98 protein-coding genes and 1 other RNA gene (1 of these 99 only partly in view) are annotated in these 97,088 nt (G+C 39.4%); 28 read left to right on the top strand and 71 right to left on the bottom strand.

Annotated features, from left to right (window positions below; translation table 11 throughout):
* The first annotated feature begins 69 nt into the window (after positions 1–69).
* A complete protein-coding gene (pcaD, locus tag F4W09_RS12025) occupies positions 70–846 on the top strand; it encodes a 3-oxoadipate enol-lactonase (RefSeq protein ID WP_151504934.1) in 777 nt (258 codons plus the stop codon).
* Between the two features lie 144 nt (positions 847–990).
* Positions 991–1,338, top strand: a complete 348-nt coding sequence (locus F4W09_RS12020) for a hypothetical protein (RefSeq protein ID WP_051195120.1) — start codon at positions 991–993, stop codon at positions 1,336–1,338.
* A 37-nt stretch (positions 1,339–1,375) separates the two neighbouring features.
* Here the strand turns inward: F4W09_RS12020 and F4W09_RS12015 are convergent, their stop codons facing one another.
* Both F4W09_RS12015 and F4W09_RS12010 read right to left on the bottom strand, forming a co-directional pair.
* The gene (locus F4W09_RS12015; RefSeq protein WP_151504933.1) at positions 1,376–2,602 is read right to left on the bottom strand and encodes a CaiB/BaiF CoA transferase family protein; all 1,227 of its coding nucleotides are present in this window, start codon (positions 2,600–2,602) and stop codon (positions 1,376–1,378) included.
* A 111-nt stretch (positions 2,603–2,713) separates the two neighbouring features.
* The gene (locus F4W09_RS12010; protein ID WP_151504932.1) at positions 2,714–3,928 is read right to left on the bottom strand and encodes an acyl-CoA dehydrogenase; all 1,215 of its coding nucleotides are present in this window, start codon (positions 3,926–3,928) and stop codon (positions 2,714–2,716) included.
* A gap of 232 nt (positions 3,929–4,160) precedes the next feature.
* Here F4W09_RS12010 and F4W09_RS12005 point away from each other — a divergent pair, with 232 nt between their 5' ends.
* Positions 4,161–5,129 (top strand): LysR substrate-binding domain-containing protein, encoded by a 969-nt coding sequence (locus F4W09_RS12005; protein ID WP_151504931.1) that lies wholly within the window; start codon positions 4,161–4,163, stop codon positions 5,127–5,129.
* A gap of 18 nt (positions 5,130–5,147) precedes the next feature.
* Positions 5,148–5,846, top strand: coding sequence for an SIR2 family NAD-dependent protein deacylase (locus F4W09_RS12000; RefSeq protein WP_151504930.1), 699 nt, complete (start codon positions 5,148–5,150; stop codon positions 5,844–5,846).
* A 66-nt stretch (positions 5,847–5,912) separates the two neighbouring features.
* On the opposite strand, the gene F4W09_RS11995 is transcribed toward F4W09_RS12000, so the two are convergent.
* From F4W09_RS11995 to F4W09_RS11985, 3 genes are read right to left on the bottom strand one after another with little or no spacing between them, the layout of a single operon-like run.
* Entirely contained in the window at positions 5,913–6,692 is a 780-nt protein-coding gene (locus F4W09_RS11995; RefSeq protein WP_151504929.1) for a glutathione S-transferase N-terminal domain-containing protein, read from the bottom strand.
* Positions 6,693–6,716: 24 nt separating this feature from the next.
* Positions 6,717–7,229, bottom strand: coding sequence for a ribonuclease E activity regulator RraA (gene rraA / locus F4W09_RS11990; RefSeq protein ID WP_016167737.1), 513 nt, complete (start codon positions 7,227–7,229; stop codon positions 6,717–6,719).
* Between the two features lie 12 nt (positions 7,230–7,241).
* Positions 7,242–7,907, bottom strand: coding sequence for a Rossmann-fold NAD(P)-binding domain-containing protein (locus F4W09_RS11985; protein ID WP_151504928.1), 666 nt, complete (start codon positions 7,905–7,907; stop codon positions 7,242–7,244).
* Positions 7,908–8,122: 215 nt separating this feature from the next.
* Between F4W09_RS11985 and rpsT the strand changes: the two genes are divergently transcribed.
* Entirely contained in the window at positions 8,123–8,389 is a 267-nt protein-coding gene (gene rpsT, locus F4W09_RS11980; RefSeq protein WP_016167735.1) for a 30S ribosomal protein S20, read from the top strand.
* Between the two features lie 120 nt (positions 8,390–8,509).
* Here rpsT and F4W09_RS11975 read toward each other — a convergent pair whose 3' ends face one another.
* The 3 genes from F4W09_RS11975 to F4W09_RS11965 all read right to left on the bottom strand — a co-directional run bounded on the left by F4W09_RS11975 (position 8,510) and on the right by F4W09_RS11965 (position 13,031).
* Complete coding sequence (locus tag F4W09_RS11975; protein WP_171492432.1) at positions 8,510–11,203, bottom strand: M66 family metalloprotease; 2,694 nt, start codon at positions 11,201–11,203, stop codon at positions 8,510–8,512.
* Between the two features lie 183 nt (positions 11,204–11,386).
* Complete coding sequence (locus tag F4W09_RS11970) at positions 11,387–12,121, bottom strand: phosphoglycerate mutase family protein (RefSeq protein ID WP_016167733.1); 735 nt, start codon at positions 12,119–12,121, stop codon at positions 11,387–11,389.
* A 52-nt stretch (positions 12,122–12,173) separates the two neighbouring features.
* Entirely contained in the window at positions 12,174–13,031 is an 858-nt protein-coding gene (locus F4W09_RS11965) for a 3'(2'),5'-bisphosphate nucleotidase CysQ family protein (protein ID WP_044740006.1), read from the bottom strand.
* A gap of 14 nt (positions 13,032–13,045) precedes the next feature.
* Between F4W09_RS11965 and F4W09_RS11960 the strand changes: the two genes are divergently transcribed.
* The 4 genes from F4W09_RS11960 to F4W09_RS11945 all read left to right on the top strand — a co-directional run bounded on the left by F4W09_RS11960 (position 13,046) and on the right by F4W09_RS11945 (position 16,030).
* Positions 13,046–13,732 carry an HAD-IA family hydrolase gene (locus F4W09_RS11960; protein WP_044740007.1) on the top strand — a complete coding sequence of 229 codons (687 nt, stop codon included), beginning with the start codon at positions 13,046–13,048 and terminating at the stop codon, positions 13,730–13,732.
* The gene (locus tag F4W09_RS11955) at positions 13,725–14,165 is read left to right on the top strand and encodes an RNA-binding S4 domain-containing protein (protein ID WP_016167730.1); all 441 of its coding nucleotides are present in this window, start codon (positions 13,725–13,727) and stop codon (positions 14,163–14,165) included. The genes F4W09_RS11960 and F4W09_RS11955 overlap by 8 nt, the downstream gene beginning before the upstream one ends.
* Positions 14,166–14,313: 148 nt before the next feature.
* Positions 14,314–15,360, top strand: a complete 1,047-nt coding sequence (gene recA, locus F4W09_RS11950) for a recombinase RecA (RefSeq protein ID WP_016167729.1) — start codon at positions 14,314–14,316, stop codon at positions 15,358–15,360.
* A gap of 76 nt (positions 15,361–15,436) precedes the next feature.
* Positions 15,437–16,030 (top strand): regulatory protein RecX, encoded by a 594-nt coding sequence (locus F4W09_RS11945; RefSeq protein WP_151504926.1) that lies wholly within the window; start codon positions 15,437–15,439, stop codon positions 16,028–16,030.
* A gap of 35 nt (positions 16,031–16,065) precedes the next feature.
* Here the strand turns inward: F4W09_RS11945 and ffs are convergent.
* An RNA gene (ffs, locus tag F4W09_RS11940) (signal recognition particle sRNA small type) lies at positions 16,066–16,162 on the bottom strand.
* Positions 16,163–16,447: 285 nt separating this feature from the next.
* Here ffs and F4W09_RS11935 point away from each other — a divergent pair.
* Positions 16,448–17,335 carry a YbgF trimerization domain-containing protein gene (locus F4W09_RS11935; RefSeq protein ID WP_151504925.1) on the top strand — a complete coding sequence of 296 codons (888 nt, stop codon included), beginning with the start codon at positions 16,448–16,450 and terminating at the stop codon, positions 17,333–17,335.
* 41 nt (positions 17,336–17,376) lie between these two features.
* Here F4W09_RS11935 and lpxA read toward each other — a convergent pair whose 3' ends face one another.
* The 12 genes from lpxA to rimO all read right to left on the bottom strand — a co-directional run bounded on the left by lpxA (position 17,377) and on the right by rimO (position 29,716).
* A complete protein-coding gene (lpxA, locus tag F4W09_RS11930; RefSeq protein ID WP_016167726.1) occupies positions 17,377–18,165 on the bottom strand; it encodes an acyl-ACP--UDP-N-acetylglucosamine O-acyltransferase in 789 nt (262 codons plus the stop codon).
* A 7-nt stretch (positions 18,166–18,172) separates the two neighbouring features.
* On the bottom strand, positions 18,173–18,649 hold the full coding sequence (gene fabZ, locus F4W09_RS11925; RefSeq protein ID WP_104442206.1) for a 3-hydroxyacyl-ACP dehydratase FabZ: 477 nt from the start codon (positions 18,647–18,649) through the stop codon (positions 18,173–18,175).
* A gap of 7 nt (positions 18,650–18,656) precedes the next feature.
* A complete protein-coding gene (gene lpxD, locus F4W09_RS11920; protein WP_151504924.1) occupies positions 18,657–19,727 on the bottom strand; it encodes a UDP-3-O-(3-hydroxymyristoyl)glucosamine N-acyltransferase in 1,071 nt (356 codons plus the stop codon).
* Between the two features lie 3 nt (positions 19,728–19,730).
* Complete coding sequence (locus F4W09_RS11915; protein ID WP_151504923.1) at positions 19,731–20,225, bottom strand: OmpH/Skp family outer membrane protein; 495 nt, start codon at positions 20,223–20,225, stop codon at positions 19,731–19,733.
* 47 nt (positions 20,226–20,272) lie between these two features.
* Positions 20,273–22,783, bottom strand: a complete 2,511-nt coding sequence (gene bamA, locus F4W09_RS11910; protein WP_151504922.1) for an outer membrane protein assembly factor BamA — start codon at positions 22,781–22,783, stop codon at positions 20,273–20,275.
* A 37-nt stretch (positions 22,784–22,820) separates the two neighbouring features.
* Positions 22,821–24,176, bottom strand: a complete 1,356-nt coding sequence (gene rseP / locus F4W09_RS11905; RefSeq protein ID WP_104442208.1) for an RIP metalloprotease RseP — start codon at positions 24,174–24,176, stop codon at positions 22,821–22,823.
* A 1-nt stretch (position 24,177) separates the two neighbouring features.
* Positions 24,178–25,374 carry a 1-deoxy-D-xylulose-5-phosphate reductoisomerase gene (ispC, locus tag F4W09_RS11900; RefSeq protein WP_151504921.1) on the bottom strand — a complete coding sequence of 399 codons (1,197 nt, stop codon included), beginning with the start codon at positions 25,372–25,374 and terminating at the stop codon, positions 24,178–24,180.
* The gene (locus tag F4W09_RS11895) at positions 25,375–26,199 is read right to left on the bottom strand and encodes a phosphatidate cytidylyltransferase (protein ID WP_151504920.1); all 825 of its coding nucleotides are present in this window, start codon (positions 26,197–26,199) and stop codon (positions 25,375–25,377) included. It lies immediately after the preceding gene.
* 3 nt (positions 26,200–26,202) lie between these two features.
* On the bottom strand, positions 26,203–26,955 hold the full coding sequence (gene uppS / locus F4W09_RS11890) for a polyprenyl diphosphate synthase (RefSeq protein WP_151504919.1): 753 nt from the start codon (positions 26,953–26,955) through the stop codon (positions 26,203–26,205).
* A gap of 5 nt (positions 26,956–26,960) precedes the next feature.
* Positions 26,961–27,515 (bottom strand): ribosome recycling factor, encoded by a 555-nt coding sequence (gene frr, locus F4W09_RS11885; RefSeq protein ID WP_016167717.1) that lies wholly within the window; start codon positions 27,513–27,515, stop codon positions 26,961–26,963.
* Between the two features lie 79 nt (positions 27,516–27,594).
* Positions 27,595–28,323 carry a UMP kinase gene (pyrH, locus tag F4W09_RS11880; protein ID WP_016167716.1) on the bottom strand — a complete coding sequence of 243 codons (729 nt, stop codon included), beginning with the start codon at positions 28,321–28,323 and terminating at the stop codon, positions 27,595–27,597.
* A gap of 49 nt (positions 28,324–28,372) precedes the next feature.
* Positions 28,373–29,716 carry a 30S ribosomal protein S12 methylthiotransferase RimO gene (gene rimO / locus F4W09_RS11875; protein ID WP_151504918.1) on the bottom strand — a complete coding sequence of 448 codons (1,344 nt, stop codon included), beginning with the start codon at positions 29,714–29,716 and terminating at the stop codon, positions 28,373–28,375.
* A gap of 351 nt (positions 29,717–30,067) precedes the next feature.
* On the opposite strand from rimO, the gene glnL reads away from it, so the two are divergent.
* Positions 30,068–31,177 (top strand): nitrogen regulation protein NR(II), encoded by a 1,110-nt coding sequence (glnL, locus tag F4W09_RS11870; protein ID WP_016167714.1) that lies wholly within the window; start codon positions 30,068–30,070, stop codon positions 31,175–31,177.
* Positions 31,164–32,639 carry a nitrogen regulation protein NR(I) gene (glnG, locus tag F4W09_RS11865; protein WP_016167713.1) on the top strand — a complete coding sequence of 492 codons (1,476 nt, stop codon included), beginning with the start codon at positions 31,164–31,166 and terminating at the stop codon, positions 32,637–32,639. The genes glnL and glnG overlap by 14 nt, the downstream gene beginning before the upstream one ends.
* Before the next feature lie 46 nt (positions 32,640–32,685).
* On the opposite strand, the gene F4W09_RS11860 is transcribed toward glnG, so the two are convergent.
* On the bottom strand, positions 32,686–33,006 hold the full coding sequence (locus F4W09_RS11860; RefSeq protein WP_151504917.1) for a hypothetical protein: 321 nt from the start codon (positions 33,004–33,006) through the stop codon (positions 32,686–32,688).
* A 138-nt stretch (positions 33,007–33,144) separates the two neighbouring features.
* Here F4W09_RS11860 and F4W09_RS11855 point away from each other — a divergent pair, with 138 nt between their 5' ends.
* Positions 33,145–34,050, top strand: a complete 906-nt coding sequence (locus F4W09_RS11855) for a LysR family transcriptional regulator (RefSeq protein ID WP_016167711.1) — start codon at positions 33,145–33,147, stop codon at positions 34,048–34,050.
* Positions 34,051–34,285: 235 nt separating this feature from the next.
* Here the strand turns inward: F4W09_RS11855 and map are convergent, their stop codons facing one another.
* A complete protein-coding gene (gene map, locus F4W09_RS11850; protein ID WP_044740018.1) occupies positions 34,286–35,095 on the bottom strand; it encodes a type I methionyl aminopeptidase in 810 nt (269 codons plus the stop codon).
* 324 nt (positions 35,096–35,419) lie between these two features.
* Between map and brnQ the strand changes: the two genes are divergently transcribed.
* Both brnQ and F4W09_RS17330 read left to right on the top strand, forming a co-directional pair.
* Entirely contained in the window at positions 35,420–36,712 is a 1,293-nt protein-coding gene (brnQ, locus tag F4W09_RS11845; protein ID WP_151504916.1) for a branched-chain amino acid transport system II carrier protein, read from the top strand.
* A gap of 492 nt (positions 36,713–37,204) precedes the next feature.
* A complete protein-coding gene (locus F4W09_RS17330) occupies positions 37,205–37,447 on the top strand; it encodes a hypothetical protein (protein WP_016167708.1) in 243 nt (80 codons plus the stop codon).
* A 45-nt stretch (positions 37,448–37,492) separates the two neighbouring features.
* On the opposite strand, the gene F4W09_RS11835 is transcribed toward F4W09_RS17330, so the two are convergent.
* Complete coding sequence (locus F4W09_RS11835) at positions 37,493–37,924, bottom strand: hypothetical protein (protein WP_151504940.1); 432 nt, start codon at positions 37,922–37,924, stop codon at positions 37,493–37,495.
* A 139-nt stretch (positions 37,925–38,063) separates the two neighbouring features.
* Here F4W09_RS11835 and F4W09_RS11830 point away from each other — a divergent pair, with 139 nt between their 5' ends.
* The gene (locus F4W09_RS11830) at positions 38,064–38,927 is read left to right on the top strand and encodes an alpha/beta hydrolase family protein (RefSeq protein WP_151504915.1); all 864 of its coding nucleotides are present in this window, start codon (positions 38,064–38,066) and stop codon (positions 38,925–38,927) included.
* Between the two features lie 99 nt (positions 38,928–39,026).
* On the opposite strand, the gene F4W09_RS11825 is transcribed toward F4W09_RS11830, so the two are convergent.
* Complete coding sequence (locus F4W09_RS11825; protein ID WP_016167705.1) at positions 39,027–40,559, bottom strand: TerC family protein; 1,533 nt, start codon at positions 40,557–40,559, stop codon at positions 39,027–39,029.
* A gap of 764 nt (positions 40,560–41,323) precedes the next feature.
* Here F4W09_RS11825 and F4W09_RS11820 point away from each other — a divergent pair.
* The gene (locus F4W09_RS11820; RefSeq protein WP_016167703.1) at positions 41,324–41,788 is read left to right on the top strand and encodes a MarR family winged helix-turn-helix transcriptional regulator; all 465 of its coding nucleotides are present in this window, start codon (positions 41,324–41,326) and stop codon (positions 41,786–41,788) included.
* 48 nt (positions 41,789–41,836) lie between these two features.
* Here the strand turns inward: F4W09_RS11820 and F4W09_RS11815 are convergent, their stop codons facing one another.
* The 5 genes from F4W09_RS11815 to F4W09_RS11795 form a co-directional block, all read right to left on the bottom strand.
* Positions 41,837–42,505: an SOS response-associated peptidase gene (locus tag F4W09_RS11815; protein ID WP_151504914.1), complete on the bottom strand. Its 669-nt coding sequence runs from the start codon at positions 42,503–42,505 to the stop codon at positions 41,837–41,839.
* The gene (locus F4W09_RS17470) at positions 42,506–42,643 is read right to left on the bottom strand and encodes a hypothetical protein (protein WP_104442381.1); all 138 of its coding nucleotides are present in this window, start codon (positions 42,641–42,643) and stop codon (positions 42,506–42,508) included.
* Positions 42,644–42,782: 139 nt separating this feature from the next.
* Positions 42,783–44,948 (bottom strand): malate synthase G, encoded by a 2,166-nt coding sequence (locus F4W09_RS11805; RefSeq protein ID WP_151504913.1) that lies wholly within the window; start codon positions 44,946–44,948, stop codon positions 42,783–42,785.
* Between the two features lie 361 nt (positions 44,949–45,309).
* Positions 45,310–46,458, bottom strand: coding sequence for a cell division protein ZapE (zapE, locus tag F4W09_RS11800; RefSeq protein WP_016167700.1), 1,149 nt, complete (start codon positions 46,456–46,458; stop codon positions 45,310–45,312).
* Between the two features lie 78 nt (positions 46,459–46,536).
* Positions 46,537–47,544 carry an AraC family transcriptional regulator gene (locus F4W09_RS11795; RefSeq protein WP_151504912.1) on the bottom strand — a complete coding sequence of 336 codons (1,008 nt, stop codon included), beginning with the start codon at positions 47,542–47,544 and terminating at the stop codon, positions 46,537–46,539.
* Between the two features lie 209 nt (positions 47,545–47,753).
* Between F4W09_RS11795 and F4W09_RS11790 the strand changes: the two genes are divergently transcribed.
* Complete coding sequence (locus F4W09_RS11790; protein WP_151504939.1) at positions 47,754–48,662, top strand: LysO family transporter; 909 nt, start codon at positions 47,754–47,756, stop codon at positions 48,660–48,662.
* A gap of 71 nt (positions 48,663–48,733) precedes the next feature.
* On the opposite strand, the gene F4W09_RS11785 is transcribed toward F4W09_RS11790, so the two are convergent.
* The 29 genes from F4W09_RS11785 to F4W09_RS11645 form a co-directional block, all read right to left on the bottom strand.
* Complete coding sequence (locus F4W09_RS11785; RefSeq protein WP_151504911.1) at positions 48,734–48,931, bottom strand: hypothetical protein; 198 nt, start codon at positions 48,929–48,931, stop codon at positions 48,734–48,736.
* Positions 48,932–49,027: 96 nt separating this feature from the next.
* Positions 49,028–49,708 (bottom strand): orotidine-5'-phosphate decarboxylase, encoded by a 681-nt coding sequence (pyrF, locus tag F4W09_RS11780; RefSeq protein WP_151504910.1) that lies wholly within the window; start codon positions 49,706–49,708, stop codon positions 49,028–49,030.
* Positions 49,709–49,744: 36 nt separating this feature from the next.
* Entirely contained in the window at positions 49,745–50,104 is a 360-nt protein-coding gene (locus tag F4W09_RS11775) for a lipopolysaccharide assembly protein LapA domain-containing protein (protein ID WP_044740024.1), read from the bottom strand.
* 17 nt (positions 50,105–50,121) lie between these two features.
* On the bottom strand, positions 50,122–50,424 hold the full coding sequence (locus F4W09_RS11770; protein WP_016167694.1) for an integration host factor subunit beta: 303 nt from the start codon (positions 50,422–50,424) through the stop codon (positions 50,122–50,124).
* 161 nt (positions 50,425–50,585) lie between these two features.
* Entirely contained in the window at positions 50,586–52,262 is a 1,677-nt protein-coding gene (rpsA, locus tag F4W09_RS11765; RefSeq protein ID WP_016167693.1) for a 30S ribosomal protein S1, read from the bottom strand.
* Between the two features lie 108 nt (positions 52,263–52,370).
* Positions 52,371–53,054 (bottom strand): (d)CMP kinase, encoded by a 684-nt coding sequence (gene cmk / locus F4W09_RS11760; RefSeq protein ID WP_016167692.1) that lies wholly within the window; start codon positions 53,052–53,054, stop codon positions 52,371–52,373.
* An 18-nt stretch (positions 53,055–53,072) separates the two neighbouring features.
* Positions 53,073–53,504 carry an SRPBCC family protein gene (locus F4W09_RS11755; RefSeq protein WP_016167691.1) on the bottom strand — a complete coding sequence of 144 codons (432 nt, stop codon included), beginning with the start codon at positions 53,502–53,504 and terminating at the stop codon, positions 53,073–53,075.
* Positions 53,505–53,561: 57 nt separating this feature from the next.
* Complete coding sequence (tadA, locus tag F4W09_RS11750; RefSeq protein WP_151504909.1) at positions 53,562–54,077, bottom strand: tRNA adenosine(34) deaminase TadA; 516 nt, start codon at positions 54,075–54,077, stop codon at positions 53,562–53,564.
* A gap of 4 nt (positions 54,078–54,081) precedes the next feature.
* Positions 54,082–55,206, bottom strand: coding sequence for an enoyl-CoA hydratase/isomerase family protein (locus tag F4W09_RS11745; protein ID WP_151504908.1), 1,125 nt, complete (start codon positions 55,204–55,206; stop codon positions 54,082–54,084).
* Positions 55,203–55,916, bottom strand: coding sequence for a uracil-DNA glycosylase (gene ung / locus F4W09_RS11740; protein ID WP_016167688.1), 714 nt, complete (start codon positions 55,914–55,916; stop codon positions 55,203–55,205). The genes F4W09_RS11745 and ung overlap by 4 nt, the downstream gene beginning before the upstream one ends.
* A gap of 42 nt (positions 55,917–55,958) precedes the next feature.
* Entirely contained in the window at positions 55,959–56,555 is a 597-nt protein-coding gene (locus F4W09_RS11735; RefSeq protein ID WP_151504907.1) for a 6-pyruvoyl trahydropterin synthase family protein, read from the bottom strand.
* Positions 56,556–56,663: 108 nt separating this feature from the next.
* Positions 56,664–57,611: a type II secretion system minor pseudopilin GspK gene (gene gspK, locus F4W09_RS11730; protein WP_151504906.1), complete on the bottom strand. Its 948-nt coding sequence runs from the start codon at positions 57,609–57,611 to the stop codon at positions 56,664–56,666.
* A gap of 41 nt (positions 57,612–57,652) precedes the next feature.
* Positions 57,653–58,279, bottom strand: a complete 627-nt coding sequence (gspJ, locus tag F4W09_RS11725; RefSeq protein WP_044740030.1) for a type II secretion system minor pseudopilin GspJ — start codon at positions 58,277–58,279, stop codon at positions 57,653–57,655.
* Between the two features lie 2 nt (positions 58,280–58,281).
* Positions 58,282–58,653, bottom strand: coding sequence for a type II secretion system minor pseudopilin GspI (gspI, locus tag F4W09_RS11720; protein ID WP_151504905.1), 372 nt, complete (start codon positions 58,651–58,653; stop codon positions 58,282–58,284).
* Complete coding sequence (locus tag F4W09_RS11715; protein WP_104442220.1) at positions 58,643–59,194, bottom strand: prepilin-type N-terminal cleavage/methylation domain-containing protein; 552 nt, start codon at positions 59,192–59,194, stop codon at positions 58,643–58,645. The genes gspI and F4W09_RS11715 overlap by 11 nt, the downstream gene beginning before the upstream one ends.
* 11 nt (positions 59,195–59,205) lie before the next feature.
* Positions 59,206–59,805, bottom strand: coding sequence for a TetR/AcrR family transcriptional regulator (locus tag F4W09_RS11710; protein ID WP_044740033.1), 600 nt, complete (start codon positions 59,803–59,805; stop codon positions 59,206–59,208).
* A 54-nt stretch (positions 59,806–59,859) separates the two neighbouring features.
* The gene (locus F4W09_RS11705; protein ID WP_151504904.1) at positions 59,860–60,633 is read right to left on the bottom strand and encodes a TatD family hydrolase; all 774 of its coding nucleotides are present in this window, start codon (positions 60,631–60,633) and stop codon (positions 59,860–59,862) included.
* Positions 60,634–60,658: 25 nt separating this feature from the next.
* Positions 60,659–61,000: a PilZ domain-containing protein gene (locus tag F4W09_RS11700; protein ID WP_016167680.1), complete on the bottom strand. Its 342-nt coding sequence runs from the start codon at positions 60,998–61,000 to the stop codon at positions 60,659–60,661.
* Between the two features lie 11 nt (positions 61,001–61,011).
* Positions 61,012–61,998: a DNA polymerase III subunit delta' gene (locus F4W09_RS11695; RefSeq protein ID WP_151504938.1), complete on the bottom strand. Its 987-nt coding sequence runs from the start codon at positions 61,996–61,998 to the stop codon at positions 61,012–61,014.
* A gap of 12 nt (positions 61,999–62,010) precedes the next feature.
* Positions 62,011–62,772 (bottom strand): 3-deoxy-manno-octulosonate cytidylyltransferase, encoded by a 762-nt coding sequence (kdsB, locus tag F4W09_RS11690; RefSeq protein WP_104442221.1) that lies wholly within the window; start codon positions 62,770–62,772, stop codon positions 62,011–62,013.
* Between the two features lie 9 nt (positions 62,773–62,781).
* Complete coding sequence (lpxK, locus tag F4W09_RS11685) at positions 62,782–63,786, bottom strand: tetraacyldisaccharide 4'-kinase (RefSeq protein WP_151504903.1); 1,005 nt, start codon at positions 63,784–63,786, stop codon at positions 62,782–62,784.
* A 2-nt stretch (positions 63,787–63,788) separates the two neighbouring features.
* Positions 63,789–65,516: a lipid A export permease/ATP-binding protein MsbA gene (gene msbA, locus F4W09_RS11680; RefSeq protein WP_151504902.1), complete on the bottom strand. Its 1,728-nt coding sequence runs from the start codon at positions 65,514–65,516 to the stop codon at positions 63,789–63,791.
* A complete protein-coding gene (locus tag F4W09_RS11675) occupies positions 65,516–65,938 on the bottom strand; it encodes an ExbD/TolR family protein (RefSeq protein WP_016167675.1) in 423 nt (140 codons plus the stop codon). The genes msbA and F4W09_RS11675 overlap by 1 nt, the downstream gene beginning before the upstream one ends.
* Before the next feature lie 8 nt (positions 65,939–65,946).
* Positions 65,947–66,585, bottom strand: coding sequence for a MotA/TolQ/ExbB proton channel family protein (locus tag F4W09_RS11670; protein WP_044740038.1), 639 nt, complete (start codon positions 66,583–66,585; stop codon positions 65,947–65,949).
* Positions 66,586–66,611: 26 nt separating this feature from the next.
* Complete coding sequence (locus F4W09_RS11665) at positions 66,612–67,499, bottom strand: ParB/RepB/Spo0J family partition protein (RefSeq protein WP_044740039.1); 888 nt, start codon at positions 67,497–67,499, stop codon at positions 66,612–66,614.
* On the bottom strand, positions 67,496–68,278 hold the full coding sequence (locus F4W09_RS11660; protein ID WP_151504901.1) for a ParA family protein: 783 nt from the start codon (positions 68,276–68,278) through the stop codon (positions 67,496–67,498). The genes F4W09_RS11665 and F4W09_RS11660 overlap by 4 nt, the downstream gene beginning before the upstream one ends.
* 25 nt (positions 68,279–68,303) lie before the next feature.
* Positions 68,304–68,936, bottom strand: a complete 633-nt coding sequence (rsmG, locus tag F4W09_RS11655) for a 16S rRNA (guanine(527)-N(7))-methyltransferase RsmG (protein WP_151504900.1) — start codon at positions 68,934–68,936, stop codon at positions 68,304–68,306.
* Positions 68,937–69,021: 85 nt separating this feature from the next.
* Positions 69,022–69,711 (bottom strand): N-acetylmuramate alpha-1-phosphate uridylyltransferase MurU, encoded by a 690-nt coding sequence (gene murU, locus F4W09_RS11650; protein WP_016167670.1) that lies wholly within the window; start codon positions 69,709–69,711, stop codon positions 69,022–69,024.
* A complete protein-coding gene (locus F4W09_RS11645) occupies positions 69,708–70,724 on the bottom strand; it encodes an aminoglycoside phosphotransferase family protein (protein WP_151504899.1) in 1,017 nt (338 codons plus the stop codon). The genes murU and F4W09_RS11645 overlap by 4 nt, the downstream gene beginning before the upstream one ends.
* 120 nt (positions 70,725–70,844) lie before the next feature.
* Between F4W09_RS11645 and F4W09_RS11640 the strand changes: the two genes are divergently transcribed.
* A complete protein-coding gene (locus F4W09_RS11640; protein WP_151504898.1) occupies positions 70,845–73,289 on the top strand; it encodes an LPS-assembly protein LptD in 2,445 nt (814 codons plus the stop codon).
* Between the two features lie 16 nt (positions 73,290–73,305).
* Positions 73,306–74,616, top strand: coding sequence for a peptidylprolyl isomerase (locus tag F4W09_RS11635; protein ID WP_151504897.1), 1,311 nt, complete (start codon positions 73,306–73,308; stop codon positions 74,614–74,616).
* Positions 74,617–74,831: 215 nt separating this feature from the next.
* Here the strand turns inward: F4W09_RS11635 and hfq are convergent, their stop codons facing one another.
* From hfq to tsaE, 4 genes are all read right to left on the bottom strand, one after another.
* The gene (gene hfq / locus F4W09_RS11630) at positions 74,832–75,353 is read right to left on the bottom strand and encodes an RNA chaperone Hfq (RefSeq protein ID WP_151504896.1); all 522 of its coding nucleotides are present in this window, start codon (positions 75,351–75,353) and stop codon (positions 74,832–74,834) included.
* A gap of 94 nt (positions 75,354–75,447) precedes the next feature.
* Positions 75,448–76,392 carry a tRNA (adenosine(37)-N6)-dimethylallyltransferase MiaA gene (miaA, locus tag F4W09_RS11625; RefSeq protein WP_044740043.1) on the bottom strand — a complete coding sequence of 315 codons (945 nt, stop codon included), beginning with the start codon at positions 76,390–76,392 and terminating at the stop codon, positions 75,448–75,450.
* A 6-nt stretch (positions 76,393–76,398) separates the two neighbouring features.
* Positions 76,399–78,333, bottom strand: a complete 1,935-nt coding sequence (mutL, locus tag F4W09_RS11620; protein WP_151504895.1) for a DNA mismatch repair endonuclease MutL — start codon at positions 78,331–78,333, stop codon at positions 76,399–76,401.
* On the bottom strand, positions 78,326–78,802 hold the full coding sequence (gene tsaE, locus F4W09_RS11615; RefSeq protein ID WP_044740045.1) for a tRNA (adenosine(37)-N6)-threonylcarbamoyltransferase complex ATPase subunit type 1 TsaE: 477 nt from the start codon (positions 78,800–78,802) through the stop codon (positions 78,326–78,328). The genes mutL and tsaE overlap by 8 nt, the downstream gene beginning before the upstream one ends.
* Positions 78,803–78,934: 132 nt before the next feature.
* Between tsaE and F4W09_RS11610 the strand changes: the two genes are divergently transcribed.
* The 3 genes from F4W09_RS11610 (at position 78,935) to F4W09_RS11600 (ending at position 80,837) form a co-directional block, all read left to right on the top strand.
* Positions 78,935–79,840: a pseudouridine synthase gene (locus F4W09_RS11610; RefSeq protein ID WP_151504894.1), complete on the top strand. Its 906-nt coding sequence runs from the start codon at positions 78,935–78,937 to the stop codon at positions 79,838–79,840.
* A 109-nt stretch (positions 79,841–79,949) separates the two neighbouring features.
* A complete protein-coding gene (locus tag F4W09_RS11605; protein WP_016167661.1) occupies positions 79,950–80,300 on the top strand; it encodes a type II toxin-antitoxin system RelB/DinJ family antitoxin in 351 nt (116 codons plus the stop codon).
* Positions 80,301–80,393: 93 nt separating this feature from the next.
* Positions 80,394–80,837 (top strand): GNAT family N-acetyltransferase, encoded by a 444-nt coding sequence (locus tag F4W09_RS11600; RefSeq protein ID WP_016167660.1) that lies wholly within the window; start codon positions 80,394–80,396, stop codon positions 80,835–80,837.
* On the opposite strand, the gene F4W09_RS11595 is transcribed toward F4W09_RS11600, so the two are convergent.
* A complete protein-coding gene (locus F4W09_RS11595; RefSeq protein WP_104442229.1) occupies positions 80,830–81,540 on the bottom strand; it encodes a pseudouridine synthase in 711 nt (236 codons plus the stop codon). The two genes, F4W09_RS11600 and F4W09_RS11595, sit on opposite strands and share 8 nt — an antisense overlap.
* 125 nt (positions 81,541–81,665) lie before the next feature.
* Here F4W09_RS11595 and F4W09_RS11590 point away from each other — a divergent pair, with 125 nt between their 5' ends.
* The gene (locus F4W09_RS11590) at positions 81,666–82,118 is read left to right on the top strand and encodes a DUF441 domain-containing protein (protein ID WP_016167658.1); all 453 of its coding nucleotides are present in this window, start codon (positions 81,666–81,668) and stop codon (positions 82,116–82,118) included.
* A gap of 67 nt (positions 82,119–82,185) precedes the next feature.
* On the opposite strand, the gene F4W09_RS11585 is transcribed toward F4W09_RS11590, so the two are convergent.
* Positions 82,186–83,106, bottom strand: coding sequence for a LysR family transcriptional regulator (locus tag F4W09_RS11585; RefSeq protein ID WP_016167657.1), 921 nt, complete (start codon positions 83,104–83,106; stop codon positions 82,186–82,188).
* A gap of 504 nt (positions 83,107–83,610) precedes the next feature.
* On the opposite strand from F4W09_RS11585, the gene F4W09_RS11580 reads away from it, so the two are divergent.
* The gene (locus tag F4W09_RS11580; protein WP_151504893.1) at positions 83,611–84,837 is read left to right on the top strand and encodes an MFS transporter; all 1,227 of its coding nucleotides are present in this window, start codon (positions 83,611–83,613) and stop codon (positions 84,835–84,837) included.
* Positions 84,838–84,933: 96 nt separating this feature from the next.
* Here F4W09_RS11580 and F4W09_RS11575 read toward each other — a convergent pair whose 3' ends face one another.
* The 3 genes from F4W09_RS11575 to F4W09_RS11565 form a co-directional block, all read right to left on the bottom strand.
* A complete protein-coding gene (locus tag F4W09_RS11575) occupies positions 84,934–85,917 on the bottom strand; it encodes an ion transporter (RefSeq protein ID WP_044739827.1) in 984 nt (327 codons plus the stop codon).
* A 103-nt stretch (positions 85,918–86,020) separates the two neighbouring features.
* Positions 86,021–87,736, bottom strand: coding sequence for an AAA family ATPase (locus F4W09_RS11570; RefSeq protein ID WP_151504892.1), 1,716 nt, complete (start codon positions 87,734–87,736; stop codon positions 86,021–86,023).
* Between the two features lie 176 nt (positions 87,737–87,912).
* Entirely contained in the window at positions 87,913–89,922 is a 2,010-nt protein-coding gene (locus F4W09_RS11565) for a hypothetical protein (RefSeq protein WP_151504891.1), read from the bottom strand.
* A 286-nt stretch (positions 89,923–90,208) separates the two neighbouring features.
* Between F4W09_RS11565 and mdh the strand changes: the two genes are divergently transcribed.
* The gene (gene mdh / locus F4W09_RS11560) at positions 90,209–91,420 is read left to right on the top strand and encodes an iron-dependent methanol dehydrogenase (RefSeq protein ID WP_151504890.1); all 1,212 of its coding nucleotides are present in this window, start codon (positions 90,209–90,211) and stop codon (positions 91,418–91,420) included.
* 215 nt (positions 91,421–91,635) lie between these two features.
* Positions 91,636–92,604, top strand: coding sequence for an alpha/beta hydrolase (locus F4W09_RS11555; RefSeq protein ID WP_151504889.1), 969 nt, complete (start codon positions 91,636–91,638; stop codon positions 92,602–92,604).
* A gap of 1 nt (position 92,605) precedes the next feature.
* Here the strand turns inward: F4W09_RS11555 and F4W09_RS11550 are convergent, their stop codons facing one another.
* Positions 92,606–93,796: a transcriptional regulator gene (locus F4W09_RS11550; RefSeq protein ID WP_151504888.1), complete on the bottom strand. Its 1,191-nt coding sequence runs from the start codon at positions 93,794–93,796 to the stop codon at positions 92,606–92,608.
* 196 nt (positions 93,797–93,992) lie between these two features.
* Between F4W09_RS11550 and exaC the strand changes: the two genes are divergently transcribed.
* On the top strand, positions 93,993–95,504 hold the full coding sequence (gene exaC / locus F4W09_RS11545; protein WP_044739832.1) for an acetaldehyde dehydrogenase ExaC: 1,512 nt from the start codon (positions 93,993–93,995) through the stop codon (positions 95,502–95,504).
* Positions 95,505–95,604: 100 nt separating this feature from the next.
* Here the strand turns inward: exaC and F4W09_RS11540 are convergent, their stop codons facing one another.
* Positions 95,605–96,543, bottom strand: a complete 939-nt coding sequence (locus tag F4W09_RS11540; protein ID WP_104442236.1) for a DMT family transporter — start codon at positions 96,541–96,543, stop codon at positions 95,605–95,607.
* Positions 96,540–97,088, bottom strand: the 3' portion of a protein-coding gene (locus tag F4W09_RS11535; protein WP_151504887.1) for a TetR/AcrR family transcriptional regulator. The gene runs 30 nt beyond the window's last position; 549 of the gene's 579 nt are visible here — the last part of the coding sequence; its start codon lies off the right edge, out of view — the gene reads right to left on this strand; it ends in the stop codon at positions 96,540–96,542. Before F4W09_RS11535 ends, F4W09_RS11540 begins: the two co-directional genes overlap by 4 nt.

Genomic DNA, 97,088 nt, shown 5'->3' with positions numbered 1-97,088 from the left:
CGTTTAACAAATCATAACTATTTAAGATATTTCCCCTCCCTTTTTTAAAGGGAGGTCGGGAGGGATTTTATGCCAACATTTATTTCAAATGATGCAACCATCAATTACGCAACTTTTGGTGATGCCACCAATCCTGCTTTGGTATTTTCCAATTCTTTGGGGACCAATTATGGCATGTGGCAACAGCAGTTTAATGCTTTAAAAGAGCAGTTCTTTGTGGTGTGTTATGACACGCGTGGTCATGGTACTTCATCTACCCCGCAAGGTCCTTATAGCCTGCAACAATTGGGTGAAGATGTGATTCATTTGCTGGATCATTTAAAGATTTCAAAAGCTGCATTTTGTGGGATTTCTATGGGGGGCTTAACCGGTCAATGGTTGGCTATTCATTATCCTGAGCGTTTTAGCCATGTGGTGGTATGTAATACGGCGGCTAAAATTGGTCAGGAGCAGGCTTGGTTGGATCGGGCGGCTTTGGTCAGATCTCAAGGTTTACAATCTATCGCGGACAGCGCAGCTTCGCGATGGTTTACAGTTCCCTTTATCCAAAGCAACGCGGCAACGGTTGCAACGCTTTCAAACGACTTAGGTGCTGGCAGCCCTGAAGGTTATGCAAGTTGTTGTGAAGCTTTGGCTAAAGCGGATGTTCGGGAACAATTAAAGACGATTACGATGCCTGTGTTGATTGTTGCAGGACAGCAAGATCCTGTGACAACGGTGGCGGATGCTGAGTTTATGCTGAGTCAGATTCCAAACAGTCAGTTGGTCGAAATTGATGCATCGCATATTTCTAATGTGGAACAGCCAACGGCGTTTAATGAAGCTTTAAAACAGTTTCTTGTATAAGAATACCGTCCTCAAAGGCCTCACATTGTTGAGGCTTTTCTTTGTCTAAAATGTTTGTTTAAATACCGTCCACTAACTTCATGACCCCTAGAATTTGTAAAAATGAAAAAATATTTTTTCAACTGTATTCTTATGCTTTCAAGTATGTCTGCTTTTGCAAATTCACAATTCGAAACCTACACCATCATTTATGGGGGTGGCGTAGATGATCTCGGACTTGGTTTAAAAGATCAGCAAGGAAAAGAATATCACGCCTATTGTAGCCAGCAATGTGGTGATTGGTTTGAGTTTGATCAAGACTCACTGGGTGAGAAACTCAAAAACCAATTCAAAGGTCGCCAAGCTGTAGTTGATTTGTCTTATGAAATTAATGCCGGACGCATTGTCGGGCCTGGTGATGAGGATGAACTTTATTTTATAAAGAGCATCAAACTCATCGATTCAAATCAAAGAAAGCCTTGGTTAAACTTTTTTGATCTCAAACAAAATTAAATGCCCTTCTAGGTAATATTTTTAATAATTCATCTGCTTAGGCTATTTTACCATCAATTACACCCATTCCTTTTAACAGTTGTAATTCATGTTCCGCTTTAAATTGAGACAATACAAACATGGTATGTTCTCCCAATTGTGGCGGTGCATGATGATATTCAACAGGTGTTTCAGACAATTTTATAGGCGAACCAATCATCTGGAACTCTGGATTAAGTGGATGTTGTATATTCACCACCATTTCCCGATGTTGAATTTGGGGTTCTTGCAGAGCTTCGGCAACAGAATTAATAAGCCCAACAGGGACTTTAAATGCATGAATTGCACTCACCCACGACTCTGCATTTTGCTGTACAAAATGAGCAGATAATAATTCAATAAGTACTTCACGGTGGCGTACTCGATCCTGATTTCGATTAAAACGCCCATCTTCCAATAGCGAGGTATAATCAATCGCAATACAGAAATCTTTAAACTGCTTATCGTTACCACAAGCGACAATAAATTCTTTGTCTTTCGCGCTAAAAGTCTGATAAGGCACAATATTCGGATGACTATTTCCCATACGCTTTGGAGATACACCCGTAGTGAGATAATTCATACCTTGATTGGCTAAACCTGCCACCTGAACATCCAGTAATGACAAATCAATATGTTGCCCTCGTCCAATCTGATGACGAGCCAATAGTGCAGCCTGAATGGCAATCGTGGCATATAAGCCTGTTTGAATATCGACCACAGCGACACCCACTTTTTGTGCGCCACACCCTGAATCTTCCTCTTCACCCGTAATACTCATCAGTCCAGACATACCCTGAATGATAAAGTCATAGCCTGGTTCAGCCGCACGTGGTCCTGTTTGTCCAAAACCTGTGATCGAGCAATAAACCAGATTCGGATTAATATCACTTAAAGTTTCATAATCCAGACTATATTTCTGTAATGAACCCGCTTTATAGTTTTCGATCACGACATCTGCCGTTTTGACCATTTCATGCAGAATAGCCTGTCCCTCTGAGCGTGTAATATCAATCGCGACTGAATATTTATTTCTATTGGCCGACTGGTAATAACCTGACTCACGAGTCTGTTCACCGTGAGCATCAAGCATCCACGGCGGCCCCCACATGCGAGTATCATCACCACATTGTGGACGCTCAATTTTAATGACTTCGGCACCGAGATCTGCCAAAATTTGCCCACACCATGGGCCCGCCAATACTCGGCTAAGATCCAAAACCCGAATTCCCTTTAACGCACCCATTATTTGCTCCTCAATATTGCATCTTCGTTTTACTTTTGATTTTCAAAGATGCATTTGCCCTCAAGATGCTCTTTCGAGCACCCTGATTTTGATCAAAATGATTTTTTTAAATTAGAATGCAGCAATACCCGTCTGCGCACGACCAAGAATTAGTGCATGTACGTCATGGGTGCCTTCATAGGTGTTCACCACTTCTAAATTGACCAAATGTCGTGCGACACCAAACTCATCACTAATCCCATTTCCCCCCATCATGTCACGGGCTAAACGGGCAATATCTAAAGCTTTACCACAGTTGTTACGTTTGATTAGAGAGGTTCCTTCAACCGATGCAATCCCTTCATCTTTCATACGTCCAAAACGCAAAGCAACTTGTAACCCTAAAGCAATTTCAGTTTGCATATCAGCAAGTTTTTTCTGAATAAGTTGGTTTGCTGCTAAAGGGCGACCAAACTGTTTACGATCCATTGTATATTGATGCGCAGTATGCCAACAGAATTCTGCTGCACCCATCGCGCCCCAAGCGATACCATAGCGTGCGCTATTTAGGCAGGTAAATGGACCTTTCAAACCACGAATTTCAGGAAATGCATTTTCTTCTGGAACAAAAACGTTATCCATCACAATTTCACCTGTGATTGATGCACGTAAACCCACTTTGCCATGAATCGCAGGTGCCGAAAGCCCTTCCCAGCCTTTTTCTAAAATAAAGCCACGAATGTTACCCACATGTCCTTCTTCAGATACTTCTTTTGCCCACACCACAAATACATCTGCAATTGGGCTATTGGTAATCCACATTTTCGCACCAGATAAGCGATAACCACCTGCTACTTTTTTAGCACGTGTAATCATGCTTTCTGGGTCTGAACCGTGGTCTGGCTCAGTTAAACCGAAGCAACCAATGTACTCACCTGATGCGAGTTTTGGTAAATATTGTTGTTTTTGCTGCTCTGTACCAAATTCGTGAATTGGCACCATCACCAAAGAACTTTGTACACTCGCCATCGAGCGGTAGCCTGAATCTACACGTTCAATTTCACGTGCAATTAAGCCATAACTCACATAATTTAAACCTGCACCGCCATATTGTTCAGAAATCGTTGGCCCCAATAAGCCCAGTTCTCCCATTTCACGGAAAATACCAGCATCAGTTCGTTCATAACGGAACTGCTCCAATACACGTGGCATTAATTGTTCCTGACAATAGGCATATGCCGTATCACGAATCATGCGCTCTTCTTCTGTGAGTTGCTGCTCAATTAAAAATGGATCTTTCCAATCAAATTGTACACGTGCCGCTTTTGTATTCACCATTTGGTTCATTACGCATCCTCTGCTAGGTCTTGTTATCTATAATGATGCTATGCCTGCACCCAAAATAATTCAAACGATTAATTCGCATGCAGATATGCTTTAAACGCATATCTTGTTTATTTTTTTCACATTAAAAAAACAATAAGTTGGTAAAAATGACATTTCTAAAGTATGTTCTTATGATTCAATCCAGATGCTTTATGCACTTTTGAAATATCCTAATGACTGAATGACAAGGCTAATGAGAAGAAAAATTCCCTCTATGCAGAGCTTACTCTGCTTTGAATCGGCTGCTAAACATGCCAGTTACACGCATGCAGCTTTAGAACTGTCCATGACCCAAAGTGCAGTATCACGTCAAATTCAGCAATTGGAAGAATTTTTAGATATTCAATTATTTACACGAACACGACATGGTATGGAACTGACCATTGCGGGTACACAATATTATGCGGCGATAAAACCTTATTTACTCGGTTTAGAAAAATCCACACAAGAAGTCATGGCACATAAAGGTTTCGGGGGGACACTAAAACTCGGGGTTGTGCCGACCTTTGCTACTCGTTGGTTATTACCAAAACTGCACGTTTTTAATATGCGTTATCCTGAAATTACCATTCATTTGGAGACTAGCACAAAGCCTTTTCTTTTTCATGAGCACATGTTCGATGCTGCAATCTATGCAGGTACCGAACAACAAATCGAACACTGGCCCGGAACCAGTGCTCACTTTTTAATGCATGAAGATGTCATTGCGGTGTGTTCTCCTGCGCTTATTTTGAAACATTTCCCAAACGCTGAAAAACTCACCCCATATAGCTATCATTTAAACCCAGAACAAATTACGCAACTTCCCTTATTACAGCAAACCACACGACCTACTATTTGGCAAGAATGGTTTCAAGCACATCGAATCGACCATTCCAAAGCCGATGAAGGACAACGACATGAGCTGTTTTCCATGCTTGCTGTAGCAGCATCGCACTCGATGGGCATTGCTTTAATTCCGCAAATGCTGATTGAACAAGAACTAAAAAATCAAACCTTGGTGATTGCTAGTAGTAGTCCATTACCGAGTAATCGTGCATATTATTTGGTGCATTCTAGTCAAGCGCCATCAACTATTTTGAGCAAGTTTGTCGACTGGATTCAACATGAAGTAAAGACAATTTCAAACTTCACTTCAGTTGATACTCAAGTCCAAGAATAAGTAAACAATGAGGAAATCATGCAAAACTTAGTGATATTTTCAGGTGCAGGTATGAGTGCCGAAAGTGGCATTCAAACCTTTCGTGATCACGATGGACTCTGGGAAAATTACAACATTGAAGAGGTTGCCACACCTGAAGCTTGGGCCAGAAATCCACAATTGGTTCAAGATTTTTATAACCAACGACGTAAACATATTTTACACGCTCAGCCGAATCGTGCTCATCAACTGATTGCCCAATTACAGCAGTACTATCATCTCAATGTCATTACACAAAATATTGATGATCTGCATGAACGTGCAGGTAATGACAATGTATTGCATTTACATGGAAATATTCGCTTCGCCAAGAGTTCTGGCCCCCATGCCGAATATGCAACTGAGTTTTACCCTATAGAAGGCTGGGAACTTAATTTAGAAACAGATCGTTGCCCTTTAGGCTACCCACTGCGACCGCAAGTGGTCTGGTTTGGCGAAGCGGTACCTGCTTATGACGAGGCACAAAAAATTGTACAACACGCAGATATTTTTATTGTGATCGGTTCAAGTTTAGAGGTATATCCTGTTGCAGGATTAATCCATGAAATTCCACAACACTGTAAAGCATATTATATTGACCCTAAAGCGCATCAACAAACCATGCCTCCGCAGTATCAGCTTATTGCACAAACCGCAACCGAAGGCATGCAACAATTATTCAAGCTATTGATCACTTAAACCTAACACTCAGATTAAACTATTCTCCATTATCTAATCCGAGTTCAAGTTTTTATACACCAGATTCTAAGCACCATATTGCTTTTTAAGGTAGTTGACGATTTTTGCCGATTCAAACATCTTTACTTGTGTATTTGGGTCAACTAAATATGGCACTTGAATATCACGTCCCATCAACAGCATTACCTTTTCACGTTTACCCTCTTTAATTGGGATATACTTTCCTGGCTTTAAACGTAATACAGCAGGTCCCATATCTTGCCAGCGCTCTTTTGCCACATTATGAAATATAAATGGCAGCTCTAATTCCGTTAACACACCTCGAACGACACGGGTAAATGGGCTCGCCTCAAATCCCCATAATTCAAGCAACTGCTGCGGTGCTTCACGGTTGACAATACGTTGATCCACCCAAACACCACGCGCGCCATTGATAATAGTTCCAGCAAGTGCCATAACAGGAATTTTGGGATAATGCGCAAATTTTTTCGGTGTTTTCCCTGTTCGCCCATAATGTTCAAATAGATGATGAATAATGTCTTGCGACTCATACATCTGCGTTGAAGTATTTTCATCGATGAAGAAAGGAAATTGTTTTTTTCCACCTAATTGCTTTACGATTTGACGATATTTTGTTCCACCTTTTGGACATGGATAAACTTCATAATCCAAATTTAACAAAGTTAAAACTTCACGCACGCGGCGACAAAATGGAGAACCTTCAAATTCATAGAGTTTCAATGATTTCTCTGGTTGCTTTGGAAATGCTGTACCAGAGACTCCTCGACCGCCTTCCACAAATGATGAAGCCAAAGCTTGAATGACTTTTATTTGATGATTCACCATATTTTGTCCTTATTTTTAATGGTCTTATAGTTCGACCAATGGTTCTTTAGCCACCACAATGCCATTATTATCGGCATAAATGTAATCGCCAGATTGAATACTTACCCCACCAAAATAGAGCGGAATATCCGTTTCGCCTATGCCTTTACGATTACTTTTTTGTGGAATTGCAGCCAATGCATGTACACCCAAATCTAATTCTGCAATGGCATCCACATCACGAACACATCCATAAATAATCACGCCATTCCAATGATTTTTAACTGCTGACTCAGCAATCAGATCCCCCATCAAGGCACAGCGCATTGAAGCTCCCCCATCTACAACGAGCACCTTACCAGCACCTTCAGTCGCTAAAAGCTCTTTGACTCGCGAGTTATCTTCAAAACATTTGACCGTCACCACCTGACCGCCAAAACTTTTGCGCGCCCCATAGCTTTTAAAAAATTTACCGTCAATCGATGGAGTAACCACCTGAAGTTCTTTTTCAGGGTTATCGTCTAATAAATCACAAGTTACAAAAGGAACTGTTGTCACATCATTCTCCATTTATTTGGCTTTTTGTATGCGTAAATTATCATAAATTTCAAACTTTTCAGTTTGATATTGAGCAGCCACGACCATAGTATGAGCCACTTGTTCCGCAGTCACTGGCTTATATTTAAAAGAATCTGGGACCAAATGCGACATCTTTTGATATAAACGCTGAGTAGCGCCTTCTAGCAACCGTTGTTCTGACCGCTCCCCTAGCAATAAAGAAGGTTGTAGTATTGAAGTCTTCGCTAAACCCAATTCACGAATATGCTGTTCTAACTCACCTTTAACGCGATTATAAAAAATTGGTGATTTCGAATTGGCGCCAAGTGCACTCACCAACAAGTAATGTGTTTCTAATCCTTCAAATAAATCTGCAAAATGTGCATTTATTTCATAATCAATATTATAAAACTGCGCTTTTGAGCCTGCTTTTTTTAAAGTTGACCCCAAACAACTAAATGCATGAGTATGACCATGCACATCCTCATCATTTAGTAACAAAAAATCTTCCAGTACAAATTGACGGACTTTTTCCAACTGACTTAACTCAACATCGTAATGTCGCACCACTGCCGTAATTTGTTCACAACTGCTTAATTCATTTAATTGTTTTATTAAGGCCCGACCTACAAGACCTGTTGCACCAATCACAATTGCATTTTGAATCGAATTTATCATTTTTTGACCGTTCTCCATGTTTTATGAGTAATCTAACGTTTTCTTTAACATTTTTCTGCATCTAAAATGTTGTCAAAGCATGTCAAGACTTGACTTCGTAGTCGTGTTTAATCAAAATATGGCACTTGTTTACGGGCTGGTGATAGTTCTGCTGATGTTGGTTTTCAGTATGAATTTCAGCCCGCCCAGACCAATCTAATTCAAGGAGTGCACGAGTGGCAAACTCTGCTCAAGCAAAAAAACGTGCTCGTCAAAACGTTAAAGCACGTAAACACAACGCAAGCTTGCGTTCTATGGTTCGTACCTACATCAAACGCACAGTAGCTGCTATCGCTGCTGGTGACCATGCAGTTGCTACAGAAGCTTACAAAAAAGCTGTTCCTGTAATTGACCGTATGGCTGATAAAGGTATCATCCATAAAAATAAAGCAGCTCGTCATAAGAGCCGCTTAAATGCACAAGTTAAAGCGTTAGCTAACTAATTTGTTGTATTAAAAAAAGCCCATCTGGGCTTTTTTTACATCTATAGCTTTATAATTCAACCTATAAATTTTAACAAGATATCAAATACACTCCCCCACATCAGTGAAGGAGTGCAAACTTTAATTTACCAGTACAGCTAAGTTTTTAGGCTTTAAATACGATAAAATTAAATTATTATTCGGAGTCAACATACTCCACTTCTGATTCGCGCCATTTGTACAAGAATAACGGATTAAATCAGCACGATTATCAACCAAATATCCACGATTCAAATCAAAACACTGATTGCCTTGACGAATAGACTGAGTATCTGCTGCCATGATCCAGACTTGGCTGCTTAATTGCGTTGAGCACGTAGTAAGTGTAATTTTTCCACCACTTCCATTACTGGTTAAACATTGATCCACAGCCCATTTACTATGAATACGCCCCAAACCATCTAAAATCCATTTCTCCGAGTCATCACCCGTACACCCCGTTGGACCACTAATATAAGGATTATATTGCCCCGAAGTTGTTTTCTCCACTTTCAAGCAATTGGTTCTATTCAGCAAAGTACTTTGTTGATTCAGTAAAGAGTCCGTTTCTAAACCTAACTGCTGAATAAATGAAGCCAAAGCAGATTTAGCTGCTACATTATTTGCAGCTAAATCCTGTGCATACACATTCATCCAACGGTTTAAACGATAAATTTTTTGCTGTTGGTCAGAATATTGTGCAAGTACTTGCTGAGCAGTGGCAGATAGCCCTTCTTGGTTGGTTCGATAAGAATCGTACAGTAATTTAGTTTGGGCAGATAAAGCTACGATTGGTTTACCATTTTGAGCCTGTAATTCTTGTTCTAAATTTGGTAATTCAATTTTACGTAAAGCATCATAGCCATTTTCACGACCAATTTTCACCGCAGGCTTCATCGCTTCAGCATAGGTCGGAATATCAATACTAGAAAGCAATTTTTCAGCCTGATTGGCTTTTTTACAATACAAATCGACGTGCTGGGGCTGATCAGAAATCGCCAGATTGACGTGTAATTTATTTGCAGAACTATTCGTCGAATCCATGCGATTCGGCGCCAACCCAACAGTCTTATTACCACTTACCGAACGAATATTGAGCCAGCATGCTGCTTGAGTTACTGCCGTATTTGCTTCAGGCAAATCAAACACATTACCCCAGTTACTTCGTGCCGCTGGATACAATAAACCCACCTGATTTTCAGGGTCATATCCACCTAAAATTGTATATACAGGAACACCGAATAAACGAGGTTTCAGAAAATTACCATCTGTTCGGTTATACCAAACTTTTGATGAGCTAGGAACACGGGGTTGCACAACTTCCATTTTACGGGTTGTTGCATTCCACTTTGTATAGCCTGTACTCGAATTTGCATCCCACATATAGCGGTTGAAATGTGGTTGTATCTTGGTTGATGTACTATATCCCGTATAGTGAGTATAACGTGAAATTGAGCTAGCCGTTGCACCACCCGCCATCGCATCCCAACTATATGGATAAAGCTTTAAGAAATTAGGAACACCATTACTACCATCACCTAAAGTGGTCGATTTCCAATTAAGATTACCGCGCATTTTATTACGGAAAGAAATATACCCCCATCCACTGTCTGCATGGTGTGCGGACCAGAAGTAATTGGTTGGCTGATCTTTTGTCTCAACAGCGCCAGGATAATGTCCCAAACCATAATGATGTCCAATTTCATGGCTAAACTCATTACCAATCGAATCAATTAGCGTCAACATACCATTACCGCCACTCAAACCGTGGTTTTGAATACCATTGGTATATTGACCACGTGCATGATGCACAATCACACTTTCAGTGAGTTGAGGTTGTTCCTGACTTGCCATTGAAGCACTCGTCACGCCCCAGTTAGCCAAATTAATACCAACACTAAAAGTCGATTTCGCAACATTTTCGCGCATATCACCAGAATATACACCACCCTCTACCGCGCTACTAATGTCATAAATGGTTCCATTCGCGACCATGACTCGATTTAGCTTCATGTCATCATATTTTGCGACAATCATTTCTGAGGCAGGAATGGTTTGAAAATAATCCGTGCCCGCCTTTTCAGGTTCAAGCAACATATAATGCCCTGTAGAAACAGGTGGATCTGTAAGCAGACCTAAACGGATATTATTCAATACCAATACACCGGGTGCAGCAAAGTCAATTTGAGTTTCCAGCAACTCTCCCACACGACCTGACCCATCAACAAATTTGAGTTTCAGGCCAGGTTTTACTTCATTCCAATTTAACTTAGCTGACCAAGCTCGCTTACTGTAAAGTACCTGTGGTCGTTGATCTTGATTACTCTGATCTGAAAGTGGTATTTGTGATGGATCATCCAGCTTAACTTTTCGTACAAATAAACCATCCTGATATATTTCAAGCTCTAAGCTCTGTATATCACCCATTGCACCAGTAGGGGTAAGCAACAATAATGCCTCACGTTCAGAGGTAAGTCGGGGCATTTTTTTAGCTTCATTACCACTCGGATCAACTACATGCGCTTGCGCAAATTGAACCATACCCTGAAATGAACCTGTCAAATTAGAACGAATTACTCGCGTTGCAGAAGTTGCATCATAATCATAAAAACCCAACGTCTCCTCATCCAATACATCTTTTGTTGGCTCAGGATATACAGGCTCACTCGGTGCAGTATCAACAGATGAATCTGGATTTTTAGAGCCTCCTCCAGCGGCGTCTCCTCCTCCACCGCCACATGCTGACAATAATATAGAGGCAATACACACACTCAGAACATGCGAATGGTAATTCATCACATTTTTCACAAAAATCCCCAATTGTTATAAATTCTAAAAACCAAATGTAAATTAAATCATTTAAAAACATGATTTTATTTTAAATAATATATTATACTTTTATAAAATACAAAAAATGAGAGTAATGAAAGACATATCTGATCTAGCAGATATTTTAAAATTTAGGTTAATTTGGTTCTTTTAATGATGCTGATTGAACTGTCGAATATTCAACTCATGTAATTCACCACGCCAAATCCATTTTAGTTTTGAATCTAAAAATTCATCTCCCTCAAACCAAACAAATAAGCCTTCCATCATTTGTGGCCAGTCTTCTTGAGTAATTACATTTCGACCTGAAATTACCGCAATAATTGCAGAAATAATGGTATCGTGACTTACTGCCAGACTAAGCCCATTATGCTGCTGTGGATGCGTGTTATAAATTAATTCAAGCACATCCACCACACCTCGTATCGGGTGTTTCATTCCTGGTAAAGCATTATTTACAAAGCTATTAATAAAGCCTAAAGCTCCCTGTTCACGAAAATAGGGACCTGCCTGTTTAATATCAAGCACAAAACTGCCTGGCTCAACTAAGAGCCCTTGTTGCACTATTTCGATATGATGCGTATTGCTTTGCAGACTAATTGAATCTGCACCTTGAATCATTAAAGCAGCCGTATCCACACAACGTTGAATAGGACTCGATATACAATGTTGAATAATTCGACCTGTTTGAGCAATTAAATGTCCGCCCCATGCTAGCGCCAAATCACGCCCTTGCGGTGTTAGCTGCAAATCATAACCAGCCAAGCCTTGCCCACTCACCATTTCGCGAATGGAATGCCGTGTAAATAATGTGACTGGAGTATGTGTATCTGGCAATAAATCGATTGCTTTTAGCATACTATGTGGGAGTCGTTCTAATGCCATAAGACCATCATTCTTCCGTCGAGCTTACACTATAACATTTTAATTTTTTTGCTCAATGCTTACTCTGCATTGCCGAAAGTGCTTGTAATGCGAGTTCTTTCATCTCTGCATTCCGATACGCAATAAAACCACCATTCAATAGAGTCTCTCGTTGGTTATAGACAAATGGTCGCCCTTTAAAATCAACCAATCCACCACCAATTCGCTCAATTAAACATTGTCCCGCACTAGTATCCCATTCGCTGGTTGGATGGAACCGTGGGTAAATATCCACCTTATGTTCCAAGATCATACAAAACTTATAGGCACTACCTGCTTTAAATACATCATAGGCAGCCAGATCTTTCAGTACATCTAAATATGCCGTGTATTCAGACTTATGCTGTGTACTTTGACTTAAACCTATATGCACAGGTGTAGTTATTGCCTGTTCCAATTCATATACAGACCACCGCTGACTGTTGAGATTTAACTTCAATGGCATCCCTTGCCTAGGGCAAAAGTACATCACCTGCTCAGCAGGAATTGCCAATACTGCAAAAACCGTATGCACACCTTCAACCAGACTTAAATTGATCGTGAACTCAGGACGTTTATGCAAAAACTCTTTAGTACCATCTAAGGGATCGAGCAACCAAAACTGATGCCATTGCTGGCGTTGATCATACTCACCTTCTTCTGATAGCAAAGGGATATCTGAATATTGCTGTGCCAAAGCTTCTGTAATATATTGATTCACTCTGAAATCGGCCTGAGTGACAGGTGAATCATCATGCTTTTGGGTGATATCAAACTGCTCACCAGCACAATAGCGTTGATATTCTTCTCGCAAAATTTCGCACGCTTGTGTCACAATGGGCACAAGCTGCAAGATCATTGCGTCTTGCGGTGCTGTTGTTGTGTTAAACATAGATCACCTTATATATGTCGAACTTTTCTCAAAAACCTCCAGTCATTTTTGACATGGATGGAACCTTACTTGATCTTGCTTATGATGACCTGATTTGGAATCAGCTTGTGCCCATTCAGTATGCTGAAGTGCATCAATGTTCGATCGAACAAAGTAAAGAAGTCCTATTCCAATTCTATCAAGAACATAGCCACACTTTAAACTGGTATTCTTCACATTTTTGGTCGACTAAAGTCGGCTTTGATGTGCTTGCATTACAAAAAAAGCAGCAACATAAAGTAAGCCGCCGTGAAGGCTGTATTGAATTATTAGAATATCTAAAGGCCAATCATTATCCATGTTGGTTAGCCACTAATGCAGACTGTGCCAGTCTAGAGTTTAAACTTAAGCAAACAGGTATTGAGCAATATTTCGATGTGATTGTGAGCAGTGAAACTCTAGGGCACGCCAAAGAATTTACTGCATTCTGGGAAAAGTTACACCAATTGCATCCTTTTGATGCGCAGCAAACTTATTTTATTGATGACACTGAAAAAGTTTTATTGGGTGCACAAAAATTTGGACTACAGCATTTGATTACGATCCAACAGCCCTCATCTACAGGGTTAGTACGTGAGAATTCCAATTTCCCAATGATTGATAGACTCACAGACCTAATCCCTTTACTTGAACAAGCTGAGGAACAAAAGCAATATGCCTAAAGCAGAGCAAAATCTTCCTGTCGAAACTGTACGTATCGACAAATGGCTATGGGCTGCACGTTTTTTTAAAACTCGAAGCATTGCTAAGTCTGCAATTGAAGGCGGCAAAGTCCATTTCGATGGAGAACGCGTCAAAGTTTCTAAAGAAGTCCGTGTAGGCATGGAACTTACCATCCAACAAGGTTTCGAGAAAAAAACTGTGATTATTAAAGCTATTTCTAATATGCGTGGCCCTGCTCCTATTGCTCAGCAATTATATGAAGAAACTGAAGTCAGTTTAGCAAAAAGAGAATTGCTTGCATCGCAAAGAAAATTGCATAATCTTGCTCGACCTGATCATCGACCTTCGAAAAAGGATCGTCGACAAATCAGTAGATTTAAACAAGAAAATGATCAGCAATTTGACCAGCATTGGTCATATAATGATGATTAAATTAGTCGCGTCATGTTGTGTCGCACAAGATACAATAGGCATAGAATAACAGAAATAATTCTGTCACTATACTGAAGTGGAAAACGTTTGTAATGTAAGACATCCACTTTAGGTTAAAAGTAAAGTGACAAAGTTTTGAGGTTGTAAGATGGATGAGAATAAAAGTAAGGCACTCAATGCTGCCCTAAGCCAAATTGAAAAACAGTTTGGTAAAAATACAGTTATGCGCCTTGGTGACAATACAGTACAAGCTGTTGAAGCCGTTTCAACAGGTTCATTGACACTCGATATTGCACTAGGTATTGGTGGCTTACCAAAGGGTCGTATTGTTGAAATTTACGGTCCAGAATCTTCAGGTAAAACCACCATGACATTACAAGCGATTGCGCAATGTCAAAAGGCTGGTGGTACGTGTGCTTTCATCGATGCTGAACATGCACTTGATCCACAATATGCTCGCAAGCTTGGTGTTGATATTGACAACCTCTTAGTTTCTCAACCAGACCATGGTGAGCAAGCACTCGAAATTGCAGACATGCTAGTACGTTCTGGCGCAATTGACTTAATCGTAGTCGACTCTGTTGCAGCACTTACACCACGCGCTGAAATCGAAGGTGAAATGGGTGATTCACACATGGGGCTACAAGCGCGCTTAATGAGCCAAGCCTTACGTAAAATTACAGGTAATGCCAAACGTTCGAACTGTATGGTGATCTTCATTAACCAAATTCGTATGAAAATTGGTGTGATGTTTGGTAGTCCTGAAACGACAACTGGTGGTAACGCATTAAAATTCTATGCTTCTGTTCGCCTTGACATTCGCCGTGTTGGTCAAGTTAAAGAAGGTGACGAAATTATAGGTTCAGAAACTAAAGTTAAAGTAGTTAAAAATAAAATGGCGCCTCCATTTAAAGAAGCTCTTTTCCAGATTCTTTATGGTAAGGGCGTTAACCAACTAGGTGAATTGGTTGATCTTGCTGTTCAACAAGACATCATTCAAAAAGCAGGTGCTTGGTATTCTTATCAAGGGAACAAAATTGGTCAAGGTAAAAACAATGTCATTCGTCACCTTGAAGAAAATCCACAATTGGCGCAAGAAGTGGAACGCATTATCCGTGACCAATTATTAACAACGGGTGGTGTTGTAGAAGACAAAGAAGAAGAGGATGAATCTGACCTCTTGCTCGATGCTTAAAGCATCTGCCTCTTAGAAATATACCTGTTACACTTAAACGCCCTTCGGGGCGTTTTTCAATCTAGATTATAAAATTATGAGCCAATCTAAATTTCCCAAATTACTTGACTATCAGAGCCTAAAACAAGAGTTTGGAACTTCTGAGCCTGAGCAGTCATCACTACCCGATACAACGGATTACAGTGATGCCAGCATAGAAGCAGTATCTTCCCCAAATATAGGGCTGACAGGCTCACGCTTACGTTCTTACGCCTTTGCTGTACTCACTCGTAAAGAGTTTTCCAAAGCCGAACTGATTGAAAAGCTTGCAGCCTACGCAGCAAGTCGTGAGGAAGTCATAAATCTTGTAAATGAATTGTCCGAGCAGAACTATCAAAGTGATCAGCGCGTAGCTGACATTGTGCTATCAAGCCAAAAAAGAAAAGGCAAAGGGCCGCAACGTATTAAATTAGCGTTGAAAAATAAGAAAATTAATAGTGAACTGATTCAAGAAGAGCTAAAGGCAATCGACTGGGTTGAACAAGCTTATCAACTCAAAATCAAAAAATTTGGCAATACTGTCGAAAAAGATCCAAAACTCAAAGCAAAACAGATACGTTTTCTACAATATAGAGGATTTGATATGGACGTGATTATGAAAGCAATTAACAAAAAAGAAGATGAAGAATAATTATAATAAAATGCTATAAAATTAAATGGTGGCAACCCTACCAGCAAAGCTTCGGCACATCACAATTCTACTACCGTTGCTACCTTCCGGTCCTGGCGGGGTTCGCAGAGTGCAATTGCGAAGTAACCGGCAGGGCTACCATTGCAAGAACAGAGTATAGAGATTTTTACTCAAGTTGCAAGCCTTTAATCTAAATTAATATAGCTAAGCCATTCATTTGATTATTTAAAATACAAAAATACTAATTTATGACATTTTTCTTCGACATGCAGGATAAGTTTACCTTAAACATACGACAAGACTGTAAACACTTATTGCTTTTCTCTACTTGAACATTTTAAATGTGTTCAAGATGAAATGAATAAAGCCACACAAACTCAAGGCTTTAAGCAAGTAATACAAAATGGATATGTTTTTATGATGCAATATAAGCATGCAATTTATGCACTTACCTTACTCAGCACCAGTTCTATTTTTGCCAACGTCCCAATTGAAACTCGCGGTTTAAGTCAAAACGATTCTGGTTCTAACTATGGCTCAACTTCAACCAATACCCCTGTTGCAGAGGCCAGTGTACCAACCAACATCAATTGGCAACTGATGCAGAAAAATCAGCAACTTGAAAATGATATTAGAAGTCTGCGTGGGCGTATTGAAGAACAAGAAAATACGATTGAGCAACTTAAAAATGATCTAAACAACCGCTATACCGACCTAGATCAACGTTTAGAATTATTACAGCAAAAGGTTGATCCTGACAGTGCCACCCAAACGGAGGATAATCAACAAGATACTTCTCCCAGCTCCAACAGCACCACCACCTCAACCACCGCTCCAGCAGTAAATAATGTAAGTAATCCCGCACCCGTAGCAACTAACTCAACTAAAGCTACAAACATAGATACAACAACTACAGCAAACACTCAACAACAAACTACAGATTTGGAAAAAGCCGCTTACACCGTCGCTCTAGATGCATATAAACAAGGTGGTGCGAAAAAAGCGATTGCTCCAATGCAAAACTTCATCAAAAACCATCCTAATAGTGTTTATATTAGTAATGCTTACTTCTGGTTAGCAGAATTTAACTTAGCCATAGAACCTACTAACTATACCGAAGCCAAGCGAAATTATAATATTGTAGTCAACCAATACTCACAATCTTCCAAAGCTTCACGAGCACTTTATCAACTGTATAGCATAGCCAAAGATGTTGACCGTAATACAGCTTTGGCAACTCAATACAAAGCAAAGCTCTTAAAACAATATCCAAAAAGCGAAGAAGCAGGCTATTTCAAAAAATAAAAAAAAAAGACACCTTAAGGTGTCTTTTTTTTTACAATCAATTAACGCACAATACCGCGTTCAGACTGTTCCAGAGAATCAATTAACAATTGAGCTTCAGCCACCGTAGGCAAAATCTCCTGACGGATACGCTCAATAGCTTCAACTGTCGTTAAACCTTCTTTATAAATAAGTTTAAACGCTGTACGCAAGCCTTGAATAACCTCTTTAGACCAACCTTTGCGGCGCATACCTTCCACATTCATTGCAAAAGCATGTGCAGGATTACCAGAAGCCATTACATAAGCAGGCACGTCTTTCAGAATTAAAGATGCACCGCCGATCATGCTAAATGAAGCAAGTTTACAGAACTGATGGATACCTGAGTTTCCACCAACAATAACGTAATCACCAATATGAACGTGACCCGCTACCCCTACATTATTAGCAAAAATATTATGATCACCTACCATGCAATCGTGTGCAATATGGGTATTTACCATCAATAAGTTATGACTACCAATTTTGGTCAAGCTTTGGTCTTGCACAGTACCACGATGTAAACTGCAATGTTCACGAATTGAGTTGTGATCACCAATTTCCAACCAGGTTTCTTCACCTTGATATTTTAGGTCTTGACATACTTCGCCAATACTCGCGAACTGGAAAATTTCATTATTTTTACCAATACGCGTGTAACCTCCAACCACAACGTGTGAATGAAGTTTTGTACCAGCTCCAATTGTGACCTGTGGACCAATAATACAATAGGGCCCAATTTGCACATCCGGAGCAATTACTGCTGATGAGTCAATAATAGCGGTTGGATGAATGAATTCGTTATTGCTCATGCCTGCTCTATACTTTCTGATGATAAACCATAATTTCCGCGGTTGTCGCAACTACGCCGTCAACAGTGGCAATACAATTATATTTGTAAATACCACGTTTTTGCATAATCAGCTCAGATTTTAATACAAGTTGGTCACCCGCAACCACTTGTTTTTTAAATCTTACCTTCTCTGCACCTGCAAAAAGGAACAAAGAACCTTCACTTGGTTTCTCATTGTTCATAATAAAGCCCAAAATACCTGAAACTTGAGCCAAGGCTTCAACAATTAATACACCAGGCATAATTGGGTAATTCGGGAAATGTCCTTGCAAGAACTCTTCATTAATTGAAACGTTTTTATAACCCACAATCCCATTATCAGTTACATCAACAATGCGATCAACCAATAAGAATGGATAACGGTGTGGTAAATATTCACGAATTTGCTGAATATGCATTGGCAATTCTGGTTTCGTAAATGATAGTAAAGTCGACTCAGTCATCATATTTCTATTTACGCAATTTAAAAGTTGATTCAAGGGACTCAATTTGAGTCTGCATATGATCAAGTCGTTTGACTAATTGGGTCAATGGCACATCTGCTAATTGTCGAAGCCTTACAACTGTACGCTTCCATTGCGGTGTTTCAAATAATCCCGTACCACCAGAATAACTTCCCGCTTCGTAAATATTATTTGTGACCATTGACATTCCTGTAATTGTCACATTATCAGCAATTGAAATGTGTCCAACTACCCCACAACCACCTGCAAGGATACAGTTTTTGCCAATTGTTGTACTACCAGCAATTCCACTCTTTGCGGCAATTGCAGTATTTTCACCAATTTTAACGTTATGTGCGATTTGCACAAGGTTATCAATCTTAACACCATGTTCCAAAATGGTATCATCCAAAGCACCGCGATCGACACTACAATTTGAACCAATTCGAACATCATTTCCAATTTGAACGGAACCTAATTGAGCAATACGATGCCATTTACCTTGATAAGGTGCAAAACCAAAACCCTCTCCACCAATCACTGTATTGGCATGGATACGCACACGATCACCAATTTTACATGCGCCTGTTAATGTCACATGCGAATCAATAAATCCATCTTTACCAATTTCTACATCATCATCAATGCGTACATGCGGTTGAATTACAGTGTTATCACCAACCACGCAATGTGCACCAATCACAACGTAATGACCAATATAAGCCGAATCTGAAATAATTGCTGAAGGATGAATCTGTGCAGTACTTTCTATACCAACATCATGATGCTTTTTCTCAAACACATGAGTGAGAATTGCAAAAGCAAGATATGGATTGGGAACAAGAATAAAGTTTTGATGGCTATGCAATTTTTCTTGTAAAGCCTGAGTGACAATAAGAGCACCCGCTTTTGATGCAAGCGCCTTATCTAAATACTTTTCATCTGTCACAAAGGAAATATTTTGTGCAGATGCTGCATCGAGGCTCGCCAAACCTTGAATAACAAGATTGGATTGACCTATACACTCGCCTTGAACAAGACGAGCAAGGTCTTCTAAACTTTTTTTGTTAAGATTCATTGATTACTTAATTGCATTAACCTTTTGAATCATTTTATCAGTTAAATCGTACTTAGCGTCATAGGCAAGTGCAGAGTTTTTGTTCAACACTACATCTAAATTACCTTCTTTACGCAGTTGCTCAGCAACTTGCTTAATACGAGAATCCAATGTCTTGTTCATTACTTGCAAAGACGCTTGAACTTTACCTTGCAGACCTTGTTGAATACCATTTAGCTCATTTAGCTTAGTTTGGTATTCCGCACTCATTTTCTGCATTTCAGCCTCAGAAAGCTTACTTGTCTGAGCCTTTTGTTTCATTGCCTCAAGCTCTTTACCTAACTGCTCTAAACGAGTGGTTTGCGGCTTAATTGACTGTTGAAGCGTTGCATTCTGTGCTTTGAGATAAGTACTATTTTCTACTACCTGCTCTAGGTCTACCACCCCATAGCCTGCAGCATGGACCATCGAACTGAGTGAAATGCTAGTAAAAGCCAATGCCTTGATTATTTTACGCATTTATTAAGCCTTATTGTATATTGTCTTTGGTTTTAGAAAGATCGTACTTAGAAAGTACGACCGATTTCAAATTGAAGCTCTTTAGTTTCATCGCCTTGCTTGTCATTTAGCGGGAAAGCATAACTTAATGATAATGGACCAATCATGGTAATCCATGTAAAGCCTACACCCACACTATAACGCATATTATCTAAGTCAAAACCATAGTTATCTTCACACGTTTTTCTGTCAGCAGGGCCCGAGCCTGTTGAAGGAAAAATATCACATTGAGTATCAAATACTTGCGCACCCTCAGCAAACAATACTGGACGAACCTGACGCGTCCAATCCCCTTTAAACGGTAAAGGTAACGCCAACTCAGTACCAAATTGAACTAGAGCATTACCACCCACTTCTTCAGGGGACGGATCAGACTTACCTGTTTCACTATAGTAAACACCATCATACTTTGGACCTAAAGTACTATTGTCATAACCACGTACCGACCCATAACCACCTGCATAGAAGTTTTTATAGAAAGGCAAGTCATTACCATAACCTAATTTACCATAGCCACGCAGAACAAAATCCTTACCTAGAGGTAAAAATGCCTGCGCATCGTAGGTAATTTTTTGGTATTCCACATCACTTCCTGGCAACGCAACTTCAACATTGACACGGTGCGACTGACCCGTTGTAGGGAATACTGGACGGTTCAGTGTGTTGTATGACCAACCCAAGGTTAGATTGTAAGTAAGAAAGTCTCCCTGAAACTCATCATCAAAATCAACCAAATCCTTATCACAGTCATAGCTTGTTATTGTTGTTGGCTTTGAAGTATCACCATACACAGGTGTCAAGGTCCCTGTACAAACATCCTCAGCACGATGTTTCGCCTTTCCACCATTTGCAAGCAAATAATCACGCACATAGGTAGAAACATACTGACCAGTTGTTACATCAGTTTGATCAATATTCAAACCTGCACTAATACTTTGATTTTCATCAATTGGATAACCAAAATTGATACCCCCACCAAAACTATCCGTCACATAGTTGTTAACGTTATAGTCACTATTTAATTTGGTTTTACGGTAGTACATGTTGTAGCCACGACGCACACCATCAATGGTGAAGTATGGGTCGGTTACACTGAGATTGTAGTAGTCTTGGGTTTCTGAACGAGACAAATCGATTGCAACGCTGTTGCCTGTCCCCATAAAGTTGGTTTGGCTTAATCCAGCCTGGAATGTAACACCACCACTTTGTGAATAACCCACTGCCAAGGTACTCGTACCCGAATGCTGCTCTTCAACACTCACATTCAAATCGACCTGATCAGGCATACTTGGAATACGCGTCGGTTTAATATCAACCGTTTTAAAATAGCCAGTACGCTCTAAACGCACTTTAGACAAATCAATTTTTTCGTTACTTGCTAAAGCACCTTCCATTTGACGCATTTCACGACGTAATACCTCATCAGAAGTTTTGGTATTACCTGTGAAATTAATACGACGTACAGTCACTTGCTGACCTGGATTGATATAGTAATTTAGATCGACTTGTCGTGTTTCATTATTAATTTGCGGAACAACATTCACTTCCGCATAGTAATAACCTGCATTACCGTATTTACGTAACAACAATTGCTTTACAGCATTTACTTTTTCTTGTGAATAAGTCGAGCCATCCTTATAAATCTGCATCGCCTTCAATTCTTCAGGCTTATATAATGCATCTCCTAAGAATTTAGATTCACCAAACTTAAATTGCTGACCTTCATTGACAGAAACCTCAATAAAAATTCGCTTTTTGTCTTCACTTAAGTTCAAGCTAGAATTAGTAATATCAAAGTTGATATAACCTGCATTTAAATATAAAGCACGTAATGCCTCTAAGCTTGCAGCCATTTTTTCACGTGCATAACGGTCATTACGTGAAACAATTGAACTCCAACTGCTTTCTTTTACAGCAAAAGCTTGTTGAATATCACTATCGCTGAAAACGGTGTTTCCAATAACATTAATATCGACAACTTTAGCAGCCTTACCCTCATTAAACTCGAGCAATAAATCTACACGGTTGTTGGGTTTTGCTGTAGTTGTCACTTTTACATCAGCATCATAACGACCTTGCTGAACATATTGTTGCTCTAGTTCAGACTCAACTGTTTGAAGTGTTGATTTCTTTAACACCTCTCCTTCAGCCAAGCCCATTTTTTTCAAGCCTTCTTCCAAAGCTTCTTTGGGAATAAGTTTATTGCCTTTCAGCTCAACTTTAGATATAAGCGGACGCTCAATCACTTTAAATACAAGCGTATCGCCTTCTTTCGATGCCTTAATGTCATCAAACATGCCTGAAGCATACAATGCACGAATTGAATTCGAAATAGCCTGATCATCAACACGATCACCACTATGTACTGGCAACATGGTATACACATTGGCAGGAGTTAAACGAACGAGTCCATCAATTTTTATATCACGAACAATAAATTCATCCGCTGCATATACTTGTTGTACTGCTGCCATAGCACTAACCAGTGCCAAAGGCATAAATAAATGTGTGTGCTGCATGCCAGTCTTTTCCGATGTTAATTTCAAAGCGACGTTGTTATAAACGCATAAAGTCATTAAATAATGCAAGGAGCATCATGCTACCCAGCAGTACCATACCAATTTTTAAACCAACCAATTGTATTTGTTCAGAAACAGGTTTACCACGAATCAATTCCACAAAGTAGTACACTAAATGCCCACCATCCAACATAGGAATCGGCAATAAGTTTAATATTCCTAAACTAACACTCATCAATGCCATAAAAGAAATAAACGTTTGCCATCCCATTTCAGCACTTTGTCCAGCGACTTTTGCAATCGTAATTGGACCCGATAAGTTTTCCAAACCAATTAAACCACGAACCATCTTAACGATAGAGTTCAAAATCATGGTACTGATTTGCCCTGTCTTATCAAGCGCTTTTCCAAATGCTTCTACAGGGCCATATTGAATCGTTTGCTTATATTCCTCAGGAATGACCACTTGACCAGGATTGTTTTGCACACCAAGCACACCAGACACGTTACCCATGTTGTCTCGCTTACCTTGAGGCATCACTTCTAAATGCACCAACTGATTTTGTCTTAATACATCAATTTTGAGTAGTTTTTCAGGTGAGGCTTGAACTACCTCAACAACATCAAACCAATCTTTCATTTTTACGCCATCAATTGCAACTATCTGATCACCCGCTTTCATTCCCTGTCGAATCGCTGCACCATCTTCACTTAACTTCATGACGGTTGCAGGAATATACGGGCGATATGGAATAAAGCCCAAACTATCCAATGGCGATTGATTTTGATCTTTTAAGAAATTCTGAATAGGAAGCTCAAAAGACTTTGCTTGACCATTTCGATCTGCTTCAATCTGAATGACCCCCGATTCGCCAGCACGATCAACCAAAGCAAAATTCAATTGCTCCCAAGTTGAGGTTTTAGCGCCATCAACAGCTGTAATCTTGTCACCGACCTGCATTTGGGCAGTTGCGGCAGGTGAATTCACCAAGACCTTACCCACACGTGTATTTAATTGTTCTTGTGCAGGTAAAAATAGCACCCAAAATAATAACACTGCAAAAATAAGATTGATCAGCGGTCCTGCGGCTACAATCGCAATACGCTTCCATGGATGTTGACGGTTAAATGCATAAGGTAAATCAGCTTCCGCCACATTACCTTCACGCTCATCCAACATTTTGACATAGCCACCTAAAGGCAAAGCAGACAATTGATATTGAATACCTGACTTCTTAGATGTCCATTTCAACACAGTTGGCCCAAAGCCAATCGAATAAACCAAAACTTTAACGCCGAGTTTACGTGCTACAAAATAATGTCCGAACTCATGAATCGCGATAAGAGGCCCGAGCAATAAAATTGCTGCAACAATAATAAACAAGGCATTCATTTTAGCTTCCTTTACTGCTTACAAACTGCTGAGCAATAGATCTGGCAGTTGAGTCCACTTGTAAGATTAAATCTATTGAATCCGCAGAACCATTTTCAACTTGATTCAACGTATGTTCAACCACCACAGGAATATCGGTAAAACCAATCTGTTTTTGCAAGAAAGATGCCACCGCTATTTCATTTGCTGCATTTAAAACTGTAGGAGCCAAGCCACCCGCTTGGATAGATTGGCGAGCCAAGGTTAAAGCAGGAAAGCGCGTTGTATCTGGCTCTTGAAAATCAAGCTGATGGTTTACGAATAAATCCAAAGCTGGAACATGGGTATTAATACGCTTAGGCCAAGCTAAAGCATGAGCAATTGGAGTACACATATCTGGATTCCCCATTTGCGCCAAAGTTGAACCATCAACATATTGCACCATGGAGTGAATAATACTCTGTGGATGAACAACAATTGTTACAAAATGTTCTGAAATTGCAAAAAGATGGCACGCTTCGATTAATTCAAGCCCCTTATTCATCAAAGTCGCAGAATCAACAGAAATCTTCTGCCCCATAGACCAGTTAGGGTGCTTACAGGCCTGTTCAGGCGTAACACCTTGCAACTCATCTAGAGAATGATGAAGAAATGGCCCACCAGATGCTGTTAACAGAACACGAGAAACACCCAGTTTAGGCTGACCATTACGTTCTACATTCAAATATTGTTCAGGTAAACATTGGAAAATTGCATTGTGCTCAGAGTCTACGGGCAATAATAAGGCTTGATGCTCCCGAGCAGCCTGCATCATCAAATCACCAGACATGACCAAGGCTTCTTTATTGGCAAGCAGTACTCGCTTACCCGCTTTAACCGCAGCCAAAGTTGGCAATAGGCCCGCCGCTCCGACAATTGCAGCCATCACCACATCGACATCGGAATGACGAGCAACTGCTTCTAAGCCCGCTTCATCAAATAAAATTTCGATATCATTAATATTTTCTTGCGCAAAGCTTTGTCGTAACTCTCGCTCTTTAGCAGATGGAATAACCACAATTTTGGGACGATACTGTTTGCAAATTTGCACCAATTCTTGAATTCGACTGTATGCTGTTATTGCAAAAACAGAATAATCTTCAGGATGCTGTTGCAGTATTTTTAAGGTACTTTGCCCAATAGAACCCGTTACACCTAAGATACAAACTGCTTGTGACATTTACAAATCTACGCCAATTAGTTTTAACAGATACATCCCCGCAGCAAATATTGGCGCTGCAGAAAGCAAAGAATCAATACGGTCTAATACACCGCCATGCCCAGGTAAGATTCGACCAGAATCCTTAATTCCCGCTCGGCGTTTAATCATGGACTCAAACAAGTCTCCCAAGACTGAACTAAACACAGTGACTATAGAGAGAATCAGGAACAAAATATGTTGTGCTAACGTTAAGTCTAGATATAAAACTTCAACAACAATTACAATAAGCATTGAGGTTAAGATGCCACCGTACAACCCTTCAACGGATTTATTTGGACTTACATCTGGTGCAAGTTTTTTCTTACCCAATTTACGCCCAACAAAGTATGCACCACTATCTGCTCCCCAAACCAACAAGAACAGATACATTAACCACCATGGTGAACTCACCCATAGCGCGAAAATTGCTGTTACGGCAGCAGAAACTAAAATAAATCCTGAAAAATACAGGCTATTATTATACCAACCATCGTATTCTGGATAATTTTTTACCCAATAAACACTGACCAACCAAGATAAAATGGATGCACACCATAATAAAAGTGCAATATCTTTAAAATACAAAGCCAAAGTTGCTAATGCAGCAGTAACTATACCGTAGCACCATGCAAAAGGCTTAATAATATGATTTGTTTTTCTCGGCATGAGCTTAAACCACTCATAACCAGCAACCCCAGCGGCAATAATCATCAGTATCAACATTGGATACTGAGATTGAGTAGCAAACATACAACTAAGTACAACTGCCACCAATACCAAGGCGGTAATAATCCGCTCTAACATTTATTAATTCTCAAATTTATCTTGTTGAATTTGCTCAGATGTTTTACCAAAACGACGTTCACGCCCTGCAAAAACTTCAAGTGCATGATCAAACTCTTGCACATCAAATTCAGGCCACAAAGTTTCAGTAAAATATAATTCTGCATACGCGGCTTGCCAAAGCAAGAAATTCGACAGTCGATAATCACCGCCTGTACGAATCAGTAAATCAACAGCTGGTAAATCCGACAAACTAATATACTGCCCCATAAGCTCAGTATTAATTTGACTCACTTCTAGCTTACCAGCTTTGACTTCCTGAGCAATTTGTTGTGCAGCTTGCGCCATATCCCACATGCCACCATAACTCACCGCAATGGTTAAAGTCATTTGAGTGAACTTAACAGTCCTTTGCTCGGCATGCAACATTAACTCACGTAAATGCGGAGACAAACGAGAACGATCACCGATAAATCTTAAAGCGATTTCAAATTTTTCCATGCGTGGGATTTGCTCATGAATTGTTTCTTCCAACAAATTCATCAGCAAATCCACCTCATACTGAGGTCTGTTCCAATTTTCGCTTGAAAATGCAAAAACGGTTAATGCTTGAATCTTTCTTTTTCGACAATGCTCAACAATTGGATCAAGGACATTTTTACCTTTACGGTGTCCCGCACCCTTTTGCATCTGCATTTTTTTGGCAAAACGATTGTTGCCATCCATAATGATGGCAACATGTTTTGGAAGATGTGTAGTGTCTTCAGATGTGGTCATTAATTTTAGACCTTCATCAATTCAGCTTCTTTTGCAGCCAAACGCTTTTCAACTTCAGCAACGAACTTATCAGTGATTTTTTGAATATCTTCACCTGCACGGCGCTCATCATCTTCAGAAATTTCTTTTTCTTTCAACAATGCTTTGATATCACCCAACACATCACGGCGAATGTTACGAATTGCTACTTTTGCATTTTCAGCTTCGTTACGTGCTACCTTTTGCATGTCACGACGTGTTTCTTCTGTTAACGCTGCCATTGGCACACGAATCGCATCTGCTGTAATAGGATTCAAACCTAAATCTGATTCGCGAATTGCTTTATCAATTGCCGCAACCATTGAACGCTCAAAAGGTTGAACTAAAAGTGTACGAGAATCCTCAACACCAACGTTGGCAACCTGATTTAAAGGCACATCAGAGCCATAGTAAGGAACCATTACACCGTTCAGAATGGATGGATGCGCTCGTCCAGTACGAACCTTTGCAAAACCATGTTCCAACGAGTCAAGTGACTTGTTCATACGGTCTTCTGCGTCTTTTTTAAGATCGTTAATCATATGATCTTCCTTACTTAATTCTAAAAGATGTCATTACTAAAATAGCGTGTAGTATAAAGAGCTTTCAGGCTCACGTACATTAGTTCGTAACGTGAGTCCCTTCTTTTTCACCCATAACCACTGAAAGCAACGCACCAGACTTGTTCATATCAAATACTTGAAGCGGTACATGATGGTCACGACACAAACAGATTGCAGTTAAATCCATGACACCCAACTTTTCATCCAACACTTGATCGAATGTTAAATTGTCGTATTTCACTGCATCATCAAATTTGCTTGGGTCTTTATTATAAACACCATCAACTTTAGTGGCTTTTAAGATGAGGCTAGCTTCAATTTCAATACCACGCAAACATGCTGCAGTATCTGTCGTAAAAAATGGGTTACCGGTACCTGCAACAAATACACATACCTCACCTTGAGTTAGGTGACGAATAGCATCGCGGCTAGAATAAGATTCCACCACAGTACCAATTGGCAATGCAGACATTAAACGTGTTTTAATGTTACGGCGTACCAATGCATCGCGCATAGCCAAACCATTCATAACAGTTGCCAACATACCCATTTGGTCACCCGTTACTCGGCCAACCAAACCATCTTTCTGTAGTTGACTACCACGGTATAAGTTACCACCACCAACAACAATACCAACTTGCACACCAAGGCCAACCAAATGTGCAATAGATAAAGACATTTGGTCTAATACTTGCGCATCAATACCCATGTCCTTGTTGCCCGCAAGTGCCTCACCTGAAAGCTTTAGCAAGATGCGTGAATAGCGTGGATTCTTTGAATCTGACATTCCAAACTCCAAATTAACTTAATTTCTATTTTTCTATATATGGATTTACTTAAGCCGATTTCACTCGAATCAACTTCGCAAACAAATCGTATTCATCTGCATCAGTAATTTCTACTTCAAGCAGATCACCTGCTTTAATCAGATTCTTGTCGATATCTTCAACAAAGACATTCCCATCAATTTCAGGTGCATCCGCATATGAGCGTGCAACTGCAACTGGAAACTCTTCTTCAAGATCATCAACCAACACCGTCATCACTTGACCAATACGCTTTTGTAGCTTAGCAGCTGAAATTTCCTGCTGAACTTCCATAAAACGTTCATAACGTTCTTGCTTAACTTCTTCAGGTACGTGATCTGGTAAATCGTTAGCCGTAGCCCCTTCGACTGGTGAATAAGTAAAGCAACCCACACGGTCTAACTTTGCCTCTTTCAGCCAATCTAGCAACATTTGGAAATCTCCTTCAGTTTCACCAGGGAAACCAACCACGAATGTTGAACGAATCACCAATTCAGGACATTTTTCACGCCACAATTTCAGGCGCTCTAATGTGTTTTCACTATGGGCTGGTCGCTTCATCAATTTTAAGATGCGCGGACTGGCATGCTGAAAAGGAATATCTAAGTATGGTAAGATTTTACCCTGAGCCATTAAATCAATAACAGCATCTACATGCGGATATGGGTAAACATAGTGCAAACGAACCCAGATCCCTAATTGACCTAAGGCTTCGCACATATCATAGAATTTGGTCTTAACTGGCTGACCATTCCAGAAATCCAGTTTATATTTGGTATCTACACCATAAGCAGAGGTGTCTTGAGAAATCACCAATACTTCTTTTACGCCTGCACGTTTTAATGCAGCCGCTTCGTCAAGTACAGAACCAACTGGGCGTGATACCAAATCACCGCGCATACTTGGAATAATACAGAAGGTACAACGATGGTTACATCCTTCCGATATTTTTAAATAAGCATAATGTTTCGGGGTTAAACGAATGCCTTGCTCTGGCACTAAATCAATAAATGGATTGTGCTTTGGCGGTGCTGGTACATATTCATGTACTGCTTCCATGACATCCTGATAAGCTGCCGCGCCTGTCACTTTTAAGACATTTGGGTGCATTTCACGAATTTTATCTTCGTCTTTGCCTAAACAGCCTGTCACAATAACTTTACCATTGGCACTCATTGCTTCGCCAATCGCATCCAATGATTCTTGTACTGCAGATTCAATAAAACCACAGGTATTAACAATAACCAAATCGGCACCATCATAATCTGATGCCACATCATAACCTTCAGTCTTTAACTGAGTTAAAATTCGTTCAGAATCTACCAATGCCTTAGGACAACCTAAAGAAACAAAACCGACTTTGGGGGACTTCATGAATCTGCGCTCCACTAGAATGCGCGTATTGTAAGACTTTTCGATTGATAAAAATAGGTGGGAAGCCGACTCTTTATGTAATGCACCAAAATTAATCCACTGTTTGTCTTATATATTTACATTTGCACCATTTTGATACATTTTAAAAGTTAATTACTTAATATCTTCGGCCTACAATTTTAATAAAGTCCAATTTCAGCGCATTTTTTTAATAAAGGCTCAACTTTGACACCCTGAATTTAAAGTTGGCGTGCATTTTGCTTAATCTGCATCAATTGCGTTCCAATATTGGACTATTAATTGCTTTTTGAAGATGCCATTGCGCCATTTTAACACAGGATACCTTCGCTAATGGATCAACCACATACTATCGACTATCGCGTTTTGGTGGACAATTTGACCACCGCGATTTTGCTTGTCGACAGTAAACTTAATATTTTTTACTTAAACTCGTCATGTGAATCTTTGTTTGATATGAGTTTATTACGAGCAAATGGACAGCCTGTCCTAAATTTGCTCCATATGCCGAATGATGAATTTAATACAGAAGAAGCATTATTTAACACTTTAGCAACTGGTCAGCCTTATACTCGTCGTGAAGCTACAATTAACGTCAACTTTAAAGACATTCATGTAGATTATACCGTTTCACAACTCAATGCAGGTAAACCCTACCACCCTTTACTGCTCATTGAACTTAATCCAATTGATCGGATGCTGAAAATTTCCAAAGAAGAAAACCTGATTCAACAACATCAAGTGGCACGCCAATTAATTCGCGGGGTAGCCCATGAAATTAAAAACCCTTTAGGTGGTATCCGCGGTGCCACACAACTTTTAGCCCGCAGTTTAAATAATCCAGAATACTCAGAATTCACTGACATTATCATCAGTGAAGTTGATCGTTTGCGCAATCTTGCCGACACCATGTTGGGTTCTCGCCAATTACCAAGCTATGAACCGGTCAATGTACATGAGCCTTTAGAACGCGTTCGATCTCTGATTGCCAACCAGACCAAGAAAAAAATTAAGATCACACGTGATTACGATTTATCTTTACCAGAAGTTAAAGCAGATCGTGATCAATTGATCCAAGTCATGCTGAACATTAGCGTGAATGCAGTACAAGCCATGATGGAAAACAAAGATTTCTTTACCGAACATCAACCAGAACTGGTTTTAAGAACTCGAATTCAACGCCTTGTTACCATTAATGGTGTACTGAATCGATCTGCGGTTCGTGTTGATATTGAAGATAATGGACCAGGCGTTCCTGAGGAAATTTTGGAATCTGTGTTCTACCCACTTGTGACAGGTCGTGCCAAAGGTACTGGTCTCGGCCTAAGCATTGCACAAAACATTATGCATCAACATAACGGAATGATTGAATGCCAATCTATTCCTGGAAAAACAGTATTTAGCTTATATTTACCTTGGGAGTCTAACCATGTCGCGAAATAAAATATGGGTAATTGATGATGATCGCGCCATGCGATGGGTGCTAGAAAAAACATTCAAAGAAGAAGGTTTTGATGTTACTAGCTTTGAAGAAGCACAATCCGCTTTAGATCAACTGGCGACTGATGCACCTGACGTGATTCTTACTGACATTCGCATGCCAGGAATTGATGGTCTGACTTTTTTAGCTAAAGTTAAGAACAATTATCCAGACCTACCCGTCATTATTATGACCGCACACTCCGATCTTGAATCAGCTGTGTCTAGTTATCAGACAGGTGCTTTTGAATATTTACCAAAACCTTTTGATATTGACGAAGCATTAGCACTGGTCAATCGAGCAATCTTACACATCACCAAGTTACAACAACAAGAATCTGCAAAAATAGCATCACCTATTCAATCTACAGAAATTATTGGTGAATCTCCTGCCATGCAGGAAGTCTTCCGTGCAATTGGTCGTTTATCACAATCACACATCACTGTATTGATTAATGGTGAATCTGGCACAGGTAAAGAATTAGTTGCACATGCGCTACATCGCCACTCACCGCGTAGTAGTAAGCCATTCATTGCCTTAAATATGGCTGCAATTCCAAAAGATTTAATCGAAACCGAACTCTTTGGTCATGAGAAAGGCGCATTTACTGGCGCCAATACGCAACGTCAAGGTCGTTTTGAACAAGCCAATGGCGGTACATTGTTCCTCGATGAAATTGGAGACATGCCTTTTGAAACTCAAACACGTCTATTACGCGTCTTAGCCGATGGCGAGTTTTATCGCGTAGGCGGTCATATCCCTGTTAAGGTCGATGTCCGTATTGTGGCCGCAACTCACCAAGACCTTGAAAAATTAGTCAATGAAGGCCGCTTCCGTGAAGACTTGTATCATCGTCTTAACGTAATCCGCATTCATATTCCTAAACTGGCGCATCGTAGCGAAGATATTCCTATGCTGGCACAGCACTTCCTTGCACGTGCAGGTAAAGAACTTGGCGTTAGTCCAAAAATTCTACGTCCTGAGACACAGGAATATATGCAGCAACTTCCTTGGCCAGGCAATGTACGCCAATTGGAAAATACCTGTCGCTGGCTTACGGTCATGATTACTGGTCGTGAAGTTTATCCAGAAGATCTTCCATCTGAGCTAAAACAAATCCCAATTGAGAAAGCATCAGAACATGCGGCAACTCCACATTTTGACCGTATCTCATTACACCACTGGGATGAGTTACTCGGTCAATGGGCTATTCAGAAACTCAAAAATGGCGAAATGAAGATTCTTGACATTGCTACGCCGATGTTTGAACGCACACTCATCAATGCTGCACTACAGCAAACGCGTGGTCGCAAACGCCATGCTGCTGAGCTTTTAGGTTGGGGACGAAATACTCTGACGCGTAAACTGAAAGAACTTGGTATGGATACAGCCGATGATGACATTGAAGAAGAAATTGAAGGCTAATCCTTAAATAAAAACAGCTCCATTAGGAGCTGTTTTTATTTTATCACTATGCTGCAAAACCAGTATAACGATACATATTCTCTACCCCCAATTCTGAACGCACCAAAATGGCATCATTAAACTCAACATTGAGGATTTCTTGAAATACATTTGCCGCTTCATCATCATGAATTTGATCTACAGAACGTGACATTTTTTCTTCAAAACGATCCGAGACAAATTCAAAGCCCAAATCCATTGCAATAAATAATGTATGTTCACATGGCTGGATATATTGCTCTTCCGTCCAATCTACAACAGCATGTTGGCATATAGGGCAACGAATATTCTCTTCTGCTGAATGTATTTCAATAATTTGCTGGTACATCTTTTATCAACTGTAATCTATTCTGTGCAGTCTAATAGATTCAACAGCAAAATTACATGAAAAGACACAGGATTTAAAATTGACAATATGCAACATTCACACTAAATTTTAGAAATTGTTGCATAAATGGAATTATAAATGTTATCCGACCTTGATGATTTTTATTGCTTTGCTTTAGTTGTAGAACATGGGGGCTTTAGTGCAGCAGAACGGGCGACCGACATCCCCAAGTCCAAACTGAGCCGTCGTGTCTATAATTTAGAAGAACGTCTTGGTGTACGTCTTATTCAACGCAGCTCACGTCATTTTGCAGTAACTGAAATTGGCATGAATGTCTATCGCCATGCCCAAGTCATGATGAATGCCGCACAGGCTGCTCATGATTTAGTCGATCATTTAAGCGTTGAACCACGTGGTGTCATCAAAGTCAGCTTACCTGTTTCGATTGCCCAAAACGAAATGACCAAAATTCTTCCTGGTTTTTTAAAAAAATACCCTGAGATTAAAGTTCAACTTTTGGTGAGTAATCGTCGTGTGGATGTGATTAATGAAGGGATCGACTTAGCTCTACGTGTCCGATCAAATCTTGATGATGATCCAAGCCTAATTTTAAGAAAATTTGAATTAATCGAACAACATCTCTTTGCCAGTCAAGCCTATTTAAATGAATTTGGTGAACTGAAACAACCTGAAGATTTGGCTCATCACCATATACTGAGTATGGTTGATGAACATCTTGATCAACAGATTATTGTTCATGACAATCAAAATCATCAGAAAAAAATTAAGGTAAATCCTGTTGTCATGGGTTCTGATTTAATGATGCTGGCACAGCTAGCTCGGCAGAACTGCGGTATTGCCTTATTGCCAGACTCGATTGCTCAGGACTATATCAAAACAGGTGAATTGGTCCGCGTCTTACCTGACTGGAAAGCACCTCATGGTATTTTCCATGCCGTCTACCCATCTCGCAGAGGACAACTTCCTGCGGTTCGGGTTTTTATTGATTACCTAGTTGAACATTTAGCACATAAACATAAGTAAGGATAAAAAAAAGCTTATCCGAGGAGGATAAGCTTGAAATAAGAAACTACAGCGAGAATCTTGGGATGCATTTTATATACAGCCCCTTATTCAATCAAAGACAAAAAAACGATTAATATTTTTACTTAATAATCACATAAAGCTTAAAAAATCTAGCTCAATGTAAGTTTTGATCGAAATTAGCTATTAATAAAGATGAATAAATGAGCAATTTAGACTTAAGTCTAAATTCGATTTAATTTGATTGACACTTAATTTCTGGATAATCCCCTGTCCCTTCTGGCCAAGGTGTCAATAATTCAAACCCTGTATCTGTGACTACTACCATATGTTCCCATTGGGCGGACAGCGACTTATCAGTCGTCACAACAGTCCAACCATCTTGAAGTTCTTTTACGCTACCACGACCAATATTTATCATTGGTTCAATAGTAAATACCATGCCTGTTTTAAGCTTCAAGCCTAGGCCTGGTTTCCCATAATGTAAGACGCTTGGCTGCTCATGATAAACTTTGCCAATACCATGACCACAATAATCTTTAACAACGCTAAAACCTTCCCGCTGTGCAACAGACTGAATAGCAAAACCTATATCACCTAATGTTGCATCAGGTTTAACAGCTTGAATTCCTGCTAGCATAGCTTCATAAGTTGTATCGACCAATTTTTTTGCTTCTGGTTTGATACTGCCCACATAATACATACGACTGGTGTCACCAAAGTAACCATCTTTGATAATAGCAACATCAATATTAATAATATCACCATCTTGCAGGATACGAGTAGCCGAAGGAATACCATGACAAACCACTTCATTTGGTGAAATACACGTGGTTTTAGTATAGCCGTAATAACCAATATTTGCAGGAATCACATTTAGGGTATTTACAATATAATCGTGACAAATATCATCCAGATATTCAGTACTGACCCCAGGCTTAACATGCTCGCCAATCATTGCCAAAACTTGCGCCGCTAAACGCCCAGACACGCGCAGTTTTTCAATATCTTGCTCAGTTTTAATCACTACTGAAGAAGCTAGCATATTCTCACCCTCTTAAATGATGCAGGCATTATAATCCTTTTCATTTAAAAATGTTGTGAGTAATATCTCTGGAATCAGAACACCTGCAACAGTCTTAAAATAACCGCAGAAAAATAACAGACAATGTTTCTGCCCGCTAAATTTTTTATAAATTTCTAAATAGACTCTTTAATAATTTTTTATCAATTTTCAGCCATATAATTCAACCATTAGTTAAACTACAAAAATATTGTATAAAAAAAATTCATATTACATATAAAAAATTTTCCCAAGTCCTTATTTTTCTACTAGAATCGCCTGTTTTTAGTCAATGCATCTCTCAACATGACGAATCTTCGTACTAGAGATATTATTGCCTTGGGTTTCATGACCTTTGCTCTGTTCATTGGAGCAGGCAATATTATCTTTCCTCCTATTGTTGCCCAACAAGCGGGTGAACATGTTTGGTTAGCCGCTGCCGGATTTTTAGTTACTGCAGTGGGTTTACCTGTTATTACCATCATTGCACTTTCACGTGTTGAAGGTTCAATTCAACTACTTAGCTCTCCTCTAGGTAAAGTTGCCAGTTTAATCTTAACTATTGTCTGTTATTTGGCTGTAGGTCCACTCTTCGCTACACCACGCACAGCAACAGTTTCTTATGAAATTGGTTTTTCTTCATATTTTGGTACTTCGCCAAATAGTTTGCTAATTTACAGCATTATCTATTTTGCAATTGTGACGCTGGTTTCACTTTATCCAAACAAATTATTGGATACTGTAGGTCACTTCCTCGCACCGATCAAAATCGTTTCATTAGCCGTACTTGGTATCGCAGCATTCTTAATTCCAGCGGGTTACATCCCTCCTGCTATCAACAATTATGCAAGCAGCCCAGTATCTGAAGGTTTTGTCAACGGCTATCTCACTATGGATACGCTAGGTGCCTTAGTATTTGGTATCGTCATTATTCATGCGATTCACTCACGTGGTGTGACTGACAAAAAGTTAGTGACAAAATACGCGGTTATCGCAGGTATTATTTCTGGTATTGGTTTAACACTGGTTTATCTCAGTTTGTTTAAACTTGGACTTGGAAGTCATGAAGTCGCACCAAATGCAGCAAATGGCGCTGTTATTTTGCATGCATATGTGCAACATGCTTTTGGCGATTTAGGTTCCATCTTCCTTACTGGGATGATTTTCCTTGCATGTATGGTTACTGCAATTGGCCTAACCTGTGCATGTGCTGAATACTTTTCAGAACTGACTCAAATTCCTTATAAGATTTTTGTATTTGTTTTGGTTGGTTTTTCGCTTCTAATCTCTAATTTAGGTTTAACCAAACTCATTGCGGTATCTGTGCCTGTGCTATGTGCAATTTATCCACCTGCAATTGTAGTGATCATGCTCAGTTTCTTTGCAAAATTCTGGAAAAATCCTCCAGCAGTAATTGCACCAGTAACGGCAATTGCTTTTGTCTTTGGAATTTTAGAAGGTCTAAAAGCAGCTGAACTCAATTCGTTTTTACCAGAGTTTGTTCAACACTTACCCCTAAATGAACAAAATCTTGCATGGTTAATCCCATCTTTGCTGGTCTTGGTTATTGCTCTAATCTGCGACAAATTTAGAAAATAAGTTTTCAATTTGTAATTAAAATCCAATTTTACCCAAATTAGATTTTATATGTGACCAATAAACGTCGGTTTTACCCAAATCAACTTTTATTGTTTACTTTTCGCAGTCATGCAATACCATGCCCTGCATGCCTAAATATCCCTTCGAGTTAATCTCTTTTGCCAAATTGAACTTTTTGGTCTAATTTTTGCTTTATACGACTTAAGCACTATTAAGCTTTTTCAAATATAGAAGTAGGCTAAGTGTTAGGGTTATGAATATCATATTGATAACATATTTGATCAAAACAATATGTACAGGTAATTATTACTCAACAAAATATGAACTATTCATAAATTAAACAATCCACCATCCAAATTGCAATACTAGTAAAAATTTTATGAAAAAATAACGGTATTAGCTATTGAAATACCCTTTAATTCACAGTACAACATTAGTAACCAATCCGACCGAAACACTAGGTTTAGGTCAAATTCATTAGGAGGGATGGAGATGTTATCATTACATTTCAACAAGCAAGTCTTCATTAACGCTCTAAAGGCAAACAAGAATATGGTCACTTACTTAAGTACGACCGTGGCCCTTATGCTTACTTTGCTTTTTCATGGACTGATTCAAGGTCACCTGAAAGCTGAATATTTCGCGTACGCTCTGTTCGTCTCTGCAGCATTCTATAGTTGGGCTGTAATTGATCAAAAAGTCCGTGCCCAGAAAAAATCTAAGAATTTTGATTGAACAGATGGATGATTATTCATCCATCTTTAAAAAATATATAAATAATTAAAATAAATTAAGCCCAGTACCTATTACCAACATTCCCGTCGCAAACAGCTCACCTACCACCAGTAAAACCATTGCCAAAGTCATCATCGTTCTTGGTAAAACCTTATTACCCAATTGATGTGGTACTTTAAATTGATTGGTTGTGTCTTTTAAATAACCATGCAATGCATAACTTAATATTGATGCACTAAAGAAAACCAAATTGATCATTACAAAAATCAGATTCCACGTTTCAGACCAAATTGAAAATTCAGCAAGCACAGCTAAAATCAAAGTTGCAGATGCATATAACAAACTACTTCTATGCGCGATATCCACATAATAATGTGCTCTTGCTTGAGTCGAATGTCTAATCTGCCAATACTTCCAAACCCCAGTTAACATACCCAACCACAAATACACACCACTAAAAAGAATTGCCAATTTCATAGCAATTGAAAAATGATCAAACACCACCCCTCCTTATCCTTCTTAAATATGAATTTTCTGACTTCAAAGTCATACTTTTAGCAAGTTTCTTTTTAGAACTTAGATAAAGTATGTTTAAAACAGCAACGACAAGACGCTCATGAATACTCAACCACTATCTATTCAAATACAATGTGCCGATGGCTATAAATTAAGTGCCAAACTCTATCAAAATCAAATAAATTCCGACAAACCTTTCCCTATTCTCATTTGCCCAGCAACTGGTATTGTGAAAGAGTTCTACCACTCTTATGCTGAATGGTTAAATAAGCTTGGGCATACAGTCATGTGCTTTGACTTTAGAGGAATTGGCGCTTCATTATACGGCCCACTGCACCAATCTGAAGCAAACATTGTCGATTGGGGGCAATTAGATATTACAGCAGCGATTGATTGTCTACTAGAACAAACACAAGCCGAAAAAATTATTCTACTTGGCCATAGCGCTGGTGGTCAGCTTCTGGGTATTTCACCAAATTATAATAAAGTCGCAAAAATTATTGCTGTTGCTGGATCAACAGGTCATGTTCGCGGCTTAAAAGGTAAAACCAAGTTCCTTGCACCGATTATGTTCAATGTCATCTTCCCAATTTCGAGTAAATTCAAAGGATATGGTGCTACTAAAATGATTGGAATGGGCGAAAATTTACCTAAAAATGTCGCAAAACAATGGGCTCAGTTTTGTGGGACACAAGGCTATGTAATGCATGCTGTCAAGAAACAACAGCTCCCTGATTATCACAGCAAAATTACCTGCCCAATTACTGCAATTTGGGCATCAGACGATGAAATTGCAACTCAGGCGAATGTTCAAGCCCTTCTCAATCTTTATCCGAATGCTGAAACAAATATGATTGAACTTAAGCCAAAACAATTTCAACACAAAAGCATTGGTCATATGCAAATGTTCCGTAAATCACATCGCAATATTTGGGATTTAATCGAACAACAACTTTACATCTAGTTTTCCCATCAAGTTGTATTTCATCTCCAATCCAGCTTGATGGCTTTTTATTTCAAAAAAAAACGCCCGATTATTCGGGCGTTTTCATCATTACATAACTTAATGGCGATAAATAATTGTCACGAATTTTATGCGATTTTCATCTAATTCAGTAACTTCAAAATGGACACCTTGATAATCAAGCTGAGTTCCAACTCGAACTTCGCCTTGCGTCTTATCCAGAATCAGACCAGCCACACTCATGTAGCCTGCATCATCTTCGACTAAATCAAAAACACCAAGTTCAAGCTCAAGCTGATATAAATCCAACATGCCCGAAGCCTTCCATGTTTGATCATTAATTTTGACCAAGTCCAACTGTTCATCAGCATCAGGGAATTCACCTGCAATTGCTTCAAAAACATCCAGTGGAGATATTAACCCTTTAACATTAGCAAATTCATCAGTGACCAGAACCAATGAACCTTTCGATGTCCTTAAGGTATTAATGGCATCAATCACTTTCATCTTTTCAAAGATAAAAATTGGACGTTGACGTTTAATCAATGATTTTAACGCCTCTTCACCATCATCCAGCACATCAAGCAGTTCTTTCGCACGCACTACACTGATAACTTTATCCAAGCTACCACGACAGACTGGAAATAAACTGTGCGGTACTGCAAGTACCTGCTCTCGAATTTTTTCAGGAGTATCATTTAAATCGACCCATGAAATCTGATTTCGAGGTGTCATAATAGAAGCAACAGAACGTTCTGCCAGAGTTAAGACCCCGCCAATCATGTAACGCTCTTCATCTGCAAAGGCTTCCTGAGCTTCAATTTGCTCAGCATCCATATGAGAAGGTTCTACTTTTCCACCCATTAATTTCAAGATGGAATCAGCAGTACGATGACGCAATGGAATCTTAGATTCATGTTTCGCCACATTGCGTTTTGAATATTGATTGAAGGCCTCAATTAAAATAGCCACACCAATACCCGAATAAATATAACCTTTCGGAATATGGAAACCAAATCCTTCCGCAATTAAGCTAATACCAATCAACAATAGGAAACTTAAACACAGAATGACGACTGTAGGGTGACGGTTTACAAAGCTAGTGAGTGGTTTAGAGGCAAACAACATTACAATAACTGCAATTGTTACTGCCGCCATCATCACGTAGATATTATCTACCATACCAATGGCTGTAATGACAGAATCCAGAGAAAAGACCGCGTCAAGCACAATAATTTGAGCAACGACTGCCCAGAAACTTGCATACACCACTGAAGATGTTGATTTAATTTCGGGTTTACCTTCCATTTTCTCGTGTAACTCGGTCACGGCTTTATAGACCAAGAACAGACCACCGAAGAGCAAGATTAAATCACGCCCCGAGAAAGATAAATCAGCAATTTGAATGAGCGGTTTGGTTAAAGTAACCAACCAAGAGATAACGGATAACAACCCCAATCGCATAATCAATGCGAGTGAAAGACCAATAATACGCGCTTTATCACGCTGTTCTGGTGGAAGTTTATCTGCCAAAATGGCAATAAAGACTAGGTTATCAATACCTAAAACAATTTCTAAGACAATTAGGGTAAGTAAGCCAACCCAAATTCCTGGATCTAATAAGAATTCCATTATTGACGCACCTCGATTAACTCAAGGCAAAATTTTAATAAGCTAGACCTGCACGGCGACGGATCCATGTAAAACCTCTTTTTAACAATAGATAGTTTTATTATGCATACTCTTCTTACATTGTAATTATTTTTTTTAATTTTTTTACAAAATCAACTTACTAGATATTCTTGTCAAGAAAGATTAAAATATTATTATCAGATACAATTCAAATACATTGACAGAGTTGATTGTAACAAAAAAAAGAAAACTGAGTAGTCACAAATAGTCTCATACTGCTTGTGTAAGGATTTCTAATGAATTAAATTATTCTTTTTATTGATTATTTAGTATTTAAATATTAATTTTTCTTAAATCAATGCTTCAAATAACAGAAATGTTTTGTAAACAAAGTCAGTTTTCAAAAGAAGTTTTTATACTAAAATGAAAAAATTAAATGGAATATCTATCAAATTATTTATTACTCAATATGTATGGTAAATGAATTACCTACTTAACTCAGATTTATTTACAGGATTGGTTGCTATGACAGAAGGAACAGGATTGACCTTTTATCTCCCCTTAATGCGCATTCTTAATTTGCATCAAAACGATGCTCATTTAGCACTAGAGCAGTCATTTAAATTTCCTCGGGTATAGACTCGCCATCAAGTCACTGCAAATACACAAATCGAATTTTAAACATTTCATCACAATTATATTGCTTAACGTGTCATATTTCACATAATATTAAGCAATATAAAAATAAATATTTGGAATCCCATATGACTAAAAAGTATGCGAAGTTTTTACCTACCGCTGACGACTTTACTCTAGAGAATTTTCCTTTTTTTTGGATCACTCAGGTTTATTCGCAACATGTGCAAAAGGTCGATCAAGTCCTAAAAAAATACGGATTAGATAATTCTCGTCGTCGTATTTTACTTGCTTTAAAATCTAAACCAAATGCTAGCGTATCCGATCTTTCCGATATGGTCGTATCGAAAATGTCTACAACGACAAAGATTGTTTATCGTCTTAAAGACGAAGGGCTCGTTAACACCTATTCATGTGAAGATGATGCTCGTATAACACGTGTTGTTCTTACCGAAAAGGGCAATGAAATGACACATAAAATCAATGATTTGACTAGTGCTGTACTCGAACAATCCTTTGAAGGTTTAACACCCTTACAGATTGAAAAAATGATGGACAGCTTAAAACATATTTTTAACAATCTTAACCGTTAATTTATAAACCATAAAAAAGGGTTTCCAAATGAAACCCTTTTTTTATATTTAGAAAAGATCAAACATGTTCAACTGAGCTGTTATTTTCTCTATTTTTGCTTTAGGCACATGTGAACATTCAAACTCCTCAACTGGGAATCCCTGCATAAATTGAGTCATTTGATGTGGCTGTTTTAAGCTTAGCCAATGATCAAGATACTCATGTGGAATGATGACAACTGATCGTTTTACATCACCAGGTTCATGAAACTCTTTCATCATAGGGTGGTCTATTGCATTCATCGTCAGCATTGCTGCAGAACGAATGAATTCGTTATTGATTTTACAAATTTCATAAATTGCAGCAATAAAGAAGGCTTTACCATCTTTACGCCTCACACCCCATCGTTGCGGTTTATTTTCAATATATTTACTTTCATAAAACTCAGTGACTGGAATAACACCAAACTTACATTTATAAGCCGCATCTTGAAAGCTTGGCTTTTCAAAAATAGTCTCATGTCTAGCATTATAAGTACGCTTAGAGGCACTTGCATCTTCAGCCCATTTCGGCACTAAACCAAATAACACTTCTCGCCATTCCAATCCATGTTCAGATTTAAACAATAACGGAGTTTTATAACTAGGATAAACCTCTTCCAGATATTCAAATGGAATTTGTGGCAAGCCCAATTGCTGTAGTTGCGACAAGGTTAGAGGTTTAAAATTGGCACACATTTATTGAATCCGATAGATGCTTTCTTTCATATCACAATGAACTAGAATTCTCATTTCAGTCACAAAATAACTATTAGAATCTGCAACTTCAATATTATAGACATAATCATAGCGGGCTTCATCACCGTCATACGGAATAAATCATTCTATTGAATCTCAATTCTTATACTTATCTAAATACAACCTTATTCTTTTTGTTGTTAAATTTTTTCTCTTATAAAAACAAAGACCTTTCAAAATTGAAAGGTCTTTGTCAAATTCACGCAACTAATCGAAATTAATCACCTGTATAACCTTTAAGTTTCAAACGTGCAGCATGTAACAATGGCTCAGTGTAACCTGAAGGCTGAACACCACCCTTGAAGATTAAATCAGAAGCAGCTTGGAAAGCGATATTATTATCAAAGTCTGTTGCCATTGGCGTATACAACGGATCATCAGCATTTTGACCATCTACAATTTTAGCCATGCGCTTCAACACTTCTTCAACTTGCTCGCGTGTAACGATACCGTGACGCAACCAGTTTGCAACGTGTTGTGAAGAAATACGCAATGTTGCACGGTCTTCCATTAAACCAACGTTATTGATATCTGGAACTTTAGAACAACCTACACCCAAGTCGACCCAACGAACTACATAACCCAAGATACCTTGACAGTTATTTTCAAGTTCATTGTTAATTTCTTCAGCTGACCAGTTAGTCTCTGGAGCAAACGGAGGCGTTAACAAATCATCTAGAGAAAGCATTTCTTCTGCTTTCAATTGATCTTGGCGTGCTTTTACATTCACTTGATGGTAATGCATTGCATGGAGTGCCGCACCTGTTGGAGATGGCACCCAAGCACATGATGCACCTGCATTTGGATGTGCAGCTTTAGTTGCCAACATATCTTTCATGCTGTCTGGTTTAGGCCACATACCTTTACCAATTTGCGCTTTACCTTGTAAGCCACACTCTAAACCAATTGCTACGTTACGATTTTCGTAAGCTGCAATCCATTTTTGTGTTTTTACTGCTTCTTTACGAACAACTGGTGCTGCTTCCATAGAAGTATGGATTTCATCACCTGTACGGTCCATAAAGCCAGTGTTAATAAAGATCGTACGGTCTTTTGCAGCCGCAATACAGTTTTTCAAGTTAACTGATGTACGACGCTCTTCATCCATAATACCGATTTTTAAAGACTTCGCTGGTAAGCCAATTGCTTGTTCTGCACGTTCAAACAATTCAACTGCAAATGCAACTTCTTCTGGACCATGCATTTTTGGTTTAACGATATACATTGAGCCTTTACGAGAGTTTTTGTTCTCATTTTGACCACGAATATCAGCAACACTGAGTAATGGCGTTACTAAGGCATCCATAATGCCTTCAAAGATTTCTTCACCATCAACTAAAATTGCAGGGTTCGTCATTAAATGACCGACGTTACGTAGAAGCATTAACGAGCGACCATGTAAAGTTGTCGTACCACCAATCAAGTTTTTAATTGTACGGTCTTTATTTAATGTACGAGTAATGGTCTTGCCATTTTTCTCGATTGATTCTTGTAAATCACCTTTCATTAGGCCTAACCAGTTACGGTAGCCTTCTACTTTCTCTTCAGCATCAACTGCTGCAACAGAGTCTTCTAAATCCTGAATGGTTGTAATTGCTGCTTCAAGAACTAAATCTTTCACACCTGCCGCATCAGTTTTACCCACTGGGCTTGTTGCATCAACTTCAATAATGACATGTAAACCATTGTTCAATAGAACAACTTCAGAAGGGTTTGCTTCTTCACCATTAAAGCCAACGAATTGTGCTTCATGTGCTAAACCAGTTGTAGAACCATCTTTAAGTGTTACAGCTAATTTGTTATTTTCCACCGCATAACGTGTTGCGTCAGCATGTGAACCTTGTGCAAGCGGGAAAGTTTCATTTAAGAAATTTTTAGCAAATGCAATAACTTTATCGCCACGAACAGGGTTATAACCTTTACCTTTTTCAGCGCCACCTTCTTCAGGGATCACATCAAAACCGTAAAGTGCATCGTACAGTGAACCCCAACGTGCGTTTGCCGCATTTAAGCAATAACGCGCATTACGCACAGGTACAACCAATTGTGGTCCTGCCAATAACGCAATTTCTTCATCAACATTTTCTGTGCTGATCTGGAAATCTTCTACTTCTGGTACCAAGTAGCCAATTTCTTTAAGGAAAGCTTTGTAAGCTTCTAATTCAAATGTGTTGTTGCGGTGCCATTCATCAATTTTAGCCTGAAGATCTTCACGCTTTTCCAAAAGCGCTTTATTTTTTGGGCTAAGATCGACAACGACTTGCTCAAAGTTTTTCCAGTATGTTTCGCTGTCCAAACCAGAACCTGGTAAAGCTTCATTCTCGATAAAATCGTAAAGTTCTTTAGCAATCGCTAACTTACCCTTTTGAATACGTACAGTCATTGTCTTTCCTGATATTGCTACTTTTTATAACAAGAGATTCCAGTATACCTATTTATACTTTTCTGAATACGAATATCACATTCCTAAATAGTAAGCATTTTCTGTGCAATAAATATTGACATCATCAAATAAAATCCTATTTAGTTTGTATTATCACGCTCATGAATACTCTTTTTACAGTGTATTAAGTTTTTGAAATGCCGAAATTAGACTTAAGTTCAGAACATCTATCAAACTCATCCCAATTACTTATTTTCATTTCTTGTTTGATCTGACGCATTTTCCATATACAAGCAAAAATGTTGATTTAACATACAATACTTTTAGCCATAAAAAAACGCCAATTCATGGCGTTTTTTGCTTATTCGTTAAAATCTTTGGCAGATTTCTCAATGAGTCGGTGTTCTGAATGCAAATAATCATCGGATTGCATTTCAAGTAAGCGTGAACGTGTCCGCTCAATTTCGAATGCTAGTTTTTCACCCTGATAAATATCAATAATCGTATCCTCCGAAGTCAGCAATAATTTGACTCCACGGTCATAGAATTCATCCACTAAATAGATGAAACGACGCGTTCCCTCAGAAAGATAATCGGTCAAATGTGGAACATTACTCACCAATACCGTGTTATAGATATTCGCAATTTCAATAAAATCGGCTGGGCTGCGAGGTTTCAAGCACAGTTCAGAAAACTCACACCACAATACATCCTCGGTATGGCCAATTGTTTCCACCAAGCGATTATTAATTACAATCGGCTCTTGCGACTGAAGTTGTGTTTGCGTCAATGCTGTAAAACGCTGAGCTATCCAAACTTTATGATCATGTGTTAAAGGATGCTTAAACAATTGTGCCTGCTTAAGTACACGCAAACGATAATCCACACCCGCATCTACGTTTAAGATGACACAGTTTTTCTTCACCATCTCAATGGTTGGAATAAAACGATCACGATGGATTCCATTTTTATACAAACCATCTGGAGCAATATTTGATGTCGCAACCAAAGTTACACCACGGCTAAACAACTTCTGGAATAGCTCACTCAGAATCATTGCATCCGTGACATTGGTAACAAAGAATTCATCAAAACAGATAATCACGGCATCTTTATAAATCTGATCCGCAACCGCATCTAGGGGATTACGCTGACCAGACAATTTATTTAGCTCACGATGCACATGCTGCATAAAATGATGAAAATGCATGCGTGTTTTACGACGGAATGGAATCGAATCATAAAACTGGTCCATTAACCATGTTTTACCGCGACCCACCCCACCCCACATATAAACACCTTGTGGAGATGTCTGACGACGAAAGCGACGAAATGCCTTCTTTGATGCCTTATAGCGCTGAATCAGTTCTTGCCAGACACGGTCTAATTCATGTACGGCCTGTGCTTGAGCTTCATCAGGCATAAATTGCCCAGAAGCCAAAGCTTGCGCGTAACGTTCAGCTGGTGATAATGGAGCAAAGGCGGTGCTGTGAAGATTTAAATCCGACATATCTTGATTACTATTTTGGTCTGACGAAAGTATAACGAAAATTAGGGAACAATAAATAAAACTTTGGCATGAGTAACACTACTTGGAATATTGCCGAGGACTGCGTCCAAACCAACGTTTAAAGGCATGGTTAAATGCCGCTGGTTCAGAATAGCCCAATAATTCAGCAATCATTTCAATGGTGTACTCCTGATATTCAATTAACCTCAGTGCTTTTTCCTTAATTAATTGTTCTCTAATCTGCTTATAACTACTATTTAGCTGCTGCAACTGATGTCTCAGTGTGCGCTCTGGAATATGTAATGCTTGTGCTGTTTCCGCCATTGTTGGAATAACACCTTGCTGCAAGTCCAAATAGTCCTGAACGCGCTCCACCAAATCGGGTACTGCTGATTGCTGAGACAATCGCTTCATTTCAGCCTGACATTTATAATCATAAATACGGAATGTCATTTGATCAGCCGAAGGAATTTTAATCTCCAAAACAGCCTCATCAAACCAAAATGCAGCATAAGGCTTTGAAAAGGTAATATCCATCCCATAGTATGCTTGATACATTGCCAAAATCTCAGTATTTTCAGGCGGATCAAAGGGTAACTCAACTTTTAGCTGAGGCACGCTTAGCCCCATCTTCTTATACAACTCCTGAATAAACTTATATGTACCCGCCAATTCAGATTGCGTACGTAGCATATTTAGCTCATCAGTTAAATCATTGGCTTCATAACACAATGCCACCTGATGATTTTGAAATTTTAAACTCAGTTTAGCTGTAAGATGTGTTAGCGGCTGATATGCAATCACTTTTTCAAGGGCAACTCTAATATTGTCACTGGTCACCAATAGCATCAATAAAGGACCATACCCTGCTAACGTATAATGTTGCCCAATATTTAAGCCTTGCTCAGACGAAATATGCTCACCCAAGACCATCAATACATCACACTCTAAACTGGGGTGAATAATCGCAGTCGGGTCCAAGGTATCGACACTTAAACCAATGCCTTTTAACTGCTGATCAACATCAATCCCAGCTTTACGCATCGCTTGTATTAAATACATGAGACTGAGAATCGATCTTTTCATATTTGTGTCAATAAAGATAAGAACCCTTTTTTAACTCAATTCCCCGTATTTGAAAATTGCCGAATCTATCAAACTACAATCGTATATAAAGATGTAGGATTTCGTGCCGCCCGAATCTAATGTCAAAATTTCGATCATATCGATATCAACCACTGCAACATTTGCATACTTAGGCTATGATGGCACAACCTCAAAATATCGCTTTACCTATGCAAGCATTTATTCTTATATCTCAGCTTCTTTTGTGCTTAGCCACTGGATATTTCTTTGCAAAAAAAATTCCAAGTAGTCTAATTAAACTATGCTTTAAAATCTTACCTTATTTTTCTTATTTGCTCTTGATTGGGATTAGCATGGAATTTACCCATGCGCTTGAAAATATTCATGGCTCTTCTCAAATATTAAGTATTGCAACCGCATTGGCTTTTTTTACGACTATAGGGTCATTTTTATGTTGTTTTGCTCTCTATAAATTTATTGGGATACAACCTGTTTCTGGCAAAATTTCACTGGCATTGTTATTCAAGTCCTTCATTAGCATCTCCTATGCGTGTATAGCCCTAGCAGCAGGATTTATTTTAGCTAAATTACTGGAAAATATAGAAATTCCAATCCAAGTAAATACATGGTATCTACTTCTGGTTTTCATGTTCTTGATAGGACTCGATCTTGCATTCAGCCCATTAGATCGCTCTTGGTTAAATTTTAAAATTCTTTTAGTGCCTATTGGTTGTATTGCTGGTTCTATTATTGGAGCCTTACTGTGTAGTATTTTTCTAAAACAACTACAATTGAAAGATCTGATTATGCTATCTCAAGGTTATGGTTTCTACTCCATGAGCGGAATTGTTGTTTCAGAACTTAAAAATCCTGCTCTAGGCAGTATTGCGCTAATTAATGATTTATTTAGAGAGATTTTTGCAATCATTCTCATGTATTGTATTGGCTGGCGTTATCCGCGTTCAGCAATCGCTTCAGCAGCAGCCACCGCAATGGATGTTTCTCTTCCAATGGTTAAACAAGCTTGCGGTAATGACTTTATCCCCCATGCAATGGTCAGCGGTTTTATTCTCTCTATTCTTGCCCCTATTGCTGTTAGTGTACTTGCTGCACTTTAAAAATAAGACATCCCTTGGTATTGATTTTAAGAATGAACACCAAGGGGATTAATAAAGTCGAACCAAATGCCCTACAGGTCTATATCAATATTACCAATAATATCACCCACAGCTTCAATAATGGCAGATCCGATATCTACCAAATCCATTCCAGATGACCAATCAGTAGAAGAGCCTTCTTTCTTTTCTTCAAGTAACTTCGCTTCTTCTAACGTGTTCTGTAACGTGGCAACATTCTCCGCTTCACCAATCTCATCAAGCTCTAACATTTTTTATTTACCACCTATTCACCTTTTTAATAGTGTATTCATACAAAAAAGCCTTTCACTAGAAAGGCTTTTATCAATTATTCGTAATATTAAAGATTACAGTGTTACCAAAATATCTTTTAAGGTTTGACGTGGATTCTCAGATTTTGTAATTGGACGACCAATCACTAAATGTGTAGAACCATCTAGCATTGCTTGCTTTGGTGTAACAATTCGCTTTTGGTCATCTGCATTAGCCCCCTCAGGACGAATTCCAGGTGTCACCAATGCAAAATCCTGCCCCAACAATTCGCGCAACATTTTTGCCTCTTGCGCAGAACACACCACACCATCCAAACCTGATTCTTTGGTTAATTGTGCCAAACGCTTAACCTGTTCAAATGGCTCAACATCCAAACCAATATCACGCAAGTCCTGACGTCCCATAGAAGTTAGAACAGTCACAGCAATCAACTGAGTTGCATAATTCCCTGCTTTTAAACGCTCTACGCAGGTTTCCATCATTTTACGGCCACCTGATGCATGCACGTTAACCATCCATACACCCAAATCCGCAGCTGCACAAACTGCTTGTGCTGTGGTATTTGGAATATCATGAAATTTTAGGTCCAAGAAAACCTCAAACCCTTCTGCATGCAAAGCTTTAACAACAGATGGTCCCTCATGAGTAAATAACTCTTTACCAACTTTTACTCGACATAATGCAGGATCTAACTGCTCTGCAATGTGCAATGCATCAATTTGGCTTTTAGCATCTAGTGCAACAATGATACTCAAGAGAATTTACCTTTGATTAGACAAAAAGAAAGCCCATTATAATGGGCTTTTATTATCGTTTGTTACATCAAATACAGTTTTTTCATGCCTTGCATTTGCAGCAGCTTCAGCAGCAGCCAATTGCGCAGCCTGAATTTGTTCTTTACGCAGGTGATCGATATCTTTACGTAAGCGCTTAATCTCCCAACTTGTTTGAAACACGCGGAATACTTGCACACCAAGTAATAATCCGACCACCACACCTAAGGCTAAAGTCAGTAATAGAACCAAACCTAAGCGCATAGCTGGAACTTGTGTAAATAACAAATCGACAGTGACTTCGGTACCATTCTGTAAAACCAAAGCCAATGAATAACCAAATAAAATGATTAATATGGCGACCAATACATAACGCATATACACCCCACCTATTATTATTCTATAGCTTCATTCACTGCGTCACGTAATGCTTTACCAGGTTTGAAATGTGGAACTGCTTTTGCTGCCACTTCAACAGATTTTCCTGTTTTCGGATTGCGACCAATTCGTGGCTCACGATGATGCAATGCAAAGCTACCAAACCCACGAATTTCAATACGACTATCAGATGAAAGGGATGCAATCATTTGATCAATCATGATCTTAACAGCCTCTTCTACTAACGGCTCCGCTAAGTGCGGGTTTTTTAGAGAAATACGCTCAATTAAGTCAGACTTATTAAGTGCTTCAGTAGTCATCGGCGACCTCTTTAATTATCAAGCTACTTGTACCTAAACTGATAATAACCTGTTTAAATACAAAACGGTAGCGCAATAATTAAATACTACGCTACCGTTTACAGTATTTGTGTAAAAAGTATTAGTTAAATTACATTAACAATACAATTTATACGACCTACTTAGTGGTTCATTTGAGCTTTGATCAAGTCACCAATAGTCTTAGGACCATTGTCTTGAGATGCAGATGCAGTCTTCAAGTTAGCAACAGCTTCTTTCTCTTCAGCTTCGTCTTTCGCTTTGATAGACAAGTTGATAGAGCGAGATTTACGATCAACGTTGATGATTTTCGCTTCAACTTCTTGACCAACTTCTAAGAATTTAGTTGCATCTTCAACGCGATCACGGTTGATTTCAGAAGCTTTTAATTGAGCTTCTACTTCGTCAGCTAACTTAACAGTAGCGCCTTTAGCGTCAACTGCAGTTACAGTACCTTTAACCAAAGCACCGCGTTCGTTAGCAGCTAAGAAATCATTGAATGGATCGCTGTTCATTTGCTTGATGCCAAGGCTGATACGGTTGCCTTCAGCGTCTACAGACAAGATAACCGCTTCAACAGTATCACCTTTCTTGTAACGACGAATTGCTTCTTCACCTTGTTCGTTCCAAGAAATATCAGACAAGTGAACTAAACCGTCGATACCACCTGGTAAACCGATAAAGATACCGAAGTCAGTGATAGATTTGATCGTACCAGAAACTTTCTCGCCTTTGTCGTGGTTCTTAGCAAACTCTTCCCATGGGTTAGCACGAGTTTGTTTGATACCAAGAGAAATACGACGACGTTCTTCATCAACTTCAAGAACCATAACATCAACTTCATCACCAATCTGAACAACTTTAGATGGGTGGATGTTTTTGTTTGTGTGATCCATTTCTGAAACGTGTACTAAGCCTTCAACGCCTTCAGCGATTTCAGCAAAGCAACCGTAGTCAGTTAAGTTAGTTACGCGAGCTTTAACGATAGAACCTTTAGGGTAACGGCTCATGATCGCTAACCATGGATCTTCGCCTAATTGCTTAAGACCTAAAGATACGCGGTTACGCTCTTTGTCAAATTTAAGTACTTTAACAGTAACTTCTTGACCAACTTCAACAACTTCTGATGGGTGCTTGATACGTTTCCAAGCCATATCAGTGATGTGAAGAAGACCATCGATACCGCCAAGGTCAACGAACGCGCCGTAGTCAGTAAGGTTCTTAATAGTACCTGTAACTGTTTGACCTTCTTCAAGCTGAGCAAGAAGAGCTTCACGGTCAGCTGAAGATTCAGCTTCCATAACAGCACGACGAGATACAACAACGTTGTTACGTTTTGCATCAAGTTTGATTACTTTGAATTCTAACTCTTTACCTTCAAGGTGAGTTGTGTCACGGATAGGACGAGTATCTACCAAAGAACCTGGTAAGAACGCACGAACTGGACCGATGTCAACAGTGAAACCGCCTTTAACTTTACCAGAGATAACACCAGTAACGATTTCGCCATCTTCAAAGATTTTTTCAAGTTTAGTCCAAGTTTCAGCACGTTTCGCTTTTTCACGTGATAAAACAGTTTGGCCCATACCGTTGTCAAGAGCTTCAACAACAACATCAACTGTATCGCCAACTTGAACTTCAAGTTCACGTTGTTCGTTTAAGAATTCAGCACGGTCAACTACGCCTTCAGATTTAAGGCCAGTGTCAACTGTTACCCAGTCAGAGTCGATGCTTACTACAACGCCTTGGATGACAGCACCCTTTTCAACGTTGAGGTTTAATTCGCTTTCTTCAAAGAGGGCTGCAAAAGATTCGGTCATGATATACCCGATAAAGTATGCGGTCTTGGATCAGACAAGGCCGTTTTAGTTAAGCGTCTACATAGTCCGTTATAAACTGATCAAGCTATGCTTTCGCTAAAAATTTCTTTACTTCGCTAACTGCTTGTCGATATATTGAGTCATAAGATTAAACACTTCATCAATGTTTAATTCAGAGCTATCAATAATCAAAGCATCTGCTGCGGGTCTGAGTGGAGCGACTTCGCGTTCCATATCTCGTTTATCGCGAGCTTCAATATTAGCTAAAATGTCGTTTATTTTAACATCCAGCCCCATGCCCTGCAACTGTTTTACCCGACGCTCAGCTCTGGATTGTGCTGAAGCGGTCAAATAAATCTTCGCTGGCGCTTCTGGAAAAATTGAAGTTGCCATATCGCGACCATCTGCAACCAAGCCTGGCGCTTGTGCAAAGGCACGCTGGCGCTCGAATAATGCTGTTCTAAGCACAGGAATTGCAGCAACTTTTGAGGCAAACTCACCCACTCGCTCCGTACGAATAGTTTGAGTGACATCTTCACCATCTAACAAAATTTGTGTTTCATTTGGGGTTGTTACAAATTGTATGTCTAAATTTGTTGCAATTTCAGCACAATGATCAAGATGGGAATCAATTTCTTCCAATAAGCCTTGTTTATGCAATGACAGGCCTAGCAACCGATATAAAGCACCAGAATCTAATAAATGAAATTGATAATGTGCAGCTAATTTAGCCGCCAAAGTACCTTTACCCGAACCGCTAGGTCCATCAATCGTAATAATTTTAACTGTCATTGCTTTTCCGTTGTTGCCTTATACAGATTTCGCGAGTTTAGAAAAACCTAGTTTAATCGCAGATTTGAGCTGCGCAAGAATTAATTTATTCACAAAAGGAACACGTGCTTGTAATTCAATCGTATAGGTGACTAATGTTGAATCAGGCGTTAATGCTTCAAATTCAATAATCCCAAGATGGTGCTTAATGAGAGGGTTCTGAATAATTTTATATTCAATACGCTGGTTTTCTTGCATTAAAGTTATTTTTTCACGTAATGGCTTTACAGGACCAATCCCCATTCGACGAACCGAACCTAAACCATCAGGTCTTTGCGAATCATTTGAGTCGATTATTCGCTCGACTTGAATGGGAGCAAAAGCAACATTATACGTTGCATGTTTTGCTAATAAATCAAAAACTTGTTGAATTGGCGCTTCAAATTTCTTCTTTACTTGGATTGAATTCATACATATATCCATTTTGACAATTTTTATTGTCATTAGATTTTACATGAATTTATTTAATTAATCTGAACCCTGAAGTTTTTCTTGTCTTTTTTGTTCTCTCTTCTGCTGACGACGCATTTTAAAGAAATCACTTAGCTGTTGAGAACATTGATCCTGCAAACATCCAGAAACCACTTCAAACTGATGGTTATAGTAACCTGTTTCCAATAACCTACGTGCACTCACCAAAGAACCTGCTTTGGGTTCGGTTGCAGCAAATACCACCTTTGCAACGCGTGAATGTATTAATGCCCCAACGCACATTGTACAAGGCTCTAAAGTGACATATAGAACTGCATCAGAAGGCAAACGATAATTTTGCAAATTAAGGCAAGCTTGTCGGATTGCTTGTATTTCAGCATGTGCTGTTGGGTCGATTTTTGAAATAGGTGCATTATGTCCCATTCCAAGAATTTGATTCTGACTCACTAAAACAGCACCCACAGGAATTTCTTGTTGTGATGCAGCTATGGCAGCCTGCTCGTAAGCAAGCTGCATCCAATATTCATCGGAATAAAGTTCAAACTCAGCCATTCAATTAGGCAATCACACCATACTGTTTCAGCAATTGATTCCAGCTTTCAATCGTTGTTACAGGCGGGTTTGCAGATAAAATTCCTTTTAGGGACAAATCTGTTCCTTTTGTCCATTCAGGTGCTAAATCTTTATCTACCAAACGTGCACGTACACCTTCCACAAAGTCTGCATGGCGAATTTTCCAATCAGAAATTTGCGTTTCTAATTCAAATACTTCATTCCAAGAGTGAATCTGCTTACCCCATTGCCATAATAGCCAAGTGAGTGCAGCAGTTGCAGGCGACCCTTTTTGTAAATTTTCACTGGCTTGACGCAGCCAATCGCTACGCGCATCACGTAAACCTATGATTGACTCATAATCATGTTCAAAATTCACACCACGACAAACACTTTGAATCACATCCAGAGAGTTTTGTAATGGCCCGGGTCCAACAGGTCTATGTAGACTATTCAAAGTGTCATCAATTGCACGGAAATCACCTGCTGGGTAATGTCCCCAATCAATATTGATGAGCTTATCTAGCACTTTATCACGATGTGCATCACAAATATGCGTCGCCCAACCAATACTATAAGCACCAGCAGCCGTCATAATCGAACCAGTCAAACCAGTAAATAATCCAATCGCTCCACGATCTGCCAAGAAACGTGTAGCCCCAACATCAGGATATAAACCAATATTAATTTCAGGCATGGCTAAACGTGAGTATGGTGTCACCATACGGAATGGAGCGGCCATAAACAATCCTAAGCCACCACCCATGACATAGCCTTCACCCCACACCAATACTGGCTTTGCATAATTATGTAAAAGCAGATCAAGGGCATATTCTTGTTCAAAGAATTTATTTGCCGTATCAACTTCTGCATTAATCACCAGTTGGCGCAATTTACGTACATCTCCACCCGCACAAAATGCTTTTGGTGTGGTTGAATCCAACCAAATAGCTTTTACTTGATCGTCATGATGGAAATCTTGAAATACTTCCAATAATGCCGTGACGATTGATTCATCTAAAGCATGTAATGACTTTGGGCGATTCAAACGCACAATACGCCAGCCATTAATCGCTTCTTGTACGAGGATGTCAGGATGATAATTTTTTACTACGGGAGAATGTGTCATGCGTCCAGCTGCCAATTTATAGGCTCAATGCCATTATGTTTGAGATAATTATTTGTTTTCGAAAAAACTTTGCATCCAAAAAAACCACCACGATTTGCAGCCAATGGAGATGGATGTGCTGCTTTTAAAATGAGGTGCTTATTTGGATCTATTCTTTGCCCTTTACGTTGAGCATATGCGCCCCAAAGAATAAATACGATGTGTTCACGTTGTTCATTTAATACATCAATAACATGATCGGTAAAATTTTCCCAACCACGCTTTTGATGTGATGTCGGCTGACCTGCTTCAACGGTAAGTACACTGTTTAACAAGAGCACCCCTTGTTCCGCCCAACGGGTTAAATCGCCATGCCGAGGAATTTCTACACCAACATCCGCATGTAACTCATGAAAAATATTACGTAAGGATGGAGGTAATGCAACACCTCTTTGCACAGAAAAACTTAAGCCATGCGCCTGATTTGGTCCATGATATGGGTCTTGCCCCAAAATCACCACCTTGACTTGCTCTAAAGGTGTCATATTAAACGCATTAAAAATCAAGCTATTCGGCGGATAAATTTCTTTCTGCGCTTGTTTTTCTGACACCAAAAAATCTCTTAACTCATCCATTTTTGGGCTGAGTAAGAAATCACTGAGTCCATATTTCCAACTGGCTTCAAGCTGAACTTTGTCCAACTTGTAGAGTTGTTGATCGGTATAAGACATGCTTATTTCCTAATCCCTTTGAATTCTTTCTTAGTTTTTAAATTAAATTTTTACTTGTAAATCCACACTTGGATTTTGGAATTTAAAGCCTTGTTTCAGCTTGTCATACATTAATGGGTCAGTCCATTCTGATTGTACTTGCTCAGAAAATATAATTTCGTCTAGGCGTAAAATTCCCATTTGCTCATTTTCAATATCTTCTATAAAGCTTTGTGCATAACCTGTATCAGTTTCATGCACAATTACTGAATAAACTTCAACATCACCTTCACCATTTTGTGTTTCAGTCGATGCTAAAATTTGCTGTGCTAAAAAGAAAAATATTCTGGAAAACTGTTCTGCTGATGGCGAAACTGGTAATGAGACCCAACGTGCACTAAATTTTTGACATGCTTGAATATATTCCAAGTCATCATGTTGCCAAAAACAAATCGCATGATCGAAACTGTCAAAAATATCTTTGATTAAACCTTTAAGTAAACCAAAGTCATATACCATTTGACCATGATCCAACTTCGAAGCTTTAAGTAATAATTCAACTTTATAGCTATGCCCATGAATCGAACGCTTGCAGCGATCTGATGTGCAATTTCGCACTATATGCGCATTCTCGAACTTAAATAACTTACGAATTAACATGTGCCTTAATGGTATCAGTCATCAATGAAATAATGCTAATTATAGAACAAAAGTGACCCAAAGCACATTAATTTTCCCATTTATCATGATCGGTCTATTCTGATTTACTTATTCAGGAGTAAGAGAACGACTTAATACTGAAATTTTCTTATCTTCTCTCAAAAAAAATGTCTGAAACTTCCGCTTCCTTTCACTGAGCATCACTTCAATTTTGGCACGAAAATAGCTCGACTTGACTCCAAGTAGACCTTGCACTGAGCTCTGTATATCCGAATTAACCTGATTAAAAGGCTCTAACTTCCAGAACTCTTCTAAATTAGAAAAATGCTCCATATTCTGTCGCTTGGTTTCCAATGCAGCTTGGACTGCTTTTACATCTAAATGCTCACCTAAACTCGCCAATACGATTGTAGGTGCAGTATTCACATTCACTTTGGCATCTTTCACCGATATAGCACTGACGTAGGGTGCAATTTTCAGGTAATTTTCACCTTCAAACCCTCGAACCATTTTTAACTCATCCACCGCATGAAATTTAGTATTTGGAGGCAAATACGCATTATTAAGCCCACGATAATAGCTTTCTTCAGCTCCCATCGGCCCAACATTTTCATTATCAGCATCTTGCCAATCAATCACAGCTTCACTTAATTCTGCTGTTAACCCCACATTCACAAGTAATCGCTCAAACCATTGTTTTGCTGCCACATTGACTTGTCCTGAATCATCCACCAGATTATTCAGATTAAATTTACCTGATTCGTCATAGAGTTGCCCAGTCACGTAGCCATCTTCAACAGGGAATGCAGGCATAGGTTTTGCCCAGTTTTCTTGTAAATAGTCCACATCACCTGCATTTTCAGCATCTTCTTTTAATATTTCCGCAAAAAAAGTTTCCGCACTTTTTGCATACCACAATGATTGATTCTGTCTCATCAAATAAGCTGTATTATCTGCTGTAAACTTTTGACGTTGACCGATCGTTGCAGCCAAAATAGTAGCTAAAGCCACCATCACCAATATCGTGATTAATGCGATACCTTTTTGCTTATTCATTTGACATCCCATTGTGTGCATTCATGAACATTGACTGCGCTTTAACTCTTTTGTTTCTGCTCTAAATAATCTGTATTCAGCAGACTAAATACCCATTCATAGGCCACACCATTGACCGTTAAATTTATTTTTATTCCCTTTGGTAGTTTCTTTTTTTGTACCAAATCATCTTGCTGTTCTGCAAATTCAGGCCAAGTCGTGAGTTCATTCGGGTTCAATACTCTCACCTGAAATTGCTCAACATTTTCAAGCAATACACTCGACTCAGGTTGTATCTGTGTTGCTGCATTTAAACCACGTGAACGTAATCGATTTAATCGTTGTGTATCTGCCTGATATTGATATTGGATACGTTCCTCTGCTGGAATACCCTGTAATAGCGGATCTGTGACGCCTATTTTACTAAAAGCAAAACGTTCATTCTGCAAAACCAAAGCAGGTTCAATTTCACCATTTATATTTGAGGTCAACGGTGCAATCTGAATACTATCTTTTAAAATCTGCTGATAGGCTTGTTGTAAATTCGCCAGTTTTTGTTCATGTTGAGCATTACGTTCTTTTACTTTTATTAAATAATCAAAAACTTTCCACCCCAAAGCAGATAATACTGCAAAAATTGCAATAGCAACTAACAGCTCGACCAAAGTAAAACCAGCTCGTTTGTGCATAATTATGTTCTATTATTAAAAAAGACCAGATGGGTAACTCCCGCTTCCGCCTTACCAGTTTCTGTATTAAACAACCGTACTTGTATTTCTACCCGTTGCACATCTGGGCTAATTGTGGATTGTGCGCTTTTCTCTACTTGCCAATGCTCACCCTGCTGGGAAAGTTGTTCGGATTGAGTGCCATCCAACCATTCACCTTTAATTTGCATTTCAGCAATTTCATTCTGTGCAACAAACTGAGCTTTCGTTCGTAAAATTGCCTGTGCTGTTGCTTGCGTATATTGTATTGCGACTTTGGTCAATGCAATTGCCGCTGTTGCAAAAATCGCCAAAGCCACCATGACTTCTAATAGTGTAAACCCTTTAGATTTCATTCATTTTACCTAAATGGTCAATTTCAATTTCAGGTCCAATCGGTTGCTGCGCAAAATAAAATTGTATTCTGACAGGTTTAACTTCGCCATTACCCAACCAAATTAACTGGGGTGCCTTAGCATCTAACAAAGTTGAATTCTGTGCCTTATCATATTGATAATCTGTCGATTGTATTTGAAAGCTAACATCTTCCGGTAAAGACTGTATTTTAAAAGCAGAATACTCAGTCCACGTGGGCTGATTCTCAACCATATTTACTTCAGTTTGTGCAGGATGATATTCAACAACGGTATATCGAAAAGGGTTTACATCTGTTGCTGGTTGTACATTCAAAGCCAAAACAAGCGATTGATCGTTCGCCTCACGAGCAATACGTTGCAGATTCATCATGAAAATTTCACGTGCTTGCATGGCTTTACGCTGATCAATTCCACCAAAATTCATCATGATTAATGATGTCACAATAGCGACAACCACAATGACCACCATTACCTCAATCAGTGTAAAACCTCGACTCGAAGCATATTGATGGTATTTCATGATTTAAATGTCTACGAATTGACTTGTTTGGGTAATGCAAGAGCTTGATCAATATAAGCAACACGTAAAGTATCACGCGAGCCAAGATAGCGCTGATAGAAGCTAGAATTCAAAATCGCAGCAGCACCATGAGTCAAAGACCAAATTGACGCCAGATAATCACGCACAGACATTAAACTCTGAATCGAATCCAAATAGGTTTCTGTCATATTGATAATGAGTCGCAAGCGATGACGTCGCACTTTGTATAACTCACTGAATAAGTGCTGAATACCTTGACCTGTAATTGAAAGACGCTCTTCTATTTGATGAAAAAGTACGGTGCGCTCAGGATGATGAAGATGATGGAGCATGAAAAATGCAAGGTGTTCTGGAAAAGCTTTTTCCGAATCCATAATCATCTCTAGTAACATACGCTCATTACGAATAATGAGCAGCATATACAACTCATCTTTACTTTGAAAATGTTTGTAAAGTGTACCTTTGGCTAAATCTAGCTCGGCGGCTAAAGCATCGAGTGTCATGCCTGATTCGCCATTTTCTAGCAATAGTTGCTCAGCCACTTGAAAAATTAAAGTTTCTCTTGCTCGAAACTGAGCTTGACGATCCATCTTCACTCTACACTCTCTTCAATTCTTATATTCAGTCTAAAGCCACACAATCTATTACTTTAATTGCAGCAAGTTTTCAAAATTTTGTGTGGTAATCAATGCTATTTCTTCCAGCGACTTATCATATACATCAGCCAAGGCTTTGGCTACATATGGCACATATTTTGGTTCATTTGTTTTACCACGATAAGGCACAGGTGCAAGATATGGACTATCCGTTTCAATCAGTACACGGTCTAAAGGAACTTGTTTTGCAACATCTCTTAAATCCTGTGCATTTTTGAAAGAAATAATGCCTGAGAAAGAAACATAATAACCACAGTCTAAAACAGCTTTTGCTGTCGGCCAGTCTTCTGTAAAACAATGCAAAATACCATGTGTTGATTTTTCTGCACGAATAATATCAACTGTGTCATGCTTCGCTGAACGGGTATGTACCACAACAGGTTTTTTCACAATTTGCGAAGCATGAATGTGCCGAGCAAAACATTCTTTTTGGGCTTGAACAAAGTCGGTACTATGAAAATAATCCAACCCTGTCTCACCGAGTGCCCAAACCTTCTCTGCTTGCGCTAACTCCACCAGATATTCAGTTGTTGCTCGCGCCATGGTCGCCGCATCTTCACATGGATGTACACCCACGGTATAACCCACATCAGCATGTCTTGCTGCAATTTGCGCTAAAGCAATATGGTCATCTAAATCGACCGAGATACCCATAAATTTGGTTACACCCGCTTCGCGGGCTTGTGCCAATGCCATATCCAAATTTCCATCATATGGAGTTAGATCTAGCATAGTTAAATGACAATGAGTATCTACAAACACAATTTTTTCCTATTTTTCAACCACTTTACATGGTGTAACTATAACGACCTTCAGCTTTAAAGCCTGCCAGAATTTTTTCAGCTTCGGTTTTGAAGTAAACCCCTTTTTCACCCGATAATTGCATACCAAAACCTTGTGGTTTAATGCCATTTTGTTTCTGTGATATCCAAATCACTTTACCCGTTAAGGGAATTTTCTGAGATTGTTCTGGCAATGTCGTGAGTACGAAAACCTCATCACCTAACTTAACTGCTTGTTTTGAAGGAATGAATAAACCGCCGCCTACAACATAAGGCATATACGATTGGTACAAGGTTTCCTTATCTGGAATATTTGCCTGAATAATACCGCCCATACGTGGTTGCATTGTTTTCCCCTTTAAACATTCATTAGTTTTATACACAGTTGATCGAGTACTAAGTTTGTTTGTACGTTTTGCTCAATAAACTGCTTGGACTGTTGTAAATCTGAATACAAATTAAAAAGCGTTTCTAAAGAATATTGCTCAGAAAGCTGCACCAATTCCAAATCTATATTTTTTATCGGTTGATTTAGCTTGACACAAATCAGGTCAGCCAACAAGTATTCAAACATGCGACTAAAATCATCAAAGGGCAAGGCTTTCTGCCATTTAGTCGCGATAGCCATAGGCATATGTTTATCTTGAACTAATTTTTGCCAATCATTTAGAAAATCTTGACGTAAATTCAACCATTGACTTTGCGCCAACTCTAAAGCTTGCAAGGGCATATCATTAGATAAATTGAGTAATAGGTTCAATTGCTCTGCTGTCAGCTCTGAAGCAAGATGTGCTGACAAATATGCTTGTGTTTGCTCTGTACTGATACGATCTAGTGCAAAATGCTGCAATCGACTACGAATTGTGGCAGGTAGTTTTAAGTAATGTTCTGCCAACAAAATAATGACAACTCGATCACCTGGTTCTTCCAGAGTTTTTAACAACGCATTTGCAGAAGCAGTATTTAAGGCTTCGGCTGGATCAATCACAATTACTCGCCAACCATCGACGGTTTGCTGCACAAATGGCAATAATTCTCGAATTTTTTCAATTTTAATTTTAGCATTCTGCTTTTTATTTTCTTCATCCGTCGAGATATACACATAATTCGGATGTGTATCCGATTTCAACCACTGACAACTACCACACTCTCCACAAGGTGCATTACGCAATTGACGTTGTTGGCACAAAATCCATGCCAAAAAATATTGGGTAAATGCTTCTTTACCACAGCCTTTTTTGCCATAAAACAATAATCCATGCCCTAACTGTGGGAAACGCCCTGTTAAGGTATCCCACACATGTTGTTGCCACGGAAAAATTTGCGGTTGAATATCAGTTAGCATCATCAATCAGTCTTATTCAAAATGTGCAACACCCATGCTGTTTAAACGATCCAAGTCCGCTTGCGTATCTACACCTGGCGGTAAATTTGCTTCTGCAATAGCAATGGCAATACGATGTCCATTTTCCAATACACGTAGTTGCTCAAGACTTTCTAGTTTTTCTAAAACACCCATGTCCCAAGTGACATATTCTTGCAATAAACTAACACGATAGGCATATAAACCTAAATGACGAAACGCTTGTTGATGCAGCTCTGGATGACTCAGTTTAGCTCCATCTCTGTCATAAGGAATGGTCGCACGACTGAAATAAAGTGCCTGATTAAACTTAGACTTGACCACCTTTACGATGCTGTCACGCTGAAATTCATCTAGACTATGTATTGGCTCACACAAAGTGGACATTGAACAATCTGGTTGAGCAACCAAAAGCTCCGCCACCTGCTTCACCAATGTCGCAGGCAATAATGGCTCATCACCCTGCACATTCACAATAATATCGTCTTTATCCCAACCTTTTAAACGTGCCACTTCACTTAAACGGTCTGTACCCGATGGGTGGTCTGCACTGGTCAGTACAACATCAACACCTTCCGCACGACACACTTCAGCAATACGCGCATCGTCTGTCGCCACACACAAATCATCAAAACCTTGCACTTTTTTTGCTTGATCAACCACACGTAAAATCATTGGACGACCATGAATTTCCAATAATGGTTTACCTGGTAATCTTGAACTGGAAAAACGCGCAGGAATGACGATATGCTTCATAATTTACTCTTATTCAATTGAAATGCCTAAATCAGACAATTGCTGATTGAGCACACGATAACATGCACTTGAAAGTACAGCTTCAACGGGCACTACCCAAATTTCACGATTAAAATCTGGATGATGTTTTAAAATTGGCAGCAGTTTAACTGCATCTTTTTCCGTAGTAATAATCGGATTGGTATCTTCAAACTGTAAATCTGTTAGATCATAATCATAATGATCTGGAAATTCGTGGCACTGAAACTGTTGCACACCTAAAGACTCAAGCGTACGGTAAAAACGCTGCGGAAAGCCAATCCCTACAACGGCATAAAAATCTTGTTTAGGATCAAATGTTCGCGCTTCATAGGCATTCAGCAAGTAAGGTGTTGCAACTTCTAAGTGCATATTCAGCTCTGTTTCAGGCTGAGCAGCATGTTCAATCACTGTTCCAGTATTTAAACGGCTTTTCGGTTCACGTAAATAACCTTCAGGCAACAATTTTTCATTACCTAAACCACGATTACGATCTAATACAATCCATTCAAGTTGTCGTGCAAGCGCGTGATGTTGTAAACCATCATCACTAATAATGAGATCTAGCTCATGCTTAGCCAACAGCAGCTCTATGCTTTGTTGACGATTTGACCCCACTGCCATCGCAGCGCCAGTAGATTGTACAATCAGACACGGTTCGTCACCCACTTGATCTGGTGTAGCATCCAACCCTACATATGCAGGGAATGGCCCTTTGCCACCATAACCGCGACTAATAATTCCTACGCGTACATTTTGGGACTGTAAGTAATTCACTAAATGGATTAAGAGCGGTGTTTTTCCACTTCCCCCCACAGTAATGTTACCAATAATCATGACTGGCACTGGTGCTGTATAAATTGATTTTATCCCTTTTTCATAAAGCTTTTGATTCACCCAAAAACCAAAATGATACAAGCATGACAAAGGACGTAGCACAATTAACCACTTTGCTTGTCTATTCCAAGCATTTTGAATAAGTTGTGCCACCGACATGCTTAATTTTCCTCAAAATTACGTTGATGTAACTGGAAGTATGCACCACGTTTTTCGATTAACTCTACGTGAGAGCCGTGCTCAACAATACGCCCCTGATCCATCACCACAATTCGATCAGCATTCTCAATGGTTGATAATCGATGTGCAATAACAATCGTAGTACGGTTTTGCATTGCTGAATCAAACGCTCGCTGAATAAAGTATTCCGATTCGTTATCTAATGCACTAGTTGCTTCATCTAAAATTAAAATCGGTGCATTTTTCAAAATCGCACGTGCAATTGCAATTCGTTGTCTTTGCCCACCCGATAAATTTAAGCCTTGCGCACCAAGTTGTGTAGCATAACCTTGTGGTAATGCCATAATAAAATCATGTGCATAAGCGGCTTTTGCAGCAGCAATCACTTGCTCATCAGTTGCATCTTGCAATAAACCATAGGCAATATTTTCACGCACTGTACGGTTAAATAACACAACTTGCTGATTCACCATCGCAATTTGCGAACGCAAACAATTCACTTCGATGTCATCAATTGGATATTGATCCAACAATAGCTGACCCGAACTTAACTCTTGAAAACGTGGCAACAAGCTGACTAAAGATGTTTTACCTGCACCCGACCGTCCAACCAATGCAACCGTTTCACCTGCTTTAACCTGCAGATTAAAATCATGAATGGCATGATGACCATCAGAATAAACCAAGTTAACATCCTTAAACTGGATATTACCTTGTAATACTGGTGTTAAAGTCCCCGTATTTTCTTCTTCTGGTAAATCAATTAATTCAAAAACTGAATGCGCAGCCGCCATACCACGTTGCAGTTTTTCATTCACATCGGTTAAAGCTTTAATTGGCTTACTTAGCATACCTGCAGCAGTAATATAGGCAACGAATTCGCCCGCTGTGGTATCTCGCAAAATTTCAGGACGCAAGGCAATCCACATAATAATACTCATAGCAATGGACATAATGAACTGCACTACTGGGCTGTTCAACTGCTGTACCACAACCATTTTCAAACCACGTTTTAGGTTTTCAACTGATGTCGCTTTAAAACGCTCTTGTTCATAAGCTTGTCCACCAAAACCTTTCACCACCACATTACCATTGACCGTTTCTTGCACGACATGGTTAACGTCACCCATCGTGTCTTGCACTTGTAATGACAATTTACGCATACGTTTTGATGCTTTACGAATCAACAAACCAATTAATGGCGCGAAAATCAGAATAATTAAGGTTAAGCGCCAGTTGGTATAAATCAAATATCCCAACAACCCCAAGGTAATTAAGCCCTGTTGAACAATGGTCTTTAGCGATTCAGATGAAGCAGCGGTGAGCTGCTCCACGTTATACATAATTTTGGCGGTAATGTGTCCACTGGTATTGTCTAAGTAGTATTGCGAAGGCAAACGTAATAGCTTGGCAAACACTTCCTGACGAATATCAAAAACTAAATTTCGTGAAATAACCGCCGTAAAATAGCCACCAATGAAGGAGCCTACACCTCGAAAGAACATCAATAACACAACCAAAAATGGGATAAGGTTGGTAAAACCCTGATCCCGATGTTGAATGGCTGTAATAATTTTTTCCAGCAACTTGGCAATTGATACTTCGGTTGCTGCGTTAATAGCAAAACCAATGACGATTAAAATCGCTACGCCCCAAAATCGCTTCAGATAGCTCAGAAGACGCAGATAGACCTTGAAATCCTGATTCACTAATAACCTCGAGATGGTACTTTGGTACTGATATTAATATTCACAAAACCGAGTTGCCCTGCAACATCCATGACACGGATGACATCTTGATGCGTAGCTTTTGCATCAGCAGCAATCACAAACATTAAATCACGTCGCTCATTAGAGATCTGTTTAATTGCAGTACTTAAATCAGCAACTTCTTTACTCGATAAGGCCTGTCCATTCACGGCATAGTGCCCTGAAGAGTCCACAATCACTTCAATCTTTTGATTGTATTGCTTCGGTGGAACGCCTTGCGCATCGGGCAACGTCAGGTTCATGCGACTAAACTGATTAAATGTGGTCGATAACAGTAAAAACACCAAGATAAACAATAAACAGTCAATCATTGGTGTCAAATTAATATGAATATCTTCAACTTGCCTACGCTTGAATTTCATATTTCACCTTAGCCTGCTTTACGAAGTTCTTGCTCTTCAACAGCAGAGTTTTGGTAGTAAAGTGCTGCATGAAATAAGGTAGATTGCTGCTCTAATTCTGCTACATATTCCTGTACCAAACGCTGAAAATAACGATAGGCAAATAAAGCTGGAATTGCGATCAACATGCCCGCAGCTGTGGTAATTAAAGCTTTTGAAATCCCTGGAATCATCATGGTTGGGTTACTGTTGCTTCCCATATCAATTACTAAAAAGGATTCAATAATCCCCACAACTGTTCCCAATAATCCCAAGAGTGGCGCAACCGCACTTAAAGTGCCTAAGAAATTAATATTTTTTTCTAAAAAACCAATTTCTTGTGATGCTGTTGCTTCCATTTGCGCACGTGCATATTGCTCTGTTTGCTTTTGGCTATTTAAACCAGAAACTAAAATGCGTCCTAGACTACTTAACTGCAAGTTTTGATTATTTTGTAATTGTTGTACGACTTGATGTACATCCTGCCCACCACTCAACAACAACTCTTTTGGTAATACCATTGAACGTTTCAAACGAATAAAACGCTCAATCGTGATCGCTACTGTAAAAATGGAACACAAAACCAGTGGAATCATTAACCATCCACCAGCTTTTACTAATTCCCACATTATTCTTCCCCAAGAATTTTAAAATATTAATCAGCTAAACAAATATTCAAAATACCATCCAACTCATCGAGTGAATGATAATGAATCACGAGTTTGCCTTTACCCTGTTTATTATGATCAATTTTTACATCTGCACTAAAGCGCTCAGCTAAACGCTGTGTAAGCTGCTGTAAATCTGGTGCAATGTCAGTTTTCGCTTTTTCAGTTTTTGGTGCAGTCAAATCACGTACAAGTTGCTCTGTTTGACGTACCGATAAGCTTTTAGCAATCACCAACTCTGCGACTTTTATTTGTTCTTTTGCCTTCAAAGTCAGAATTGCTCGCGCATGCCCCATATCAAGTTGACCTTGTTGCATCAGATCTTTGACAGATTCAGCCAGCGTCAACAAACGCAACAAATTACTCACTGTGGTACGTGCTTTACCCACAGTGTCTGCAATTTCTTGATGACTTAAACCAAATTCATCATGGAAGCGCTGTAAGGCAAGTGCTTGATCAATTGGGTTCAAATCTTGACGTTGAATGTTTTCAATCAACGCCAAAGCAATTGCGACTTGATCATTCAAATCACGAACTAATGCTGGAATTTCAGTCAATCCCGCCAATTGAGCTGCACGCCAACGACGCTCACCCGCAATGATCTCGTACGGGTACTCTTCATCGGCAATCGGACGAATCACAATCGGTTGCATCACGCCATGCTTTTTAATGGATGCAGCCAATTCTTGTAAATCATTTTCCTGAATAAATCGACGCGGTTGATATTCGCCACGTCTAAGCAAATTAACATCAATTTGTTTTAGCTGACCATGATCTAATGCTTGCACTTCAAGTTGTAGTTTTTCTTTTTGGATTGACCCAAGTAAGGCATCCAAACCACGACCTTTGGCAAGTCCGCGTTTTTTTAAGGTCATGCTTTACTTCCTTTCTTCACTTTGCTTTTCTTTAAAATCTCAGCTGCTAAATTTAAATAGGCAACTGCACCCTTGGAACTTTTTTCAAAATAAATAATCGGTAAACCGTGAGCAGGTGCTTCAGCCAGACGTACATTACGCGGAATCACACAGTCATATAGCTTTTTACCAAAATACTGTTCTAGTTCAGCTGATACATCACGGGTTAAAGCATTACGACCGTCATACATGGTGCGTAACACACCCACAATTTCTAACTGCGGATTCAAAGCCTGTTGAATACGGTCAATGGTCTGGGTTAAGTCTGCCAAGCCTTCTAATGCATAATATTCACATTGCATTGGAATAATGACACCTTGAACGGCAGCTAATGCATTTACTGTAATTAAGCTTAAACTTGGCGCACAGTCCACAATAATATAATCAAAGGCATGATCAATACTTTGTAAAGCATCACGCAAAATGAACTCACGACCCTCTTGCTCGGCAATTGCAAGCTCTACACCCGCCAAATCTCGGTTTGCCCCAAGAACTTTATAACCTACTTCTGCTTTGGTAATTGCCGTTTCAATTGGCACTTCACCCAAAAGTACATCTGTTACTGAATATAATAGGTCATTCTTTTGAATGCCTGACCCCATTGTGGCGTTACCCTGTGAATCCATATCCACAAGTAAAACTCTTTTTTTCAGCACGGCTAATGATGCTGCCAAATTAACTGCGGTTGTGGTTTTCCCTACACCACCTTTTTGGTTCGCAATCGCAATAATTTGAGCCATGGTAACCCCAGTCCTTCGAAAATAATTAAATCTGTTTCAATAATAATAAATGGCGCTGCTCATCTAATCGAGGTACTTTTAACTCAATCACTTCACAACTGTATTCATCTTTTAACGCGATAATTTCATCTTGAGGAATCAAACCTTTCATTGATGCAATGATGCTCTTTTCATGCATATATGGCTTAGATGCAGTTACAAAGTCAGTCAGCGAAGCAAATGCTCGACTGGTAATGACATCAAACTTTCCTAAATTTTGAATACTACCTTCATCTTCAACACGCGTTTGTACAGCAACCACATTTTTTAATTTTAAGTCTGCAATAAACTGCTTTAAGAAACGAATTTTTTTACCGTTCGAGTCTAATAACACACAGCTACGTTCAGGCTGACATAATGCAATGATCATGCCTGGCATACCACCACCAGTACCAATATCGAGCAAGCGACCTTCTGGCAAGTCTTTTAAAATACTGAGGCTATCAAGCAAATGCTTGACCAGCATTTCTTTAGGATCACGAATTGCTGTCAAGTTATACGCCTTATTCCAAAGGACTAAAGCGTCTTGGTATTTGAGTAATAAATTTAAAGTCTCTTCGCTGAGCTCTAAACCTAAAGCTTGACTACCCTGCTTTAGTTCTTGAAAAAACATGTGCATATACAATTAACGTCTCGAAAATGTTAGGTGAAGTATACCGATTTATCCATGAAGTCATAGTGGCTTGTGCTTAGTGAATATTCACTTAAGCATACATGCCTTGTCGAATCTGCAAATCTAGAGCAGTTAAACGCTCTGGCGTGCCCACATCAACCCATGAAGCATGCATTTTTTCTGCAGAAACTCGACCATCTAGCATCGCCTGTTTCAATAAAGGCGCCAAAGGACGTTTACCATTTTCCAAGCCTGCAAACATCTGCGGATGCAAAACAGCCACACCACTATAGGTTAAATCTTCGCCTTGCTGCGCTTGTTCAAAAGTATATGCACGTCCATTCACCAAAGTAAAATCACCCTGTAAATGCTGTGGGGGATTTTTCACAAAGACCAAATGCGCCAAATCCTGATCAAGTTGTATTTCCAGCAATGAAGCAAAGTCAAAGGTCGTCCAGACATCACCATTGACTAGAATAAAAGGTTCTGTTCCCAATAAAGGCAATGCATTAATAATGCCACCCGCTGTTTCTAAACCTTCTTCTTCGCGTGTCCACAAAATATTTACACCAAATTGCGAGCCATCACCTAATGCACCAATCAACACATCAGCCAACCATGCAGAATTGATCACGATGTCTGTCACACCAATTTCTTTGAGTTTTTCAATATGCCATACAATCAGTGGCTTACCACCAACTTCGAGTAAAGGCTTAGGTTTATACAGCGTTAAGGGACGCATCCGATTGCCCAATCCCGCAGCTAAAATCATGGCTTTCATGCAGCAACGACCTCGTATTTGCCATATTTTTGTTCAAATTTTGGCATAACTTTAACCCGAATGAACTGCATAAATGGTTGTAATTCTGCATATGGCTTGCTTTCTTCCAGCAAATACCACATCACACGTGGTAAATCTTTGAGATAACCTGATTTGCCATCACGCTCAAATAGACGCACAAAAATGCCTAAAATCTTGATGTGGCGCTGAATCGCCATTAGGTCTGCATCTTGCTTAAACTGCTCAAAGTCACGACCTTCTTTCGCAGAAGCAGGCAATAAGTCATAAAACACTTTAAACCAACCATACACGCGCACAGGATCCCACTGTACATAAGCATCACGCGTAATTGAAATTAGATCATAAGTATCTGCACCAATCACCGCATCTTGAAAATCGATCACACCTTGCTCTTGCTCGTCTGCCAAAAGCATTAAATTACGACTATGAAAATCACGATGTACAATCACTTGTGGCTGGGCCAAAGCTGCATTGGCTAAAATCGCAAACGTTCTTTTAATCAATGCAGATTCCTCTTCCGAGGGTTGAATCTGTAAACTTGGCAGCAGCCAATCGGTTAATAACGACATTTCAGTCATTAACTTTTCATAAGAATACGCGGGGAAATGTCCCTCACCATTAATTGACTGTAATTGAATCAACTGTTTAAAGCTTTGCTCATAATGTGCATCGACGGTGTTTTCATCTAACTGCGTTGATAACAACACATCGCCAAAATCTTCAAGCAACAACAGACCTTGCTCTAAGTCTTTCGCCACAATATGGGGTACACGTACACCATGCGCATCAAAAAATTCATCAATCGACACAAAAGGTACACAATCTTCTTTCTCAGGAGGTGCATCCATCAACATAAATGTTTTATGATTCAAATTGATTCGTGCATAACGACGGAAGCTGGCATCACCTGCTAAAAAATTAATTTCAAATTGATCTGAACCAAGTACAGATGTAATCCATGTTTGTATCAATTGTTCACGTTGTGTATTCATTTGCGATAAATTCTAATACAGGCTGAGTTTTTAAAGTGCTAAGTGTAGCCACTTATCAACTTTTTCTCTATGATGCGACAATAATTAATTGCGATTAAGCATACTTGGTTAATGATACAAATGAAGCATCAGTTTAAATTCAATCCTTTAGCGACTGCTATTTTCAGCCTCTTATGCGGAAGCTCGATTACGGCATACGCAGATACATCTAATACTGTTTCATCCCTAACCAATGAACAACTGAAAGCAAGTATAAATGAAGCCTATGCGGGGCAACATTTTTTTGAACAATACTATGTCGACAAATCTGCACCTGAAGCACAGCAACGCCAGGGGAAATCACTAAGTGCAGCTTATTGTCAAGGAGCTTGGGTCACTCCAATTGCCTCAAACACAGCAGCGGTTGATCCAAGCAAAGCAACATCCGTGGTTACGGCCGATTATGGCCATTATGACCCGAACGGTGATTCTGTTCTTGAAGGTAATGTTCTGATAGATCAAGAAGGACGTCAAATTCGTGCCGATAAAATTACCATTGATAAAACACAAACTTTCGCCAATGCGCAAGGACGTGTGCAAATGGCGCAAGCTGGTCTTTTGGCGCAAAGTGACCAAATCAATTACAATTTGAAAACCCAACAGGGTGATTTAAATAACAGTTACTACATTGCCGAAGAACAACATGCACATGGTCATGCAGCCAAAATTGCTCGCACCTCTGAAAATGTTGTCGTATTAAGCAATGCCACCTATAGCACTTGCCCACCGGAACAAAAACCAACTTGGAAAATTCAAGCCAATACAATTGAATTGAATCAAGACACTGGACGTGGTGTTACCAAAGGCACTAAGTTATATGTGAAGGATGTTCCTGTTTTAGCTGTACCATATTTCAACTTTCCGATTGATGACCGTCGAACTACAGGAATTCTGACTCCTGGTTTTGGCTATACCAACGATGGTGGTATCGAGTTTTCAGTTCCTGTTTATTTAAACCTTGCACCGAATTATGATGCCACACTGACACCACGCTATATGAGCGACCGTGGCGCCATGATAGATGCTGAGTTCCGTTATTTAACAGAAAACTTTGGTGAAGGTAAAATTTGGGGTGGCTATTTACCTTCAGATGAGAGCTATAAAAATCAAGATCGTAAAGATTTGCACGTTATCCACAAATGGCAAATCAACGACAGCTTCTCAACCAACCTTGAATACAACTATGCATCGGATAAAGACTACTTTACCGACCTAAATAATAATCCAAACACCAAAACCGACCTGAACTTACGCCGTGCTTGGGAGCTTAATTACAAAAACGGCATCCCAGGTCTGACGGCTCAGCTAAAAGTCGAAGATTTCCAGACCTTAGATAAATCAGTTTCCGATGAAAAGCGTCCTTACGCGCGTTTACCTCAATTCTTACTCACCTACAAAGGTGGAAATCCACAAGGTTTCCAGTATGAATTTAATAACGACACTGCTTATTTCAAAAAGAATATTGGCAGTACAACCTCAGCTACCTCAGAACCAAGCGGCACAAGGTTCTATAACGATTTTGCTGTACGCTACAATTACCGTAATCCTTGGTCGTTTGTTATTCCAGAAGTCTCAGTACGCAGTATTAACACCTTCTACGACCAAGACACGATTACAGCACAGCAGAATCAGACCACAAGTGTCAGTAATGCTGACCAAAACAAATCTGTCGTCGTTCCGCAATTTAGCTTGGACACCGGTTTAACATTCGAAAAAGATGGCAAATACTTACAAACCATTACACCACGTGCCTTCTATGCATATTCGCCTTATGAAAATCAAGCGGATTATCCAAACTTCGACACTATTAGCGCCTCAATCAACTATGATCAATTGTTTAGTTCAAGACGTTTCTATGGTCATGACCGTTTAGAGGACAACAATTTCTTATCATTGGGCTTAAGTTATAGCTTATTTGATGATATTGGCTTAGAACGCATCAAAGCGAGCGTAGGCCAAAGTTTCTATTTTGATGATCGCCGAGTCACTTTAGATGGCACAACAGATGAGTTAAACACAGAATCACATACGGGCCCAATCGTTAGTCTTTCAAGCCAACTCTCGCAGCATTATCGTGTAAGCGCCAACTCAGCTTGGATGGCAAATGGAGACAATGCTCAACGTGATGTGCAAATTTACTACATGGGCGACCAAGGGAATATTTATAGTGCAGGTTATTTCTATCGCAAGGAAATTACTAACCGCCAAGATAAATATGACCAATTTGTTGCATCATTTATACAACCTATTCACAACAACTGGCGTATTATGGGCCACGCTCAATATGACATGGACAATAATGTTGCGCGTGAATACTTACTCGGTGTGAATTACGAATCGTGCTGTTGGGGGCTTTCTCTCTACGGACGTTCTTACTACAACGACTTGGATGATGTAAGCGATTCTAGCGTTAAACCAAAACGTGCTTTTATGGCTGAAATTAACCTGAAAGGTTTAGCTGGTTTCAATAATAAACTGGCATCCATGCTTGAAAATCGAATTTTAGGTTACGATCATATTAATTAATTTGGACACGATGTTAATGAAGACAAAACAGTTAAAACAATTCTTTAAGGCGACTGCACTAGCAATTGCCCTTTCTTCATCAATGCCGACATTTGCCCAAACTTCAGATGAAGTTGTAGCAGTTGTCGACAACAGTGTCATTTTACGCAGTGATTTACAGCAGAATGTTGCCGAAGCTAAACATCAATTAGAAGCTCAAAAGCGCCCTGTTCCGCCAGAGCAGTATCTTGAGCAACAAGCACTCGAGCAACTTATCTTACGTCAAACTCAATTAGAGCAAGTAAAACGCTATAACATTAAAGCCGATGAAAAGAGCTTAAATGAAGCTGTGCTTAAAGTAGCCAATCAATCTGGAATCAACTCGTTAGAAGCATTCCAGCAAAAGTTAGACAAAATGGCACCAGGCACCTACGAATCTCTCCGCAAACGTATTGCAGAAGATTTAGCGATCACTCGTTTACGCCAACAGATTGTGATGTCACGTATTAAAATTAGCGATCAAGACGTTGCCAATTTCCTTAAAACCCCGCAAGGACAAGCAGCTCTGGGCAGCCAAGTTCATGTCATTCATGCGCGTATAGCGGGTGACAGCAATGTAGAAGCCGCTGCCAAACAAGTACGCACTGCTTTAGCCAGCAGCGATGATATTGCAGCGATTAGCAAGCAATTCAGTACCAACAGCGTTAAAGTTGAAGGTGCAGATATGGGGTTCAGAAATCTTTCTGAAATTCCCACTGAACTTGCGGCACGTGTTACTCCCCTCCAAGTTGGTCAAACCAGTGAACTGATTACCGCACGTGATGGTATTCATGTGATTAAGCTATTAGAACGCAAAGGGTCTGAACAAAAAGCCATTATTCCACAATATCAAACGCGTCATATTTTGATTCAAACTTCTGAAGTTGTAAGTCCTGAAAGCGCCAAACAAATGATTGATAGCATTTACAACCGACTTAAAGCGGGTGAAGATTTTGCAGTGTTGGCAGCTACATTCTCAAATGATTCTGGCTCTGCTCGTGATGGCGGTAGCTTAGGTTGGGTAAGCCCAGGTATGATGGTTCCTCAATTTGAAGAGCAAATGAAGAGCACTCCTGTAGGTCAAATTAGCCAACCCTTCCAGACCCAGTTTGGTTGGCATATTCTTCAAGTGACTGAGACGCGCCAGCAAGATATGACACAGGAATATCAAGAGCGCATGGCTCGCCAAATTCTAGGTGAGCGTCAATTTGACGCTGAATTAGATAGTTGGTTACGTGAAATTCGTAATAATGCTTTTGTTGAAATTAAAGACCCAAATTTGGATCGTAAGAACAATAAAACATCTTAATTGGTAACTTGAAAAGCCAGTCAAATGACTGGCTTTTTTTACTACAGTTATGTAATTCATTTGCCATTTATAAAAATTTTGTACACCTTCTATACTTATTATTAACTTTGCATGAACCTTATCCTGTAACATCTATCCCGAACAATTTCTTAAATTCCCGTATTTTTTATTAAAAAAAAGCCTCTCATTTGAGAGGCTTTTTTCATGAATATCAATTAACGATTGTTGTCGTCTTCTTGAGAGTCATCAAATTTAGTTTCGCTATCAAAACCACCTTGGCCACCAAAGCCACCTTGACCACCAAAGCCACCTTGGCCACCGAAGCCACCTTGACCACCGAAACCACCTTGACCGCCGAAACCACCACCTTGACCGCCAAAGCCACCTTGACCACCAAAGCCACTGCCTTGACCGCCACCAAAGCCACTGCCTTGACCGCCACCAAAGCCACCGCCTTGACCGCCACCAAAGCCACCGCCTTGACCGCCACCAAAGCCAGCACCTTGTGCACCAGCAGGAGCACCAGCAGGACGAGGGTTACGTGCAGGAACAACCGTAGAAATAGCGTGTTTATAAACCATTTGGCTTACAGTATTTTTCAACAGAACAACATATTGGTCAAAAGATTCAATATGACCTTGTAACTTAATACCGTTTACAAGGAAGATAGATACAGGAATACGTTCTTTACGGAGAGAATTCAAGAACGGATCTTGCAAAGTTTGACCTTTAGACATGTTATACAACTCCAAAAATATTAAAAATCAGCGCAAAAAACTATCTTTATTTTTCAATTAAAAATTATAAAAAAGACAGTATGTAAATTTTGCTTTATCCGTAACAGTTTCGCAAGTCTTCTTGAGCCTGCTTTATTGTTAAATATGTTTTAAATTTATGCGACTGTTGCAAAGATCTTAACCAAGTATATTGACGTTTGGCAAGTTGTCGTGTCGCAAAAAGGGCTTTATCCTCCATTTCTTTCTTATTTTCGAGACTTTTGTCGCTTTTTAATAAAAAATCTAAGGCTTGTCGATAACCTACTGATCTCATTGAAGGCAAATCATCGGTTAGATCGTATTTTTCAATTAGTGACTCGACCTCATTTAAAAAACCGATATCCCACATAATTTCTAAGCGTTTTTCAATTCGCTTATGCAATTCTAACCGATCTGGTAACAAAGCATAATTATGAAAAGTGTAACGATATGGTACATTTTTAGGTTGTTCTGCTTGTAGTTTGGTAATCGGTTGCCCTGTAATACGAAACACCTCGAGCGCACGAATAATACGTTGCTTGTCACTCACCTTGAACTTTTCGCCCGCCAATGGATCCACTGCACATAGCGATGCGTATACAGCCTCCCAGCCCTCAAGCTCACCTTGTGCCTCAATTTCTGCTCGAATAGCATAGTCCGCACTTGGTAGATTGCTTGATAAGCCTTCTAGCAAAGCCTTGAAATACAACATCGTTCCACCGACTAAAATCGGCGTTTTCCCTTTGGCATGTATGCCATCAATAAGTTTAGATACATCTTCTACAAATTGCGCAGCAGAATACACTTCTAACGGGCTTATAATATCAATCAAATGATGTGGATACTGCACCTGCTCAGCTTTACTTGGTTTCGCTGTTCCAATATCCATATCTCGATAAACCAATGCCGAGTCAACAGAAATCAATTCAAAATTGCCCCGTTCATATAACTCACATGCTAAAGCCGTTTTACCGCTGGCTGTAGGTCCCATCAAATTGATGACAGGCAATTGATTCGACATTTAGGTTCACTCTCCTCGAGCAAAAAGTTTATCTAGCTGAGCCAATGGAAATGCACGCCAAGTTGGTCGACCATGGTTACATTGACTCGCAAATTCAGTCTGCTCCATTTGACGAAGCAAGGCATTCATTTCAGAAAGGCTTAATAATCGATGCGCACGCACAGCACCGTGGCACGCCATACCCGCCAAGATTTGATCACGTTTCTGCAATAGCCCACGCACCTCGTCCGTTGGATCCAAATCATTGAGTAATTCAGGAATCAAAGCCGAAAAATCAGCTTTGTGCAAAATAGCAGGCACACCACGAACAATAACCTGTTCATCACCATATTGATCAATTTCCAAACCCAAGCGTGCTAAAGGTTCTTTCAAATCTTCTACTCGAAGTGCCTGCATCCGATTCACATTAACTACTTTCGGAATCAATAACTGCTGAGAAATCCAAAACTCTGGATTTTCCCAAGCGGATTTCATTTGTTGTAATAAAATCCTTTCATGCGCAGCATGCATATCAACAATAATCAGACCTTCGGTGTTCTGTGCCAAAATATAAATGCCGTGCAACTGTGCAATTGCAATCCCTAAGGGATGCTCATCCACCTTAGGCGCCATATCATCAATTACAACATCATCAGTAGACTCAGCTACTGTACGTAATGGTGCGAAGTAGCTCTGTAAAGCAGCAGCATTTATCCTTGATGTAGGATTGACTTGATACGCTCGGGAATCTTGCGCCACATATTGCACAGCATGTGGCTGTGAAGACTCGAAGTCTGTTAATATGGCGACAGACTCAGGTGTTAGTGTAGACTCTACCGAACGATGCAGTTGGAACTGCTCCTGATAACGCGGTTGCTGTGTATTAGTTGGGCTTGTTGGCTCAACTTTCAATGCTTGGGCTAAATCTGCGCTCGCAGTTTGAAATTGAGACAGCGTGTCTTTTGCAAAATGACGTACAAACTCATGAACCTCGCGTTGATTCAGAAAACGGATTTCATGCTTAGTTGGATGAACATTGACATCGATATTTTCAGGATCAACTTCTAAAAATAACAAATATGCAGAGTGTTGATGCCCGTGCAAAATACCATCATAAGCCATGCGTAAAGCATGAGAAATCGTTTTATCTTTGACAATCCTCCCATTGACATAGACATACTGTAAATCTGCTTGTGCTCTTGCATCCGAAGGATGACCCAACCAACCACTAAGACGCATATTGACGCTGTCTGCGTCAATCCAATACGCATTTTCTGTGAATTGACGCCCCAGTAATTGTTGTACCCGCTGAACGCGTAATGCGCCACTATCGGCAACGGGCAAATTCAACCGAATATTATTGTTATGTTCTAACACAAAACGAATATCAAAATGAGTAAGCGCTAAGCGGCGCACAATTTCTTCGATATGACCGAATTCCGTGCCTGGTTTTTTTAAGAATTTTCGGCGCGCAGGGACATTAAAAAATAAATCCTGTACTCGAATCTGTGTGCCACGCGATGCTGCTACAGCTTGAATTTGTTGGTGTTGAAATGCAGTGCCATTCACTTCAACCTGATAACCAACACCATCGTCTACTTGACTACTGGTCAAGGTTAAACGGGAAACTGCTGCTATCGATGCTAATGCTTCACCACGAAAACCCAAACTCACAATCGCATGTAAATCTTCTGCGGTTTGAATCTTACTGGTCGCATGACGCATCACCGCCAAAGACAAATCATCAGGATGAATACCTCGACCATTGTCGATAATTTCAATCAGCGTACTACCACCTTGTTCAACACGAATGATCAGTTCTGTTGCACCTGCATCAATTGAGTTTTCCAACAACTCTTTGACGACAGAAGCTGGTCGTTCAATTACTTCACCCGCAGCAATCTGGTTGGCAAGTGCGGGATCTAAAGTATGAATGCGGCGAACAGAAACTTCATCATGCATGTTGAAATGCCTGCTCAAGGGCTTTATAGAGCACTTCATCTTTAAAGCTCAATGTGGCATGACGAGTTAGCTCGTCTTCTGACTTTAATATCTCAATAGTTAAATCTGCTGTAGGAATTTCTTCACCACCTTTACTTGGCCATTCAAATAAGAATAAAGCGTTGGGTGTATCCAAATAATCGCGAATACCCATTAACTCAAGTTCATAAGGATCATTGAGGCGATACAAATCAAAATGAAAGACTTGTTTATTCTGAATGCTGTATGGTTCCACCAAAGTATACGTTGGACTTTTTACTGAACCTTCATGCCCAAGTTGTTGTAACAAATAACGGGTAAATGTCGTTTTCCCTGCACCTAAATCGCCAATTAAATAAATTACACCCTCAGTAAAATGTTGTGCAACCACGCACGCAAGTTGCTGGGTATCTGCTTCAGAGTTTAGGGGCAAATGAAATGAATACGACATATGACTCACAGCATGATTCAAAAGTAGAATTATGATAGCATCGCCACGCTCTTAATACCTATGCCATGCATACGAAATGTGTATTTTTAATACAGCACATGCATTCTACCAACCTGTTGTGATTGATATCTTATGACTGCGCATGACTTTGTTCCTCCGATGATTCGTGGTGTAACGGCTAGTAAACTGTTCTTACCTGCTATACAGCCTGCACCGCAGCGTTTATATGATTATCTCTGCCAACAGTTTTCACATATTTCAGCACAAGAGTGGCAACAACGTTTTCAAGACCAATTGATTTATGCAGCCGACGGTACAATTCTAAGTTTAGATAGCGCTTATCTTGCCAATCAACATATTTATTACTATCGTTTTTTAGCACACGAAATCCATGTTCCGTTTCAGCATCATATTTTGTATGAAACTGATGATCTGTATATCGTCGATAAACCACATTTCCTGACCATGAGCCCTACCGGTCAATATGTGCAGGAAACCTTATTAGTACGCTTAAAAAATCAAACAGGAAATGCGGATTTAACCCCGATTCATCGTTTAGACCGTGAAACGGCAGGACTGGTTTTATTTTCTAAACGGCCAGAAACGCGTGGTATTTACCAACAAATGTTTGCTCATCGTGAAGTTAAAAAGACTTATCATGCGATTGCAGCCTATCATTCCTCTCTTGAATTCCCACGTACCGTTTGTTTAAGAATGGACAAAGGGCAACCTTTTTACACCATGAAAATTGTAGAAGGTGAACCAAACAGCGAAACCCAGATTGATATTTTGGAACACAATTCTCAATGGGCGAAATATCAACTAAAACCCGAGACTGGAAAACAGCATCAATTACGGGTTCACCTGAATCATTTAGGCATAACCATTAAAAATGATCCTCTTTACCCAATAGTGCAACACAAATCTGATGATGATTTCTCTAACCCATTACAACTACTGGCTAAGCGAATTCAATTCATCGATCCTGTTACAAACAAGTCTATGGACTTTTCATCCAATTTTGAACTGACACTGTAGTTTGTTTGTCATTACAAAAAAATGAAGTTTTAAGCTCAAGAATATTGAAATTACAATAAAATTGATTAAAATGAAGTCTAAAATTTTAATCTTCAAATTTATAAAAATCATGAGAAAAACCGAAGTTTATCAAATTCGTCTCGATTCACAGGAAAAGAAACAGGCTTTTGCTGTCTTTAAACAGTTGGGGATCACGCCAGCACAAGCGGTGCGGCTTTTTTTCAAACAAGTTGTACTGACAAAGTCCATCCCCTTTTCTATTGAAAATCAGAATATCAATTTAGAGCAATTGATTAAGTTAAGACGACTCAAACAAGAGCAGAAAACGGCTGCTGTTACGCATGAAAGCAATGACAGCTCAAACAGCATTCAACATAACGATGAATTTCTCATTGATGATGACCATCTAGACTTATTTGAAGAACTTAACGCAATCTTGGGTGAAGGTGATAAAAATTAACCCTGTTGCATTTTTATACATTATTTAAATTTTTTCATTTAAAAACTTAGGTATGCTTCATGCAATGACAATAAAAAATGCATGGAGCAATCAATGATTGTAAAAAGAGCGACATTAGATGATCTCAATCAACTTGCAGTTTTATTTGATGAATACCGCCAATTTTATGGTGCTTCTTCCAATTTAAATCTTTCCCAACAATTTTTAAAACAACGCTTTGAAAACCAAGAAAGTGTCATTTTTATTCATATCAAAGATGAAGTATTTACAGGTTTCATTTTGCTTTATTTAGGTTTCTCTTCTGTTGCCTGTTCAACCTACTATATTTTAGACGATGTTTATGTAACACCCCAATTTCGCCGTCAAGGCTCAGCCAAACAACTTATTGATACTGCCATTTTGTTTGCACGACATGAAAATGCGCTTCGCATTAGCCTCGAAACGCAAAAAACCAATCGTGAATCTCATCGGCTATATGAAGCTATGGGTTTTATTGCTGATAATGAGTTTAGAACCTACCATTGTTTCCTCAAATAGCTTCTCGGGTACGTGCTAACGCTATCTGCTCAGGTGTCAAATAAATCCATTCGCCTTCTTTTAGCTCAGGGCACTCTAACGCACCAATTTGCACACGATGCAGCTGTTCTACTTTATTGCCCACTGCAGCCAACATTCTTTTCACTTGATGATAAACGCCTTGATGAATTGTCATTTGCAACTCACAGGCTGCCAATTGCTGTACATCTGTAGCTGCAAAAGTACCTTGTTCATTACGTAACTCAACCCCCTGTTTAAGCTGCTCAATCTGTTCAGAGGAAATTGGATCAGCAGTTTGCATACGGTAAACTTTACCCACATGCTTTTTGGGATGGGTTAATGCTTGAAGAAATTGACCATCATCCGTAAGCAGCAATAAGCCAGTGGTGTCTTGATCTAAACGCCCAACACATTGTAATCCACGATTTAACAGTACATCATCAAACAAGTCGAATACACTAAAATGATGCGTTGCCTGATGAGAGCATTCATAGCCCGTAGGTTTATTTAGTGCAATGTAAACGTTTTCTCGATATTGATAGCGTTTTCCATATACATCAAAAACTAAGTTTTCCAAATTTAGCTTTTGCTTAGGATTTTGCATAATGTCTTGGTCAATGCTAACAGCTCCAGATTTAATTAATTGCTGGCAATGCTTACGCGAACCAAAACCTTGAGATTGCAACATTTTTTCCAAATACATAATTTAAAGCCTTACATCAAAGTGCTGCATTTTAAACAATTTTCTAATTTCCCGCTGATTTTCTGAATGCAATGTACAAAAAGTCGTTACAATAGTTGCATTTTCACACATTCTCCCTGCATCTCATGCCTAATTTAGATTTAAATCTGATAGTACTTTTGGTTTTAGTGGCTTGTGGTATTTTCAGTCACAACTCTGCTGTTACCATTGCTGCTGCTGTACTGATTGTCTTCAAAATAACACCATTAAGTGAGTTTTTCCCGCTATTACAACAACACGGTTTAAATATTGGTATTGTTATTTTAACCATCGGTGTTTTAACCCCAATTGCCAGTGGCAAAATCCCTGGTGAGGCTATTCTTAAATCATTTTTAAGCTGGAAATCATTACTTGCAATTGCAATCGGCGTATTTGTGGCTTGGTTAGGTGGACGTGGGGTCAAACTGATGACTCATCAACCCAATATAGTTGCAGGTTTACTGATTGGAACTGTAGCAGGGGTTGCTCTGTTACGTGGGGTACCTGTAGGTCCTTTAATTGCCGCAGGTGTATTGTCATTATTTATAGGACACTCTTAGCCCAATTCAATTGAATGTGATGATGCAATCTTTGAATTGCACCATCACAGCAAACATATCTATTAGATTAAGACAAATAATACTGATGACGCTTCTGTGAAAATTTATCCAACTGTTTCAAGAAGCCTTCAAAATAATTCTTCTCTTTTTCCTCAGTTCGATAGCCAGCATATAATGTCCTACGCAGACCTCTTTCAGAAACACAATCCAAACGACGTGATGTTACCCAGCCTTTTTGCTCATACTCATTCACAACCCAATCAGGCAAAGCCGCAATACCACGCCCACTTGCCACCAATTGAATTAACATTTGAGTTAAGTCCGTGGTACGGATCTGTTTAGGTAGAATATTCGCTGGAATGAATAGCTTAGACATAATATCTAAGCGATGTTTATCAACTGGATAAGTAATAAGAGTTTCTTCAGCCAAATCCTGTACTGTAATCTTTTCAGCACGTACCAAAGGGTGTGTATTGGATAATACTAAGCGCGATTCGTATTCAAAGATTGGAAAGTAATCCACCCCTTTTAAAGCAATTGGATCTGCGGTAATAAGCAAATCAAACTCGCCATTTTGCAACAACTCATGCGGATTGGCTTCGAAGCCAGAAGCAAAATCTAAATCTACATCTGGATATTGCTGGCGATATTGATTTAACAATGGCATGAGCCAATCAAAACAACTATGACATTCTGAGGAGAAAATAATACGTCCAGTTTGACCATGTACAATTCGCGTAATATCAGTTTGTGCAATTTGAATTTGCGGCAAAACATCGTCTGCAAGCTTTAATAGACGTTGTCCTACATTGGAAAATGAGACAGGACGGCTACGACGATTCACCACCTCTACCCCGTACCAATGATCTAACTCTTTTAATTGATGCGAAATAGCCGAAGGCGTCAAACACAAATCATTGGCGGCAGCAACCAAAGAGCCATGTTCACGAAGTGCGAGTAATGTTTTTAGATGTCGAATTTCAAGCATGTTTATTATCAGTCCGCAAAAATCAAAAGTAAAATGTCCGCGTAATAGTTTAAATCGGATGAAATACCGCAAACCGAGCGAGCAACGACATAAATGTTGATTGATATAATTAAAAACAAAAATCAAAAAAAATGAATTTAACTCATTCTATCACAAAATAAATTAATATATTTCACTACTTATTCATTTCAGCATCTCTTAATTAGATCGCATTTACATATATTTTCCTTAATCTTCAGGTTGAATATACTCAGGCATCAAGTGAGATTTTTTAATACTTTTTTTCTTAAAAAAATACTGAACATATCCTTTAATTTATATCAAAAATATACAAAAAAATTATCTCATTTATATGATTATATTTATTAATTTATAATAAAAAACCTAACATTTATAATTTTAATTACGTTCAAATTACAATAAATTCCGAGTAAATTACTTAACATTATTCGTTCATTTCACCTATAATTGTCCATTCTCCCCCTCCCAATGTTTCTATTAAAAATGATCTCTGTGGATATAAATACGGCGACTGATCCTACGCCATCCTATCGCCTATTATGGGTTATTCTTGCGCTTGCCTTAGGTGGTTTTTGTATTGGCACAACTGAATTTGTCGCGATGGGTCTTATCCAAGAAATTTCACATAATTTAAATGTGAGTATTCCTGTAGCGGGTCATTTTATTAGTGCTTATGCCATAGGCGTCACTATTGGTGCTCCAATCATCGCAATCTTAGCGGCTAAAGTACCCCGAAAAATCTTGTTGATTGGGCTGATGCTTTTTTATGGTATCGCCAATGTCATCACTGCATTAACAAATAGCTATGAAAGTATGTTGCTATCACGTTTTATCGCTGGGTTGCCTCACGGTGCTTATTTCGGCATTGCAGCATTAGTTGTTGCTGAATTTGCAGGTAAACAAAAACGTGCTTCTGCTGTTGCCAAACTCATGATGGGCTTAAATGTTGCAACGGTTATTGGTGTGCCTTTTGCGACATGGTTGGGACAGCATTATGGTTGGCGTACTGGCTTTGAATTTTCAGCTTCAATTGCATTTGTAACAGTGATTGCAATTTGTTTTTGTTTGCCAAAAATTCAACTCGACCACACTGCCAGCATTCAAAATGAACTTCGCGGACTTAAAAATACGCAAATGTGGTTAACTTTAGCTGTCGGCGCTATTGGTTTTGGCGGTCTTTTCTCGGTATATAGTTACGTTTCACCAATTTTGACTGAATACACACAAGCCCGTATTGAAATCGTCCCCTTTGCACTTGCAAGTATTGGTTTAGGTTTAGTACTTGGTGGTTTAGTTGCAGGACATTTCGCCGATAGAAACCTGAATAAAGCAATTATTTGGGTACTCCTTTCAAATGCTGGCTCTTATATTATTTGCGCACTCACGATAGGCAACCTCTATACGGCGTTTGCTGCATTATTCTTAGTCAGTTTTAGCATTGCAGGTTTAGGACCATTGCTGCAAACGCGTCTCATGGATGTTGCGGGTAATGCTCAGAGTTTGGCAGCCTCTCTGAATCATTCAGCATTCAATATCGCCAATGCTTTTGGTGCTTTTCTTGGCGGTTGGTTAATTAGTCAAAACCTGGGTTGGCTCGCGCCCATTTGGGTTGGTACATTACTGAGTTTCGGCGGTTTAATTATTTTATTTTGTGCTTTTCAGCATGAGAAAAATAATCTAGTCGTTTCATCATGTCATGAATCTATCTAACACAATGCCTAGACGTGTGCATATGTGAAATAAGCAATGAAAGTGCTTTTTCTGCTTTCATTGCTTTACCTATCGTTGACTCTCAATTTTTAAATATTATTCGGGTAACTTCTTACCACAATGTGGACAATAAGCATATTGTTCACGTTCCTGTTTCAAAGATTCCTCTTTTTGCTCTCGAATCAATTGCAAAATAATATCTTGGGTCTGCTCTTGAGTCAGTCCCACTTCTTTACGTATTTCCTCGATCTTCTCTTTTTCAAGAATAAAATCGATATCACTGTTTTGAATCAATTCACGAAATCTGAGTTCAAGTTCTTGTTTGCGTAATTCAAGCTCATTTGCCAAACCATTGGCTAGAATGCCCGCGGGTAAAGCGGCCAAGCCCACACCTAAAATGGTAATCAGTGCCCCTAAAAAACGGCCAAGCGGCGTTACAGGGGTCACATCACCATACCCCACCGTAGTTAAAGTCACGACCGCCCACCACATCGATGCTGGGATTGAACTAAAAACATCAGGTTGTACCCGACTTTCAATCAAATACACACCTGCTGCCGCCATAATAATCATAATCACCAAGATAAAAATGACGGCTTGGAATGAACCTTTTTCGCGTTCGATGACTCGTAATAAAATTTGCAATGAAACAAAATATCGAGTCAGTTTTAATAATCGAAGTAAACGGACAATTCGGAGGAATCGTAGGTCGAAATGAACAAAGAAATTGAGATATGCAGGCAAAATAGCCAGTAAATCAATAATCGCCCCACCACTTTTAACCCAATTTAAACGATTTCTCCAAGCCGATTCAAAACTGTCTGACTCTGCAACTGACCAAAAACGTAAAATGTATTCTGTGGTAAAAATAAAAATTGAAAAAAGTTCAAAATAATAAAAAAAAGCTTCGTAACGTACATAATATTGATGTACTGACTCAAGTAATACCGCCGCAGCATTACTCATAATGAGTGCTATCAGAAAATAATTAATCGCACGACTTAAGCGGGTTTCATAATCTTCATTGTGCAAATTGTTATAAACAAACTTGCGTAGCGTATACCATGCCGTAAATTTCATTGCTGTTCTAAGTTATTCTTATCGCTTATAAATCAGTGTATATGAACTTTAATTTAAAGTAAGCAAGAATTCCTCTTGCCTACTCTTTTCTCTCATTTAAGTTTTATTCAATATAAAGTAACGCTAAACGTACTTGGTCATAGCCCATACGTGGATTAGTTGCTTCCACAATTGGACGTAATTTGATTGCACCATCATCTGCGAAATGATCTGGGCTTTGACGCTTCTGCAAACGTTTATAGATTTTACGGACTTCCTCTACAACCTCTTCACCTGGATGCGCGACAGAAATATCCAAACCTTGCTCTTTATGTAAACGTCCTAAATGATTAATAATGGTGGCAGGAGTGAGCCCACGTTCCGTTGCAATATCTTCAATCTCATAGCCAGATTCAAATAGTTCACGAGTTTCGTCTAAAGTTGCTGAAGCATAGTTTTGCTTACCCGCACTCCGAGCAATTTTCTTTTCATTTCGCTCAATTTCAACTTCATTTAACGTTCCGCCACAATGTCGAATAAAGGCTTTATGTTGTACGCTTAAATCGGTTTCAGCAAAATTTGTTTCAGCTTCAACAGAGAGTTCTTGAAAGCGTCGATCTGCTTTAATAGCAAGACTGTCTAATTCCAAAGCTTGCATGTTAAAGCCGAGCAATTTTAAACCATCTAATGATTTTAGGCGTGATAATGCGACATAACCTTGTCCTTTCTCGAAAGTATGGCTTAAGTTTATTTCTGCCGCTGCCAAGGTCATACCTTGTGATTTATGAATAGTAATTGCCCATGCCAGACGCAGTGGAATTTGCTGCAAACTAGCAATACTCTTCCCCGCTTCGTTATCGACCGACCATGTTTCCGGTTCAACCAATAAGACTGAACCATCAGTGAGTTTCACTTTTGGCAAAATACCATGATCATCATCTTCTTCAAAACCAATGACTTCACCTAAACTGCCATTGATATATCCCATGTCAAAGTTATTTTTCACAAACATCACTTTGGCATTCTTTTTTAAAGTTAACGCTTCTGGGGCACGTACAGAAGATTTCAGGGTTTCAATTAATTTATCATTACCATCACAGACTGCCATGAATTCATGACCTTGCTGCTCAATGGCATTTAAATGCTGAAAATTAATTGAATCGACATCCATGTTATGGGTATAAAGACGCGTAAATGTATCACCAATATCTTGTGAACGCGTTTGTTCTAATACACGTATATGTTCCGAAGTAATGCTCTGACTACGGATAGCATTCAAAATATCATTCAGATAATCATTGCCTTGACGATGTTGCTCGGTCAGGTAGCAAACACGGAACTTGGCCTCAACCCACGCCTCAGACATAAAGCAGAATTTATCCCGATTCAGCTCTTCTTTTTTCCCAACGGGCGGCAACTGAAAAAAGTCACCCGCAACAATCACCTGAATGCCGCCAAAAGCATCGTCACTTTCTTTGAAGTATTTTAAAACCTGATTGACTAAATTGAGTTGTTTTGCATGCAACATCGAAATTTCATCAATAATTAATACCTGTGCATTTTCTAAATGTTCTTTGAGGTATTTACGTTCTTTCATACGCTTAAGATCATCATCGCTTAGGCTATCTTTAATACCAATACCCGCCCAAGTATGAATGGTCATGCCATTCATATGCGTTGCAGCAATACCTGTAGACGCTGTAATTGCAACAGGTACCTTACGCGCTTTCAAATAATTGATGTACTGATTTAAAGTATAGGTTTTTCCTGCACCAGCCGAACCTGTAAGGAAGACATTTTCGCCAGCTTTAAGGAGCTTAAGTGCAGTTTCTTGTTTCATATGACCGATAACCAATAAATAACGGCTATAGCCTAACGAGTTTTGCGTTAAAAGTTAAGTCTGAGAAGAAACACAGTTATCTTTTCTTAGATTAATCCAATAAATTACAAAAGCTTATCCATCAATTTAAAAATGAAGCAAAATAGTTTTTGTTGAGTGTTTAACTTTTATGAAGTTTATTTCAGTGCTGGTGAAAAATGTTCGTTAAACCATTGAATGAATTGTTCTGCAATCGTCACCAACAATTGCTCCGCTTTTTGATTATTTGGATATTCCAATTGATCAAACAATAATTTACCTGCCTGAATATGACAACCTAGTGTTAAAGACTGTGCGTAATGCGGTGAGGACATATGAAAAGCAACATATTCTCCCTGCATAATCCGTTCCGCATAACTCATCGCCAAACAATGATGAAATATATTCGACTCTTCGATTATTCTTTCAATATGATGCAGTTCCTCAAAACTCCAACCAGAATATTGCAAAATGGTTTGGGGCGATACAGCATTCCAAGTATTTACTGCAAAATTTTGTTTTAACCGCGCTAAAATTTCATCTTTATGTAACTGCCGATGCCATTCTACGGCGTGGTGAAACAAACCTAGCCATGTACTATTTTTGGCAATTTCACGGTTTTCATTAAAACAATAGATCAAATAATCTCGAACATAAGCATCAAATACAGACACTCTTAAATTCTGATATCTCAAATAAAATAAAGCCCTAAACTCATTCACAGGAACATGATGCCGACGTAAGGTGCGATAAAATCCCCGATTTTGGTGTGTACTTGGATGTACATAATTCAATAACTCATGAGGTAAATCTTGCACAATATGATGTAAATGCAACATATATGCTTGCATGACACGGCTAATTTTCTTGTAGACTTGCTTCACTATGGTTTCATTCTTATTGGCAACATTACGCAGTAAATTCATCCATTCATCCAAATATAAAATAGATGGACTGATGGCGATACGCTGATCCTCTACCGTTTGCTGTTGTCCTTTCAGCACCACGCTTTGATTGTTCTGGTGTTCAAACCATTGTTCTGTGGTCGCATGAATATCACAACTTTGAATGAACATCCGCGCACAGGTATGTTGAAAATATTGTAATGTTAATAAAATGATACAAGGGTGAATTTGACTAGTATCGACAAAACTTAAAGCGGTAACGGCGACGCGTACATGACTGTGTTGGATGTGTGCACTTAACCAGTCAAGTACCATTGCATCTTGCTTAAACAGCCAATTGACCGTTCTGGAATAGTCAAATATAGGTAAACGCGCCACCTTTTTTTGCCAGATCTGCGCATTTGGCTGCAAAAAATTCTGTTTAGCCAACAAATCATCTTTATGCCACAACTCACGATTCATCAAACGTACAAAGGATAAGACATGACTTTGCTGTAATGCATAAGGTTGCAGTAATGCAAAATCCATTTGATGATCAAGCAACTCATCTAAATTAAATTTTTGTTCAAAAGTTAAAGTCGCTATCCGATACAGTGCTGAAGGTAAAAACTGCGCTGCACTGTGACAAAGCTCATCATAACAATCCATTAAGCCCTGCAAGGGTAAAAAATCATCTCCATTCACAATATGTAAAGCACAAAGCTGGCTAAAATGTTGTTGTAATGCAGGATCCAAATCAATTCCCATTTGTTTAGACTGGGCAAAACAAGCGTATTTTGCCATTCCAAGTACCATTAAACGCCGATCTAACAACTCAGCTTGAGCCGAGCTCATACGGTTTAAACATGTAATAACACGCGTAGGTCCATCCACCCACTGATAAATTTGTTTCGCAATAAGTTCACGTAATTGCTGCGCTTTATTTTTAAGAAATAAGGAGTGTTGTTCATTCAATTGATCAGTCAAAAAACCGACATCATTCAAAAAGAAATCTTCAAGTAATTCTGCATGTTGATCTTGATAATGGAAGTTATATTGAATAAAAGGCGTCTGTTGATTTTGGACTAATTCAAAAGAAAGATGAAACATCTCATTCATTATATAGATGGTATGTTTCTCTTGATCTATCCGAAACATATTTTGCGCATTAATATCCCCCAAGATTTGCCATTGTTGATGCTGCATGGTCATCAAATCTAGGGAAAAACTCAGAATCAACTGAGCAATTTGACGTTGTTGCGGTATTAAACGCTCTTGTTCCATACACGCCCCTCATTCTACTTTTGTATAATGCCTCTCTTTATTGTAATCAAATTTTTAAAAAAAACACCTAAAGAAAGATATTCATATATTTTGTTATTTTTCAAAATATTAGATAAAAATATTACAGTATTAATTTTCAACAGCATCCTACCTCTCCACGACAATTTTCCAATCTAAATATGATGGTAGGTGTTTGGTAGGTAGGCTTAAATGTGTCTTCATTTAATACTCAAACCACGGTGAGGGTCACCGCTTAAAACATAACAATGGTAGAAGGAATCGCACCATGGCTTTTAAAAATATTGCAGATCAAACAAACGGTTTTTACATTCCATGTGTTTCACTCTTTGGTCCAGGCTGTGCTAAAGAGATTGGGACCAAAGCACAAAATTTAGGTGCTAAAAAAGCACTGATTGTTACCGATGCTGGCTTATTTAAGTTTGGTGTAGCAGACACGATTGCAAGCTATCTAAAAGATGCGGGTGTCGACAGTCACATCTTCCCAGGTGCAGAACCAAACCCAACAGATATTAACGTACATAACGGTGTACAAGCTTACAATGACCATGCCTGTGACTTTATTGTCTCACTAGGTGGTGGTTCATCACATGACTGTGCAAAAGGCATTGGTCTGGTAACAGCAGGTGGCGGTCATATTCGTGATTATGAAGGCATTGATAAAAGCTCTGTCCCAATGACTCCTCTGATTGCAGTCAATACAACTGCTGGTACAGCATCTGAAATGACGCGCTTCTGTATTATTACCAACACAGACACGCATGTAAAAATGGCAATTGTCGATTGGCGCTGCACTCCACTGATTGCAATTGATGACCCTAAACTCATGATTGCAAAACCAGCTAGCTTAACTGCTGCTACAGGTATGGATGCATTGACTCATGCTGTAGAAGCATATGTTTCTACTGCTGCAAATCCAATTACCGATGCATGTGCTGAAAAAGCGATTTCAATGATCAGTGAATGGTTGCGCCCAGCGGTTGCCAACGGTGAAAACCTTGAAGCACGTGATGCAATGAGCTATGCACAGTATCTTGCAGGTATGGCATTCAACAATGCCTCTTTAGGTTATGTTCATGCCATGGCACACCAATTAGGCGGCTTCTATAACCTACCACATGGTGTATGTAATGCGGTATTACTACCACATGTATGCGAATTCAACTTAATTGCCTGCCCTGACCGTTATGCACGTATTGCCGAGTTAATGGGTGTTAACACCACTGGATTTACCGTGACTGAAGCTGCCTATGCTGCGATTGAAGCAATCCGTGAGTTGTCATCTTCTATCGGTATTCCATCAAACCTATCTGAACTCGGTGTGAAAGAGCAAGATTTAGGCATTATGTCTGAAAATGCTCAAAAAGATGCTTGTATGTTGACTAACCCACGTAAAGCTACTCATGCTCAAGTGGTTGATATTTTCAAAGCGGCATTAAAAAGTGGCGCTGAAGTTGTAGATTTTAAAGCAGCGGTGTAAGTCTCTCCAATCTCTTACTTTTTGCTTTTGGCAACCCAGTTCTGTTTGAATCGGGCATGGAATGTAGCCAATGTTGACTAACCATTGGCTGCAGTCTAGATTCTTTACAGAAGAAGGCACTGGGTTGCATTTTTTTATTTTACAATCAATTCAATTTGACAAATGTTCCAACATCATCAAGGATTAAGCCATAATAAATCTTGATGAGTATAAAAATGACATCGCTCAAAATTCCTACCACCTATCAAGCCGATGTTCTGGGGCCAGATTATCAACAGCTTGTGCTTGAATTCCCCGATGATTATGAAGGCAAAGTCGTTGCGACTCTAGTTCGCAAAAAAACCTCTCAAACCACCACCAAAGCAATTTTATACATTCATGGTTTTATTGATTATTTCTTTCAAACTGAAATGGCAGATCAATTCAATCAGCAGGGTTTTGATTTTTATGCACTGGATTTACGCAAATATGGACGTTCCCGTTTAGGGCATCAACAACTCTATAATGTACGTGATTTAAGTGAATACGATGCAGAAATTAGTAAAGCCTTAGAAATTATTCAAGCAGAAGGTCATGATGCAGTGTTGTTAAGCGGGCATTCAACGGGAGGCCTCATTTGTACCTTATTTGCAGCCCATCACCCGCAGCATTCATTGATTAAGGGTTTATGGGCAAACAGTCCTTTTTATGATTTCAACATGAGCGAGTTCGAGAAAAATAAAGCGTTACCGCAACTCAGCAAACTAGGTCGATTGCTTCCGAATCTCACTATTCCAAGCGGTTTGAATAAATGGTACGTCCCTAGCCTACATTGTCACTATCATGGTGAATGGAATTTTAATCTGGAGTGGAAACAACCAAGCTATAAAATGGTAAAACTCAGCTTTGTTCGAGCCATCCATGAAGCTCAAAAAGAGATTCACGCAGGTGTAACACTCACTATTCCCACCCTAGTCATGCATTCACATCAAACCACCAACCCGAAAAAATGGGGGATTGAAGCTCAGACCAGTGACGTGATTTTAAACGTTAATGACATTCAAAAATACGCCGAGAAAATGATCGGAGATATCAGTATTCAAACCATTGAAAATGGTTTGCACGATTTAGTTTTATCCGCACCTAAAGTTCGTGAGCAGGTTTATCAGAACTTATTTGCTTGGATAAAGGAGAAAGGAATCTGAATTAAAAGTCCTCTCTATCCTTAAATTTCAATAGCGTTTGATGAACAGGATGTGCCTTAGGCATCAGTTCAATCAAACGCTCTACCGCATCTATTGCTTCTGGAAAATGCGCCACGTGTTTCAGCAATACATCTGTTTCGTTGGCTTTAAAAATGGCATCACTTAAACGTGACTCCAAACAATCTCGCCAAGCACATAAAAATGGACTTTCGGTTTTCGCCAAGAACACGCCTGTATACAGCTTTAAAGCGGTTTCCAAATATCCAGCGTCTAAAGCTTGTTCAGCCTGTAAAAAATCCGCATCGACATTGACCAACAAACGGTAAGGTCTTGAGCCTAACATGCCTCCCAAAATATCACGAAGTTGTGACATTTCCGCTTTTAACGTTCCCACACTGACCTTACGTTCTCCATATAGCGCTTGATGTAAGGTATCCAAAGTTAGCCCTTGAGGACACAAAGCCAAAATCGCAAGAATCTCAATTTGACGTGGTGTCAGTACCAAGGCTTTACCATTAAACAAAATTTGTGGCACAGCAAATGCACGAATAAATAACTGTTGCTTTTGATGTTCCAATAAAGCGGATTGAATAATCGAAGAACAGCGCTCAGCAGCCAAAAGTCCCAAGCTATTGTGGTTTTTCCATGTGGTCGATAAGTCGATGACCCCCAAGAGTTGCTTTGAATAAGGATCAATAATAGGTGCCGCATAACACACCCAGTCCTGTATAGAAGTCATGTAGTGCTCATTAGAAAACACACAACTCGATTGCTGGGTTTTTAACGATAATGCTAATGCATTAGTACCGACCAACTCTTCTCGCCACTGCCCACCTTCAACAAAGTGTACACTTTCAGCAGCTCTTTGCATTTGATTACTCGATGCCGACCACACAATGGTACTACCGATATCGCCCACAGCAATCACCATGGAAGATTGCTGTGCAATATGTTTGAGGTCTTCCGTGCATAGTTGTAAGGCATGCTCTAATGCACCGTTTAAACCACGACGATGCTGATGATTGATTGGCGCTGCCATACGGTCTTTAGGAATCGCTGCCGAAGCAGAACGCTGCCATGAACTTGCAATACTTTGCCCTAATTGTTCTGCATGTAATGGCGAAAGGCTACTGCTTTGGCGAAACTGATCAATCCTTTGTCTTTTTTCTAATAATGCTTGCTTATTCATCATTGCTTTCTCTCAACAACTAATGATTCGACGTCCTGTACTTAACTGTTTTTGTAAGCATTTGTCGTCCTGTTGTAAACCTTCTACTTTCCAACCTTTCTCCAACCTTATGCTAGTTATGCTAAACAAATAATGTACTGTTGTACCTTATACCAAAGCTGTAGAAGCTGAGATAAACAACAAGCAAAGGAAATTATATATGCGTTACGTCGATCCTAATCAACCTGGTTCTAAGGTTCAATTTAAAGCACAATACGAAAACTTTATTGGTGGCCAATGGGTTGCACCTATTAAAGGAGAATACTTCGAAAACATCTCGCCTGTCGATGGCAAAGTATTCACAAAAATTCCTCGCTCAACGGTTGAAGATATCGAACTTGCGCTTGATGCAGCGCACAAAGCTAAGGCTCAATGGAACAAATCCTCTCCTACAACGCGTTCAAATCTGTTACTTAAAATTGCAGATCGTTTAGAACAAAATCTTGAATTACTGGCGGTTGCAGAAACTTGGGACAATGGTAAACCTGTCCGTGAAACACTTGCAGCTGACATCCCTCTAGCAATCGATCACTTCCGCTATTTTGCAGGTTGTATTCGTGCACAAGAAGGCGGAATTTCTGAGATTGATGAAGACACAATTGCTTACCATTTCCATGAGCCATTGGGTGTAGTGGGTCAAATTATCCCATGGAACTTCCCAATTCTTATGGCAGCATGGAAACTTGCTCCAGCACTAGCAGCAGGCAACTGTATTGTTCTTAAGCCAGCTGAACAAACCCCTGTCGGTATTTTATTGGTTGCTGAATTAATTCAAGACATATTACCAGAAGGAGTCTTGAACATCGTCAATGGCTTTGGTGCTGAAGTGGGCCGTCCACTTGCAACTAGCCCACGTATTGCAAAAATCGCATTTACTGGTTCTACGCAAGTAGGTCAGTTAATTATGCAATATGCGACTGAAAACATTATTCCTGTAACGCTGGAACTTGGTGGTAAATCTCCAAACATTTTCTTTGAAGATATCATGGATCGTGAAGATGACTACCTAGACAAAGCCCTTGAAGGTTTTGCAATGTTCGCTTTAAACCAAGGTGAAGTATGTACATGTCCTTCACGCGCTCTCGTTCAAGAAAGCATTGCAGACAAATTCCTTGAAAAAGCTATTGAACGTGTAAAACGTATTAAAACAGGACATCCATTAGACACAGACACCATGATTGGTGCGCAAGCTTCTCAAGAGCAGCAAGAAAAAATCTTGGGCTGTATTGCAACAGGTCGTGGCGAAGGTGCAGAAGTACTTACTGGCGGTGGTGCACGTAACGAAGTCGGTAGTGGTTTCTACATTGAACCAACCATCTTCAAAGGTAATAACAGCATGAAGATTTTCCAAGAAGAAATTTTTGGACCTGTCTTGTCTGTAACTACCTTCAAAGACTTTGATGAAGCCATCAAAATTGCCAATGACACCATTTATGGCTTAGGTGCAGGTGTATGGTCACGTTCAGCACATACTTCTTATCGTGCTGGTCGCGCGATTGAAGCAGGTCGTGTATGGACCAACTGTTACCACATCTACCCTGCGCACGCGGCGTTCGGTGGCTACAAGAAATCAGGTATTGGTCGTGAGAATCACAGAATGATGCTTGATCATTACCAACAAACTAAAAACTTGTTAGTGAGCTACTCGACCAAACCAGCAGGTTTCTTCTAATCTCCTCTATTGAAACCTGTTTCCTTTGCACGAAAATAAAAACAGCGAACCTAGGTTCGCTGTTTTTATTTTTGAATCTGTTATTGACTGTTTACTTACATTAAGTGGAAACAATCGTATGATTTGGTTCAGTTGCAGGTTCTTCTTTAAATAAAATCATCAAACAAACAAAAATTAGCCCCATTCCTAACCAACCAAATCCATCTAATTTCTCTCCGACAATCAGCATTGCAAATACAGCAGCCATAAATGGTTCAAACAAGGTCAAAGTCACTGCACGACTTGCAGGCACAGTTTTGAGCCCATAACCAAATAATAAATAGCCCAAAAACATTGGAATCAGCATCATATAACCAACAACATACACATGAATGGCTTGATCAAACAGATTTGCCCCAGTGTAAAAGGCTGTAGGAAGTAATAATGCTGCACCGAATCCAAAAATTAAACCAATTGATGCTTTCGCTTCTACACCGCGATCAATCAGTTTTTTGGCAGCCCATGAATACAGCGAATAAGTCAGTCCAGCGACTAAACCTAGAATAACCCCTACAATTTTCTGATCGGTTGAATGTTGTAACTGAGTCGTAGCATGTGACTCGCCGAGTGAGAGTAACAACACTCCAAATATGCCCAGAAAACAACTTAAGAACCATCGTTTAGATAATTGCTTTTGATCAAAAATACGCTCTAGCAAGGCAGTAAATAAAGGCGCTGTACCTATAGACACCACAGTCCCGATGGTAATGCCTGCCAAATGCATAGAACTATAAAAGGCTAGCGGGTAAATTGCCACAGAAAGAGCACCTAACAATAATATGCCTTTATTTTTAGGAATGTCTTGAAGATGTTTTGCAATTTTCTTTCTAGCTAATAATGCCTGTAGAAGCCCACCACCACCCATAGCCAAAGCTCCAATTGCCAAGGGACTTAAATGAGGAGCAAATGATGCAGCTGTACCTGTAGTTCCCCATAATACCGAGGCAACCAGTACCGCGATAAAACCATAATGTGGACTTAAATCAAACTTCTGGCTCACACATTCAACTCCTGTTGTAAAAGGCGCTCTATCATTTGCTTCGCAGCATGTACCTTCGTTCCATTGCCTTCCAAACCTGCACGGGCAATCGAACCCTCTAAAACAAAAGAAATGAATAATGCTAATTCTTGAGCTTTATTTTGATCCTGAAACATTGCATTTAAATGCTCTACTAAAATCTGCTCAACTTCATCTTTATGTTGCTTCACCATTAGTCGCTCTGGACTTGCAGCGGGAAACTCCGCCGCTGCATTCAATAAACCGCAACCTCTAAATCCCTTTTCGTATGCACATTCCGCATGATCTTGATAGGCATCGAATACAGCCAAAATTTTTTCATAAGCAGAATTACAATCGACTAATCGCTTGGCATACAGGTCTAGCCATTCCTGATGACGAGCTTGTATATAAGTAGCAATCAAATCAGATTTGGTCGGGAAATTATTGTAGAGCGACATTTTAGCTACACCCGCCCGATCAGTTATTGCATTAATCCCTGTATTGGCAATACCATCGTTATAAAACAAGGTGGCTGCTGCATCTAA

It is taken from the genome of Acinetobacter tandoii (assembly GCF_008867985.1).
GTDB classification, from domain to species: domain Bacteria; phylum Pseudomonadota; class Gammaproteobacteria; order Pseudomonadales; family Moraxellaceae; genus Acinetobacter; species Acinetobacter tandoii.
The sequence above is the reverse complement of the archived record's forward strand: the minus strand, read 5'-3'. Positions and strand labels throughout refer to the sequence as shown.

Bases quoted from the DNA above. Each gene is read 5' to 3' on its own strand.
- pcaD (WP_151504934.1), top strand. From the start codon at position 70: ATGCCAACATTTATTTCAAATGATGCAACCATCAATTACGCAACTTTT.
- F4W09_RS12020 (WP_051195120.1), top strand. From the start codon at position 991: ATGTCTGCTTTTGCAAATTCACAATTCGAAACCTACACCATCATTTAT.
- F4W09_RS12015 (WP_151504933.1), bottom strand. From the start codon at position 2,602: ATGGGTGCGTTAAAGGGAATTCGGGTTTTGGATCTTAGCCGAGTATTG.
- F4W09_RS12010 (WP_151504932.1), bottom strand. From the start codon at position 3,928: ATGAACCAAATGGTGAATACAAAAGCGGCACGTGTACAATTTGATTGG.
- F4W09_RS12005 (WP_151504931.1), top strand. From the start codon at position 4,161: ATGAGAAGAAAAATTCCCTCTATGCAGAGCTTACTCTGCTTTGAATCG.
- F4W09_RS12000 (WP_151504930.1), top strand. From the start codon at position 5,148: ATGCAAAACTTAGTGATATTTTCAGGTGCAGGTATGAGTGCCGAAAGT.
- F4W09_RS11995 (WP_151504929.1), bottom strand. From the start codon at position 6,692: ATGGTGAATCATCAAATAAAAGTCATTCAAGCTTTGGCTTCATCATTT.
- F4W09_RS11985 (WP_151504928.1), bottom strand. From the start codon at position 7,907: ATGATAAATTCGATTCAAAATGCAATTGTGATTGGTGCAACAGGTCTT.
- F4W09_RS11975 (WP_171492432.1), bottom strand. From the start codon at position 11,203: ATGAATTACCATTCGCATGTTCTGAGTGTGTGTATTGCCTCTATATTA.
- F4W09_RS11970 (WP_016167733.1), bottom strand. From the start codon at position 12,121: ATGGCATTAGAACGACTCCCACATAGTATGCTAAAAGCAATCGATTTA.
- F4W09_RS11965 (WP_044740006.1), bottom strand. From the start codon at position 13,031: ATGTTTAACACAACAACAGCACCGCAAGACGCAATGATCTTGCAGCTT.
- F4W09_RS11960 (WP_044740007.1), top strand. From the start codon at position 13,046: ATGTCGAACTTTTCTCAAAAACCTCCAGTCATTTTTGACATGGATGGA.
- F4W09_RS11955 (WP_016167730.1), top strand. From the start codon at position 13,725: ATGCCTAAAGCAGAGCAAAATCTTCCTGTCGAAACTGTACGTATCGAC.
- recA (WP_016167729.1), top strand. From the start codon at position 14,314: ATGGATGAGAATAAAAGTAAGGCACTCAATGCTGCCCTAAGCCAAATT.
- F4W09_RS11945 (WP_151504926.1), top strand. From the start codon at position 15,437: ATGAGCCAATCTAAATTTCCCAAATTACTTGACTATCAGAGCCTAAAA.
- F4W09_RS11935 (WP_151504925.1), top strand. From the start codon at position 16,448: ATGATGCAATATAAGCATGCAATTTATGCACTTACCTTACTCAGCACC.
- lpxA (WP_016167726.1), bottom strand. From the start codon at position 18,165: ATGAGCAATAACGAATTCATTCATCCAACCGCTATTATTGACTCATCA.
- fabZ (WP_104442206.1), bottom strand. From the start codon at position 18,649: ATGACTGAGTCGACTTTACTATCATTTACGAAACCAGAATTGCCAATG.
- lpxD (WP_151504924.1), bottom strand. From the start codon at position 19,727: ATGAATCTTAACAAAAAAAGTTTAGAAGACCTTGCTCGTCTTGTTCAA.
- F4W09_RS11915 (WP_151504923.1), bottom strand. From the start codon at position 20,225: ATGCGTAAAATAATCAAGGCATTGGCTTTTACTAGCATTTCACTCAGT.
- bamA (WP_151504922.1), bottom strand. From the start codon at position 22,783: ATGCAGCACACACATTTATTTATGCCTTTGGCACTGGTTAGTGCTATG.
- rseP (WP_104442208.1), bottom strand. From the start codon at position 24,176: ATGAATGCCTTGTTTATTATTGTTGCAGCAATTTTATTGCTCGGGCCT.
- ispC (WP_151504921.1), bottom strand. From the start codon at position 25,374: ATGTCACAAGCAGTTTGTATCTTAGGTGTAACGGGTTCTATTGGGCAA.
- F4W09_RS11895 (WP_151504920.1), bottom strand. From the start codon at position 26,199: ATGTTAGAGCGGATTATTACCGCCTTGGTATTGGTGGCAGTTGTACTT.
- uppS (WP_151504919.1), bottom strand. From the start codon at position 26,955: ATGACCACATCTGAAGACACTACACATCTTCCAAAACATGTTGCCATC.
- frr (WP_016167717.1), bottom strand. From the start codon at position 27,515: ATGATTAACGATCTTAAAAAAGACGCAGAAGACCGTATGAACAAGTCA.
- pyrH (WP_016167716.1), bottom strand. From the start codon at position 28,323: ATGTCAGATTCAAAGAATCCACGCTATTCACGCATCTTGCTAAAGCTT.
- rimO (WP_151504918.1), bottom strand. From the start codon at position 29,716: ATGAAGTCCCCCAAAGTCGGTTTTGTTTCTTTAGGTTGTCCTAAGGCA.
- glnL (WP_016167714.1), top strand. From the start codon at position 30,068: ATGGATCAACCACATACTATCGACTATCGCGTTTTGGTGGACAATTTG.
- glnG (WP_016167713.1), top strand. From the start codon at position 31,164: ATGTCGCGAAATAAAATATGGGTAATTGATGATGATCGCGCCATGCGA.
- F4W09_RS11860 (WP_151504917.1), bottom strand. From the start codon at position 33,006: ATGTACCAGCAAATTATTGAAATACATTCAGCAGAAGAGAATATTCGT.
- F4W09_RS11855 (WP_016167711.1), top strand. From the start codon at position 33,145: ATGTTATCCGACCTTGATGATTTTTATTGCTTTGCTTTAGTTGTAGAA.
- map (WP_044740018.1), bottom strand. From the start codon at position 35,095: ATGCTAGCTTCTTCAGTAGTGATTAAAACTGAGCAAGATATTGAAAAA.
- brnQ (WP_151504916.1), top strand. From the start codon at position 35,420: ATGACGAATCTTCGTACTAGAGATATTATTGCCTTGGGTTTCATGACC.
- F4W09_RS17330 (WP_016167708.1), top strand. From the start codon at position 37,205: ATGTTATCATTACATTTCAACAAGCAAGTCTTCATTAACGCTCTAAAG.
- F4W09_RS11835 (WP_151504940.1), bottom strand. From the start codon at position 37,924: ATGAAATTGGCAATTCTTTTTAGTGGTGTGTATTTGTGGTTGGGTATG.
- F4W09_RS11830 (WP_151504915.1), top strand. From the start codon at position 38,064: ATGAATACTCAACCACTATCTATTCAAATACAATGTGCCGATGGCTAT.
- F4W09_RS11825 (WP_016167705.1), bottom strand. From the start codon at position 40,559: ATGGAATTCTTATTAGATCCAGGAATTTGGGTTGGCTTACTTACCCTA.
- F4W09_RS11820 (WP_016167703.1), top strand. From the start codon at position 41,324: ATGACTAAAAAGTATGCGAAGTTTTTACCTACCGCTGACGACTTTACT.
- F4W09_RS11815 (WP_151504914.1), bottom strand. From the start codon at position 42,505: ATGTGTGCCAATTTTAAACCTCTAACCTTGTCGCAACTACAGCAATTG.
- F4W09_RS11805 (WP_151504913.1), bottom strand. From the start codon at position 44,948: ATGACTGTACGTATTCAAAAGGGTAAGTTAGCGATTGCTAAAGAACTT.
- zapE (WP_016167700.1), bottom strand. From the start codon at position 46,458: ATGTCGGATTTAAATCTTCACAGCACCGCCTTTGCTCCATTATCACCA.
- F4W09_RS11795 (WP_151504912.1), bottom strand. From the start codon at position 47,544: ATGAAAAGATCGATTCTCAGTCTCATGTATTTAATACAAGCGATGCGT.
- F4W09_RS11790 (WP_151504939.1), top strand. From the start codon at position 47,754: ATGCAAGCATTTATTCTTATATCTCAGCTTCTTTTGTGCTTAGCCACT.
- F4W09_RS11785 (WP_151504911.1), bottom strand. From the start codon at position 48,931: ATGTTAGAGCTTGATGAGATTGGTGAAGCGGAGAATGTTGCCACGTTA.
- F4W09_RS11775 (WP_044740024.1), bottom strand. From the start codon at position 50,104: ATGCGTTATGTATTGGTCGCCATATTAATCATTTTATTTGGTTATTCA.
- F4W09_RS11770 (WP_016167694.1), bottom strand. From the start codon at position 50,424: ATGACTACTGAAGCACTTAATAAGTCTGACTTAATTGAGCGTATTTCT.
- rpsA (WP_016167693.1), bottom strand. From the start codon at position 52,262: ATGACCGAATCTTTTGCAGCCCTCTTTGAAGAAAGCGAATTAAACCTC.
- cmk (WP_016167692.1), bottom strand. From the start codon at position 53,054: ATGACAGTTAAAATTATTACGATTGATGGACCTAGCGGTTCGGGTAAA.
- F4W09_RS11755 (WP_016167691.1), bottom strand. From the start codon at position 53,504: ATGAATTCAATCCAAGTAAAGAAGAAATTTGAAGCGCCAATTCAACAA.
- tadA (WP_151504909.1), bottom strand. From the start codon at position 54,077: ATGGCTGAGTTTGAACTTTATTCCGATGAATATTGGATGCAGCTTGCT.
- F4W09_RS11745 (WP_151504908.1), bottom strand. From the start codon at position 55,206: ATGACACATTCTCCCGTAGTAAAAAATTATCATCCTGACATCCTCGTA.
- ung (WP_016167688.1), bottom strand. From the start codon at position 55,916: ATGTCTTATACCGATCAACAACTCTACAAGTTGGACAAAGTTCAGCTT.
- F4W09_RS11735 (WP_151504907.1), bottom strand. From the start codon at position 56,555: ATGTTAATTCGTAAGTTATTTAAGTTCGAGAATGCGCATATAGTGCGA.
- gspK (WP_151504906.1), bottom strand. From the start codon at position 57,611: ATGAATAAGCAAAAAGGTATCGCATTAATCACGATATTGGTGATGGTG.
- gspJ (WP_044740030.1), bottom strand. From the start codon at position 58,279: ATGCACAAACGAGCTGGTTTTACTTTGGTCGAGCTGTTAGTTGCTATT.
- gspI (WP_151504905.1), bottom strand. From the start codon at position 58,653: ATGAAATCTAAAGGGTTTACACTATTAGAAGTCATGGTGGCTTTGGCG.
- F4W09_RS11715 (WP_104442220.1), bottom strand. From the start codon at position 59,194: ATGAAATACCATCAATATGCTTCGAGTCGAGGTTTTACACTGATTGAG.
- F4W09_RS11710 (WP_044740033.1), bottom strand. From the start codon at position 59,805: ATGGATCGTCAAGCTCAGTTTCGAGCAAGAGAAACTTTAATTTTTCAA.
- F4W09_RS11700 (WP_016167680.1), bottom strand. From the start codon at position 61,000: ATGCAACCACGTATGGGCGGTATTATTCAGGCAAATATTCCAGATAAG.
- F4W09_RS11695 (WP_151504938.1), bottom strand. From the start codon at position 61,998: ATGCTAACTGATATTCAACCGCAAATTTTTCCGTGGCAACAACATGTG.
- kdsB (WP_104442221.1), bottom strand. From the start codon at position 62,772: ATGAAGCATATCGTCATTCCTGCGCGTTTTTCCAGTTCAAGATTACCA.
- lpxK (WP_151504903.1), bottom strand. From the start codon at position 63,786: ATGTCGGTGGCACAACTTATTCAAAATGCTTGGAATAGACAAGCAAAG.
- F4W09_RS11675 (WP_016167675.1), bottom strand. From the start codon at position 65,938: ATGAAATTCAAGCGTAGGCAAGTTGAAGATATTCATATTAATTTGACA.
- F4W09_RS11670 (WP_044740038.1), bottom strand. From the start codon at position 66,585: ATGTGGGAATTAGTAAAAGCTGGTGGATGGTTAATGATTCCACTGGTT.
- F4W09_RS11665 (WP_044740039.1), bottom strand. From the start codon at position 67,499: ATGACCTTAAAAAAACGCGGACTTGCCAAAGGTCGTGGTTTGGATGCC.
- F4W09_RS11660 (WP_151504901.1), bottom strand. From the start codon at position 68,278: ATGGCTCAAATTATTGCGATTGCGAACCAAAAAGGTGGTGTAGGGAAA.
- rsmG (WP_151504900.1), bottom strand. From the start codon at position 68,936: ATGCACATGTTTTTTCAAGAACTAAAGCAGGGTAGTCAAGCTTTAGGT.
- murU (WP_016167670.1), bottom strand. From the start codon at position 69,711: ATGAAAGCCATGATTTTAGCTGCGGGATTGGGCAATCGGATGCGTCCC.
- F4W09_RS11645 (WP_151504899.1), bottom strand. From the start codon at position 70,724: ATGAATACACAACGTGAACAATTGATACAAACATGGATTACATCTGTA.
- F4W09_RS11640 (WP_151504898.1), top strand. From the start codon at position 70,845: ATGAAGCATCAGTTTAAATTCAATCCTTTAGCGACTGCTATTTTCAGC.
- F4W09_RS11635 (WP_151504897.1), top strand. From the start codon at position 73,306: ATGAAGACAAAACAGTTAAAACAATTCTTTAAGGCGACTGCACTAGCA.
- hfq (WP_151504896.1), bottom strand. From the start codon at position 75,353: ATGTCTAAAGGTCAAACTTTGCAAGATCCGTTCTTGAATTCTCTCCGT.
- miaA (WP_044740043.1), bottom strand. From the start codon at position 76,392: ATGTCGAATCAATTGCCTGTCATCAATTTGATGGGACCTACAGCCAGC.
- mutL (WP_151504895.1), bottom strand. From the start codon at position 78,333: ATGCATGATGAAGTTTCTGTTCGCCGCATTCATACTTTAGATCCCGCA.
- tsaE (WP_044740045.1), bottom strand. From the start codon at position 78,802: ATGTCGTATTCATTTCATTTGCCCCTAAACTCTGAAGCAGATACCCAG.
- F4W09_RS11610 (WP_151504894.1), top strand. From the start codon at position 78,935: ATGACTGCGCATGACTTTGTTCCTCCGATGATTCGTGGTGTAACGGCT.
- F4W09_RS11605 (WP_016167661.1), top strand. From the start codon at position 79,950: ATGAGAAAAACCGAAGTTTATCAAATTCGTCTCGATTCACAGGAAAAG.
- F4W09_RS11600 (WP_016167660.1), top strand. From the start codon at position 80,394: ATGATTGTAAAAAGAGCGACATTAGATGATCTCAATCAACTTGCAGTT.
- F4W09_RS11595 (WP_104442229.1), bottom strand. From the start codon at position 81,540: ATGTATTTGGAAAAAATGTTGCAATCTCAAGGTTTTGGTTCGCGTAAG.
- F4W09_RS11590 (WP_016167658.1), top strand. From the start codon at position 81,666: ATGCCTAATTTAGATTTAAATCTGATAGTACTTTTGGTTTTAGTGGCT.
- F4W09_RS11585 (WP_016167657.1), bottom strand. From the start codon at position 83,106: ATGCTTGAAATTCGACATCTAAAAACATTACTCGCACTTCGTGAACAT.
- F4W09_RS11580 (WP_151504893.1), top strand. From the start codon at position 83,611: ATGATCTCTGTGGATATAAATACGGCGACTGATCCTACGCCATCCTAT.
- F4W09_RS11575 (WP_044739827.1), bottom strand. From the start codon at position 85,917: ATGAAATTTACGGCATGGTATACGCTACGCAAGTTTGTTTATAACAAT.
- F4W09_RS11570 (WP_151504892.1), bottom strand. From the start codon at position 87,736: ATGAAACAAGAAACTGCACTTAAGCTCCTTAAAGCTGGCGAAAATGTC.
- F4W09_RS11565 (WP_151504891.1), bottom strand. From the start codon at position 89,922: ATGGAACAAGAGCGTTTAATACCGCAACAACGTCAAATTGCTCAGTTG.
- mdh (WP_151504890.1), top strand. From the start codon at position 90,209: ATGGCTTTTAAAAATATTGCAGATCAAACAAACGGTTTTTACATTCCA.
- F4W09_RS11555 (WP_151504889.1), top strand. From the start codon at position 91,636: ATGACATCGCTCAAAATTCCTACCACCTATCAAGCCGATGTTCTGGGG.
- F4W09_RS11550 (WP_151504888.1), bottom strand. From the start codon at position 93,796: ATGATGAATAAGCAAGCATTATTAGAAAAAAGACAAAGGATTGATCAG.
- exaC (WP_044739832.1), top strand. From the start codon at position 93,993: ATGCGTTACGTCGATCCTAATCAACCTGGTTCTAAGGTTCAATTTAAA.